Below are 115,343 nucleotides of genomic sequence, written 5' to 3'. Positions count from 1 at the left end.
TATTCTTACATCTTTCCCTTCGGAGGAAAGTGCTCGCTCCTTAGCTAGACATCTGATTACAGAGCGTCTTGCTTCCTGTGTGCATGTATTCCCTAAAGGCACATCGACATATCTATGGGAAGGCAAGCTATGTGAGTCTGAAGAACATCATATACAAATCAAATCGATAGACATACGCTTCTCGGAAATTTGTCTTGCTATTCAGGAGTTCTCTGGCTATGAGGTTCCTGAAGTCTTACTATTTCCTATTGAAAATGGGGATCCGAGGTACTTGAATTGGTTAACGATTCTCAGCTATCCAGAGAAGCCTCCGCTTTCAGATTAGACATTGACTTTTTCATTTTGAATATCTATCCTTTCTTCAGGAACTTTAAAAACATAGAGTTATGTTTTTTTCTTTCTATATCTCAATTTAATTTGGACTTTATGGAAGAGTTTGTAGCATATATTGTTAAGAATTTAGTTACTAATCCTGAAGCTGTTGAAATTCGTTCTATTGAAGACGAGGATAACGAATCTATTAAGTTAGAAATTCGTGTCGCAGCAGAGGATATTGGGAAAATTATTGGAAGAAGAGGGAACACAATACATGCGCTAAGAACGATTCTTAGACGTGTATGTTCTAGATTAAAAAAGAAAGTGCAGATAGATTTGGTTCAGCCTGAAAATGGAACTGATGTGATTGCTGATCAAGATTACATCTGTGATAATGACTCTTCTAACTCTACTGAAGATACTTTCGGCGAGTCTGACACCTGCTGCAGTGGACACTGTCATTACGACGAAGATCTTAATCAAGAAGAACAAGAAGAAGGCAATATGCATCATTCTTGCGAATGTAGTAACCACCATTAATCGTAGTTATTCGTCTGCTTTTGTTTACATGTAAAAACTAGAGATTTTAATAAAAAGATCTCTAGTTTTTTTATTATCTTTTAACTAAATCTTGTTCTTTAGTGAATGCCTGTTCGATAGTCTGCTGCTTATCAAACTTATGTAGAGCATCTATAATAAAGTGATCTACAATTTGTTCTTGCGTCCATCCTGCGTGAACAAAAGCTTGTAAAAATGGGCTAGCTGCTGTCATTCCTGGAATAGGATTGACCTCTGACAACCAATAATTCCCCTCTTCATCCAAGAAAAAATCTATTCGAGCTGAACCTTTTCCTTGCATTGCTCGGTAGACACGCTCTGCAAGTTCTCTAACACAATCTAAAGATTCTTGTGAGAGCTGTAAATCAAAAGAGATCTTTGCGCAATCTATGCCATCAAATCCATATTTCTCTTGATAATCAATAAACCCACTAGCACCACAGCGTTCATTAGGCCCTGCCATACAATACCAGCTAGAAGAATGGCCGATACAGGACACTTCGATTTCACGAGACCCTAAGCGACTTTCCTCCACAAACACATCCGTGTCATATAGAAATGCTTCTGAGATCTTTTCTTGTAATTCCTCTTTATCACGGACTAAAAATATCCCAATACTAGATCCCAAATGTGCAGTTTTTACAATCATAGGGAAAGAAAATGTCTCTATAAGATTCTGAATACATAGTTCTGGATTGCGTTTCCAGAAACAGAGATTTAAAGGTTGGTAAGGGACTACAGGAACACCCACTGCTGATGCAATTCGTTTTGTTAACAGCTTATCCATTGCAGTTGCTGCTAAAGATGGTGAGGGTCCGGCATAAGGTTTTCCTAAGATTTCAAAAAATCCCTGGATCGTACCATCCTCTCCAAATGGGCCATGGAGCACGGGAAACAAACAGTCGACTTTTGCTAAAGCTGAAGCGATTTCAGAAGAAAGTGGCGAATCCCCTTGAGTCTCTTCAATAAGATGAGGAAAATCCTTTCCTGTTCTCCATAAGCCCTGACGATTTATGATGAAGTAACTCACATCATAGAATTCAGGAGAAATATATTTAGAGACATGTTGAGCAGAAAGTAGAGAAATATCGTGTTCGCAAGATTTCCCTCCACAGACGAGTCCTATGGATAATTTTTTAGGGTTAAAGTCTTTTAAAGCCTCTCCAATAGTATAGATATTTCCAGCTCCTAGAGAAACACAGACATCATGAATGCGAATGTAGTTTCGTAGATAATCTACGATGTCTCCATGGGGAACATAACAACAATGGACATAAGAAGACTTACGAATCTGTTCCGCAAGGTCGGAAAGAATGATAGACTCTCTAGGACTTTCTCCGGCACTATAGACATCTGTAAGTATGACTTCATCAGCTTCTTGGAAAGCTTTGGGGAAGGTTTGTAAGCACTCTTCTAAACGAGAGAATCGATGTGGTTGAAAAATTGCGATGACTCTTCGCAAACCCACAGCATCACGCACAGAGCGCAGGGTATGTGCAACCTCTACAGGATGATGAGCATAATCTTCTAAGAAAAGAAAGCTTTCGGATATATTTTTTCTTTCTAGACGTCGATGAACTCCCGAGAATTTTTTGAGAGCTTTTCGAATGATGTTTATGTCTATGCCAAAGGTAAGAGCAACTCCACAGGCTGCTGCTGCATTTGCAGCGTTATGTTGTCCAGGGAGATTGAGCTCAATGTCTTGATACTCCTGGCCTAAAAAGGTAAAGGAAAAGTGAGATTGCCATGCCTTTTGATTATAGGAAACGATATGCAATTGACATTCTGGTGAATATCCATAAGAAATCCCTTGGACATTTCCTTTCAAAATAGGACAATCCCCGTTATAGAATACCTTATTGAGATCTGTTACTTTTCTAGAGAAGTCCTGGATTACCTGAACCAGGTTATCAAGATTCCCAGCGTAATTATTCAAATGTTCATTATCTATATTTGTAATGACTACTGCACGGGGAGTGTAGTGCTTTAAAGACCCATCACTTTCATCGGCTTCGGCAACGAAGATTTTCGATGATCCAGAATACCCATTCAGGCAGTTTGCAGCGAGTCCTCCAATAGCATAGGAGGGATCTTTCTGAGCTTCCTGGAAAATCGCTCGAATTAGAGATGAGGTCCCTGTCTTCCCATGGCTTCCTGAAACCAGAATGCTTTCATAACCCTCCATAAGCTGACTCAAGAGCTCTGCTCTATGAAGAAGACGTGATGATCTTTGAATAGCGGTAAGATACTCTACATTATCAGGGGCTATACTTGAGCTATAAACAACGACGGCATCATGAGGAACATGGGAGGAATCATGGCCTGAGAAACACCTCGCACCTTTAGCTTTCAGGCTTTCGATCGTATAGCTTTCATATAAGTCGCTTCCAGAGACCTCATAGCCACGATCAAGCAAAATATGAGCTAAAGCGCTCATTCCTATACCACCGATACCGATAAAATGATACTGAGGAGTTCCCTTCATATAATGAACCTATAAGCATTCACAAATGAATGCATGGAATGTTTTTGTTGACCTTTGCTGACTATACGCCGCTAGGGAATTGCGTTGTTTTTCTCTGTTATGGGAGTCTAAAGCAAACGTTACTTTTTCTACTAATAGCTTCTCTGTTAATTCTTTTTCTAGGATCATAGTTCCCCCTTCTAAGACGTCTACAAAGAATTTAGCATTAACTTCCTGATGTCCATAAGCTCCTGGATAGGGAATTAAAATTCCGGGAACTTTTGCCCAAAGAATTTCTTCTAAAATTGTGGCTCCTGCCCTACTGATGACCAAATCTGCGGCAAGCAAGACATCTAGGAGTTGCTCTTCGAACGGCTTCACACAGCAGAGGACCTCTCCACGATTGTAAACATGTTGCACCTTCATAACATCACTTTTAGGTCCTACAATATGATGGACGTACATATTTGGGTACTTATTGACTAGCTTGACAAGAGCTTGGGGAACACAAGTATTTAATATCTGTGCTCCCTGAGAACCTCCAACAACACAGATTGTAGGGGTATGATTTGTACATCGCTTCATCATAGGGCTTCCTAAGGAGAAGCTTCGTTTAGGAAGGAAGACCTCTTCTGCGGGGCAGCGGAAGTGTTTAGTAACGGGGGAGAAATTCACTCCAATACCTCGAGCATAGCGGGAAAACAATTGATTTACTTTTCCAGGAACTAGATTTTGTTCGTGTAGAAATAAGGGAATTTTATGGGACAGTCCTGCGAGCAACACGGGAAGAGAGTGGTAGCTCCCAAATCCTATGACCAGGTCAGGGTCAAAAATTTTAAGTTCCTTTCTTGCTTTCAGGTATCCTGAACATAGAGAAAGGGTCCTGCTCATGATCTTTATGGGATTAAGGACTGTAGGAAGTCCTGAGGGGATTTCCCGATAGCTGATTCCCTGTTGCAAAGAAGGATGGTTCTTGAGACCTTTCCCTAGTAGTAATACGTCTATTCCTTCACGAGAAAAAGCTTCCTTTACCGAGAGAGCTGGGACAATGTGGCCTCCTGAACCTCCTACAGCCAAGGCTACTTTTCGAATTTTCTTCATCATATACCTTCAATAACAACGTGACTCCACACATATTTGCGATAAGAGAGGACCCTCCTTGGCTAAAAAAAGGAAGGTTGACTCCTTTACTAGGAAGCAGGCCTGAAACGACTCCTAAATTCATAAATGCTTGCATGCTAATAATCAAAGTAATGACCATTGCCAAAGCAGCACCTTCTAGTGATGATGCTTTTATAGCGATTGCATACCCTCCGTAAACAAAGCACATATACAAAAGTATGAGGACGAGCATACCTAAAAATCCGAACTCCTCAGCGTAGATTGCGGCAATATAGTCATTTTGGGCTTCTGGGAGGTAGGTAAGCTTCTGAAGGCTAGCTCCAGGACCTTTTCCTAGTAGCTTTCCAGATCCTGCGGCAATTTTGGCTTGATACGGCTGATGTCCTCTTCCTTTGATGTCGAGTTCAGGATGAAGGTAGACGTTTAAGCGGTAGCGAACATAGGGCATTCTATAAGCAAGGGCTCCTCCAGCTATGAGGACGCACAGAAGTGGTAGAAGCCAGTAGCGGAGGCGCACTGAGGTCATGATAAACACAGGAATCAGGGATGCTGAAATTACAGCAGCAGATCCGTTATCGGGTTCTATAGCAATCAAAAGAATCGGAATAAATAAAATTGCTGTAAGTTTAAGAAACATTTTCAGTTGTTTCTGATAGAGGGAAGAGAATGTAAGGAAATATAGAGCGACTATAGGGACGAGGTACTTGACAAATTCCGAAGGTTGAATCGTTAGCTGACCGAACCCCAACCAACGTCTTGCCCCATTACGGCATATCCCTAATCCTGGAATAAACACACAGATTAAGGCTAGGGCAGCTCCTGAAAGCAACACAGGACTGATTTTTAAGAAATCTCTCCATTCCATCATGTAGAGAAGCGATGCGACTCCCAAGCCAAGGATAAGATAGGTCACCTGGCGGATGAGAGCTTTATGTGTACTACATTCTAAAGAGCGGTCTAATACTTCTGCTGAAGAAGTATCAAAAACCATAATCAGCCCTAGAGAAAAGATTCCTAATAAACAGGAAATAACAAACCATTTCATGCTAAGGGACTGCTTAGATCAACGTATGCGCAACTGATCTCCAGGCTTAAGGCGCCGGGCTTTATATTCATCGAGATCATTCATTTTTAGCAAATCATCCAATCGAATATGGTTACGCAATGCTATTGTCCACGGGCTATCCCCTTCTTGGACGATATAATAATTTTCAGGGTTTGCGGTCTGTGTTTGAGGAGTTTTTTCGTTGCTGACATCTTGAGACGTAGGGACTTTGATGACCTGACCAATTTTAAGTTGGGTGGTGGTAAGATCATTGATCTGCATCAATTTTGCAACGGTAGTATGATTTGCTCTCGCAATGCGTTCGAGAAAATCTCCTTTTTTCACTACAACAGTAGCATAAGGAGCTTGTTCCTCTTTTACTGTCTCACGAACAGGCTGAGGCGGAACTGCCACAGTAGGCACTTCTGGGGTTTCGCTAACAACAGGCACGGGTGGTGTGGTTACAATAACCGGCTTACTTTCAATAAACTGTGCAGCTAGAGTCTCTTTAGCGATAGGACGGCTAGGCACTTCTGCGACTACAGGCTTTTCTATGACTTTTTCTTCTGAAACTACTGCTTGTGTAACCTTGCTAGAAGCAAAATTACGGAATCCCTCGTCATAGTCCTTGACGCCAATACGCTTTGATGTGACGAAAAGAGCCACAAGCAATATAGCATTCACTACGACAGCTGTTATTACCATGTCTCTACGATTCATATTTACCTCACTGCCTGCATTTCTCTGATCAACAGCTTAAAGTAAGCTCCGCGTTCTTTAAAACTTTGAAACTGATCAAAGCTTGCGCATCCTGGAGACAATAACACAGTATCTCCCTCTTGTGCTATAGTTTGAGCTATGGACACCGCTTCTTGTAAATCTTTAGAGAGCGTCAAAGGAATCTTTTCTGATAAGGCATCTGCTATTGTCTGTCGACACTCACCCATAGCAATGACATGTTTGGTTGTCTGGGACAATACAGAAGCTAAGGCAGGGAAATCTCCACCTTTATCTTTGCCACCCAAAATAACAATAACATCTTTCCCTACAGCCATAAGAGCCTTTTCTACTGCTGTCACGGTTGTGGCTTTGCTATCATTAATATAGTGCACGCCATCTTTTTTCCCAAGGTACTCTAGTCTATGGGCAGGTTTTTCAAATGTCCGAATTGCCTTCAGAAAACCTTCTGGAGAGACCCAACCAACTTCATTAGCCAAAGCATAAGCTGCGCAATAGTTATCCCTATCATGCAAGTATATTGGTTTTAATGCATCCCCTTTATCTAAAATCTCCTCAATTTCTTCAGAGTAAATTTGATAAGAATTCCCCAAGGAACACTCCTCCCACACCCAAAATGTTTTGTCCTGACGCAAGCATTTTTGGATGCGAAGTTTAGCATCAAAATAGGCATCTAAGTTGCGATGATAGTCCAGGTGGTTACGAGAAAAGTTCAAAAACACAGATCCAGAAAGTGCTGGGATATGTTCCTCTTGGGTTGCTAGCTGAAATGAGCTGATTTCTACAACACGAACTCCTGGTTGTCCCATGTGGTCTAGTATAGGCAAGCCGATATTGCCCATAGCTATAGCAGGGATCCCTAAAGTATTTAAGAGATGGGTAAGAAATAATGTCGTTGTTGTCTTGCCATTAGACCCTGTGATGCCAAAGGAGGGATATCTTTGAAATTCTGGTGTTTTCAAAGCAACTTGGATATCAGTAACGACAGGAATCTTAAGAGATACTGCTTGTTCTACCCACGGATGATACGGTTTGATTCCTGGAGAGCGGATCACAAGGTCGATATTCTCAGGAAACTCGCTAGCTCCCATGAGTAGCCTATCATGCAAATGGTCTACCGATATCAGAGATTCTAAAGAATTGTCTGCTCCTATGAGATAGTGTCCTTGCTGATATAAAAACCTTGCTACCGACTTTCCTGTGATTCCAGTCCCTAAAATAAGAATGCGCTGACACATATCTATCTCCATAAGACAGCCGCTATACCTAGACCTGCGCATACAAAACTAAAGATCCAAAAGCGCATGACGATTTTAGTCTCTGGGAGGCCCTGATATTCATAATGGTGATGCAATGGAGAGCATAAGAAAAGGCGTTTTTTCCTTAATCTACAACTAAGTACTTGTAGAATGACAGATCCCGCTTCAGCAACAAAAACTCCTCCGATCACGACTAGGATGCATTCTGCGCGCAGCATAACAGCGCAGCTCCCTAGCAGGCCCCCTAGAAGTAGTGACCCGGTATCTCCCATGAAGAGCTGGGCCGGGAAACCATTATACCATAAGAATCCGATACAAGCCCCTACAAGAGCAGCTAAAACATAAGCCACATCTTGAGCTATAGGAATTGTAGAACTTCTTAGAGCTACGAAAATAAAGCCCAGAGCAGCAAAGGACATGGTTCCTGCAGCAAGTCCATCCAAACCATCGGTAAGATTTACTGCATTGCTTGTCCCTATAATAGCGACAAGAGCGAGTCCTAAGCAAAAGACTTTTCCTAGCCAAAAGGGAAGAGAAAGCATCCCTTCCATAAAAGGGATCTTGAGAGTCCATAAGGGTTCGGTACTTCCGTAAATGTAAGGAAGAGCAATGAGTGTAAAAGCTGCAATGGCAATTTGGACCATGAACTTATGCTTTGCCTTCAGTCCATGTCCCTGTTTCCGTTTAATTTTTATTCTATCATCATACCAACCCAGACCTGCATAACATGTCAGGAGTATAATAAAGAACCATGTTGAAAATTTTCCCCAAGGCAACCAAACAAGTAAAGAAGCAATTAACGAGATAAAAAGTAAGACTCCTCCTCCCGTAGGAACCTCGGCTTTATCTTTGTGAAGCATTTCAAGTTTCTCACAGTATTCTTTGTGGATGTAATCACGATAATTTTTTCTTTTCAGCCATTTCATTACAGGAACACCCAGAGCTACTGTAAGCACAAGGGTGGTCATCCCTGTCAAAGCCAAAGAAAAAAATAGAGACTGTTTTAGAAACATTGGAATTAAGGGGATCATACTTGCTCCTAAGAAATTAAAAACAAGCTAATAAGGATTCGAGAGCGAGGGCACGAGAACCTTTCAGTAGAATCACGTCCCCATAGCGTGCCACTTGCTTCAAAATGTCTTTAACATCTTGAGCTGAGGAGAAAAAGCTCACTTCACAAGAATAGCTTTTTAAAACACTTTGAACTGGGATCCACTTTTCCCCAATAAAAAATATCATATCTCCTCGAGAAGCTGCTTTTTCAGCTACTAAAGCATGTCCTTCTTCTGAATACCTGCCTAATTCAGCCATATGGCCTAAAATTAAGATGATTTTCCCTCCATCACTTGGTAAAGGTAGAGCATCGAGAGCAGCGATCATAGCTTCTGGACATGCATTGTATGCATCGTTGATGACCTGCATTCCATTTCTCATGCTATGTTCAAAGCGCATAGGAGGCAACTTCAGTTCAGGTAGAGAGCGTATCACTCCCTCTTCTGGAACTTCTAAGATCCAAGAGAGTGCTACAGCAATTAATAAGTTGGTATATGCGGGCTTGTAAGAAAAAGCTATCGGAAGACAATAATTTTCTTCAGGAGTTTGGATGACTACAGAGTCTCCACTAATTGCCTTGTAGCAGAAATCTGCAAGGGGATCGTTAAAAGAAAAAGAAAATTTTTCGGCAGTAGGAGAACAGGACCTTAAATCTAGGTAATATGGAGAATCTTTGGGGAGCAGTTGTAGTTTACTTTTTTGTAGAATATAGCTTTTTTCTTTTAGGATCTCTTGGATGCCTTGGGGGAAATGCATCGCATGTTGGTCATTAATATGCGTGATCACTGCGATCTCTGGCTGGACGATCCGAAGGAGATCTTGCATATTTCCTGGTTCAGAGACCCCCATCTCTAAAATCATCACATCTTCGTCCCCTTCCGCCATCAAGAGGCTTAAAGGTACCGTCAACTGTGAATTATAACTTTTAGGGCTTGCGTGAGTTTTATAGATGGAGCTTAGGATTGTTTTTGAGAATTCTTTGGTTGTTGTTTTCCCTACAGATCCTGTGATTCCAACAAGGGTGCCTTGGAATAAATTGCATTGATTGGATCCTGCTTCTTGCAAAGCAGATTTCGTATCATCAACACGGATCAATTCTAGACCAAAGCTATCTCCTTGGTAGTCATGGGAAACCACGGCGGCAACAGCTCCTGCGGTTGCGGCATGTTTTAAAAATTGATGACCGTCTGTTGCATTTCCAGGAAGGGCAAAAAATAGATCCCCAGGCTGCACTTGCTGGCTATCTATAGCAAATCCTGTAATTTTTTTATCACACTTCGGACAAGAGACATCTGATAGCATCAGAGAGACCCAATCTTCAAGCAACATAGCTCGCATATAATTTTGCCTACAGCATCTATGGTTTTAGAAAGTCTGAACTCCCTACCAGAAGGATGGACCTACACTAAAAAGTACTATATTTAAAATGCAGACAAGAATGCAAGTACCCTTATTAGGTTGATTACATAACCTCTTTTTTAAGAGAACTAAAATGCAATTGCATCTCTCAAAAACGACTAAGATTTCCCTAGTCTCTAGAATTATGCGCACTTCTCGCTTACCATAAAATCTTCTTTCGCTTACACTAAGGATTCTCATCCTCCCCTTTGGTGGCATAGCCAAGCGGTAAGGCCGAGGCCTGCAAAGCCTCTATCCCCGGTTCGATTCCGGGTGCCACCTTTCCTACTGAAGGTATTGTGAACTAAAAAACGACTTGGTAGTGTAAAAATTTTACGTCTACTGGGGGTTTGCATGTCCGAACAGGAAAAATTATCTAATTACAATGCTGATAAAAAACTTTTTTCAGGGATAGATAAACTTTTCCAGATAGTAAAGGGATCGTATGGTCCCAAGCAATCCCTCTCCCCAACTTCTTTCTTTAAAGAGCGTGGCTTCTACGCTATTTCACAAACAGAACTTTCGAATTCCTATGAAAATCTCGGTGTAGATTTTGCGAAAGCTATGGTGAATAAAATTCATAAGGAACACAGCGACGGCGCGACTACTGGACTTATTTTACTCCATGCAATTTTACAGGAAAGCTATGCAGCTTTAGAAAAGGGAATCTCCACACACAAGCTCATTGCCTCTTTAAAATTGCAGGGAGAAAAGCTTCAGGAAGCCTTACAACAACAATCTTGGCCTATTAAAGATGCTCTAAAAGTTCGCAATATTATTTTTTCTTCTCTACACATGCCCACCATTGCCGATCATTTTTACAATGCTTTTTCTGTGGTAGGCCCTGAGGGTCTTATCTCCATCACTAAGGAGAGAGAAAACGACAAAACTTCCATGGATGTCTTTCAAGGATTTAAAATTCCTGCAGGGTATGCTTCGACGTATTTTGTTTCTGATACAGCGTCTCGTCTAACTAGAATTGCTCATCCTCTAATTCTGATCACAGATAGAAAGATCTCTATGATTCACTCCTTACTTCCCCTACTCCAAGAAATTTCAGAACAAAACCAGCACCTCATCATTTTCTGTGAAGATATCGATCCAGACGTACTTGCTACCCTTGTTGTTAACAAATTGCAAGGGCTCTTGCAAGTAACTGTAGTCACCATTCCTCAACTCTCTACTACAAATCAAGAATTAGCCGAGGATATTGCTTTATTTACTGGGACCCACATTTGTCCTTGCCAAGAAGCATCTCATGTTTTAGCTCCTGAGATGGTCACTTTAGGGTCCTGTCTATCTATAGAAATCTCAGAGTCACAAACGACACTCATTGGAGGCCTACATATCCCGGAAGTCCTGACCTTAAAGACGCGACAATTAGCAGAAGAAATACGCACGACCTCATGCCTTGAAACAAAAAAAAGGCTAATCAAAAGCACAAATAGGCTCCAAAGTTCGGTAGCCATTCTTCCTACTGATGAAGATAACGAACCTTTATATACCCTCGCTCTTAAGATTATGGAATCTGCTTTAAGTCGTGGGTATGTTCCTGGAGGAGGCGTTGCATTGTTCTATGCATCTTTAACTTTAGGGACTCCTAAAGATGATGCTGATGAGAATAGTATTGCAATTTCTCTCTTACAGAAGGCCTGTTGTGCTCCTCTGAAGCTCTTGGCAACCAATGCAGACTTGGATGGGGATGCCGTGATTGCTAAGCTCTCCTCACTTGGAACAACAAGCCTAGGAATCAGTGTGTTTTCTAGAGAAATTGAAGATCTTATTGCTGGTGGAATCTTAGATTCGTTAGCTACGACATCTACAATCCTAGCCCAAGCCTTAGATACAGCGATTCTCGTTCTCTCTTCTAAAATTTTAATTTTAGAAAATCAATATGAGATTTCTACGCTCTGATCTTCTCTTATAAAATTAATAAACCCCTTGGTATCAATCATTTGGGATAGCCCCTTAGAATCTTGACTCTAAGGGCTTCTCCTTAGAGATCGATCTTTGTTGTTAGAATTTTTCCCTAGATTCTAATACAGTAGATCAGAAAAACAAAAGTAACCCACGTCCTATGCAAGAAAAGCCCCGACATGTGCATCGTATTATTCACATTTCCGATGTACATTTTCATGTTCTCCCTGTCAATCCCGTGCACTGCTTTAATAAAAGGCTCAAAGGACTTCTGCGCAAGGTATTTGGGTTAGTCCATTTTCAAGCTACAACTATAGGGCAGCGTTTCCCTAAGGTAGTCCGATCTCTTGGAGCGGATAGCGTGTGCATCACGGGAGATTTCTCCCTCACGGCTATGGATGGAGAGTTCTTACTCGCTAAGCATTTCGTTGAAACTCTCGCTAAGCATTCCTCGGTTTACCTTTTGCCTGGCAACCACGATGTCTACACCCTGAAATCTCTTGCACAACAAACGTTTTACACCCACTTCCCAAATGACCAGCTCCAACAGAATAAGGTGTCCTTTCACAAGATCACTGATCATTGGTGGTTAATTTTATTAGATTGTTCTTGTTTGAATGGATGGTTTTCAGCAAATGGAGTGGTGCATTTAGCACAGATTTCGGCTATTGAAACCTTTTTGCTCTCTCTTTCCCCTGAAGAGAATGTCATCATTGCAAACCATTATCCTCTGCTCTCTTCACAAAATCCCAGTCATGATCTTATCAACAATACACATCTTCAAAACGTTTTGAAGAAATATCCCAAAGTACGCCTTTATCTACACGGTCACGAACACCAAGCTGCTGTTTACAATTGTGCGGACACTTCGCCCTCTTATATTCTCAATAGCGGGTCGATCTCTCTACCAACGAATTCACGTTTCCATGTTATAGACTTGTATCCTGAAAAATATCAGGTGCACACTATGATTTTGAAAAATCTCTTAGACTTTGATGCACCTTTAGAAATTGCTAATGAAGCAACTTGGGACTGTCAGAAGTTATAGAATGATGCAGGAAGATTCAGGTGACTAAACACCTTCTTCTAAAATCTTCTCTGCTATAGCTTGAAATAATTGAGGAGTTTCTACGCGCTCTTCTTTCTCTATCTCTCGGATAGACTCTGGCATAGCTACAAGCTTAGCAACCCAAGCTTTGCGCTTGTTCTTTTCATCAAGAACCCGAGACTTCTCTCTTAATTTTTTTAGCAATTGAGCTTCTTTAGATAGCTCTTTGATTTTCTTAGCTTCCATATTACGCACTGTAAAAAAGAAATACTTTTCCTACAACGGCAATCTATTTAGAAACTCGGGATTCGTAGCTTCCCGTACGAGTATCTACTTTGACCAATTCCCCTTCATCAATAAAGATAGGGACCATGATCTTAGCTCCTGTATTCGTCACGGCTGGCTTCAAAACACGCCCTGATGCTGTATCTCCACGCACTCCTGGAGCTGTTTCTGCAATGCTAAGCTCCATAAAAATAGGAGGCTCTACAGCAACCACATCCCCGTTATATAAAACTAGGGTGTAGATGGTATCTTCTAATAACCACTGTCTAATATTCTCGAGTTTCTCCCAGAAGACAACCTCCTGCTCAAAGGTCTCGTCATCCATAAACGTGGCCCCTTCTTGGTCAGTATACAGAAGGCGCATGGAGCGCTCTACGATATCTGCAGTCTCTACAGATTCTCCAGACTTATAGGTTCGTTCAATGACTCTGCCAGTTAAAAAATTTTTTACTTTGATTCTATTAAAAGCCTGGCCTTTTCCTGGCTTTACAAAATCATTTTGTAAAATCAAGTAGGGCTGACCATCAATTTCTATTCTTAATCCCACACGGAATTCACTAGTACTTACACGAACCATAAAGCAATCTATTTCTTAATTTTCTTCGATTTATGTTATCGAGCTTTTTCTCCTTTGTCCAGAAGAATGTACATCAGGAATCGAAGGACTCTCCTTCTATGTAAATGATTGCAGCTGTCCCTTATCAGAATTCTATCTTTTGATTTCTAGGATTTTTTTAATGACCGAGAAACGATAAGAATGCTAAGAATCTGAGAAGAAAACATTACAAAGGAGAGCGTGTGTCCAAACATACTTCTGAATCCAGGATTGCTCAAGATATGTTAGAACGTTATTCTGGCTCTAGCGTAAAGCAATTTTGTCCTTATCTCTTACTCACGAACTTCTCTTACTATATCCAAACCTTTGCAAAACTTCATGGGGTGCCCGTCTTTGAGGGTTCTATGTTTTCTGCTGCCCATGCTCCTCATCTTAAAACTTCAATTTTAGATTTTAAACTAGGGTCTCCAGGAGCTGCATTAACTATAGACTTATGTTCATTTCTTCCTGATCTCAAAGCAGCGCTTATGTTAGGAATGTGTGGGGGCTTACGCTCTCATTATCAGGTTGGAGATTACTTTGTCCCCGTAGCTAGCATACGTGGAGAGGGTACTTCAGACGCCTATTTCCCTCCTGAAGTTCCGGCTCTTGCAAATTTTGTTGTACAGAAAGCAACAACTGAAGTTTTAGAAGATAAGAAGGCAAACTACCATATTGGCATTACCCACACGACCAACATTCGCTTTTGGGAATTTAACAAAAAATTTAGAAAAAAACTGTACGAAACCAAAGCTCAATCCGCTGAAATGGAGTGTGCGACACTTTTTGCTGCCGGATACCGTAGAAACCTGCCCATTGGAGCGTTATTATTGATTTCAGATCTTCCCTTAAGGAAGGAGGGAATCAAAACGAAGTCCAGTGGGAACTTCATCTTTAATACTTATACGGAAGACCACATCTTAACAGGACAAGAAGTCATAGAGAACCTTGAAAAAGTCATGCTAAAACGAGCAGCTTCTGACCATAAGAAGGATCAACAGTATCGAGGATTACCTCATATGGAAGTTGGAGAAGCCGATGACACTATGGCTAGCGGCTCTGAAACTTCCGACAGTGACTATTGAGAGAGAATCCTCTGAAGGATTTGCTCTGTAGTAAAGCCACATTCTTCTGATACATCATCAGAAGCTCCTGAGTATCCGAATCTATCCATAGCGATAGCTAAACCTTCAGATCCGATATACTTATACCACCCCAAAGCAGATCCTGCTTCTATAGAGACACGAATTCCAAGATCTCCGCCTACAATACTCTGTTTGTAGTCCACATCTTGAGCTTCAAAAAGCTCCCAACAAGGGAAAGAAACTACACGCACTTGCTTATCCAAGTGTTCGAGTTCTTTAGCTACAGAAAGAGCTAAAGAAACTTCTGACCCTGTAGCGAAGAGAGTATAGTCTGGTTTTTCTCCTGACTCTTTTAAGACAATATAAGCACCACGACCTACACCATCTTTAAAAGGCCGATGCGCAGCAGGCAGTGTGGGCAATGCTTGTCGCGACAAGACAATGACTGTAGGACCTGTGTGCTTTAATCCTGCAATCCACGCTCCTCTAACTTCATTAGCATCGGCAGGACGTATTACATACAATCCAGGGATCGCGCGCAAAGACATCAATTGTTCCACAGGCTGATGCGTAGGTCCATCTTCTCCAACAAATATAGAATCATGGGTAAATTGATAGATGACTGGTAATTTAGATAATGCGGCCAAGCGAATTGCATTACGCATATAGTCAGAAAAAACTAAAAATGTTCCACCAAAAGGACGAAATACCTGGCTATAAGCTAAACCATTCATGATTGTGGCCATACCAAACTCACGAACGCCGTATTTAATGTTCCTTCCAGAGAAGTCATACGTATGGATGACTTTCTCATTCGCAATCCAAGTTCCATCTGAGCTTGAAAGATCTGCGGACCCTCCAATCAAATAAGGAATGTGCTGTACTAATACTTGGATCAGTTTATTTGAAGCAGCCCGGCCAGCTATAGAGTCTGGCATTTCTACACTCTGCACCAAGGATTCTAAGTTTTTAGGTAACTTATGAGAGGTCAACGCAACGAATTCTTCGTGTAATTCTGGGAACTGTTTTGACCAAACACGAACTTCATCCAGCCATTGCTCCTGTGCTTTTCGATCTTCTTGTATTTTATGAGCAAAGAAGTTCTTTACTGCAGGAGGGACAAAAAACTTTTCTTCAGGGAGATGCCAAAACTGTTTTGTTTCATGAGTCCCTTCGACTCCTAAAGGAGAACCATGAGCCTTATTTGTCCCTTCCTTAGGCGAACCATGACCAATAATTGTATGTGCAATCACTAATACAGGACGTTCCTGCCCCCGTTTGATGCTCGAGAATGTCTCATGAATATGGGTAAAATCATACCCATCAATTTCATATACATCCCAGCCATAGGCTTCAAAACGTTTTTTTGTATCCTCAACACTAATTTCATTAAGATATCCATCGAGAACAACATTATTGTAGTCATAGATGACCACAAGATTATTTAAATTTAAAGAGCCTGCAAAGCTACAAACTTCGTGGCTGACTCCCTCCATAAAACAGCCATCCCCTGCCAAACAATAGATTTTTCCGTTAAAAATCTCATGTCCTGGGCGATTGAATCGGGATTCCAACATCTTCATAGAGAGCGCCATGCCGACAGCATTGCCTAATCCCTGTCCCAGAGGACCTGTCGTTGCTTCGACTCCCACAGTTTCGCCGTACTCGGGATGCCCGGGAGTTCGGGAGTGAAGCTGGCGAAATTCCTGAAGATCCTCTAAGGAAACATCAAATCCGGCAAGATGCAAACAAGAATAGAGAAGAACAGATCCATGACCTGCTGACAAGACAAACCGATCCCTATTAATCCAATGGGGATCACGTGGATTTTGCCGCAGGACATAACCATATAAATAGGCAGCAAGTTCTGCGCATCCTAGGGGAAGTCCTGGATGACCAGAAGAGGCCTTTTGGATGGATTCAATACTAATTTGTTTAATAGCCCCAGCAATTTTTCCTAAAATACCAATATCTAATTCTTTATTGATCATAAGTAAACCCTGGAGACCTTCTATGTAAAAGCAGCAACTATAGGAAATCCCCAAGCAAAAAGCAAGGAACTCTTACCTTGTAATTCTTTCAAAAACAAATGAATTTTCGATCAAATCTCAATAATAAACAGGAAAGTTTTTTAACTAAAAATTAGGGATAGAGACGAAAATAAAGAACTCTCCTATAATGGCAAGGAATCTGCAAAACCGCTGCCGTTGAGAGTTCTTTTTCATGTTAAGCAATACTATTCGCTCCAATTTTTTAAAATTCTATGCTAACCGCCACCATACCATTCTTCCCTCTTCTCCAGTATTTCCTCACAATGATCCCTCGATCCTTTTTACGAATGCAGGAATGAATCAGTTTAAGGATATTTTCCTAAATAAAGAGAAGGTGAGCTACTCTCGAGCCACAACATCGCAGAAATGTATTCGAGCTGGAGGGAAACACAACGACCTAGATAATGTGGGTCATACTTCAAGGCACCTCACCTTCTTCGAGATGTTAGGGAATTTTTCTTTCGGAGACTACTTTAAAGCAGAGGCGATTGCCTTTGCTTGGGAAGTCTCTTTATCTGTTTTTAATTTTAATCCCGAAGGGATTTACGCTACCGTACATGAAAAAGACGATGAAGCATTTGCTCTTTGGGAAGCATATCTTCCTACAGATCGTATTTTCCGTCTTACAGACAAAGACAACTTCTGGAGCATGGCAAACACAGGCCCCTGTGGCTATTGTTCCGAGCTCCTCTTTGATCGTGGCCCCAGTTTTGGAAACGCCTCTTCTCCCCTTGACGATACTGATGGAGAGCGTTTCTTAGAATATTGGAATTTAGTCTTCATGGAATTCAATCGTACCAGCGAAGGCTCTTTACTTGCTTTACCTAATAAACATGTGGATACAGGAGCTGGTCTAGAGAGACTTGTCTCTTTAATTGCTGGGACGCACACTGTTTTTGAAGCGGATGTGTTGCGCGAGCTGATTGCAAAGACTGAGCAGCTCTCTGGGAAAGTCTATCATCCCGATGATAGTGGTGCAGCTTTCCGGGTAATTGCGGATCATGTACGTTCTTTATCTTTTGCTATCGCTGATGGTCTCCTTCCAGGAAACACTGAGCGAGGCTATGTTCTAAGAAAAATTTTGAGACGATCCGTAAACTATGGACGGCGTTTAGGGTTTCGCAATCCCTTCTTAGCAGAAATTGTTCCCTCATTAGCAGATGCTATGGGAGAGGCCTACCCTGAATTAAAGAATTCGCTATCCCAAATTCAAAAAGTACTCACTTTAGAAGAAGAAAGTTTCTTTAAAACTCTTGACCGTGGAGGAAACCTTCTACAGCAAGTTTTGAAAAGTTCTTCTTCCTCCTCTTGCATTTCAGGTGAAGATGCTTTCAAGCTCAAAGATACCTATGGCATGCCCATTGATGAGATTTCTTTGTTAGCTAAAGATTACGACTATAGTGTCGACATGGATACCTTCCATAAGTTAGAGCAAGAAGCTAAAGAACGTTCTAGAAAAAACGTAGTTCAATCCCAAGGGACTTCGGAATCTATCTACAATGAACTACATTTAACTTCAGAATTTATAGGGTATGATCATCTCTCTTGTGATACGTTCATCGAAGCTATCATTTCTAAAGATCACATAGTTTCTTCGCTTCAAGAGAAGCAAGAGGGTGCTATTGTATTAAAAGTTTCTCCTTTTTATGCAGAAAAAGGGGGACAAGTTGGAGATTCTGGGGAGATCTTTTGTAGTGAGGGGACCTTTATTGTTACCCATACGACATCTCCAAAAGCCGGGTTAATCGTACATCATGGAAGAATTTCCCAAGGAAGTCTGACTGTAGAAGCTGCAGTGACTGCTCAGGTAAATCGTTATCGTAGAAAGAGGATTGCCAACAATCACACTGCCTGCCACCTATTACACAAAGCTTTAGAAATCACTTTGGGTGATCACATCCGTCAAGCAGGCTCCTATGTTGACGATACAAAAATTCGTTTAGACTTTACTCACCCCCAGGCAATTTCACCTGAAGATCTTCTTTGTATTGAGACTCTAGTCAATGAAAGTATCCGGGAGAATGAGCCTGTAGATATTCGTGAAGCTCTCTATTCTGATGTGATGAACTCATCAGAAATCAAGCAATTCTTCGGGGATAAGTATAGCGATGTGGTTCGTGTAGTTTCTGCAGGGCACTCTCATGAACTTTGTGGAGGCACGCATGCGGAAGCTACTGGGGATATCGGATTCTTCCGGATTACCAAAGAACATGCTGTGGCCATGGGCATCCGCCGTATTGAGGCGGTCACTGGAGAAAAAGCCGAAGCTACAGTACACCAACAAAGCGAAGTATTAGAAGAGATTGCTACGCTATTACAAGTCCCTAGGGATCAGATTGTCTCCAGGCTAACTGCAACTTTAGATGAGCGCAAACAACAAGACAAACGGTTAAATGAGTTAGAAAACAGTCTGATTCAGACAAAATTAGACAAGTTAATCCACAATTGTCATCAACGTCAAGGAATCACTTGCCTCGTGCATCATCTCGCAGAACATGAGAACCACCGTTTGCAGCAGTACGCACAATGTTTGCATCAAAGGATTCCAGAAAAACTAATTTCTCTGTGGACAACAGAGAAAAATGGGAAATATATTGTACTATCTCGAGTCTCTGACGACCTTATCACACAAGGCGTCCATGCTCAGGATTTATTGAAAGCTGTTCTTACTCCTTGCGGTGGTCGCTGGGGAGGAAAAGATCAATCGGCCCAAGGTAGTGCTCCCGCTCTCCCAGCAACAGAAGTATTAAATGAAACTTTATGGCAATGGATTTCAACCCAGTTAATTTAGATTTTTCTATTTCCAAAGAATTCAAAGAGGAAACACTTCCTTTACTATTAGAAAATATTCATCCAGGAGCCACGGCATTCCTTGCAGCAAAGATGTTTCATGACTGTCGTGCTTCTGTAATTATGATTACGACACCCGCACGTCTTGATGATCTCTTTGAAAATTTAAGGACCTTTTTAGACCAAGCTCCTGTAGAATTTCCCTCTTCTGAAATTGATCTCTCTCCAAAATTAGTGAACATAGATGCTGTGGGGAAGCGAGATCATCTTCTTTACAGCTTGAATCAGCACAGGGCTCCTATATTCTGTGTCACTACATTAAAAGCTCTTTTAGAAAAAACCCGTTCTCCACAAGCTACAAGTCAACAACATCTTGATCTCGCAGTTGGAGATGTCTTAGATCCAGAAGCAACTACGGAACTCTGTAAAAGTTTAGGATATTCTCAGGTCATGCTAACTAGCGAAAAGGGAGAATTTTCTTGTCGCGGAGGAATTGTTGATATTTTCCCGTTATCCTCGCCAGAGCCTTTTAGGATAGAATTTTGGGGAGAGAAGATCATTTCTATCAGATCTTACAATCCTTCGGATCAGCTATCGACAGGAAAAGTCTCTAAAATTTCTATCTCTCCAGCGTACACAGAAGAGGCCTCTGGAGGAAACTATTCTCATTCACTATTAGACTATTTCAGCACCCCTCCTCTCTATCTCTTTGATAACTTAGAAATTCTAGAAGATGACTTTGCGGATATTTCTGGAACACTTTCGTCCCTTCCAGATAGATTTTTCTCTATTGGCACTCTCTACGATCGCATTTCAACGTCTAATCAAGTTTATTTCTCGGAGACTCCGTTTCCTAACGTCAAGAATCTCAAGGAAAACCGCGTCATCATCGAAGCATTTCACCGAAACATGGAAGCGAGTCGCCAAGCGATTCCTATACTGTATCCTGAGCAAATTATTCAGAACGATGAGAATCCCCTACTTGCTTTCCTACAGCATCTTCAAGAATATATGCCTCCTCATGGAAAGCCCTTAAAATTAGCCATCTACAGCACAAAAACGAAATCTTTAAAAGAGGCCCGTGCTCTAGCAGAGACTGTAGCTCGTGGGGATGTGGAAATCTATGAAAAAACAGGGAATCTAACTTCCAGCTTTGCATTAGTAAACGAAGCCTTTGCAGCGATTTCCCTATCCGAGTTTGCTTCTACAAAAGTATTGCGTAGGCAAAAACAACGCACTCACTTTTCAGTGACTACTGAAGAAGTTTTTGTTCCGATTCCAGGAGAGACTGTTGTCCATATTCATAATGGAATTGGAAAATTCCTAGGAATAGAAAAAAAACCGAACCATCTGAATATTGAAACGGATTATCTTGTTTTAGAATATGCAGATAAAGCTCGGCTTTATGTTCCTTCGAACCAAGCCTATCTGATCTCTCGGTATGTTGGGACTTCTGATAAAGCTGCCGATCTCCATCATTTAAATAGTTCGAAATGGAAGCGCTCTAGAGATCTTACTGAAAAATCTTTGATTGTCTACGCAGAGAAGCTCTTACAGTTAGAAGCACAACGTTCGACAACTCCTGCTTTTGTGTACCCTCCTCACGGAGAGTCCGTAATCAAGTTTGCGGAAACGTTTCCCTATGAAGAAACCCCCGATCAGTTAAAGACTATTGATCAGATTTACAATGACATGATGTCTCCAAAACTCATGGATAGATTAATTTGCGGAGATGCTGGCTTTGGGAAAACTGAAGTCATCATGCGGGCTGCTGTCAAGGCTGTTTGCGATGGCCATCGACAAGTCATTGTTATGGTTCCCACAACGATTTTAGCAACTCAGCACTATGAAACTTTTAAAGAAAGAATGGCGGGATTGCCGATCGAAATTGCTGTGCTTTCACGTTTCTCCCAAGCCAAAGTGCAAAAACTCATCTGTGAGCAAGTAGCTTCAGGACAAATTGACATTATCATTGGAACTCACAAACTCATTAACAAAAGCCTAGAGTTTAAGAACCCTGGTTTATTAATTATTGATGAAGAACAACGCTTTGGAGTTAAAGTTAAGGACAATCTGAAGGAGCGCTATCCCATGATTGACTGTCTTACAGTATCTGCGACTCCCATCCCAAGGACATTGCACATGTCTCTATCAGGAGCTCGTGATCTATCTGTGATTGCCATGCCTCCCTTGGATAGGTTGCCTGTAAGTACTTTTGTCATGGAGCATAATACAGAAACATTGACAGCGGCTTTAAGGCACGAGCTCCTTCGAGGAGGACAAGCCTATGTCATTCATAATCGGATTGAGAGCATCTATACTCTTGCTGAGACCATTCGCAATCTGATTCCTGAGGCTCGTATTGGCGTAGCTCATGGTCAAATGGGAGCTGAGGACCTCTCTAATATCTTTACGAAATTCAAAAATCAGAAAACCGACATCCTCGTTGCTACTGCACTGATAGAAAACGGGATTGATATTCCAAACGCCAATACCATTTTGATAGATCATGCCGATAAGTTTGGAATGGCGGATTTATATCAAATGAAGGGACGTGTCGGGCGATGGAATAAAAAGGCCTATTGTTATTTTCTAGTTCCTCACTTAGACAGGTTGTCTGGGCCAGCAGCGAAGCGACTCGCTGCTTTAAATAAGCAGGAATATGGAGGGGGAATGAAGATTGCCCTCCATGATTTAGAAATCCGCGGTGCAGGGAATATTCTAGGAACCGATCAGTCGGGACATATCGGAACTATAGGGTTTAATTTGTATTGCAAATTACTAAAAAAAGCTGTTTCAGCTTTAAAAAAACACACGTCCCCCCTACTTTTCAACGACGATGTGAAAATAGAATTTCCTTACAATTCGCGTATTCCTGATACTTACATCGAAACTGGATCGATGCGCATTGAGTTTTACCAAAAGATTGGTAATGCTGAAAGCTCTGAAGAGCTTACCGCAATACAAGAAGAAATGCGAGATCGCTTTGGCCCATTACCTCAAGAGATCTGCTGGCTTTTTGCCCTTGCTGAAATACGCCTATTTGCTTTGCAGCATGGCATTTCTAGCATTAAGGGAACTGCGAATGCTTTATATGTGCAAAAATGCCTTAGCAAATCTGAACAGACAAAGAAAACCTTGCCCTATGCTCTATCTCCAACTCCTGAACTTCTAGTCAAAGAAGTCATTGAGTCCATAGAAAGGGGCTTCTTAATCAACGCTTCATAATTGGGACTCTATGTCTGCTTTTTTTGATCTTTTAAAATCTCAAACTGCCTCTCATCCTCCCATATGGCTATTACGACAGGTAGGAAGGTACATGCCTCCATACCAAGAGCTGAAAGGATCCCAATCTTTAAAAACCTTTTTCCATAATACTGAAGCTATTGTAGAGGCTACGCTTTTAGGGCCCTCGTTGCTACATGTAGATGCTGCTATTCTCTTTGCTGATATCCTATCCATCTTGGATGGTTTTGCTGTGACCTATGACTTTGCTCCTGGTCCGCGCATACAATTTTCTCCAGAGCAACCTTTCACTTTCACTTCCGATCCACAAACCATCTTTAGCTATCTTTTGGACGCGATTCGAACTCTTAAGCAAAAACTTCCTGTTCCGCTGATTGTTTTTGCAGCATCTCCCTTCACACTCGCCTGCTACTTAATTGATGGAGGTGCTTCCAAAGATTTTTCTAAGACCATGTCTTTTCTCTATGTGTATCCTGAAAAATTTGATCAGCTCATCTCTACAATTATCGAAGGGACTGCTATTTATCTAAAAACACAAATGGATGCAGGAGCTGCTGCTGTGCAGCTTTTTGAATCTTCGAGTCTACGTCTCCCTTCAGCACTCTTTACACGCTATGTGACTGAACCAAACCGTCGTCTGATAGCAAAACTTAAAGAGCAGGCCATTCCTGTGAGTTTATTTTGTCGTTGTTTTGAAGAAAATTTTTATACTCTGCAAGCCACGCAAGCCGATACACTCCATCCTGATTATCATGTGGACCTTCATCGCATACAAAAAAATCTTATGCTCTCCCTACAAGGAAACTTGGATCCGGCAATATTTTTATTGCCCCAAGAGAAATTATTACACTATGTAGAAGCCTTCCTTGTTCCTTTAAGAACATATCCTAACTTCATTTTTAATTCTGGACATGGGATTCTTCCTGAAACACCTTTAGAAAACGTCCAATTGGTAGTTTCTTATGTTCAACGTCAACTTTAAATTCTTAGAAGGACTTCATCAACCCGCGCCCAGATACACAAGCTACCCTACAGCTTTAGAATGGGAACCTTCCGATGCGGCTCCAGCTCTTCTAGCGTTCCAAAGAATTAGAGAAAATCCTCAGCCTCTCTCTCTTTATTTTCATATCCCCTTCTGCCAATCCATGTGTTTGTATTGCGGTTGTTCTGTTGTTTTGAATCGTCGTGAAGATATTGTAGAAGCTTATATCAACACCCTAATCCAAGAGATGAAACTTGTCGTTGAGACCATAGGATTCCGGCCTCAGGTATCCAGGATTCATTTTGGAGGAGGCACCCCTAGCAGACTCTCCAGGGAGTTGTTTACCCTGCTTTTTGACCACATCCATAAGCTTTTTGATCTTTCACATGCTGAAGAAATTGCTATTGAAGTGGATCCTCGTTCTTTAAGAAACGACATGGAAAAAGCAGATTTCTTTCAGAACGTAGGTTTTAATAGGGTTAGCTTAGGCGTTCAAGATACCCAAGCTGATGTTCAAGAAGCTGTACGACGACGCCAATCGCATGAGGAATCTTTAAAGGCATACGAAAAATTTAAGGAACTCGCCTTCCAAAGTATCAATATAGACTTAATTTATGGTCTTCCCAAACAAACCAAGGAGTCCTTTTCTAAAACAATTCAAGATATCTTAGCGATGTATCCAGATCGTCTTGCTTTATTTTCTTTTGCCTCAGTTCCATGGATCAAGCCGCACCAAAAAGCCATGAAAGCTTCGGATATGCCTTCTATGGAAGAGAAATTCGCGATTTATTCTCAATCCCGGCATTTACTTACAAAAGCAGGATATCAGGCCATCGGTATGGATCATTTCTCTCTTCCCCATGATCCTCTTACCCTCGCTTTCAAAAACAAAACTCTAATCCGCAACTTTCAGGGGTATTCTCTACCCCCAGAAGAAGATCTGCTCGGGTTAGGAATGACTTCTACAAGCTTCATTCGTGGAATTTATCTACAAAATGCAAAAACCCTTGAGGAATATCACAATACGGTGCTTCGAGGAACATTTGCCACTGTGAAAAGTAAAATTCTTACCGAGGATGATCGGATTAGAAAATGGGCAATCCATAAGCTGATGTGCACGTTTACGATCAATAAGGAAGAGTTTTTCAACCTTTTTGGATATGAGTTTGATACTTATTTTATAGAAAGTCGTGATCGCTTGATAAGTATGGAAACTACAGGTCTCATCCATAACAGTCCTGGCTCTTTGAAAGTAACTCCTCTTGGAGAATTGTTTGTCAGAGTCATTGCCACAGCTTTCGATCACTATTTTCTCAATAAGGTATCTAAAAAAGAATGTTTCTCAGCTTCTATATAAAAATGTTGAGAAACTGAGCAGAGAGGAGGTTTTGTGTGAAGAGAGCAATCATTATAGGCGCAGGAATTTCTGGTCTTGCTGCAGGTTGGTGGCTTCATAAGAAATTCCCCCAAGCGGAAATCCTTGTTTTAGATAAAGAAGCCTACGCAGGAGGCTTCGTCCGCACGGAATCCCCTCAAGGGTTTTCTTTTGACCTCGGACCTAAAGGATTCCTCACCCGGGGAGACGGAGAGTATACTCTAAAACTTATCCATGAACTTGGTCTCCAAAATTCCTTGATCTTCAGTGATCGTGCAGCAAAAAACCGCTTTGTCTACTACAGAGGGAAGGCCCATAAAATATCCACCTGGACTCTCCTAAGAAAGGGCCTGCTTCCTTCTTTAATTAAGGACTTCCGTGCACCTTGCTATACTCAAGATAGTTCCGTTCAGGATTTCTTAAAGCGACATAGTTCACAAAATTTTACAAGCTATATATTAGATCCACTAATCACAGCCATACGCGCAGGCCATAGCAGCATTCTCTCCACACACATGGCATTTCCTGAACTAGCAAAGAGAGAAGCTTCCAGCGGGTCTCTATTACGCAGTTATCTTAAAAATAGATCCCCCAAAAAGTCTAAGACCGACAGATATCTTGCATCTCTATCTCCTTCCATGGGGACTTTGATTACTACTATCCAAGAAAAACTCCCCGCAACATGGAAGTTTTCTACTAGTGTGACTCACATCGATTGTTCACCAAAAGAAGCTTGTGTAACCACACCTTCAGAGACGTTTTTTGCCGATATGGTAATTTATACAGGACCTCTCCAGCAGCTTCCTGTATTGCTTCCTAACTATGGAATTGAAAATTTATCTAAAAGAGTTCTCCCTTGGAATTTATCTAGCATCAGCTTAGGTTGGCATCACGCCAACTTTTCGCTTCCCAAAGGTTATGGCATGCTATTTGCAGACGAGCTTCCCCTCTTGGGAATCGTTTGGAATTCTCAAATCTTCCCGCAAGCTACGCCAGGGAAAACAGTGCTCTCCCTTCTCATTGAAGGCAAATGGCGGGAATCAGAAGCTCATGCCTTTGCGATAGCAGCTCTCTCAGAATACCTGAATATCAATCAAAAACCAGATGCTTTTGCTTTATTTTCATCTCAGGATGGCATACCACAACATGCTGTTGGCTTTCTAGAAAGGAAAGAGCGTATCCTACCTCACTTACCAGGAAATTTAAAAATTGTAGGTCAAAATATTGCAGGCCCAGGACTGAATCGATGTATAGCTTCTGCATATCATGCTATCTGTGATTTACACACCGAGGAAACGCTGGCACAACCCCAGAGTTCTCTGTAGAGACTCGCCATAATAGTCTCTGTAAGAACGTGGGGAAATTAAATTCTTTTCTACATGCTCAAGAAGATGATTGGACAAGTGTGCGGTCTCATGTAACTGAAAGTACGCATAGGCCAATCCCTCTACCCATCGCAGTTCCATAGCTAAGTAACAGTCCTCTCCCTTAAGGAAATGTAGTTTGGGATGACTGGCGACTTGCCAATCTTCCTTAACCTCCTCAAGAATATGAACTGCCTGAGAAAAGTTGCCTAAAGAGATGTAGGTATCAGCAAGATCTAACTTCACCATATAATAGATATACGCCCATGTCTTCATATGCTCTCCCGACCAAGAAATCTCAGTGAACTCTTCAAGAGCTTTTACAAACCATCCGACTTTCCTCAAAGCCGAGGATTCGCTATAGCCTTGTAAATAGTATACAAGCGAAAGCAGCGAAGATTTAGGGAAGAGTTCCGCAAATACAGACAGATGCTTCAAGGCATCTTCTTTGCCAATGAGATATTCTTGAAGGTCATAACCAAAAAAATATAGGCTATCCCCATGGGGACGGAGCACAAGGTGATCCCAATACTTAGCGTGATTAGGAGCTCCTTTAGGTCGTACTAACGTCCAAACGAGTCGCAGTGCCGTTTGCCAAGAATTACATTCTTCAGAAAACGCTTGAGGAAGCATAGCTATAGCATCTGGATTGTGAAAATATAAAGCCTCATAGCAACGTATTGTGATTCTGGCTTCATCCACATCTGAACTTTCAATGAGAGACCTTGGCACAGAGGCCCCCGATTGAAGGGCTCCCCAAAAGGCTAAAGCTTTATCATATTCTGGATCTTGCGCATCCCTACAAATTTCTTCTAAATTACGTTTTTCTAAATTGCGGACTTGGTTGTAAGCAAGCTCTATAATAGGGTGCGTATAGGTAACATTCCTATATTTAATCATATCATAGATACAGCGGCTATAAATCTCTGAAAGCTCGGGTACAGCCCTATGGACTCTTTGGATCGCAGAGCTGCCCTTATTTTCCCCATGTGGATACGATAAAGAACAGAGAGAATCTAGCAAATGACGGTAGGTAAAAGAAAACTTAGGATGGTAGAGCATATCCTCACATGCAGTCTTTTTCTTTTGCACAGCGTATGCTAAAAATAATCCTATACCTGACTCTTCGCGTCCCCAACTCTTATAAGCACGGAGAAAGTATTCTTCCGCCTTCTCGTAATGATTCTGAACATAAGCAATACACCCTAGATATTCATATGCTCTAGCAAAAGTAGCTCCTAGTTTTACAGCGGGATCTATAATCTGTAAGAAAACTTTCTCAGCGCTCTCGTATTTCCCTTTAGCATAGAAATATGCACCTAGAAAAAACCCATATTCTGGGAAATAGGGATGCTCAGGGACAAAGACAGCATCACCCTTCTCTAGCAAACGCTCTAGCGATGCAAAGTCTTTATTTTGATGATAAAGTTCTAATAAAGAGAAGTATGCATAGTATAGTAATGTGGATTCTAGATAGGCTCCGTGATCAATAAGAACTTCAAGTTCAGGAATCGCTTTTTCCCGTGCGAAAGGGAGGTGTTGTAAGGCATGGCTCAGTAAGACACTATCCACCTCATTAGTACGAGAGACTTCACCTCTAGCTATACGCAGTACCAAAGCATCCATAGCTTCAGTATAGGCAATTTCAGACAAACAGTAGGGTGTGAGTAAAGCATCGCAAGATTCTTGAGCTTCTTGTGCTACTTTTATTTGCAAAGCAAGCAGTGTTTTTTGCAAAAAAGTTTTTTCTATTTGCACTATCTCTGGGTGAGGGCTACACGATCCCTTTTCCAATGCTGCAACCAGCTCTTTTGCCAATTCTATAGCTTTTTTGTAATCCCCTTGTTCTTTAGCTAAAAGCATATCCTGTTTACGGTTTTCATAACCGCTATGCAATGTCACGGTGTAGAGCTCAAAAAGCAAGTGATCTTGCAAAGATTCGTGACAGCCTATAGTGAAAAGCTGATCAACAACATCTCGCAAAGGAGCCTGCTCTGGATTCAACCGGTGCCATAAGATCTGCAAGTCTTTCCTAGCATCCTTCGGCAAGCGTAAGGCTAGGAGTTTCTGAAGAATTTTCACTCCATAGTCACAATCCCCTTTACGAATACACTTCAAGAGATACTCGCGGACTAAGACAACAACAGTTCCCCAATCACGGGCAGTCAAAGTCTCTCTGTCGGCAAGAACCCGCTCAATAAAATCTGCAAAGAGTTCTTCACAATTTTTCCCTGATATTAATGCTGAGTGCATATCTGCACAGCAATGACCAAAGGATTTCTGCTGTGGGAAATTTCCTGAAATCAGTGTCAAACTTAACGCAAAAATGAGGCTCAGCCGAATCAAAGGTCTCAGAAATAAGGTAGGGTGATATAGCTTCTTCATCTAAATACTTCTATTCCTTTTATAGCAGACATTTCTCGAAAGTAAAGGATTTGGGGGGTAGCATTCTTTGAACTACATTCGATCTATAGAAACTACGTTCCCAATGATCAAAGAAAATATGTTTTTCTCTACATGCTACAAAAATTGATACAAATACGTTCTCCATTTTACTCAAAACACGAAAAAAAAACCCAAATCCTCTCTTAAAGTTTTTTGCTTTTTCCAATGGATTTTCCAAACATTTTATAAATTAACACATTGATAAACAAAGAAGTGTGTTCTCATAACAAAATAACAATAACTTACAAAAGTCTTATTTTCTCTAAAAAATGGTTGCATGAATTTGAACAAACAAACTAATTAAAAATTAAAACAAGTAAAAATAGTTTAAAACAGCGACTAGAGGACGCTTTTCATGGCGCTAAAAGATACGGCAAAAAAAATGAAAGACCTGCTGGATAGCATCCAACACGACTTAGCTAAAGCAGAGAAAGGAAACAAGGCAGCAGCTCAAAGAGTACGCACAGACTCTATAAAATTAGAAAAAGTTGCGAAACTTTACAGAAAAGAATCTATAAAAGCAGAGAAATCTGGGTTATTAAAACGTAAGCCATCAACTAAGGCTCCTGCCAAAGTAAAAAAAACTGCGGAAAAAAAAGCCCCTAAAAAAAGCTCTGCTGCTGCAGCTAAAACTAGCAAAGCAGTCAAAGCTTCTAAACCTGCATCTAAAAAGACAGCCGCAAAAAAAGTTAAAAAACCTTCCAAAGCACGCGGATTTAGAAAATAATTCGCCTTAGCTTGATTTCGTTTAGAGGGTGGGTAATTTTCTACTCATCCTCTTTTTTATGCCCAAATTTTTCTCTGTGCTACCTAGGAGTTCTTCCTTAAAAAGGTAGAGATATAATTTTCCTTCGTGATAAAATTTCCATTTTGCTTTTGATATTCTCAAACAACCTTTCAAGTATCTCATCTAGGGATTCGAAATGAAGGTCCTTGTGAATTGTTGTCTAGTTCTCAGATTACCTCTCTAACAAAAACTAAGCTTCTATCTTAACTATGTCTACCATGCAAAATTGTCCACATTTTGGTGTATGTGGAGGATGCTCGTTTCCTCAGTCCAATTATTCTGACTCCTTAAAGAAAAAGGAAGAACTCCTTCATCAGTTATTCGCTCCTTTAGTTCCCTCGGATATGATTGCTCCTATCATCCCATGTTCTCCCTCTTTAAGAGGAAGAAATAAAATGGAATTCTCCTTTTTTCAAACTTATGAAGGAGAAAAAAGTTTAGGATTCATCAGCTCTACAAAACCAAAGAAAGGAATTCCAGTGACTACATGTCTGCTTATCCATGAGCAGACTATGGATATTTTAAAACTCACTCGCGAATGGTGGGATAAGCACCCAGAGCTTATGGCGTACTTCCCCCCTAAAAACAAAGGCTCGTTATGCACACTCACCGTCCGTACGGGGAGCCCGCAGCAAAACTTTATGGTGATCCTAACAACATCAGGAACTCCAGAATATAGGGTAAACGAAGCCTGTATAGATGAATGGAAAGAGATTCTCCTATCGTCTTCTCTAAACATAGCATCGATCTATTGGGAAGAAAAGGTAGCTGCACGTGGGATTTCTACATATTATGAAACTAAACTGCTATACGGAGCCCCCTCGATACAGCAAAAACTGTCCTTACCTAGTGACGGTAACTCTGCCTCTTTTAGTTTGCGTCCCAGAAGTTTCTTCCAACCTCAGATTACTCAGGCAGCGAAAATTATAGAAACTGCGAAAGAGTTTATAAACCCCGAGGGTTCGGAAACGCTTCTTGATCTCTATTGTGGAGCAGGAACTATAGGGATTATGCTCTCTCCCTATGTCAAAAATGTGATTGGCGTTGAGATTATTCCTGATGCTGTAGCTTCGGCTCAGGAGAACATCAAAGCGAATAACAAAGAAGATTGCGTAGAAGTCTATTTAGAAGATGCGAAAGCGTTCTGCAAAAGGAATGAAAATTGTAAAGCTCCTGATGTCATTATTATTGATCCCCCACGTTGTGGTATGCAAAGTAAAGTACTTAAATATATTTTACGTATAGGATCTCCAAAAATTGTCTATATCTCTTGCAACCCTAAAACACAGTTTCAAGAGTGCGCGGACCTAATCTCTGGGGGATATCGCATAAAAAAGATGCAGCCTATTGACCAATTTCCCTATTCGACGCACCTAGAAAATATTATTTTACTAGAAAGAGAGATCGATCTCTAGGAAAAGCATTGAATGCTCGCTTCCTATTATGATAATCTTACTTCGAATTAACCCAAGTTAAGGTGATTGCATGCTTTCTCGTATAGTGACATGTTTTCTATTTTTACTGAGCTCTTTGCCCCTGTTTGCAGAAGAAGAAGCAGCTCAATCAAAAAATACTTTTGTGCAACCTGCCGTGATGTTGGCAATTGCTATTCTATTTTTCTATTTTATCTTATGGCGTCCCGAACAAAAACGCAGAAAGGCCATGGAAAAGCGTAAGAATGATCTCGCTAAAGGAGATAAAGTCACTGCCATGGGAATCATCGGCACTGTTGACGATATCCGTGAGCACACGGTAATTTTAAATATTGCTTCTGGAAAAGTAGAAGTTTTAAAAGGAGCTATTTCTGAAATCCTCAAGCCTAACGATAACAAATCATAAGGAATTTCTTTTGAGACTTTCATCCCACGATTAAAATCGTGGGATTTCTTATTTATTGTCTTAAGGTTTATTGCTTTTTTATGCGCTAAGTTATAATTTGACTCTATGAGCTTTTCATAAAGTCTGGGATTTTTATCGTTATGACTTGGCTTTCAGGCCTCTATTTCATTTGTATTGCTAGTCTTATCTTTTGCGCCATTGGCGTGATTCTTGCAGGTGTGATCCTTCTATCTCGCAAGCTTTTCATTAAGGTACACCCTTGTAAATTAAAGATTAACGACAATGAAGAACTGACAAAAACTGTCGAAAGTGGTCAGACTCTCTTAGTTTCATTATTAAGTTCAGGAATTCCTATTCCCTCCCCTTGTGGAGGAAAAGCCACCTGTAAGCAATGTAAAGTTCGCGTTGTTAAAAATGCTGATGAGCCTTTAGAAACGGACCGTTCTACATTTTCAAAAAGACAACTCGAGGAAGGCTGGCGCCTTTCCTGCCAGTGCAAAGTTCAGCACGACATGAGTTTAGAAATTGAAGAGAGATATTTAAATGCTTCTTCTTGGGAGGGCACTGTTATCTCTAATGACAATGTGGCTACCTTTATTAAAGAACTTGTTGTTGCTGTAGACCCAAATAAACCTATTCCCTTTAAGCCTGGGGGCTACTTACAAATTACAGTACCGAGCTATAAAACGAACTCTTCCGATTGGAAGCAAACTATGGCTCCTGAGTATTACAGCGACTGGGAACACTTTCATCTATTTGATCAAGTTATAGACAACAGTCAACTTCCTGCGGATTCTGCCAACAAAGCGTATTCTTTAGCTTCCTATCCTGCCGAGCTTCCTACAATTAAGTTTAATATACGTATTGCTACGCCTCCTTTCATTAATGGAAAGCCTAATTCAGAGATCCCTTGGGGAGTCTGTTCCTCCTATGTGTTCTCTTTAAAACCTGGAGACAAAATTACAGTTTCTGGGCCTTATGGAGAATCTTTTATGAAAGATGACGACCGCCCTTTAATCTTCCTAATTGGAGGAGCAGGTTCATCTTTTGGTAGGAGCCACATCCTAGATTTACTTTTAAACAAGCATTCCAAGAGAGAAATTGATCTTTGGTATGGGGCGCGCTCATTAAAAGAGAACATTTACCAAGAAGAATATGAAAATTTAGAACGACAGTTTCCCAATTTCCATTATCACCTAGTCCTTTCTGAGCCTCTTCCTGAAGATATTGCTGCAGGTTGGGATAAAGATGACCCTACAAAGACAAACTTCCTATTTCGGGCATTTAATCTAGGTCAATTGAGTAGGTTAGATAATCCTGAAGACTATCTTTACTACGTATGTGGTCCACCGCTACACAATAGCAGTATTCTTAAACTTCTTGGTGACTATGGGGTCGAGCGCAGTTCGATTATTCTTGATGATTTTGGAAGCTAGTGGATCTGGTTTTTCTTTATTGACGACGACGTCTTCTTAGAAGAGAAAGTAGAGACATCGTATATAAGATAATAGAGAAGAAGCAAAAGATCATATGCACCGATTGGCTGACTGCATAGACACGACCACTACTTAAAGCTTGAGAAAAGGTAACATTGGAGTCTAAAAAATACCTACCGTTCGGTTATTTGCTGCATCCCACCGACAAGATGGTGAGATTTCTAATCCTCCAAACGTGGTCATTAGCCCTACGAATCCAAAAAAGAGCCCAAAAACACTCAAATTCAAAATAGAAGCCACCATCTGTTGATCTTCTAGATGTGTACGGGTAACCTGAAAGCGCGTTCCTGTAGTTTGCAGAGAGTCTTCGTTTCTTTGAGTTAAGCAATATCTGTGGCGTAAGCAATATCTATAGAAGGCATCCCGAACGCTAGGGAAACCATATTGCAAAGCATCTTGTATTGCTACTGTCCATCCAAATAGAGTGACCATAGCATAGAGAGCTACTGTACATGATGTCACATGCCTACGTGCTGCCATGCGCACATTATTGCTAAGATCAAAGAGATTCATTCCGCTTCCCAAAGAACGATAGCAAAGAACCATGATGCGTAAATTCCTCCATCTATCTCGACGAGAGCGTGGATTCGTAAGCATAAGGAACGTGGAACAAATCCCATTGATTCCGAAGAAGCCGATACAGACGGCTAATAAAACTCCATTATATGTAGTATCTACGATAGGAAAAATCCAGAAAATAGAGACAGCATCAGAGATCCTTACGAGGTTCATCATTATTTCTGCAAGGCTATCTATAGTAGAATTTGGGAAGGTAGGATTTTCTTCAGCTTCTGCAAGAGTCTCTGGCAGTCCCAGAAGTGTTTGTATACGATAAAAGATATTTGGACTGGAGGTCACGGTCATGGAAACTCCTCCCACAGTATGTCCTACAATACCCATTAAGCTCTCTTCTTGCTCTAAAGAATCTGTGTTATTCGCTTCTTGTTGTTCACTTAGGTCTCTCATTTCTATCAATGAAGTTTCTGTATCTTGTGTCATGGGTCTAGAGACTTCATTGATCCCTGCAGTTCGCATAAAGGTATTTACGATAGCAAAATTAAATGTGGGATCCGTAAACGAGATCCAAAAAATCCCAAAGCTGCCTGAAGAGTATGGCAGGGTTTCGACTCCAGAGTTTACAAATCCTCTATCGTCGAATCGGGAGCCTATATCTCCAGAAACACGATAATAAAAGGAGCGAGGATGTTCTGGATATAGAGAAGGACAGATACCAACGAGCACTATATTCTGTGCATGCGGAGTTAGGCGGAGAGCTTCGCGAACATAGAAAGCTCCGTTACCAAAAAAATATTGGATTAAAAGTGCTACCTGGGGGGTGTTCTAAAAAAAATGCTTCCCAGAGCTCTAATAGAGCTAAAGAAATTGGAGAGGGATCTCTTCGAGGTCTTCTGGGGCACAGATTTAGCAAAGAGGCCTCCATGAAGTTTCCTTGGTTATAGACAACTTCAACTCTTCGGCTTCCTAACAATTGGCTGAGGTGAAGAGATTCTCTTTGTGTATCGTAGTATCCTGATTGACTTCCGTTGATATATCCCACGCCAACTAGAGGAGTGGGGACAGGTGTGTGTGTTGAAGATTCGTAGATAGCTGAGAAGATAGGAACGTCTCTTAAAGAGGAGAAATCTGAATTTTCCATTCCTAAGACGAGGGAAGATAGTTGTTCTACTCTACTAGAAATTGCTGAGGAGGCTAGAGACAGTTGCAAAGAACTGCTTTCTGCACTTTGATGAGTAGGAGATTCTTCTGCGTGTTGTTCGAGGTCTTCTAGGCTTTCTGGAACTTCTTGTAGGTTGCGAGAGGAATTATCTATAGGAACGGGCATGTGTACAGCGAATTTTTTATTTTAAAAACAATGAAATCACTTTTAAATAGAAACAAGCTGGGTAAATAGGTTTATCAAAAAACAGCAAAAAAAAAGAGGATAAAAAAATTATCCTCTTTTGAAATTCTTAATTATGTATTAAGAAACATATAATAGAAAGCTTGGCAACGACTTACTCTCCCATACTCTTGTGTATAGTACCATCAGCGATAAAAGGCTTAACTTCTGAGTTCGGAATGGTATCAGGTGTATCCCTTTCTCCAGTATCGCCAAGCTAAATCTTGTAACGTATTTTCACGTATACTAATAGACGCTTAAGAAGAGTCTTTAGTAAACTTGCATAAATCGACTAATTCAACAAAAAAGCTTATTCAGCTTTTTATATGATAAAAACCAAGTCTATGGACTTATTAGTATTGGTTAGCTAAACACATTACTGTGCGTACACACCCAACCTATCAACCACGTAGTCTACATGGAGTCTCATAGGGATACCTTATCTTAAGGGAGGCTTGGCATTTAGATGCTTTCAATGCTTATCCTTTCCGAACGTAGCTACTCGGCTATGCTTTTGGCAAAACAACCGACACACCATTGGTTCGTCCATTCCGGTCCTCTCGTACTAGGAACAGCTCCTTTCAAGTATCCTGCGCCCACAAAGGATAGAGACCAAACTGTCTCACGACGTTTTGAACCCAGCTCGCGTACCGCTTTAATTGGCGAACAGCCAAACCCTTGGGACCTTCTCCAGCCCCAGGATGCGATGAGCCGACATCGAGGTGCCAAACCGCCACGTCGATATGAACTCTTGGTGGCGATCAGCCTGTTATCCCCGGAGTACCTTTTATCCGTTAAGCGACGGCGATTCCACTTTCCACCGCCGGATCACTAAGCCCGACTTTCGTCTCTGCTCGACTTGTAAGTCTTGCAGTCAACCTATTTTATACCTTTACGCTCTACTCGTGATTGCCAACCACGATGAAATAAGCTTTGGGCTCCTCCGTTACTTTTTAGGAGGATACCGCCCCAGTAAAACTGCCCGTCTGGCAATGTCCATTCTCCAGATTCATGGAGTAATGTTAGACTCCCAACTTGTTAAGACCAGTATTTCAACAATGACTCCCACCCTCCTAACGAAGAGTGTTCATAGTCTCCTGGCTATCCTACACATAACAAATCAAAAATCAATACCAAAGTACAGTAAAGGTTCACGGGGTCTTTTCGTCCTTTTGCGGGTAAACAGCATCTTCACTGCTACTACAATTTCACCGAGTCTTTCGTTGAGACAGTGCCCAGATCGTTACACCATTCGTGCAGGTCGGAACTTACCCGACAAGGAATTTCGCTACCTTAGCACCGTTATAGTTACGGCGGCCATTCACCAGGGCTTGGGTTCAATGCTTTGCCTTGCGGCTGACATATCCCTTTAACCTTTTGGCATTGGGCAGGCGTCACACCATATACTTCCCCTTAGAGGTTTGCATAGTGCTGTGTTTTTGTTAAACAGTCGCCTGGGCCATTTCTCTGCGGCCCCCCGAGGCTCATACCGCTGGGTAATCACCTTAAGAGGCTCCCCTTATTCCGAAGTTACGGGGATAATTTGCCGAGTTCCTTAACGAAAGTTATCTCGCGCGCCTTAGAATACTCATCTCGCCCACCTGTGTCGGTTTTGGTACGGTCACCATCAACAGCTAGAAATTATTTCTTGAAAGCCTTGCGCCACACTATCAGTTCCTCCGAAGATTTCCCTTAACCACAACCCGACCTTGTGTTAGCGGATTTGCCTACTAACCAGTCTCATTGTGATACGGACATTTCCAATCGTCCGCGTGCTTAACGTACTCCGTCATTCCATTGCTAAAGTTTTAGGTGGTACAGGAATATTTAACCTGTTGCTCCATCGTCTACGCATTTGTGCCTCGACTTAGGGGCCGACTAACCCAGGGAAGACGAGCTTGACCCTGGAAACCTTGGGCTTACGGCGAGGAAGATTTTCACTTCCTTTATCGTTACTTATGCCATGGATCTTTACTAGTATCCGCTCCAGCACTCCTTTCGGTATACCTTCACTGCTGAATACTACACTCTCCTACCGCGTATACATAATATACACCCGCGATGTCGGTTTTATGCTTGAGCCCCGATCATTATTGGCGCGATGATTCTCGATTGGTGAGCTGTTACGCACTCTTTAAATGATTGCTGCCTCTAAGCCAACATTCCAACTGTCTTAGAATTATCACTTCCTTACTCACTTAGCATAAAATTAGGGACCTTAATCGGCGGTCTGGGCTGTTCCCCTCTCGACAACGAAGCTTAGCCCCCGCTGTCTATCTCCCGGACTCGCTTTTGGTATTCGGAGTTTGATTTCCGTTGGTAAGCCGGTAGGCCCCCGCTAGAATTCAGTGCTCTACCCCCAAAAACTTAATATCCGAGGCTAACCCTAAAGTTATTTCGGAGAGAACAAGATATCTCCAAGTTTGATTGGCCTTTCACCCCTATTCACAACTCATCCAAACATTTTTCAACATGTACTGGTTCGGTCCTCCACAAAGTCTTACCAATGCTTCAACCTGGTCATAAATAGCTCACTTGGTTTCGTGTCTAAATCAAACGACTAAAACGCTCTTTTAAAACTCGCTTTCGCTTCGACTCCGGAATGTAAATCCCTTAATCTCGCCGTTTAACTTAACTCCCTGGCTCATCATGCAAAAGGCACGCCGTCAACCATTACTCCGAAGAGTTATAGGTCTCCGACCGCTTATAAGCTACTGGTTTCAGGTTCTATTTCACTCCCTTAACAAGGGTTCTTTTCACCTTTCCTTCACAGTACTGGTTCACTATAGGTCATTGACTAGTATTTAGCCTTGGAGAGTGGTCTCCCCAGATTCAGACTAGGTTTCACGTGTCTAGCCCTACTCAGGTATCGATTAGCGTCTTTTGTTTTTTCGTTTACGGGACTATCACCCTGTATCGTTCAACTTTCCAGAAGTATTCAACTAAAACTTAAGATCCCATGTTATCGACCCTACAACCCCATATTAAAAATATGGTTTAGGCTGTTCCCCTTTCGCTCGCCGCTACACAGGGAATCTCTTTGATTTCTTTTCCTCCGCTTACTAAGATGTTTCAGTTCAGCGGGTGTCGCCTTATATGCCTATGTATTCAACATATAATGATAGACTATTAGTCTATCGGGTTGCCCCATTCGGATACCTCCGGGTCATAGCTCTATACCAGCTCACCGAAGATTACTGCAGGTAAACGCATCCTTCATCGCCTGTCAATGCCAAGGCATCCGCCAATAGCTCTTAACAACTTGGTCTGTAAATTTTTGATCCATGCAAGTTAACTTCACCTAAAGACAGATATTCTTAAACGTCTATTATTATATGTGAAAAATACTTGTTACCATGATTATTTACATAACATACTTGATCATATACTGAATGTTTTGAAAACAACCTTAACAATGCAAAAGAAATAGAATGCGGAATATAAAATACTTGCCCAACCTAGTCGGGTTGTTAAAAACAACCTTCCTTGTCCTTAAAAAGGAGGTGATCCAGCCCCACCTTCCGGTAGGGCTACCTTGTTACGACTTCATCCCAGTCATCAGCCTCACCTTGGGCGCCTCTCTCCTATAAATAGGTTGAGTCAACGACTTAAGGTAAAACCAACTCCCATGATGTGACGGGCGGTGTGTACAAGGCCCGAGAACGTATTCACGGCGTTATGGCTGACACGCCATTACTAGCAATTCCGACTTCATGTAGTCGAGTTGCAGACTACAATCCGAACTGGGGCTAGCTTTTAGGATTTGCTCCATCTCACGATCTTGCTACCTTCTGTACTAACCATTGTAGCACGTGTGTCGCCCTGGACATAAGGGCCATGCTGACTTGACGTCATCCTCGCCTTCCTCCTGGTTAACCCAGGCAGTCTCGTTAGAGTTCCCACCCTAAGTGCTGGCAACTAACGATAAGGGTTGCGCTCGTTGCGGGACTTAACCCAACACCTCACGGCACGAGCTGACGACAGCCATGCAGCACCTGTGTATCTGTCCTTGCGGAAAGCTGTATTTCTACAGTTGTCAAATACATGTCAAGTCCAGGTAAGGTCCTTCGCGTTGCATCGAATTAAACCACATGCTCCACTGCTTGTGCGGGCCCCCGTCAATTCTTTTGAGTTTCACCCTTGCGAGTGTACTCCTCAGGCGGCATACTTAACACGTTAGCTCCGACACGGATGGGGTTGAGACCATCCACATCAAGTATGCATCGTTTACGGCAAGGACTACCAGGGTATCTAATCCTGTTTGCTCCCCTTGCTTTCGCGCCTTAGCGTCAGGTATAAATTAGAAAAGCGCCTTCGCCACTGGTGTTCTTCCACATATCTACGCATTTCACCGCTACACGTGGAATTCCCTTTTCCCCATCTATCCTCTAGAAAGATAGTTTTAAATGCTGACTTGGGGTTGAGCCCCAAAATTTAACATCTAACTTTCCTTTCCGCCTACACGCCCTTTACGCCCAATAAATCCGATTAACGCTAGCACCCTCCGTATTACCGCAGCTGCTGGCACGGAGTTAGCCGGTGCTTCTTTACCTGGTACGCTCAAATCGATTGGATATTAGCCAATCTCTCTTATTCCCAGGCGAAAGTGCTTTACAACCCTAAGGCCTTCATCACACACGCGGCGTCGCTTCGTCAGACTTTCGTCCATTGCGAAAGATTCTCGACTGCAGCCTCCCGTAGGAGTCTGGGCAGTGTCTCAGTCCCAGTGTTGGCGGTCAATCTCTCAATCCGCCTAGACGTCATCGCCTTGGTGGGCTTTTACCCCACCAACAAGCTGATATCGCATAAACTCTTCCTCAACCGAAAGGTCCGAAGATCCCCTTCTTTAATATATATTAGATGCCTAATTACACTACATTCGGTATTAGCGATCGTTTCCAACCGTTATCCCCAAGTTGAGGGCAGATTATCTATGTACTACTAACCCTTCCGCCACTAAATAACAACCGAAGTCATTATTCCGTTCGACTTGCATGCCTCATCCACGCCGCCAGCGTTCAATCTGAACTAAGATCAAATTCTCAGAAAAAATAAAAAAAATTAACAGATCCTTCAAAAGATCCTCACAAGCATTTTATACTGGCCTGCATTCTATCTCATTTGCATTGTTAAGAAGAAAAATTTAAAAACCTATAAACTACAGATACTCAAACTTTCGTTGCGTATCCACATCGAAGTGTGGACTCTTCTTCTTTGTTTGTTTCACTTAAGAAGAAAGCAACATCCTATAAAAAATGGCATTTTTTTCGCAACGCATTTCGTTTGCTTTTTATTTTTTTCTTTTTTTGCAAAAAACCATTTTCTGCTCCAGAAGGGGCTGTAAGGGCTAAAATTTCGCGAAAAAAATAATGCATTTTTATTCATAAACCCTATTTCTATTCGCAATGAGCTCCGGTTTTCCCTGTCCTGGTTTTCTATTTGAATTCAAAGAACGTTATGTTTGCTGTTTTTCAAGAAATTCATACTACTTATCTTAGTGAGAACATTGAGATTTCCTATTCTGACCTTTTTATCTTGGCTAAATTTCAGACTGAAGCTAATATTTTCCTTAATTTTATATGGTTTGGCGAACGTAGCTCAGCTGGTTAGAGCGTCGGATTGTGGTTCCGAAGGTCGCGGGTTCAAGCCCCGTCGTTCGCCCTCTTTATCTTCTTTGTTTCTTTTGTTTTTCTTGATATAACGAAATCTATAACGAAGCTCGACAATACTTAGAATCTTATGTAGCCCATGATAAGAGAAAGAAAAAAGAGCAGGCACCCTCGTCTTCCGACTTTGCCTTTAGCAGCTAAAGCCAGTTTATATTTATTTTTCGCGTGTTTTTCTGGTCTCAGTCTATGGAGTTTTCATAGAGATCAGCCGTGCACACAGAATTGGATAGGTCTATTAGGTTGGTCATTTAGTTCTTTTCTACTTTATTTCTTTGGTGCCGCGGCATTTTTTATCCCTTTATATTTTCTTTGGTTATCTTTTTTGTACTTCAGAAGGACTCCTCGACCGCTTTTCTTCTATAAAGCTGCGGCATTTCTTTCTCTCCCCTTTTGTTCTGCGATTCTCTTATCCATGTTATCTCCAGTAGGAACGCTTCCTGCTTTATTAGATACACGTCTTCCAAAGTTTATTTTAGGGAATAATCCTCCTGTCTCTTATGTGGGTGGAATCCCTTTCTATCTGTTTTACGAAGGCCAATCTTTTTGTCTAAAACATTTAATTGGGTCTGTAGGAACTGCTCTAATTTTTGGATTCGTGATGCTATTCTCCGTCCTTTATCTTTGCGGAGGCATTGCTTTATTAAAAAAAAAAACCTTTCAAGACGGGGTCAAAAAGGCTTTTTGCTCTTTTTTCCAAACTTGTTTCAAAAATTTAAAAAAATTAATAAATAGGCGAAACTATCTTCCTAAGCCTTCGGTTCCTTTTGTTTCCAAGAATCCTTTTTCTTGTACGAAATCGCAACCTTCGCCACGTCGAGTTTCTGAGACTATCATTTTAGATGGGTCTATTTCTCCCTTACCTCAGGAAGAGATCCCCGGTTCTAAGAAAGAGTCCTTTTTCCTAACTCCTCATCCTTGCAAGCGTTTCCTGACAAAATTTGTTGAGCCTCAAGAGAATAAAGCGAAAGAAGGGAAAACAATTGCGCTATCTTCGACTCCCACTGTAGTGAGGGAATCCAAAGGCAAGGAAAGAGCGGCTCTTCCTAAATTAAAAAGTTTAGCAGTCCCTGAAAATGATCTTCCGCAATATCATTTACTTAGTAAAAACAGAGAAGCTCGTCCCGAGTCCTTACAAGCTGAGCTAGAGAGAAAAGCTCTGATTTTAAAACAGACTCTTACGAGTTTTGGAATTGATGCGGACCTTGGCAACATCTGTTCAGGACCGACATTAGCAGCTTTTGAAGTGTTACCTCATTCTGGAGTTAAGGTTCAGAAAATCAAATCTTTAGAAAATGATATAGCTTTAAAACTCCAAGCTTCGAGCATACGGATTATTGCTCCGATTCCGGGGAAAGCTGCTGTGGGTATTGAAATTCCCACACCTTTTCCTCAAGCTGTGAATTTTCGTGATTTATTAGAAGACTATCAGAAGACAAATCGTAAATTGCAGATTCCCTTGTTGTTAGGGAAGAAAGCAAATGGTGACAATCTTTGGGCTGATTTAGCTACGATGCCTCATCTCATTATTGCTGGTACTACAGGATCTGGGAAATCTGTATGTATTAACACGATTGTCATGTCTATGATTATGACGACCTTACCTTCTGAAATTAAACTCGTCATTATTGATCCTAAAAAAGTAGAGCTCACTGGGTATTCGCAATTACCTCATATGTTATCTCCTGTGATTACCGAATCAAGAGAAGTGTACAATGCTTTAGTTTGGTTAGTTAAGGAAATGGAATCTCGTTATGAGATTTTGAGATATTTGGGTTTGCGCAATATACAAGCGTTTAACTCCCGCACTCGCAATAAAACGATTGAGGCTTCTTACGACAGGGAGATTCGTGAAACTATGCCCTTTATGGTAGGGATCATTGATGAGTTATCTGATTTGCTTCTCTCGTCATCCCAAGATATTGAAACTCCTATCATTCGCTTAGCTCAGATGGCTAGAGCTGTAGGGATTCATCTGATTTTAGCAACGCAACGCCCTTCAAGAGAGGTAATTACAGGTTTAATTAAAGCAAATTTCCCCTCTCGAATTTCTTTTAAGGTCTCCAATAAAGTGAATAGTCAGATTATCATTGATGAACCTGGTGCAGAGAATCTGATGGGAAATGGTGATATGCTTGTACTTCTTCCTTCTGTTTTTGGAACTATACGAGCTCAGGGTGCCTACATTTGTGATGAGGACATAAACAAAGTCATTCAAGATCTATGTTCTAGATTCCCTACACAATATGTGATTCCTTCTTTCCATGCTTTTGATGATTCTGATTCTGATAACTCTGGAGAAAAAGATCCTTTATTTGCTCAGGCGAAAACCTTAATTTTACAGACGGGGAATGCTTCAACCACCTTCCTTCAAAGAAAATTAAAAATTGGTTATGCCCGAGCAGCTAGTTTAATTGATCAACTTGAAGAAGCTAGAATTATTGGGCCTTCGGAAGGAGCTAAGCCTCGTCAAATCCTGATACAGAATCCTCTGGAAGGTTAGCATGCAAGGTTTTTTCCCTTTAGCTTCTGGATCCAAAGGGAATTCTGCTTATCTAGGCACGGATTCTTGTAAGATTCTTATTGATTTAGGAGTGAGCAAGCAAGTCGTCACTCGGGAATTACTCTCTATGAATATCGATCCTGAAGATATTCAGGCAATTTTTGTTACGCACGAACATTCTGATCATATCTCCGGGATTAAAAGTTTTGTTAAGGCGTATAACACTCCCATTGTTTGCAACTTGGAGACGGCTCGTGCTTTATGCCATCTACTAGATAGCCATCCAGAATTCAAAATATTTTCCACAGGGTCTTCATTTTGTTTTCAAGATCTCGAAGTACAGACGTTCAATGTACCTCATGATGCTGTAGATCCTGTGGCTTTTATTTTTCATTATCGCGAAGAGAAACTGGGTTTTTGCACAGATTTAGGTTGGGTCACCTCTTGGATCACACATGAACTCTATGATTGTGATTACTTATTAATTGAGTCCAATCATTCCCCTGAATTGGTACGTCAATCTCAACGTCCTGATGTTTACAAAAAGCGTGTATTGAGTAAATTAGGTCATATTTCTAACCAAGAGTGTGGTCAGCTTTTACAAAAGATTATCACTCCGAAGTTAAAGAAGTTATATCTTGCTCACCTGTCTACCGAGTGTAACACTGCGGAGCTAGCACTTTCTACAGTATCTGAATCGATAGCTTCTATCACTTCTATAGCACCAGAAATTGCATTAGCGCAGGGCATTACATCTCCAATATACTTTTCTCGTCTTGAGGTTGCATGTCCACGGTAACTACGGAACCTTGTTCTTCTATACACATTTCTTTGAACAATGATTGGCGAGATAGCCAGCCGTATTCTTTAGACCGAGCGAGTGAACTTCTTCATTTTCGGTTTCTTCCTTCTTTAGTTTTTTCTAACTGGAAGGTAGAACAGCAAATTGAGACTCTTTGTCACAAATCGGAAAAACGTCGTTTGATTTCTCCTCTAGCCAAGTGGTTAGGAAAACTACACAAGCAAGATCTATTATGTCCTCCAGCTCCACCGGTTTCTGTCTGTTGGATTAATGCGCACGTAGGGTATGGAGTTTTTGCTCGTGATGAAATTGCTCCTTGGACATATATCGGAGAATACACGGGAATTTTGCGTCACCGGCAGGCAATTTGGATGGATGAGAACGATTATTGTTTTCGTTATCCGATGCCTTTATTCACTTTAAGATATTTTACTATTGATAGTGGGAAGCAGGGAAACGTCACACGTTTTATCAATCACAGCGAACAACCTAATGCGGAAGCTATCGGGGTTTTCAGTGAGGGATTGTTTCACGTGATTATCAGGACAATAGCACCGATATATGCGGGCCAAGAAATTTGCTATCACTATGGCCCGCTATATTGGAAACACAGGAAGAAGCGAGAGGAATTTATTCCTGAAGAGGAATAAATTCTAACTTTTCTCGTAAGTTCCCATTAACTCTGCTTGTTCTATAATATGGAATTCCATTGCTTCATATAGCTGATCACGGGTGACGTTTTCTTCTTCTGGAAGAACTACGTCAAGAGCAAATAGAGTAAAGAAGTAGCGGTGCTGTTTATCTGGAGGACAGGGACCTTCATAGACAGGCTTTCCAGAAGTATTTAATCCTTGCACAGCGAAGATTTCAGCTCCTTCGGCAAGATTAGTAATTGTGGTGGATAGGTTATAGACTATCCAGTGGATCCACAGGCCATCGCTACGAATTTCTTTAGGAACATCAGGGTCTTCGACAATCAAAGCAAGACTTTGCGCTGCACCGGGGACGTCTACAAAAGTCAAGGGAGGGGAAATCCCTGCGCCTTGGCATGTATACTTCTTAGGAATTGGGGCGCCATAAGCAAACGCTGGGGACAATAATTGCATGATTCTTCTCCTTTAAGCATCTAGATTACGCACAGGATCTGCAACAGAGCACTCGCGTTCTTTAAGCAAAGCAACATCGCGGTTTGTGGATAGTACATCTTTCAGTAAGGCGATTAGAGCTATGCAGTTCAGAATGACCATACCAGAAAAACCTGTGTCAGATAAGGCCCAAATCATACGCATATCGATAACACCCCCTAGAGGAATGATCAAGACGTATATAGCCTTCAACCATAGATTTGCTCGTCTTCCTGGGATCATATATTGTAAACTTTTTTCTGCGCAAGCAAACCATGTCAATATTGTTGTATATCCGAATAGGGCCATAGCGAGAATAACAATCACACTACCTAGAGAGCCGAGGCTATTTTTAAAGGCACTCATGACCATTAGAGTTCCTTGGGCTCCTGAGCTGTAAGCTCCTGAGACAATTAGAACGAGCATTGTAATAGAGCAAACAACCATCACAATGACTGGGGGGACTAGAGTAACGAGTCCGTCTACAACAGGATTTTTGCTTTTTGTATTTGCTTGCAAAATAGATACCATTCCGCTGCCGCAATCTGTAGCCATGACAGCACGGTTAATCCCTGTAGAGATGACTTGCGAAAGAGTATAGCCTCCGATTCCAGCGAGTCCGGCTTTAATGCCGAATGCTGAAGAGCATATCAGTTTGATTGCGGGAAGAATAGCCGAGGCATGTTGGAAGAGAATGATCCCGCAAGAAATACAGTAAAATCCTGCTATGAAGGGAATCACACGAGCAGAGAATCTTAATATACGGTTATTTCCTCCTGCTAACACGGGGATCACTACGAGAGCTAGTAGAATTCCAACGAGGAGTTTTCCTGGAGTTCCTTCTGCACAGAGAGGAACGATACAACTTACCTGAACACAGTTTCCTGCACAGAAGGCTGTCATGATAGTGAATAAAGCAAAGAATCCTGCGAGTATTTTTTTACGCATGCCAAAAGCGAGGCAGGCTATGGGTCCTCCTATAAATTCTCCTGTATTTCCTTCAGGTTTCCTATATTTTGAACCTAAATAGGAGCCAGCATATTGGACGATAGCTCCGAGGAGGGCTGCAAGCCAGACCCAGACCAGGGCGCCTGGACCTCCACAAGCTAAGGCGACAGCCATTCCGGCGATATTTCCCGTGCCAAAATTTCCTGCTAGGATTCCGGCTACAGCTTCGTACGAAGAAACTTCGTTAGCTTTTGATGAACTATCATCCAATTTATTTTGAAGCATCAAGTTAAAGCCGAGCTTTAACCCGTGGAACTGTAAACCGCGTAATTTCCATGTCAAGAACCCCCCTAACAATAAGATCATAGGGAATACACAAAACGACGTACTCAGTTTATTTAGCTGTTCTATAAAATATAACATTGTCTCTCCTGTTGCGATTGATTATGAAAATTCAGGAAGGCCAAAGAGAAAAACTTCTGGGCTTCCCTTCCCTATTGTTTTGGGGAAAGGAAGCTTAGTTGTAGAGAGCTTTAGAAGGTTAAGTTATCACTATATCCACAAGCTCGGGCCACCTTTCCCCTTGGACAATGGACGCAACGGTCCCGGAGTCCAAACCTAAGGTGGAGGCAAATGCGGCGATATCTTCTTCAGAGATAACCCCTTGAGACCAAGCTTGAGAAAATACTTCACTTAATTGTGTTAAGAAAAGATTCCAAATCCAATCACGGCCTTGCATCTTTTTCATCCCTTCTATCAAGGCAGGGTTTTCAGCAAGAGCTTCTATTAAAGCTAGAGGGTGGACTTCTCGGATACGGTACAAAGCATCCTTAATTTCACCCTGAGACAAAGCTAACGAAATTGAAGACTTTTCTGCAGCAGACGAGACAACGAAAGAAAGGTCTCTTTCGTCCTGCTCTGAAATCTTTTCTGCGTAGGTCTTAAAGTTAGCTTGCACTTGCAGCGTATCCTTCTGAGTTTGATCACGTCGAGCGAAGAGTCTTCGAGAACGACGAGAGAGTCTCTTAACAAGAGAAGGTGTTTCACGGTTTTCCTTCAGTATAACAGACTCTTGATTTAAGTCCCTCGAGTTTTTTGTCTCTAGGTTATATCCTTTAGGATCCAGGGAACAACTACTCAAACTTGTAAGTAAAGTTAACCCGCAAAATATGGTTTTATAAATGACTCTTTTCATTATTTTTAGTTAAAATAAAAATTTAATTTTAAAGATTATAACACATTTTCCTTTTAAAAAGGCCTATTTATTACAAAAATAAATTATTAAGTTATTAACATAACTAAATCCTTATGTTGGAATCTTTAATTCTTCCGAGGAAAACGTCCTTGCGTTTCTCAAGTTGATTTGTTATTGGGCATTTTGTTATCAAAATGGGGTTTTTAGTTAATCTCTTTAAATTTAAAGATATTAACAAAGCAACGTGATAGAGAAGAGGCTTCCATGTTAAAAATTCTTAAAATCAAAGTCTTGGTTTTCCCATTAGCTTTACTTATGGGATGCAATTCTATCGGCTATGCTGGCCCCCAAGGATCTCTACAGACGAACTCGCAGACAAAGGTTAAAATTGGTTCTGAGGTTTGGATAGAACAAAAACTACGTCAGTATCCTGAGCTTCTTTGGCTTACGGAATCTGGAGGGGCTCCTCTTCTCACATCGACTCCTATCGATATGGCCTATTCTGAAAAGCTCTTTAATAAAAAAGTCCCCGCTTTAGACATTGCGATTCGCAGTATGATTCACCTACATCTTTTGATACAGGGGTCTCGTCAATCTTACATGCAGCTCTCTCAGATCCTCCCTTCTGAAGAAGGAGGTATGACATTTAAGCAATTCCAGACGGCGCACAAACAATTATTGTTCTTTTTAAATTCTCCTAAGAGTTTCGATAATACCTTGAGAATTTTAGAAACAGCGATCGTGCTCAGACATGTAGGCTGCTCTGCAAAAGCTGTCACCACGTTTAAGCCTTATTTCACAGACTCGTGCCCACAGAGCTTTTACGCAAAGGCGTTACATGTGTTGCGTACTTTCCCTGAACTTTGTCCTTCTTATGCGAGGCTTTCTCCAGAACAGCAAGAAGTCTTGTTATCTCTAAGACGTTTGGGCAACTACGATTCTCTACTGAACTTAACAGAGGTTCCTAGTGCGCAGCTGCTTTCTGCTTGGAGAACACGTCGGTCTCTTGCGATCTTAGATTTGTACCTGTATTGCTTAGATACCTGTGGAGACAAGAACTGTTCTCAAGAGTTCTATATAAACTTTGCTCCTCTACTTTCCATGTTACAGCAGCATGCGACTATAGAAGAGGCATTCTCTCGTTATTTTACTTATCGAGCGAATCGTTTAGGTTTTGAGGGAACCTCTCGAACGGACATGACTTTGGTTCGCTTAGCAACATTAATGAATCTCTCTCCGTCGGAAGCGAGTACTTTGGCGTGGAGTTTTAAAAATTTACCTTCTGATGAAGCTGAGAATCTTGTTAACAGTTTCTATACAGTACAAGGAGAGCATATTCCTTTAACATTTCGTGGTCTTCCCAGTTTAGTTGCGGGACTTTCGGTCGCGACTCATGGATCTACGGTAAGTCCAGAAAATCGTCTACGTCAATTATACTCGACAATGCTATCCTTATTGGTAAAAAGCTTACGTTCTCATAGAGAAATGCTAAATAAACAACTTCTCCCGCAAGGGACTGTGTTAGATTTTTCTGAGACGACATTGTCTTCGGGAGGCTTGGATGTCTTTGCTGAGAGTATCGCAGTTCGCATCCATTTAAATGGAGCTGTCAGCATCAATCTGTAGAAGGAAGAGTCCCACAAATTTTGTGGGACGTATACGTTCTTACAAGAACTAGATTTGAGTGAATAACGTTGCCATTTCTATAGCTGTCGTCATCCCAGAAACTCCCAAATGACGTCCTTTAATACCTGATCTTTGCCAAGCGATTTCTGCAGAAGGAGCTGCAACTATGGACAAGGTTATGGGAAGACAAAATTCCAAAGAGAGAGCACCAATACCTGCCGCTACTTGATTTACAATTTGGTTATAATGGTCTGTTTCTCCTTGAATTAGGACGCCGCATGCAACAATAGCATCGAACTTTCTTTCAGAAGATAAAAGTTTTTTGATCGTACAGGGAATCTCAAAAGCTCCGGGAACACGGATAGTCATCAAGCCGTCCTCGCTCCCTCCAAACTTCAAAAAAGTTTCCTGAGTACCAGAAACTAGGGCATCAGCCATAGCTTGATTAAAGCAGGAGCCGACAATAGCAATACGTAGATTCTTTGCAGACAAATGTCCTTTCAATGTTTTCATATACTCCTCAAAATTATTGTACCCGATTGTTACAGCATGGGAGATCTAGCCAATGTCCCATACGTTCCTGTTTTGTTCTTAAATACTGCTCATTGTCTTCAGAAATGCGAACAGGAAGAGGAACTCTTTCTGTGATGCTAAGTCCGAAACCTTGAAGCCCAAAATATTTTTGAGGATTATGAGTGATTAATTTTATGGTTGTCAACTTGAGATCAACAAGAATTTGTGCTCCTATGCCATATTCCCTTGAGTCTACGGGAAATCCCATAGCTAAGTTTGCATCTACAGTATCATAACCGTTATCTTGCAAAGCATAAGCACGTACTTTATGGCCCAAACCGATCCCTCGGCCTTCCTGCCCTCGCAAGTAAACAAGAACACCAGTTCCCTTCTCAGCAATGTAGGACATTGCTGAACTCAATTGTTCTCCACAATCACAGCGCTTAGATCCTAAAATATCTCCTGTGACACACTCTGAGTGGACACGTACGAGGACATTACTTTTTCCAGCAACATTGCCTTTTACCAAAGCAAGATGTTGCATTCCTTCCAATAAGGATTCATAGACATGAATCGTAAAGTCTCCGTAAATTGTAGGGAGGCGTGCTGAAGAGATTTTAGAAACCAAACGATCGGAGAGCATGCGATGAGCAATGATCGATGTCACGGGAATCACTGCAATATTATGTTTCCTTGCGAACTCTAAAATTTGAGGCAATCGCATCATAGAGTAGTCTTCGTTCACTAATTCTGCGAGTACACCACAAGGCTGCAGTCCTGCCAACTCCATTAGGTCAACAGTAGATTCTGTATGACCTGCTCGTTTTAACACTCCTCCTGGAGAACTTGCTAGGGGGAAAAAGTGTCCTGGGCTAATAAAATCTTCGGGTTTGCTCTTAGGATCTGCTAATAACTGAACGACTTTGGTTCTATCTGCGGCAGAAACTCCTGTAGTCACCCCGTGAGCAGCATCTACGGATACAGTGAAGGGAGTTTTAAAACGGCAACGGTTATCCTTAACCATGGGAGGAAGATCCAAGCTTAAGAGACGTTCTTGGCTTAAAGCAGCGCAAACCACTCCTGTGGTGTGCTGGAGAAGAAACGTCATCTTTTCAACTGTAATTTTTTCTCCCGCGATAATCAGGTCGCCTTCATCTTCTCTCGAAGCTTCATCAACAACAATAACAAATTTTCCTGCTCTTAAATCCTCAATAGCTCGTTCTAAAGAAACAAAATTTGCAGAGCCTACCTCTTCTCGAGTTTCTATCATTGACTCCCTCGCATTAACGGATTCCGATGCTAAGCATGCTACTCTAAAAATCCTTTCCTTTCAATTCCTTATGGGCTCGAAAACCTGAGGGGAAATCTCCCATACGACCTTCAAAGAATTTCCTAAAATTTGGGAACTTTTCAGAGTTAGAGGAGAGGCAGATTCCAACAAATTTCCTAATACTCCGACTAGAGGTCTCTTTTGGTCCCCAAGAATCATAGGCCCAGAGTAAAGAACCAAAGAATTAACAAATCTTTCTTTTAGCAAAGACGTATGTAGTGTGGTGCCTCCTTCTACAAGAACCTGTAGTATCTTTTTTTGAGCAAGATACTCATAGACCTTGTGAAGATCCACTCCTGATGGGGTAGATTCTGTGAGTAAAACGGGGACGTCTAAGGAATCTAAAACTTTTATATAATTTTCAGGACATCGTTCTGTGGTTACATACAGAGTCGGACTGGTCTTATCAAAGACTTTTGATGTAGGAGGGACGCTCCCACGACTGTCTAAGACGACACGTAGAGGCTGTTTGGGATAGAGCATTCCCTGAGGTTGTCTTGCTGTGAGCCACGGATCGTCACTAAGAACCGTACGAGAACCGACAAGAATGGCTTGGGACTCTGCTCGCAATTTTCCCACATCATGACGAGCCTCTGGACAAGTAATCCATTGAGACTTCCCTTGAGAATCGGCAACTTGACCATCAACACTTGCGGCACTTTTCAATATTGTCCAAGGGAAGTTGTGGGTCCTTTGGTATAGATACGGCTGTAGAGACGCCTGTGCTTCGCTCTCTCCAATACCGACATAGACCTGAATCCCTGCCTGACGTAGCATGGCGATTCCTTGACCTGCGACTTTGGGATCAGGATCAACAAGAGCAACAAAAACTCTAGAGACCTTATGTTTGATTAGTAAGTTCGCACATGGGGGGCATGACCCAAAATGAGAGCAAGGCTCTAGAGAAACATAGACATCGGATCCTGATATAGGCATAGAGGCGTTTTGTATGGCGAGCTCTTCAGCGTGGGGTCCTCCAGCATACGCATGAAATCCCTCCCCTATGATGCGATTTTCTTGAACGACCACACACCCTACCCAAGGATTTGGGGGGGCTGTGATTCTACCCTTTTCTCCGATTTCTATAGCACGCCGCATAAAAAAGAGTTGTTGCTCAGAGAAATCTTCCATATACTCTCACTTTTGCACACTTCTACTTAACAATGAGACAAGCATGTTGGATATAAAAATTATACGCAAGACTCCCGAAGAATGTGAAACTCGACTTCGTAAAAAAGATCCAAAAATTTCTTTAGAACCTGTACTCTCCTTGGATAAAGAGGTCCGTCAACTCAAGACGGATTCAGAAACTTTACAAGCACAAAGACGCCTCTTATCTCAAGATATACATAAAGCTAAAACGCAAGGGGTAGACGCGACAAACTTAATTCAAGAGGTAGAGACTCTTGCTGCGGATCTTGAAAAAATTGAGCAGCACCTCGATCAAAAAAACGCTCAACTACATGAATTGCTGAGCCATCTTCCTAATTACCCTGCTGACGACATTCCTGTATCCGAGGACAAAGCGGGAAATCAAGTCATTAAAAGTGTTGGGGACCTTCCTATATTTTCCTTTCCTCCGAAGCATCACTTAGAGCTAAATCAGGAGTTAGACATCTTAGATTTCCAAGCAGCAGCAAAAACGACAGGATCAGGATGGCCTGCTTATAAAAATCGTGGTGTTCTTCTGGAATGGGCTCTTCTTACGTATATGTTACAGAAGCAAGCAGCTCATGGATTTCAGCTCTGGCTTCCCCCCTTATTAGTGAAGAAAGAAATTTTATTTGGCTCTGGGCAGATTCCGAAATTTGATGGACAATACTATCGTGTTGAGGACGGAGAGCAGTATCTCTATCTGATCCCCACTGCGGAAGTCGTTCTTAATGGGTTTCGTTCCCAAGACATTTTAACAGAAAAAGAACTTCCTCTTTACTATGCTGCGTGCACTCCGTGCTTCCGAAGAGAAGCAGGTGCTGCAGGAGCTCAAGAGAGAGGACTTGTGCGGGTGCATCAATTCCATAAGGTAGAAATGTTTGCCTTTACAACACCCAATCAAGATGATATTGCTTATGAAAAAATGCTTAGTATTGTTGAAGAAATGCTGACAGAGCTCAAGTTGCCTTATCGTCTTTCTTTGCTTTCTACGGGGGATATGTCTTTTACAGCATCCAAGACTATAGATGCTGAGGTCTGGTTGCCAGGACAAAAAGCTTTTTATGAAGTGTCTTCTATTTCTCAGTGTACGGATTTCCAATCGCGGCGCTCTGGGACACGCTATAAAGATAGCCAAGGGAAACTACAGTTTGTTCATACTCTTAACGGTTCAGGTCTGGCAACACCACGTCTCTTGGTAGCTATTTTAGAAAATAACCAACAAGCTGATGGCTCTGTGGTTATTCCTGAAGTCCTTCGTCCTTATTTAGGAGGGTTGGAGATTCTTCTTCCCAAAGACCAGTGAGAACACATCAGACTGTAGACAGCATCAAATTCTAAGGAAAATTATGACTCAGGATCCACATGACCACTTTAAATCACGCACTCCAGAGGACCACATAAAGCATGTTAGAGACAAGCACAGAGTCTGTAAAGGGGAGCCCCATACAACCTTTAAAGGGTTTTTCTATCACTTAGCTAATAATGCTTTATCTACTGGCGTTTTTATTTTTTTCATTCGGACGTTGTTTTTCTTAATTCCTACGAATCGTGCGCTTCAAGTAAAATCCTTAATATCTTTAGGCGTTGGCTGGACATTTTACCACGGATGCTTAAAAGCAAGAAAAGCTTGGGCCTATATGGAACTCTCGCATCGTTCTATGCTGGAAGAGAAAAACGAGATTGAAGAGAATTTTGAACAAGAAAAAATAGAACTCCGGATTTTGTTTGAGAATCAAGGGTTTAAAGACCCTCTCCTCCAAGAGATGGTAGAATATGTCTGTTCCGATTCTACCCTACTACTAGATACGATGATTCGAGAAGAGCTTTACATTCGAAAAGAAGATCTTCCTCATCCCCTGATTCAAGGAGGATCTAGAATATTAGGAGGTCTATGTGGGCTTGCCATTTTCCTCCCACTAGTCCTATGCATCAGCTACACCCTTGCAGGGGTCTTTTCTGCTCTTATGGTTCTGGTTCTTTCCTTCCTAAAAGCTAAAATTCTAAAAAACGATAAAATTTCCGAAATGGTTTGGGTGTTAGGGATCTTCATCACTTCCGCGAGTATTATCTCATCATTAATGAAATTATTATAACAGGTCGCTACGTGTTCTCCCGTTTGTTTTTCACTTCATTTTCTGCAGAAGTAGTGAATACATTTTTTGAATCAGGGATGTCTGAAGATACGAGTCCCCTTCTATCTAAACAAAATCGCAAATTGAGTCACAATCTTCCTTTAAAATCGGCGTATTTATCTTTAGGGACCTACTTGATTGCTCTTCTAAGTTTCTGGCTCCATGCAAAAAATCTCTCTAACTTATTTGTAGTATTTACATTTTTTCTTGCTGGCACTCCTGCTCTGATTAAGTCGTTAGATAACATATGTCAAAAGGTAGTGAACATTGATATTTTGATGACATCAGCAGCCTTCGGCTCTATTTTTATTGGAGGAGCTTTAGAAGGAGCCTTGCTTCTTGTCTTGTTTGCGATTTCAGAAGCGTTGGGACAGATGGTATCGGGGAAAGCAAAGAGCACTTTAGTCTCTTTGAAGCAGCTCGCTCCTACTACGGGTTGGCTTGTCTTAGAAGATGGCAACTTACAAAAAGTCGCAATCAACAAGATTGAGGTTGGAAATATCCTACGCATTAAAAGTGGCGAGGTTGTGCCTTTGGACGGAGAAATCCTTCATGGTTCTTCTTCTATCAACCTCATGCATCTTACTGGAGAAAAAGTTCCTAAATCCTGTCATCCAGGGTCGATTGTTCCTGCGGGAGCCCATAATATGGAAGGGAGTTTCGATCTTCGTGTCTTACGTACGGGATCGGATTCTACCATCGCTCATATTATCAATTTAGTCATTCAGGCACAGAACTCTAAACCTAGGTTACAGCAACGCTTAGATAAATATTCTTCAGTATATGCTCTCTCTATTTTTGCAATTGCCTGTGGAATTGCCCTTTTGGTTCCTTTATTTACTTCCATTCCATTGTTAGGACCTCAGAGTGCATTTTACCGTGCCCTAGCGTTTCTTATTGCAGCGTCTCCGTGTGCTTTGATCATTGCGATTCCTATTGCCTATTTAAGTGCTATCAATGCCTGTGCGAAACATGGGGTTCTCCTGAAAGGCGGTGTGATTTTAGATCGTTTAGTTTCTTGTAATTCTGTAGTGATGGATAAAACGGGAACGTTAACGACTGGCGAGCTTACCTGTATAGGTTGCGACTACTTCGGTTCTAAAAATGAGACCTTTTTCCCTTCAGTATTAGCTTTAGAGCAGTCTTCATCTCATCCGATTGCTGAGGCTATTGTTTCTTACCTTATGGAGCAGAAGGTATCCTCGCTTCCTGCAGATCGGTATCTTACAGTTCCTGGAGAGGGGGTTCGTGGCTATTTCAATGAACAAGAAGCTTTTGTAGGTCGGGTAGAAACAGGACTAGGGAAGGTGCCTTCTGAGTATCTTGAAGATATAGAACAAAAAATTTATCAGGCGAAGCAACATGGGGAGATTTGTTCTCTAGCGTATGTTGGGAATAGTTTTGCTCTATTTTATTTTCGAGATATTCCTCGTCCTCAAGCTAAAGAAATCATTCAAGATCTCAAAGATCTCGGCTATCCCGTGAGCATGCTCACGGGAGATCATAAAGTCAGTGCTGAAAATACAGCGGAAATTTTAGGAATTTCTGAGGTATTTTTCGATCTCACCCCTGAGGATAAGTTAGCGAAAATACGCGAGCTTGCAACACAACGTCAAATTATGATGGTCGGCGATGGAATTAATGATGCTCCTGCTTTAGCACAAGCTACTGTAGGCATTGCTATGGGAGAAGCTGGAAGCGCTACAGCAATAGAAGCTGCTGATATTGTTCTCCTGCACGACTCCTTGTCGTCCCTCCCTTGGATCATTCAAAAAGCAAAACAAACGAAAAAAGTTGTTTCGCAGAACCTTGCACTAGCGCTTGCTATTATTCTTTTAGTCTCCTGGCCTGCATCGTTAGGGATCATTCCTCTATGGCTCGCGGTAATTCTTCATGAGGGAAGTACGGTGATTGTGGGGTTAAATGCTCTCCGTTTGCTGAAAAGTTAGTACTTAGCAAAGCGATGGCTATAGATACTTTGCAATACACCAAGGGATGCCATTGTAGAGATTACCGAAGAGCCCCCATAGGAAATTAGAATCAGAGGGACTCCTGTGATAGGTAGCAGCCCGCACATCATGCTAATATTGATTAAGACGTGCATCGCTAGGTATACGGTAATGCCAGCAGCGAGGAGTTTTCCAAAGTCATCAGTGGCGACTGCAACAGTTCGACAACCAAAACAGATAAGACAATAAAATAGCCCTAGAGTAAAGAGTAGCCCCAGCAACCCGAATTCCTCTCCTAATGCCGAGAATACAGAGTCTGTGTAGCCGTAGGGTAGCCATCCACGACCTGCAAACTCCCCAGTTTTCCATCCACGACCTCGAATTCCTCCCAGCCCTATAGAAATGAGAGACGCGCGTTGGTGATGATTTGACGGGCTGAGTCGCTCGTATTGATATTCCTTGATGACTTTCAGAGCATAGGGTTTCACTTTCTGATGTGAGACGATTCCTGAAAAAATCAATAACGAGCCTATAATTCCGATGGTAGCGACCACTGTACAAAATTTTACTAGTAAAGAATGGACATTACTTAAATAGAAAATCGTCAATGTCACAGGACATAAGACTAATGCGGTTCCTAAATCAGGCTCTTTTAAAATTAGAAAGAACGGAAGTGCGACAACTAAGCAAGCAAGGAATGCTGTTGTTTTCGATGTAATATCTGCTTTTCGGGATTCCAAGATATAACTGAGCATTATCACGATCACAAGCTTTCCATATTCTGAGGGCTGTACGCTCATATGGATGAAAGGAATACGGTACCATCTATGGACATTTTGGACTGACGGAACAAAAAAAAGGCCCACGAGAGCACAAATCATGAAAAAGTAGAGTACCCATGCCCATCGTTTAAATAAGTGATAATCGAAGTAGGCACAGATAAAAAAAACGACCCATCCTAGAGCGAAATGCCTGAGCTGCATGATACTTTTATTGGTCAAGAGGCCTTTGGAGGAGGTCACCAGCATCGCTGTAGGATCCATTGAAGAAATGACCACAACACTTAATAGCATTAAGGTAAGTACGACAAGAAAAACCCAAGAATTCACATACCGAAAATATTTATGATATCTCATAATCGTATTACTATTGAGCAGACTGTAAATTTCTAGAATATGAAAGTTATTTATTACGAAATAGAAGAAATTCCCTCCACGAACACAATGGCAAAATCCTATATGCATTTGTGGGATCCTTATGCATTAACTGTAATCTCCACAAAATGTCAAACTGCGGGCACAGGAAAATTTGGTAAAAGCTGGAAATCTTCAAAGGGGGATCTTCTTAATACCTTCTGTTTTTTTATTACAGACCTCCACATCGATGTATCACGTCTCTTTCGCTTAGGCACAGAAGCTGTTGTTGCCTTATGTAAGGATTTAGGAATTACAGAAGCAAAAATAAAATGGCCTAACGATGTCCTGGTTCATGGAGAAAAGCTCTGTGGAGTTCTTCCAGAGACTCTCCCTGTAGAAGGACTTCTTGGAGTCGTTCTTGGGATCGGCCTCAATGGCAATACTACGAAACAAGCTTTAAAAGATGTCGGACAACCTGCAACATCCCTTCAAGAGATTCTTGGCCATCCCATAGACCTTGAGACTACCAGGGAGCTTCTTATACACCATCTCCTAGGAGTGTTGCAGGAGAATCTTCCCGATAGCTTAGCTACTAAATCGAATCGAGGGAACATCTAAAAAGCGGAACAACTTTGAGGCAAGTCTCAAAGGGGCTCGCTGTCGCAACTTAAGATACTTCTCCACAGCTTCTTCGTAAGCTGCAATCTCAAAATCAAATAGATTTTTACTTGCCCAAAAGTTTTCGATACACAAGATCGCTCGATCGTGCTCTGCAATCGTTTCTATAGACTCTAGGAATCCCTGCACTCTTTCAGAAAGAAGGTCTTCCATCTCTTTAAATGTTGGGATGATCTCGTAGCTATTTTTGAGGAACGCACGCCAAGAGAGCTTGTCACACTGCGAGAGAAAGTCGATTTCCTTTTGGGACTGGGCGTCTTCTTCGCCTACAAGTTGAGAGAGAGCGAGCAACGCATGACGCTTTTCCAAAGCATATACTGTTAACAAGTACCAAGAAAATAGTACGCTTTTTACTGAATAGTAGAGTTGACAATAGGCACCCAAACTGATGCCAAGAAATATACTGCCAGCGATCACATAGAAAACATATCCCATAGGGCTCTATCTATTGCAGGTTAGTATATAAAAAAACAAGTTAGTCAGACAATTTCATGTAGGTCCCGAGTTCCGCATCTGTAAGCTCGCGATATTCGCCATAACGCAAGCCTCCTAAAACCAAACTCCCTATACGGATACGCTTTAGCTCTAAAATAGGAAGTCCTGCAGCATCTGCAAACAACCGGATCTCGTGTTTTTTCCCTTCACTCACGACGATCTTTACTGTACCACGACGAATTTTAGTCACAGAGACAGGACGCACATGTTTGCCGTCTATGAAAGTCCCCTCCATTAATTTTCCCAAATCTTTTGCAGAGACATCGCGGCTAACTTTTAGAAGATACTCTTTGGTAATTCCTGAGGAGGGGTGAATGATTTTATTTGCAAATTCCCCATCATTAGTCACTAAGATTAATCCGGAGGTCTCTTTATCCAAACGTCCCACAGTAAACACACGGTAGGGAAGATGTGCGAAAAGATCGATCACCAACTTAGTTCCAGGAAACTTCTTCTCAGAAGAACACAGATACCCGATAGCTTTATGCACCATGAAATATACTTTCTTAGTGAGATGAACAGAGGTTCCTCCCACCTGTACTTTATCTTCTGGATCTACAAGAACAAAGGGACCCTCAGCAACACGACCATTCACAGTCACGGATCCAGAAAAAATAATTTCATCACACTTCCTTCGAGAAGCAACTCCCGCAGAAGCTAAAAATTTATTAAGACGAACTTTTGTCACGTTTACCCCATATCAAGCACCTATTGTGCCTAAGCAAGGCAATACTGGTCTACTTTTCTTTGCTTAAAAACTTTTTTTACTTCTATATTTTCTACTAGACAAAAGTTGATTTCTGCTTATGCTTAGCTTCTCACCCTAAATTCTAGTAGGAACATATGGCTCTTCTTATTTTATTACGTCATGGACAATCTGTATGGAATGAAAAAAATTTATTTTCTGGATGGGTAGACATTCCTTTAAGCCAACAGGGAATTGAAGAGGCTTTTTCCGCAGGAAGAGCTATTCAAAATTTGCCTATAGACTGCATCTTTACCTCTACCTTAGTACGTAGTCTGATGACCGCCTTACTCGCCATGACAAATCATCACTCTAAGAAGATCCCCTATATTGTTCATGAAGATCCCAAAGCAAAAGAGATGTCGAGGATCTACAGTGCGGAAGAAGAAAACAATATGATTCCTCTCTATCAATCTAGTGCCCTCAACGAAAGAATGTACGGCGAACTTCAAGGAAAAAATAAAAAACAAACAGCCGAACAGTTCGGAGAAGAGCGGGTCAAGCTGTGGAGGCGCAGCTACAAAACAGCTCCTCCTCAGGGAGAAAGCCTCTATGATACGAAACAAAGGACCTTGCCTTACTTTGAAAAAAATATTTTGCCTCAACTGCAAAATGGAAAAAACGTTTTTGTTTCTGCGCACGGAAATTCCTTACGCTCTTTGATTATGGATCTAGAAAAATTAAGTGAAGAAGAGGTACTATCTTTAGAATTACCGACGGGAAAACCAGTTGTATATCAATGGAAAAACCACAAAATCGAAAAGCACCCAGAATTTTTTGGTTAAACAACCAAGTCGCTATTCCTCCTTCTGAGCGGGTTAAAGAAAGTTATGCCCTACACTCGGACATATTTTCTCTACCCCCCGGCTCCGCGTTAAAATTAGCTGAGAAAACAGAGGAGAGTATCCGACAGTTGGTCGGATTGAAAGACTCTCATATTTTTCGTTTTGTCCCTCATTTCCCTCATGTGGTTCATATAGTCCTGGCAGCCCTTGTAGAAAATCTGTCCATGTTTCAAGGAAGAAATCACATCATTCTTCCTGCTCATGATCAACAGCTTTTAATTAATAGCCTATGTCGCCATCAAGGACTCGGAACTACCTATGACTGGGTAACAGTAAATCACGAAGGTAGGATTGTTGAAGAACAGCTTATAGAAACCTTGAGTCCACGTAGTTTGTTATTCTCACTATCTGCAGCTCATGGATTGACAGGGGTAATCCAACCCTTAGATCCTCTGCTCTCCTTATGCAAAGACCGCAGAATCCTCCTTCACTTGGATATTTCTGACATTTTAGGAAGAGCTCCTCTAACTCCTGAGATCCTCAACGCTGACATCATTACTTTCTCTTCAGCAGCTCTTGGAGGTATGGGCTCTATCGGGGGGATCTTCATTCGTAAATCTTTAGAGAGGGTCTTTTCTTCCTGGTTTCCACCTCACACTTCAGCATCTTTATGTTTCAGTGCGGTGGCAGCAATGCAAACTGCGTGTGAAGAACGTATTTCCGCTCTTCCGCTTTTCACATTCCACACCTCCAATTTGTGTAAAAAGCTAATTCAAGAGTTACAAAGCGTCCTCCCCTCAATCCAATTGGCATTTTCCGAGGTCCAGAACCGATTACCTAATATCGTTGTTGCTGCAATTCCTGACATCCCAGCAGAGAGTCTTGCCTTCCATCTCCACCAGCAAGGCATCTATCCATCCTTAGGATACGAGAGATTCCAGCCCCTAGCTCAAGTGTTACAAAATTGTGGGATCTCCCCGTTCTTATGTCACAGTGCCTTACATTTCTCTCTTACAGAAAGAAGTAAAGACCTCGAGTTTTCCAAACTTGCTCGTGCCATGCATGATGCCATTAAGCATCTTACCCCTTTACTTGGAAGTTCCTCATGACCCTACCTCTAGAACCAATGATTTTTTGGTCCTCGCTATCAGCAAAAGTTATGAAAAAATTCCTTACACCACATTGTGCGGGCACGTTTTCTGAAGAGGATGCTGAAGCTAAAGAAGCACATCTGGTCACTGGAAAACAGGGGCACAGACTGATGGGCAACTGCGTCACTTTTTATTGGCTTGTGGATAAGAAAAATGGCGTAATCCTGGATGCAAAATTCCAATACTTTGGTCACCCTTATCTAATCCCACTAGCGGAGGCTGTCTGCAATCTTGTTTGTGGGAAAAGCTATGGCGAAGCTTACAAGATGACTCTTGATGATATTGATAAATCCTTACGCGTACACGCACACCAACCCGCTCTTCCTGAAGATAGCATCTCGCTATACCATTTTGTTATTGATGCCTTAGATACAGCTGTTGAGCAATGTCTTGAAATCCCCTTAGAGGATGGCTCGCTTCCTTTGCAAAATTCTCCCATGAACCTTGATTTCGAAGACGCGAATCCCTATAGCCAGAGTGATTGGGAAGCTCTCACTCACGAACAAAAGCTCTATGCTCTTCGCGCTACAATAGCAGAAAAAATCGGCCCTTACATTGCTATGGACGGAGGTGAAGTAACTGTAGAATCCCTAGAAAACTTTATTGTCACAATTGCCTATTCTGGGAATTGTTCTGGATGTCCTTCGTCATTAGGATCTACTTTAAATTCCATAGGGCAGCTCCTAAGAGCCTATATCTACCCTGAACTTCAAGTGAAGGTAGATGAATCATCATTAAATCTTTCTCACCCGTAGCCATCCCCCCAACTTCTTTTAGTAGAAATCCCTACATTCCTAAATACGAGTCTCTATCATTGTAGAGGCTTTCATTTCACGTGTTCTTGATTCCAACAAATTCAACCTCTAGCAACTTAAAATCCTTCTCTAACCATTCTTTGGAATGTAGGCTCTAAAATTTTCATTCAAAATTTTCCAAGTCCTAAATCCTAAGAGGAGATGCAATTGTCAATAATTCCTACTTTTTGATAGAGAAGAATACGATGGCAACAATGCCATAGGTTTCGTTTATTTTTATGAAGGACTCTTGTGTTTTTTCAAAATTTGGCAAAAAAACTTACCGCTTTGGGGATTTCTCCCCTAGGATGCCTATTAATAGGTGGGGTGGTGAGTTGTGCTATTTTATTTGGAAGATCCTCGAACCCATCCTTAGCCCCTACTCAAGTTAAAACAGAAAAAACTTCTGGCAATTGGCTGAAGCTCACACAAATGGGGAACCCCAAGCTCATAGAATCTCTAACAAAAAAAGAGCAGTTAGAAAAAGATCTGACCTCCTTCCATCCCATTGCATCTGCAAAAGTTGCCATTGCTCTGTCTACAGAAGATGACGTCATGTCTCCTCTGCATCTCTCTGTCATTCTTACTTTAAGAAAAGAAGAGTCCCTAACTCCTTCACTACTCTTCTCAATTACAGACTATCTATGCAGCAGTCTTCCTGGGTTGAAACGAGAACATATATCCCTATCTGACAACTTAGGGAACCTCTATATTCCTGAATCTATAACTGTAAATTCTCTGTTCATCCATACATTAGAAAATTACCTGGGGAAAATTTTCCCCAAGGAACACTTTGCTCTTGCGTATCACGCAAAAGCAGAGAAGCCCACATTACAGCTCACTTTAAATGAAAATTATATTGCTCATTTAACCAAAGAAGAATCCGAAAAGATTGTAGCCCATACTAAACACTACCTCTATCAAAACTATGACGACTCCTATGATATTGTCATAGAAACCCTCCCTTTCGCTCGTTTACAGAATAAAAAATCGTTCCCAGCAAAAGTTCTAATCGGGAGTATGATTCTTGTCATAAGCTTGATGATTGTTGCTTTAGCTAGTTTCTACCTCGCAAGACACGCTTATGAGAGAGTCTCCCCCGAACCTAGGAAAATAAAACGAGGCATAAATATCTCAAAGCTGTTAGAGATTATACAAAAGGAATCTCCAGAAAAAATAGCTTTAATTCTTTCGTACCTGGACCCTAAGAAAGCAGAAGCCTTATTAAACAGATTACCCGAAGATCTCAAACATCAAGTGCTGAAATATAAACTTTAAGAATTAGGTATTTCTTGTGACAACACCACAATCTCCTGGTTCGCTTTCTCAATCTCACCTTCCTCATCCACATGATCCTTGGGATACAGAACCTACAAGTCTTCCCGAAGATCCGAATGATAAGGCAAGCCAAGAACTCCATTCGTTAGTTCATCTCTTTCGCAAGCTATCCATTCACCTACTTAGTGAAGTCGAAAAAACAGTACAACAGCTAAAACCCGACCTACTAGAACTGGCTCTTCTCATCTGTGAAAAATTTCTCTATAAGAAGCTAGAAAATCCTCAAGAACTGGCCCTGCTCCTCTCTACCGCGCTCCAAAGACATACGACATTAAGATCTCTGACTCCCATCAAAGTATTTCTCCATCCCGAGGATCTCAAAACACTTACAGATTGGATCTCCACCCACGAACTCCCCATGATTAAGCATGCTGAGTTTTTCCCTGACACTTCTTGTAGACGATCAGGATTCAAAATAGAAACCCCTAACGGAATTCTGAGACAAGAAATCAGCGAAGAACTAGACCATCTACTTTCTGTTTTGACAGCATGAATCATCTAAATAAAGAAAAACTTCATATTCATAACTGGCAGCCCTACCGTGCCTGTGGTCTATTATCTAAGGTCTCTGGAAATCTTATTGAGGTCGATGGGCTCTCTGCATGCCTGGGGGAGCTCTGCAAAATTTCCTCAACCAAAGATCCGAATCTTCTTGCTGAAGTGATTGGCTTTCACAATCACACGACACTTCTCATGTCCCTATCTCCGTTACACTCTGTAGCTCTTGGAACAGAAGTCCTTCCTTTACGCCGCCCCCCCTCTCTACATCTCTCAGATCATCTTTTAGGGAGAGTCTTAGATGCTTTCGGCAACCCTATTGACAAGAAAGAGGACCTTCCTAAAACACATCGAAAACCTCTTCTGTCTCTACCGCCATCCCCTATGATGAGACAACCTATCGATCAGATCTTCCCTACAGGGATTAAAGCAATCGATGCATTTCTTACCTTAGGGAAAGGACAGCGTATTGGAGTTTTCTCTGAGCCAGGAAGTGGGAAGTCTTCACTGCTCTCAGCAATCGCTTTAGGATCAAAATCTACAATCAATGTGATTGCTTTAATTGGAGAGCGGGGACGCGAAGTCCGAGAATACATAGAGAAGCATAGCAATGCCCTGAAACAGCAGCGTACGATCATCATTGCAGCACCTGCCCATGAGACTGCACCAACAAAAGTAATCGCAGGGCGAGCGGCTATGACAATAGCAGAATATTTTCGAGAGCAAGGCCATGAAGTCTTATTTATTATGGACTCTTTATCCCGATGGATCGCTGCACTCCAAGAAGTCGCTTTAGCGCGAGGAGAAACACTCTCTGCGCACCAATATGCCGCCTCTGTCTTTCACCATGTATCTGAATTTACAGAACGTGCCGGAAACAATGACAAGGGGTCCATAACAGCTCTGTATGCGATTTTATATTACCCGAAGCATCCTGATATTTTTACAGACTATTTAAAATCGCTGTTGGATGGACACTTTTTCCTAACAAGCCAAGGTAAAGCCTTAGCCTCCCCCCCAATCGATATTTTATCAAGTCTTTCTCGGTCAGCACAAGCACTAGCACTTCCCCATCATTATGCAGCTGCAGAAAGACTTCGTTCACTACTTAAGGTATATAATGAAGCTTTAGATATCATTCATCTAGGAGCTTACACTCCCGGTCAAGATGAAGAGTTAGATAAAGCAGTGAAGCTCCTTCCCAGCATCAAAGCCTTCCTAGCGCAACCCTTGTCTAGTTACTGTTACTTAGACAATACATTAAAACAGCTCGAGGCATTAGCAGACTCATGAGAGATCGACTTGGGAGCCTATCTTTAATCTTAAAAGTAAAAATCCATAAATATTTAGATACCCTTCATAATCAGAAGCGCTTAGCTTTAACAGTATCACGAAATATTCAAGCTACAAATAAAAGGATTGCTGATTTACACCTGGAACGTTATGAGCATTTTATTTCTCGAGATAACATAAAACATTATGATATACTCCTAGAATACTTAAAAACATTACAATCATCTCTTTATAAACAACAGAGCGAATCTCTTCGCTTTCTTGAAATCCATCACCAACAACTCCAGGAATTAATAAACCGCAGAAAAATCATCGAAAAGATCAAGAACAATAAGTATTCTAAGGATCAAGAGATAGGAACGTAAGGCTAACTGTAATGACTGAATCGGTATATTCGCCCTCTGCTATGCATGTAAACTCTCTAGCAGATAAGCTCAAAGCCATAAATCAAGAACATATATTAGATATCTGGCCCTCCCTTTCTCCAAAACAACAACAAAGACTTTTTCAGCAGCTCACCTCTGTAGATATTGATTTTTTTCGTAAGCAACAGCAACTGCTTTCCTCACCAACAGCAATTCTTAAAGATTTTCATCCGATAACGTCATTTGCCTCTTCAGGAGAAGATCCAGAACGAGCTCATGCAGGAACTACGCTACTTAAAGAGAAAAAAGTTGCCTGTGTAGTCCTGGCAGGGGGACAAGGCTCAAGATTGAAGTGCGATGGCCCTAAAGGGTTATTCCCTGTTTCTCCTATTAAAAAGAAGCCGCTGTTTCAGTTGGTAGCAGAAAAGGTACGTGCTGCAAGTAAACTTGCAGGTCAACCTCTTCCTCTAGCATTCATGACCTCTCCTTTGAATACCCGACAAACACGTTCTTTTTTTGAATCCAACGACTACTTCCACCTAGATCCAAATCAGGTGGATTTTTTCTGCCAACCACTTTGGCCCCTCCTCACCCTATCTGGAGACCTATTTCTTGAAGATATGGACACTCTAGCTCTTGGTCCGAATGGCAACGGTTGTATAGCTACCCTTCTCTATACTTCAGGAGTATGGGAGAAATGGAAAAATGCTGGCATAGAAATGGTAAGTGTGATCCCCATTGACAATCCTTTAGCGCTTCCTTTTGACGTAGAACTCTGTGGATTCCATGCGATGTCTAACAACGAGGTAACCATAAAAGCGGCTCTACGTCAAACTGCTATTGAAGATGTGGGTATTCTTGTAAAATCTCATGATTCTGGAAAAACTTCTGTTATCGAATACTCTGAAATTCCCCAAAACGAGAGATTCGCTCTTAATGAAGATGGAAAATTAAAATACTGCCTTGCAAATATCGGTCTTTACTGTCTCTCCATGGACTTTATCCGCCACGCCGCCTACCAACAGCTGCCCCTGTATAAAGTCCACAAGCATGCCAAGCAACTAGGCCATACCTCCTTAAATGAGAAAAATGCTTGGAAATTTGAAGAGTTTATCTTTGATCTATTTTGTTATAGCGACCATTGTCAAACTCTTGTGTATCCTAGACAAGAGTGCTTTGCTCCCCTAAAAAATCTGGAGGGCAATCATAGCCCTGATACAGTAAGACAAGCTCTCTCTGACCGAGAGCGCCAACTCTTCCACAAAGTCACAGGAAAAAAGCTCTCTCCTAACACAACATTTGAATTAGAAGCTGATTTTTATTATCCTTCAACATCAACTTCCCTACATTGGGAAAACAAAGCATTTTTCGAGGAACCATTTTTTGAGGCCTCATGAAACAACACATCGGCTACTTAGGTATGGGAATTTGGGGGTTTTGTCTAGCCTCCCTACTTGCGAATAAGGGATATCCTGTTGTGGCATGGTCCCGGAACCCTGACCTAATCAAGCAATTACAAGAAGAACGACGTCATCCTTTAGCTCCCAATGTTGTCATCTCTCCAAACCTTTCATTCACTACAGACATGAAAGAAGCGATCCACAATGCTTTCATGATTGTAGAAGGAGTGACCTCCGCAGGAATCCGTCCCGTAGCAGAGCAATTAAAACAAATCACTGACCTCTCGGTCCCCTTTGTAATTACCTCTAAGGGAATCGAGCAAAATACAGGACTCCTCCTCAGTGAAATCATGCTCGAAGTGCTTGGAGATTCCGTGACTCCATATTTAGGGTATCTCAGTGGTCCTTCCATCGCTAAAGAGGTCCTAAACGGTTCTCCCTGTTCTGTCGTAGTCAGCGCTTACGATTCACAAACTCTCAAACAAATCCACGAAGCTTTTTCCCTCCCCACCTTCCGAGTCTACCCTAATACCGATATTAAAGGTGCTGCTCTCGGAGGAGCTTTGAAAAATGTGATTGCTATTGCCTGTGGGATTGCTGAGGGATTATCGTTTGGAAACAATGCAAAAGCAGGCCTTGTGACCCGGGGATTGCATGAAATGCGTAAACTCGCCGCTATCATGGATTGTAAACCAGAAACTCTAAATGGCCTTGCAGGTCTTGGAGATCTTTGTGTTACCTGCTTCTCAGAGTCGAGTCGGAATTTACGGTTCGGGCACCTTCTTGCTCAAGGTCTTACTTTCGAACAAGCAAAAGCAAAAATTGGGATGGTAGTCGAAGGAGCCTACACAGCACTTTCTGCATACCAAGTCGCCAAACATCATAAAATCGATATGCCCATCACTACGGGAATCTATCGCGTTCTCTATGAAAATCTTGATCTCAAAGAGGGCATTGCTCTCCTCTTACAGAGAAATACAAAAGAAGAGTTCCTATAATCTTTCAGAAAATTAAAGAATCCAGGTGAAAAAAAGACCCGAGACCTACAACATTCTAAGATCCTACCCGTCACTTGTCTTTTCATTTGTACATTTTTTATACCATCTGGTAAAGAGGACTTAATCATTAAAAGCAAATAAGGCCCCTTTGACATGAATAGCAAGATGCTAAAACATTTACGTTTAGCAACCCTTTCCTTCTCTATGTTCTTCGGGATTGTATCTTCTCCCGCAGTATATGCCCTAGGGGCTGGAAACCCTGCAGCTCCAGTACTCCCAGGTGTGAATCCTGAGCAAACGGGATGGTGTGCCTTCCAACTTTGTAATAGTTACGATCTTTTTGCTGCTCTTGCAGGAAGCCTCAAATTTGGGTTCTATGGAGATTATGTCTTCTCAGAAAGTGCCCATATTACCAATGTCCCTGTCATTACCTCCGTTACGACTTCAGGCACAGGAACAACGCCAACCATTACCTCTACAACTAAAAACGTAGACTTTGATCTTAACAACAGCTCCATCAGCTCGAGCTGTGTTTTTGCAACCATAGCTCTACAGGAAACATCCCCAGCTGCCATTCCCCTTTTAGATATAGCCTTCACTGCACGTGTCGGAGGACTTAAGCAGTACTACCGCCTCCCTCTCAATGCTTACAGAGACTTCACTTCAAATCCTTTAAATGCAGAATCTGAAGTTACAGATGGTCTCATTGAAGTCCAGTCAGACTATGGAATTGTCTGGGGTCTGAGTTTACAAAAAGTATTGTGGAAAGATGGAGTGTCTTTTGTAGGGGTGAGCGCTGACTACCGTCACGGTTCCAGTCCCATCAACTATATCATCGTTTACAACAAGGCCAACCCCGAGATCTATTTCGATGCTACTGATGGAAACCTAAGCTATAAAGAATGGTCTGCAAGCATCGGCATCTCTACGTATCTTAATGACTATGTGCTTCCCTATGCATCCGTATCTATAGGAAATACTTCAAGAAAAGCTCCTTCTGATAGCTTCACAGAACTCGAAAAGCAATTTACGAATTTTAAATTTAAAATTCGTAAAATCACAAACTTCGACAGAGTAAACTTCTGCTTCGGAACTACCTGCTGCATCTCAAATAACTTCTACTATAGTGTAGAAGGCCGTTGGGGATATCAGCGTGCTATCAACATTACGTCAGGTCTGCAGTTTTAGTTTTTAAATCCAGAAATTACTGTGGTATACATCCCATTCAATAATTTCAAAGATGCAGATACTAAACTCCATTGTTGTTGCATCGCCTTAAGCTCTAAGTCCAACATCAGCTGTTGCGTTTGAGCTAAGTCTCCATAATTCTGCACATCCGTAAGGACTGTAGTGAAGAAATTAAGTAGGCCTCCTTCATTCACAGCAGTCGTGATATCCACCTTACCATCGACAAGTACCTTCTCGTCATTCTGCAAGGCAATGATAGATAAATCCCCACCAACAATGCGATACGAAGGATCATATTTATTTAAACCAGGAACAAAGGTTATGGATGCTAAATTTGTCATCACATCAGTTAACTGTGTATGAATCACATCTAAAGATTTCGTATAGCTGGCAATGATATCCTCAATTTGTTTCTTCTGTGCATCAGTCAGACTCACATTTGCTTTAACAGAAGCCGACATGTTCGCTAACGCAGCTTTAGCTTTTACTGTACTTGCTATGTCCAGGCGACATTGAGAGACTTCGTTGTTATAGCGCGATAAAATCATCTCATAACCATACGCGAAATTCGCAGTGCCACTCGTCTGAGATATGTACGATCCTAAATTGTAGTTGATAGGAGCAGAGTTAAAGCTCTTAATCATATCTAAAAGAGGACTAAATAAATTTTGCGCATATCCTGATAGGTTTAACTCCCTTCCAAGAGCATAAAGGGCTTCCTCTTGAGCAGGAATGTACTTATCAAGGAGAACATAGGCAAATGCAGATTGTAAAGGCATCTTATCAGCAACAGGATCCGCAGTAGGCTGCACTCCTGAAGTTGCTGTTGCCGCTTGTGGGGCTGCCTTTCCTAAGTGCTGATGGAAGATCTTCTCTTCCTTCTTACGCGACTCGCGACTACTCTGATCTGCCAGAGATGCTTGTATAATGGCAAGTTCCGTACCCGTATTTATAAAACCCTGTTTCATAGATGTCAGGAATGCCTTCCCTAAATCTAAGTTTCGAGCTTCTTTTATCACATCTTTTAAGACTGTAAGATGTCGGGAAAGTGTCGTGGCATCTACATAATCTACAGTTGTAGCTACAGAAGGATGATACGATTCTTCAAACACAGGAGCGACTGCCGTAAGTGGAAGGCTATTTCTTTTTTCTATTTTCGGATGCATAATATTCTATTTCCTAAGTACTAAGATTTAATCCTTCTCGCAATCTTCGAAACCATTTGGTTTAATAAAGCAAGGGCAGCACTTACAAGAGTCCATTCCTGTTGCATTGCTGATGATTCTAATTGCAGAGCAAGCTGTTGGTTCTGGTTAAACGTTGAAAAATCTTGTTGTGAAGACTCCATAGCCTGTAAGAGCTGTTGCTGACCACCTGGGGTAATTCCATTTTGCCCACCTTGAATCACAAAACTCTCAAATGTAGCTAACTGCCGTTTCCAATTATTAAAAGGTTCTGTGAAGATTTCTGCAGTAAATGCCTCATACGTAGCATTAGGGTCATTCACAGCTTTAAGGGTGAGCCCTGATAAGAAACCCAGTAAACAAGATAAATTGCGAATCAGATCGTCGCTTTGAGACTTGAAGTTTGTTAACGTATCCACAAGCTCACGAATTTGTGACTTTGATAACTCTGCATCCGCCTTGATCTCAACGAGCATCTTATCAATAGCCGCTTTTATCTTATTGCAGCGGGTAATATCTGCCATCGCTCGTGTTTTTTCATCATTCAAAACACCCACAGCCTTACCAATAGGATCCGCTACCGCTTGCAAATTCATCTGTTTCAAATATATAGATAAAGAATAATAAATATCGGCAGATTGAAACGTAGTGATCTCTTTGATTAGTTCGTTGAGATACTTAGCAGCCTTATTAGAATACGTCATCTGTATCCCTAAGGAGGCAATCACGTTCTGCTGCGTAGGCAAATACTTATCCAACATCAATGAAGAGTAGACCATCTGCAAAGGAGCTGTGGTTACAAAAGACTCTTTGTTGGCTTTCATAGTATCAAAATACTTCAACAAAGAAGGATCCAAAGAATTTTTCTGCGTTTGGAAGGTTGCTATCTGTGTACTCCAACCGGAAATTAGCCCATCCAAAGCCGTAATAGATCTATTAGCAGCATCCTCTATAGTTTGATACATACTACGTGACATCAAATTATACGGATACCGTAAGAAAGATGCAGCCTGACTTAAGAAAATAGGATTGATCTCGTTTACTTTATTATTTTTGAAAAGATCTATGCCTCTATATGAAGTGCCGCTCTGTATATTAGTAGCAAATTGGTCAAAAACCTGATCACTAGTTACATCAAATCCATTTGCTCGCGCTTGCCAGTAACTTTTTTCTTGATTAATAGCATCTATGTAATTTTGCTTAGCCGGAGTGCTAGTTCCATAGCTCATTCCAAAAATAGTGGCACAACACTGATAGGTATAGATAACACCAAGGAGAGTATCGAGTCTCATGGTAGTAGGTAGAAGAGTGTTGGATGCAATTATCGTCCCATTCACACCATTTTGGAAACTACGAATCTGAGCAATAATTTCCTGGGGAAGACTTGTATCTGTATTGGGGAGCATATTCTCAGTCAGCTGACGATAGTTCCCACTCAAATTTAATAAACTTTGAATCACCCCAGCATCGCGAGCATTATACTCTGCATCTGCTGGATAGTGCGTCGCCTGTGGATCCGTCCATCCTGGATTCAAAATGTCCTTTAATATGCTATAAAAGTTCTTTAGATACTGTTGGACCTCCTGAGCAGCGGTAATATTAAGAGAAAGATCCGCAATCTGAACATTAAGGTAATCCGTAACAGGATAGGAAAGTACCTGCATGTTATTGTAAATTGTCATGATCTCCTGCCAAAAAGCATGAACCTTACTTTTAGGAGGAGCATCCGCTGCTTTCAAAGCCTCGATTTCCTTCACAAAATCACCAGGCAACGCATAGAGAGCGTTATAATCAGCGTCTGTTGGTGTCGAACCAGCAGCAAATTTAGGCTTAAGATTATTCAAGAGCGTTATATAGTTAAGTATAATAGCACTCTCAGGATTCGAAGGATCTATACCCTCGGGAGGGGTAACAGAATCTAAATAACTCTTGAAGACCTTATCCAAGCCCTCAACGAAAATTTTAGACGTTTCAAAATTAGGGTTTTGGAGGATAGCCTTTACCTCGTCATCAGTAAAGGTCGGCATTGTCCTATCTATGATTCCAGCAGAAATCCCTGGACGTGAGGATTCTTCTGTAGGAAGATAGGAAATTGAGGTTTGAACTTGGGCGGGACGAAGTGCCTCTGCACTTAACTCCTGAACTAAACCCAAAGCATGTTTTAAACCCTGAGCTTTATCTTGCAACTCTTGGAAAAATAGAGCGCTGCAAGAAAGTTCGATAGCTGACGTATCAATCTTACCACCAGATAAAGCAGTGGTCACATTGGGGGTGAAATTAATGTAGCTCGGTTGTAGCGTCACGGTATTTATCAGATAATAATAATCAATTATTCTTAATTTTATTTAAAAAATAATTTATAAAAAATAAGAAATAATTGTTATTAAAACTAACTTATAAATAACTAATGACTTTGATTTTTATTTTTCTTTTAATTCTGATTTAATTCGCAACAACTCATCAGTAATCTGCTGCGGACAATCCGAACCAAAGATCTTCAAATACTCCCCAATGTTCTCAACTTCAGCAAGCCAACCCTCAGCATCTACAGAGAACAGTTCTTGTACAGTTTGTAGGTCAAGATTCAAGCCATTGAGGTTGAATTTTTGAATGTTAGGAAGATAACCAATAGGCGTGCGCTCTGCAATATCTTCCAGACCATCAGTCCTTTGGAATATCCATTCTAGAACACGTAAGTTTTCACTAAAACCAGGCCAGAGAAACTCCCCTTGATTATTCTTACGGAACCAATTGACTCCAAAAATCTTAGGAAGCTTAAGACTTCTATTCTCAGCAAAGGAAAGCCAATGCTGGAAGTAATATGCCATGTTATACCCACAGAAAGGAAGCATGGCAAAAGGATCGTGGCGGAGTTTACCTAACTGACCAACAATAGCTGCAGTTGTCGTCGATGACATCCCCGCTCCTATAGTCACTCCGTGTTCCCAACTTAAAGCTTCGTAAACTAAAGGAATGGTTTCGGAACGACGTCCGCCAAAAATAATAGCATCTAAGGGAACACCCTGAGGACTATTCCACTCAGGATCTAAAGAAGGACACTGACGTAAAGGAGCTGTAAATCGAGAATTCGGATGGGCAGCAGGACTCCCTCCAGGCTTCCAAGGCTTTCCAAGCCAATCTGTTAAAGGCTCTGGTGGTTGCTCCGTTAATCCCTCCCACCAAACATCCCCATCGGCAGTCAAGGCAACATTCGTAAAAATAGAATTCGACCTGCAAGTTGCCAAAGCATTGGGATTTGTACGCTCAGAAGTCCCAGGAGCAACACCAAAAAATCCATATTCTGGATTTACAGCATACAACCTGCCGTCACGACCCGGACGGATCCAAGCAATATCATCCCCAATACACTCAATCTTCCAACCTGGAAGTTTAGGCATCAACATAGCTAAATTTGTCTTACCACAGGCACTCGGGAACGAAGCAGAAAAGTATTTTTTCTTCCCTTCAGGATTGGTAATTCCAATAATCAACATGTGCTCAGCAAGCCAGCCCTGAGATTTTGCCATGTAAGAAGCTAAGCGAAGAGCCACACACTTCTTACCCAGTAAAGCATTGCCTCCATAACCACTTCCAAAAGACATCACACTACTATCATCTTGAAAATGTACAATCCGCATTGATTTCGGATTGCAAGGCCAAGAAACATCGGCCTCTCCTGGAGATAAAGGCTTACCCACACTATGTAAACACTTTAAAAACTTCCCCGAAGTCCCTAAAGAACGTAAAACATCATCACCCATACGAGTCATGATCTTCATAGAACAAACGACATAAGGAGAATCTGTTAACTCAACACCTACAATAGAAAATGGAGAGTCTAAAGGACCCATACAGAAAGGAACTATATACAGAGTGCGCCCCTGCATACATCCACGAAAAAGTTGATGCAACTCCCTACGCATCTCTTGAGGATCTCTCCAATTATTCGTAGGGCCTGCCTCTGCTTCCGTCGAAGTGCAAATGAAAGTAAATTGCTCTACCCGAGCGACATCATCAGCAGACGAACGGACCAAAAAGCAATTGGGATGAAACTCAGGATTCAAACGGATCATCGTCCCTGTACTCTCCATAAGAGTGCAGAGCTCATCATACTCGGTATCCGAACCATCACAAAGACGTATGTCCTTCGGAGTCGTTAATTTAGCAACCTCATCAATCCAAGATTTCAGACCTTCATGCTTGATGTTGGTGCTCCATACCATGACTATACCAAATTCCCTTTACGCTTCTTAAACTGATCTAAATGTTCCAAAGCTTTCCCGGTTCCTAAACAAACTGCCAGCAAAGGATGCGGTGCTGTAATCACAGAAAGTCCTGTGTTCTTACTCAAAGCCTTATCTAATCCCTTAATTAAAGCGCCCCCTCCAGCTAAAACCATACCACGTTCTACTAAATCAGCAGAAAGTTCTGGTGGACACTTCTCTAATGTCAAACGTACACATTCTATGATCTGCTGAATAGGTTCAGCCAAACACTCTCTAATCTCCACAGAATTAATACGCTTGGTAATCGGCAAGCCCGCCACCTGATCACGACCTCGAACTTCCATCTCCAACTCCTGATCCCCTAAAGGATAGGCCGAGCCAATGGTAATCTTGATTTCTTCAGCAGTACGAGGACCTATCATTAAATTGTACGTACGACGCATGTAGTTAATGATACACTCATCAAATTCGTCCCCAGCAATACGCAAAGAACGAGATTCAACAATTCCTCCCAAAGAAATAATAGCAATCTCGGTAGTGCCTCCTCCAATATCAATAATCATACTCGCTGCAGGCTCATGAACAGGCAGATCCACACCTATCGCAGCAGCCATAGGTTCTTCAATTAAGATTACTTCCTGAGCCCCAGCATGTAATGCAGAATCTTCAACAGCACGTTTTTCTACTCCAGTAATCCCAGAAGGAACAGCAATTAAAATTCTTGGGCGAAAAACACTACGAGAAGGAGTTACACGTTTAATTAAAGCCTTTAACATGCCCTCAGCAATCTCAAAATCAGCAATTACCCCATCCTTCATAGGACGCACTGCCATAATCTTTCTGGGCGTCTTACCCAACATCGCTTTCGCCTTATGCCCTACAGCAAGCACTGCATGCGTCTGTGCATCCACAGCAACTACAGAAGGTTCACTAAGAACAATACCCCGACCTCGGACATAAACCAAAGTGTTTGCAGTGCCTAAATCAATGCCAACATTACCAGAAAAAAAATTAAAGACCTTGTCGAAACGACCCAAAGCCCTGTTGTAAAGGCGATTGGAAAAATTCTTAAGTTTAAACAGATTGCGATGTGGACTCATAAAATCATATCTGCAGCAATTCCAATACTTCTTCCCAAGTTAACTTGGATACAACCTCATCATCAGAGTTAATCACTTTCTTTACAAGGCTCTTTTTCCTGTTCTGCAAAGTAAGGATTTTTTCTTCAATCGTGTTCAAGGTTACCAATTTATAGGAAGAGACAGAACGGCTCTGCCCAATACGATGGACTCGGTCAGTCGCTTGATTCTCTACAGCAGGATTCCACCACATGTCGTAGTGAATCACTGTATCAGCACCGACAAGATTCAAGCCCGTGCCCCCAGCTTTTAAGGAAATTAAGAAAACCAACAAGCTAGGATCTTCATTAAACTGATTCACTAAATCTAGTCTGTTCTTGGTGGAACCATCTAGATAGACAAAAGGAATGCCTCGAGACTCTAAATCTTTCTTAATAATGCCCAGCATCTTTGTATACTGACTAAAGACCACAGTCTTATGCCCAGAATCCACAAGAGAAGAAAGTAGATCCATCAACATATCATACTTTGCTGAATCCCCAGGCTCTGGAGCATCCTTAGCAAAAATAGCAGGATGACAGCAAATTTGCTTTAACCGAGTCAAAGTTGCTAAAACATGAATATGGATACGCTCAAAACCTTCCTGCTTGACCAAACGTGAAAGCTCTTGCTTCGCAGAAGCTGCATAGGACTGATACAGCTCCTTCTGAGATTCTGTAAGATGACAGTGATATAAAATCTCAGAGACTGGAGGAAGATCTTTCAATACATCTTCTTTCATACGACGAAGAATAAAAGGTGAGACCTTTTTCTTAAGCGCAACCATATTGTCAGCTTTATTGCCCATATAGTTGCCCGTACGTATGTACTTTCCAACAAAGCGATCGTAGCTGCTCAATAAACCAGGCATTAAGAAATCAAAAAGACTCCATAACTCTTCTAACGAGTTCTCTATCGGCGTTCCAGTTAATATCAACCGATGATCCGATTGAATCATCTTCACCGATTTTGCATTCCGAGTCGTACGATTCTTAATGTGGTGCGCTTCATCTAAAACAACATAGTCAAAACGAAAGCTCTTATATAACTCCACGTCTTTCTGTAATAAATTATACGAAGTAATCGCGACGTCGCGATCAGCTAAAGCCGTTAACTGCTTCCGTCTTTGAGAAGGAACTCCATCAATAACTAAAGTCCTGAATTCAGGATTAAATTTACGGAACTCTTCCTTCCAGTTATAAACTAAAGAGGTAGGACAAACAATCAAAGAACAGCCGCTGCCTTTCTCTAGTTTACTCTGAGTAACAGCAATAATCGCCTGGAGAGTCTTTCCAAGTCCCATATCATCAGCTAAAATCCCGTTGAGATGCATTTTTCTCAAACGCTCTAACCAATGTACGCCCTCGGTTTGATAGCTACGTAACGTTGCCTGAATCTGCTGAGGAACATCTTGGAAATCAAACTCGATCTCACCACGAATTTGCTTCTGAATCTCTATAAGCCTTTCAGACATGGAAAAGTTCACAGGAAGTGCTTCAAACTGATCTAACGAAATTCCCGTTAAACTCCATAAAGGACACTTCTGAACTAAGTCATCTAAAACTTTAAATCCTATTTCATTAAAAATCTGCACCACAGGAGCAATTTTTTCTAAGTCTAAGACTAAAATACAAGGCAACTTACCCGAATTCACCTTACCGCGCCGCGTTCCCTTAGATTGCTGACCCGCTTTAGGAAGCTCTAAAAAGCGCTTTTTCGCACTAATGCAGTCCCACAATAAATCTAAAGGCACTCCTTTCAATAAACCATGAACCTTAAGGTCTGCCTCATAATAATTAATGTCGCTCCCTTCTCGGAACGATAATTCAAAGATCGTCTCATCATAAATAAACTGACCTGAAAGATTTTCCGGACAGTTAAAAGTAATGCGATGTTGATTCGCAGGGATCGTCTCCGTCATAAATTCCACGATCTTCTTCTCACTTTTAACACGAAAAGCTCCATCGCGTTCATCATAAATAAAGCCTGAGAAGACCTCTTCCAACATCTTACGCTCTTCAACCAGATTTCTGGCTAAGATTCCCTCATCACTAATAAAGGCACGAACATCCTGATATTGCAAAGCCAAAGATGCTGCTGGAACCCGTAAAGAACCATAAAGGAAATGTAATTTTGCCTCTAATTCCCCGTCCAAATAGCTCATATCACAAATGGCCCGGACCTCATCTACATAAGGAAGTGTCACAAAGGAATTCAAAAGGTGAACATTCGCAATTTCAGCATATTCCTGAAATACAGGAAGAGCATTCTCACGGAACGAACCAAACAAAGCCTCTGGAATTGCTATATCTCGCAAACGACTAAAGGAACGTAAATGCGCACGCTTGATCTGAGGAGAAAACCGATGATAAACAAAATGATGAATAATCCCTGGAGCATCCGACTCTAATAACATGGTCTGCTCAGGCTGAACTTCATCATCATCAACAAGAATCACAGGAGTCATTAACAACGCTTTGTAGGGCATGTCAAAGAAGTCTAAGTTAAACTTCATCTTAGCCGGAGTTAATGACCAACACAGAGGCTCTTCAAGATTTCCACAGAATAACCCTGAAAAACTCTCTTTTTCCCCTAAACTTCCTCCTCCACGATCTGCCAGTTGATGTTCAAACATCTTTGCAAGAATCACACCTAACGCAGGAGGCATCAAATACGCAGATTTTAATAACTTCTCTTCGGTTGTATGATTGGGGTAACGGACATAGCGAATCAATAAATCTATTAGCTTGCGATCGGAAGCATTAAACGATTGCATCGTAAAGAAAAACCGACGCCCATTCAATACAATTGGCTCCTGATACAACACCCCTTCCAAAAAGGTACGGATATTAGAGATATAAAAAGGCTTGGAACGACACGGTAAACGAAGTACTAATTGAAACTCTATAGGCTGATTGGCAGGAGCAAACGTATCCTCATTTACAGAAACAAATAATACAGCAAGCTCAGCAGAATCCTTTTCTAAATATTCTAAAGGTAGGAAAAAAGGATTCGCACTTAAAGCATTTGCAGCGTGAACATACTCTCTTAAAATCTCTTTTTGATGCTCACGATCTTTACGCTCTTCTTCCTTTGTGGCAGCAGCGACAAAAGTTTCCTTGAGCTCCTTTTTTACTTCCTCGTTGATCTCGTGATCCGTTTCTAAATCAGCACTACGAGCATAGGCTACTACCATCTCATTAAAATATTGCTCTAAATAGAATAATAGTGCGACGATGTGCTGGCAGTCGTAGTTATACGAACAATCACAGTTGGAATCCACAGTATCGGATTCCGAGCGATCAACTTCAATCTCACACTCATAAATGTTGTCGTACAAGCCCCGAACCTGAGCGCTGATGCAGACAGTCTCTCCATTCATCGAAAGGATTTTCGCATCAATCACAGCCCCCTGCTCAAAAAGTTTTTTACCATCTTGTAAAATATTGGCTGAAAAATCCCGGCGTAACTTGCGAAAATTAAGCATTTCTCCTCTGGAATAAGAGTGGATAATATAATCTGCTTACTTGTACCTGTTTACCCATGCTAAATCAATGAAAAATTTTATCAAAGCCCTTCTCAGGGGGAAGAGACACGAATTTCTATGATACTAAAGACTCTAGTCGTTGCTAAAAACTCTTCAAAAATCTAAACTATTCTTTTCTTTGCGGGTGTAGCTCAGTGGTAGAGCGTCACGTTGCCAACGTGAAGGTCGTGAGTTCAAGCCTCATCACCCGCTTTTCCTTTCAAGTCTAATAAAAAGGGTTGTCTTGTGCCACGTAGTCTCTCCAATGAGCAGTTCTCCGTCGATTTAGAAGAATCTCCTGGTTGTATTGTCTCAGCTTTAGTAAAAGTCTCCCCAGAAGTACTTAACAAACTCAACAAGCAAGCTCTTAAAAAGATTAAAAAAGAAATTACACTTCCAGGATTCCGCAAAGGAAAAGCCCCTGATGATGTAATTGCATCCCGATATCCTACTAACGTAAGAAAAGAGTTAGGAGAACTAGTAACTCAAGACGCTTATCATGCCTTATCTACAGTCGGAGATCGTCGTCCTCTTTCGCCTAAAGCTGTCCGTTCGAACTCAATCACTCAATTCGATCTTCAAGAAGGAGCCAAAGTAGAGTTCTCTTATGAAGCTTTCCCTGCAATTTCTGATCTTCCTTGGGAAAACCTTTCTTTACCTCAGGAAGAAGCTGCTAGTGAGATTTCAGATAGTGATATCGAGAAGGGACTCACAAACATTGGTATGTTCTTTGCAACAAAAACTCCTGTAGAACGTCCTTCCCAAGAAGGCGATTTCATTTCTATTTCCTTGCACGTCTCTAAAAGTAATGATGAGAATGCTTCCTCTGCAGCGATTTTTGAAAACAAATATTTTAAGCTTTCTGAAGAAGAAATGACCGATGCCTTTAAAGAAAAATTCTTAGGAATTTCTACTGGACATCGTGTTGTTGAGACAATTACCTCCCCTGAAATTCAATCCTTCTTAAGAGGAGATACTTTAACATTTACAGTAAACGCTGTAATCGAAGTCTCGATCCCCGAGATAGATGACGAAAAAGCTCGTCAACTACAAGCAGAATCTCTAGACGATTTAAAAGCGAAATTACGCATACAACTAGAGAAGCAAGCTAAAGATAAACAATTGCAAAAACGCTTTTCTGAAGCTGAAGATGCTCTTGCCATGCTCGTAGATTTTGAACTTCCTACCTCCCTGCTTGAAGAACGTATTTCCTTAATCACAAGAGAAAAACTTCTTAATGCACGTCTTATCCAATATTGTTCTGATGAAGAACTTGAAAAAAGAAAATCAGAACTTATCAAGGAAGCAGAAGAAGATGCTACAAAAGCATTAAAGTTACTGTTTTTGACTCATAAAATTTTCTCTGATGAAAAACTCACCATTAGCCGCGAAGAACTGCAATACATGATGGATGTATGTTCAAGAGAGCGCTTCGGACAACAACCTCCTAAAGATATTTCCAATGACACCTTACAAGAACTTGTAATGTCAGCCCGCGATCGGCTGACCTATAGCAAAGCTATCGAACATGTTCTTCGCAAAGCAGAACTGTTGGCTTCAACTCCTTCTGCATAAATTTTAGTTAGAGGAAAATACTTGACCCAAGAAAGTCTTAAACATAGAATTCGAGATTTTAATGTCTAAGCTTGTTGCTGACGTAGACAGCCTAAAAAGTCTTAGCTACGTTCCTAGGGTCATTTCGTGATCGGGAACGTATGGACACAACTGAAAATTATTTGATGAGGAAACGCAAATGACACTGGTACCCTATGTTGTCGAGGATACGGGCCGTGGTGAAAGGGCCATGGATATTTACTCCCGTCTTCTGAAAGATCGTATTGTAATGATCGGTCAGGAAATCACGGAGCCCCTCGCAAACACAGTAATTGCCCAGCTCCTTTTCCTCATGTCCGAAGATCCTAAAAAGGATATTCAAATTTTCATCAATTCCCCAGGCGGCTACATCACCGCTGGACTGGCAATCTATGATACCATTCGCTTTTTAGGTTGTGATGTAAATACCTACTGCATCGGTCAAGCTGCATCCATGGGAGCCCTCTTATTATCCGCAGGAACTAAAGGAAAGCGTCACGCTCTTCCCCATAGCCGTATGATGATCCACCAACCTTCTGGAGGCATTATCGGAACATCCGCAGACATCCAACTCCAAGCAGCTGAAATTCTAACACTAAAAAAACACCTTGCCAATATCCTCTCTGAATGCACAGGACAACCTGTAGAAAAAATTATAGAAGATTCTGAACGAGATTTCTTCATGGGAGCCGAGGAAGCCATCTCCTACGGACTTATTGATAAGGTGGTAACTTCTGCGAAAGAAACTAATAAGGATACAAGTAGCACTTAGAGAGAACATATGAATAAAAAAAATCTAACTATTTGTTCATTTTGCGGTCGGTCTGAAAAAGATGTAGAGAAACTGATTGCTGGGCCTTCGGTATACATTTGTGACTACTGCATCAAATTATGCTCTGGAATTTTAGATAAGAAACCCTCCTCTACAATATCCTCAGCTCCAGTTTCTGAAACACCTTCACAGCCTTCTGATCTCAGGGTGCTTACCCCTAAGGAAATCAAAAAGCATATTGATGAATATGTCATTGGTCAGGAAAGAGCTAAAAAGACAATCGCTGTTGCTGTTTATAATCACTATAAACGTATACGTGCTCTACTACATAACAAACAGGTAAGCTACGGGAAATCTAACGTGCTTCTCCTAGGCCCTACAGGATCTGGAAAAACATTAATTGCAAAAACATTGGCAAAAATTTTAGATGTTCCCTTCACCATAGCCGACGCAACGACCCTAACGGAAGCAGGTTATGTCGGTGAAGATGTAGAGAACATTGTCTTACGTTTATTACAAGCTGCTGATTACGATGTCGCCCGTGCAGAACGAGGCATTATCTATATCGATGAAATCGATAAAATTGGAAGGACAACAGCAAACGTCTCCATTACTAGAGATGTTTCTGGCGAAGGGGTTCAACAAGCATTGTTAAAAATCGTTGAAGGAACCACAGCAAACGTTCCTCCTAAAGGAGGACGTAAGCATCCTAACCAAGAGTATATCCGAGTCAATACGGAAAATATCTTATTTATCGTAGGCGGAGCCTTCGTCAACCTAGATAAGATTATCGCAAAGCGATTGGGGAAAACTACCATAGGGTTTTCTGATGATCAAGCAGACCTCTCTCAAAAAACCAGAGACCATCTACTTGCTAAAGTTGAAACCGAAGACCTGATTGCCTTCGGAATGATCCCTGAATTTGTCGGAAGATTCAACTGCATTGTAAACTGTGAAGAGCTTTCTTTGGATGAGCTTGTAGCCATCCTTACAGAACCTACAAATGCGATTGTGAAACAATATATGGAGCTATTCGCAGAAGAAAACGTCAAGTTAGTCTTCAAAAAAGAAGCCCTATATGCTATAGCAAAAAAAGCCAAGCAAGCAAAAACTGGAGCTCGTGCTCTAGGGATGATCCTAGAAAATCTCCTTAGAGACCTTATGTTTGAAATTCCTTCAGATCCTACAGTAGAAGCTATTCATATCCAAGAAGACACTATCGCAGAAAATAAAGCGCCAATAATTATCAGAAGGACCCCAGAAGCTATCGCTTAGCTCTTTTTAGTTCCTATTTTAGGGGTGTCATGACAACAATTGCCATAGAAGCTGCAAAAAAAGTTCTTATCAAACTACGTAATGCAGGATATCAGGCATATTTTGTCGGTGGTTGTGTTCGAGATATGTTAATGAATCGCCCTCTCGAGGATATTGACATAGCTACCAATGCATCCCCAACGATTGTATCTACGATCTTCCCAGACGTCATCAGTATTGGTGTTGCCTTTGGTATCATCGTAGTAAAACAGGACGGACGCCTATTTGAAGTTGCAACTTTCCGCTCTGACGGTGAATACAAAGATGGAAGGCATCCCGATCGTATCATCTTTTCTTCTATGCGAGAAGATGCCCTCCGAAGAGACTTCACAGTAAACGGGATGTACTACGATCCTTTTGAAGACAAAGTTTTCGACTTTGTCGAAGGAACTCGTGATATTGAAAAGAAAGTCATTCGAGCTATAGGCCATCCACGTTTAAGATTCTCAGAAGATAAACTGCGTATCCTACGTGCCATACGTTTTTCTTCCTCCCTCGGCTTCACCCTAGACCCAACTACAGAACGCGCCATTATTAAAGAAGCCCCGGCATTAGTAAATTCCGTATCCCCGGAGAGAATCTGGCAAGAGCTAAAAAAAATGCTTAAAAGACAGCCTTATGGAGCCCTCTCTCTTCTGCTCAAGCTTAAAGTCTTAATTTTTATTTTCCCTGAACTACGTGATATTCCCTACAGTCTCTTAAGAACAACCATAGAATTTGCCCGTAAGTTTAATCCAACACATTTCCCTGAAATTCTTTTTTTACTGCCTCTATTCCAAGGGGTCAGTGAGGAAGCCGCAACAGTAGCGTTTGGAAGATTACGAATTTCTAATAAAGAATTGAAATTAATAGAATCTTGGTACGAGGCACTCCCTCATTTCCAAAACCAATCCGGCAATCGTGTATTTTGGGCGCATTTCCTAGCGTCTCCGACAGCACCTCTATTTTTGGAGCTCTTCTCGGCTCTACAAAAAGATCCGAGCAGACAGCAGCACTTTATCTCTCGAGTGCAAGAACTCGAATCACGCTTAGAGCAATTCATATTAAGAATAAAAACATCCTCCCCCGTTGTTTCGGCTCCTGATCTGATAGCTAAGGGCATCTCTCCCGGAAGACTTCTTGGCGATCTACTCAGAGAAGCTGAGATTCTCTCTATAGAAAATGAATGTCTCGACAAAGAAAAAATTTTATTGCTTTTACAAGAAAAAGGCTTTTGGAAGTAGATTAATTTAAATAGAATCCTACTTTTACAACCCTTAGAAATTTATCTCTTTAGCTTTAATTTTTTAACTCCTATTATTTTCTCATTAATTACTGAAAAAATAGAATAGAGACGATTATGCTAAAAATAGCCATCTTAGGAAGACCCAATGTAGGAAAGTCATCACTTTTCAATCGTCTATGTAAACGCTCTTTAGCAATTGTAAATTCTCAAGAGGGGACAACTCGAGATCGCCTCTACGGCGAGCTCCATGCGTTTGGTGTTCCTGCTCAGGTCATCGATACTGGAGGTGTTGATCACAATTCTGAAGATTACTTCCAAAAGCATATCTATAACCAAGCCCTCACCGGCGCTAAGGAAGCTGATGTCCTATTGCTAGTCATTGATATCCGCTGTGGTATTACCGAAGAAGATGCTCACCTAGCCAAACTCCTCCTTCCCTTAAAGAAACCTCTCATCCTTGTCGCCAATAAAGCAGACAGTCGCCAAGAGGAATTACAAATTCATGAGACCTATAAATTAGGAATTCGAGATATTGTAGTGACCTCAACAGCTCACGATAAGCACATTGATACCCTTCTTCAAAGAATTAAGTTGGTAGCCAACCTACCAGAACCTCGCGAAGAAGAAGAAGAAGGCCTTGAGGAGCTTTCTGTAGATGAACACGAAGAATCTGAGGCGGCTCTCCCTTCAAATACATTCCCTGATTTTTCAGAAGTATTCACGGAAGGCTTCTCCCCTGAAGAACCCTGCACTATCCCAGAGTCTCCTCAGCAAGCTCCCAAGACATTAAAAATAGCGCTCATCGGACGTCCTAACGTAGGGAAATCTTCTATTATTAACGGTCTTCTCAATGAAGAGCGTTGTATTATTGATAATACTCCTGGGACAACACGTGATAATATCGATATTCTGTATTCCCATAAGGACCGCCAGTATCTTTTCATTGATACTGCGGGTCTTAGAAAAATGAAAAGCGTTAAGAATTCCATAGAATGGATTTCTTCATCTCGAACTGAAAAAGCTATTTCTCGTGCTGATATCTGTCTTCTTGTGATTGATGCTACACAAAAACTCTCTTCTTATGAGAAGCGCATCCTCTCTTTAATTTCTAAACGAAAAAAGCCTCACATCATATTAATTAACAAATGGGATTTACTTGAAGAAGTCCGCATGGAGCATTACTGCAAAGATCTACGCGCTACTGATCCTTATTTAGGACAAGCTAAAATGCTTTGTATCTCTGCTACTACGAAACGCAATCTTAAAAAGATCTTCTCTGCAATTGATGAACTACATCACGTAGTATCGAATAAAGTTCCAACACCGATAGTAAATAAAACTCTTGCTTCTGCTCTACATAGAAACCATCCTCAGGTGATTCAAGGACGCAGGTTGAGGATCTATTATGCAATCCAAAAGACAACGACACCTCTGCAGTTTTTATTATTTATAAATGCAAAGTCTCTATTAACAAAACATTATGAATATTATTTAAAAAACACATTAAAATCGTCGTTTAATTTATATGGAATACCTTTCGATTTAGAATTTAAAGAAAAACCAAAAAGACATAATTAATTTGTTAAAAAATAATAAAAAATATTATTACCATGAAATAAAAATAAATTAATTATTTCTTGGAGATTTAAAGTCATGAACTATGACCAATACGATACGCCCGACACCGACCACGATCAGATTTTCGAAGACTTACTTGACAACTCTGAAGAAGCAGCTTCACTAGACAAATATCAAGAAACTGGGGTGTATGTTGAAGAAAATACAGACCAGGGAGACCTACTTATTGTTCTTGGTGAATCTGTATTTAAAAATACTATACACCAAGAACAATAAGTAGGTCTCCCTGGTCTAACATTGCACTGAAGACAATTTCAGAACCTGAATACGACTGCAACCAACTCCTAAAAACACAGTCTCTCCTTACTACAAACGTTGATACTTTGCTCAACGCCCCTAAGGATTTTCCTAACTCCAAGAACCAAAAGCACATTCTTTTCTGTATAGCAAACAATACACTGAGCCACTATGCCCAGTTCCTCATAGCCGGCAATCGCAGAAAATTCTGGATTCGCTACTATAATGACCAAGTTTGGTCAGAATGGACCCCATTTATTTAAAAATAAAAACTATGTAGCCTGTGAAACAAATACCTAGAAGGACTCCTCCTTCTAGGTTATTTCTTAATCTTGATCTTCAGAATCTGTAACTACAGTCAACTCTAACGGACCGTAATTCACATTATTATGAAAAGACGTAGCTACAGTAGGAATCACGTTGTTGACACGAGGATTAGGCTCTACGGTCAGTTCAAGACGGAAAAGATGCCGCGCAATCGTAATACGAATATCACGAATCAAGCTCTCAAACAGTAAGAAAGACTCGTGTTTAAATTCTAACAAAGGATCTTTTTGCCCTACAGTACGTAGGCCAACTTCACTCCGTAGTAAGTCCATATCTACAAGATGAATCCGCCACTGCTCATCAATATGCATGACCATGACAGACCGAACGACATCTCTACAAATAGCAGATGCATCCAATTCTTCCCCTCCAGCTTTGGAGAGCCCTTCTACCATATGATCAAAGCGTACTTGAAACTCTTGAATCAATTCAGCAGCGATCTTTTCAGCAATAGAATCTGTATCTTTAAGCTGTCTGAGTTCTTCTATATTTAAGGCTATTGGGAAAGATGAGGTTATCCATTCTTCAAGATTTGGCAATGTCCACCCTTTGAACTGACGATCACTCATCACTAAGGATGCTACCATCAGAGACACATGGCATAGAATTTCTTTTGCAAGATCGAAAACAGATTCCGCATGTAAGACATCATGGCGGAAAGCGTATATCGCTTGTCTCTGCTTATTCATGACATCATCATACTCTAAGGTATGCTTACGGATAGTATAGTTTCTCCCTTCGACACGTTTCTGTGCTGTTTCTATGAGTCTATTAAACATAGGGTCCGACATCGCCTCTCCTTCTGGAGGACGAAAATGACGGATAAGGGTATTCAATTTAGGGGAGGCGAATAGTCGCATCAGCCGATCTTCAAAAGATAAAAAGAATTTCGCAGCGCCAGGGTCTCCTAAACGAGCACAACGCCCACGCAACTGTCTATCAATTCGACGGGATTGATGCCGTGTAGTACCGATCACATGGAGACCGCCTACGATCACAGCTTCATTATCTAGTTTGATGTCTGTGCCTCGACCAGCCATATTTGTAGCTACAGTCACAGCACCTAATTTCCCTGCTCCTGCTATAATTTCTGCTTCTTGAGCATGATTCTTAGCATTCAATACAGTATGCTCTATCCGATTCTGTCTCAAAATCCGAGACAGCTTCTCAGAGACCTCTACAGATTCTGTACCAACAAGAATAGGGTTCCCCTTGCCATGAATAGTCGCAATCTCATTAACAATAGCGTGGTACTTCTCACGCTCTGTCATATAAAATTCATCATTATGATCTATGCGTAAGCAAGGCTTGAACGTGGGTACTTGGAGGACATAAAGATTATAAATTTCTTTAAACTCTCGAGACTCCGTAATTGCTGTTCCGGTCATCCCTGCAAGCTTTTCATATAGACGGAAGAAATTTTGCAACGTGACTGTAGCAAGCGTCTGAGATTCCTTACGGATAGTGACGTGTTCTTTAGCTTCGATAGCTTGATGGAGGCCTTCAGAAAAACGTCGTCCAGGTTGAGGACGTCCTGTATGTTCATCGATAATCACAATCTGATCGTCGCGGACAATATAATCTACATCACGCTCCATGAGAAGTTGGGCTCGTAATAACTGTCGTAATCCGTGAGCACGAGCCTTTCTTAAGGTGTCTTCTTCAGAAATTGCAATTTTTTTATTGATCTTATCTGCAGGTGATAGGGTCTCATCATTTTCTATAAGAGCATACTCATGCCCCATATCCATCATCACGAACTCTTCGGTAGAGCCTCCAGCATACTCAACCCACTGCTGCATTCCTTTATCTGTAAGCTCAAAATCATTATTGTGCTCATCAACAATAATGTAGAGCTCTGAAAGACGCTCTAGGCTCTCTTCTTTATTCTGCTCAGCATGATAATAAACATCCCATTTATCGATCATAGCACGAAGATCTGGGTGCTCACGTACACGACGTAACACACGATTCAAAGGCATTCCTTTGCTTACCAACCAAAGGCTGCGGCAAAATTCAGAGATGCCTTCAAGAACTTTTTTATCTTTAGGAAGAATATCAACATCTAAAAAGCTATCTAAGCCGCGACGTGCTTCTAATGCGATACGGCTGCAGAGCTCTTTTTGCAAATACACTAGACTTGCGACTTTTTCTTTAAGCTCAAAATAGACTGGATTATGTTTTTCTCCAGGACCTGAGATAATTAAGGGTGTTCTAGCTTCATCTATTAAGATCGAGTCGACTTCATCAATGATAGCAAAGTAATATCCTCTACCTACCTGCTCTTCAAGGCGAGTAGCTATAGAATTATCTCTCAAATAATCAAAACCAAACTCAGATGCTGTACCATAGACAACATCACATTGATAAATTTTCTTACGCTTTTCTAAAAGAGTTCCTGAAACCAAAACTCCCGTTGTAAGTCCTAACCAGCGCAGTACCGATCCTACCCATTCACAATCTCGTTGTGCAAGATAGTCGTTAACAGTAACCAAATGCACTGGCTTGCCTGTTAAAGCATTTAAATACAGAGGCATCACTGCAGTGAGTGTTTTCCCCTCCCCGGTCTGCATCTCTGTAATAAATCCCTTGTGCATAGCAATGGCCCCTAGAATCTGCACATCATAAGGAACCATATCCCATCTTTGATGGTATCCGGAGACTTCGACTGGGGTGCCTGCTAAACGTCGACAAACGTTTTTCACGACACCATAAGCTTCAGGAAGCATGCTATCAAGAGACTCTCCGTTCTGATATCTCTGCTTTAATTCCGCAGTCTTATTCCGCAATTCATCATCAGATAAAGGCGTGAGCATTTCATCATAAATGTTCACTTTATCTACAAGTTTTTGAAATTTTTTTAGAATACGCTCTTGAGAGGAACCAAAGAAGCGTTTAAGAAAACCTAACATATGTCGTTTAATTCACTGTAATTACTAGAATACCATCTTTTACGAGAACGTTTCTCAATACCATACTCGATCTTACTTAATAAAACGAATAAAAGTTCCCAAGAAGCTGATTTCTGCTTTTTGTTATCTTCGAGCCACGAGGGCTTTGTAGTCCATAGAATAAAAAATTTAAAAAAATCAGATTTAAGCGGCAAGCAGAGCATCCACTTCCACAATATGATGATCGTTGAGAGGTAGTTTTTTACGTAAAATTCGCAAAATCTGCGAACGTCGTTGTTTCTCCTGCAAAGAGGTATCTCGAGAAGAAAGAAACGATTGAATTTCATAAGCAGCATCAAAATTTCCACAACGTGCTTCGCATGCACTTAATAACTCTAAAGTTTCACAACTATGGTCGAGTTCTACGGCCTTTTTCGCATACATCAAGCCTTCTTCTGAACCAAGTAGTGTTGCATACCCAACTCCACAAAGCCAAGCCAAAGCCTTGCACGCTGTTAAACATTCAGGGAAATTTTGAATCAGATTACAATACACACGCTCTGCGTCTCCATACTTGCGTAATCGACACAAGCTAAAGCCATAGCCTAGCCCGCATTTGTAATCTTTAGCAAATGTGGAACAGCGCAAAGCCAATTCCCAGCAGGGCTCTGCTAATACATAATCTCGTTGATCCATAGCTGCCATAGCTGCATATTTCATCAGCAAGGCATCCCCACGAGACCAAAGATCACTGCTCTGATAAATAAGTAGAGCTTTCCCTGGTCTGCCTAGCTTTTGTTCACAAAGCCCGATATTAAATAAAGCTTCTTCTTTGTAGACAGGATTTGATAAGAGTTTGCGGAATAATTTGCCTGCTTTTGCATAGCTTGAGGTAATGCGATACGCTTGTGCTAAATTATAGGTGACCTCAACAGGGCAGACTCCCAAAGCATTCGCACGATTATAAAAATCTATAGCATCTTTATAACGCTTGGAAGTGAAATAAATGTGCCCCATAGTCACAAAAGTTTCTTGGTGAGATAGGGGAGAAATCCATGGTTCAATCAAACTGCAGGCAGCATCTAAATCGCCTAACCGCACCAGAGCTGAAGCATATTTTGCAGCGTCTTCTTCTTCAAACAAATCTTGAGGAACGGAAGCAAACGCCTGTGCACATTCTTTAAAAGCCCCAAACCTGTAGGCTTTATAGGCAATTTCTAAGAAAAAATAGGGACCGCGCAATCCCAATTTCTTCGCTTCGGCAAGCAGTTTCTCGGATTCCTCGAAACGCTGCATCTTGCGTAGAATGCGCATATATTCAAATAAACACTGCCGTCGATACGACCGTTTTTTTAAAATAGGTAGGAGTTGCTGTTCTGCAAGCGCCCATTCTTTGAGCTCCATACTTAGGCGTACTTCTCGTATAACTTGCACAGCATAGCGACGAAAATAAACAAAGCGGTAATAACCTTTAGCGACCAGCGCTATTGCTAAACTTGCAGCTAGAGCCCACAAGATGACTAACCACATAATTCGCCATTTTTGACTTTTATCTCTCTTTGCAATACCAAAAAAAGTCTTTAAAGTCTTTAAATTTCTTCTCTCTGAGATCTACCTAATGACTGCCCCATCAAGCAGCGTGTTTCAAAACCCATACGTGAGTTCTTCAAAAGATCGTTATCGAACCGTATAGCGTTAGGCAAAAAGAGCAAGATAACTGTAGAGCCGCCAAAAGCAAAAAAGCCCTTCTCGTCACCTTTAGCATAGGTTTGGTTCGGAGAAAATGTTTGTACAATGGAGCCTACATTCATAGCTCCAACTTCTAAATAGAGGACGTTGCCGAACTGCTCTGTTTCGAGTACAGTAACCGTCCGTTTATTTTCACAAAATAAAATGAAATTATCTTTAACAGCTAAAGGATGGACAGAGAACAGCGCTCCATTCACACAACGTGTCTTTTGAGGAAGGCAATCACAGGGAAAATGGAATCGATGGTAATCAAAGGGGGCAAGGCGGGCAAAAACAATGCTGCCATGAGCGTATAATTTTGTTAACTCATGGTCTCCTAAAAGCTTGGGTAATGAAAACGCTTTTGATTTAACAATAAACTTATCGAATTCCGAAACATTAGGATACACAAGGTAACGTCCATCCACAGGAGTGATGAATACCTCTTTCCCACCAACAATAGGGCGTGCTTCGGGTTTCAATTTCCGGGTAAAAAAATCATTAAATGAGGTGAAGTCTGCAACAGGCTTTGTCAATTCTTTTTCAGAAATCTTATATCGATTCATGAAAGGGCGAATTTGCCGACGTGTCCACGAACACCTTTGAAGCCAGCCATAAATTCGAGAAAAGATGGGGTGTGTTGATAGAAATACTGAGAGCTTCTTCCCTAGCTTAGAGTTGTATAGGAAGAGCATTGTTTTTTCATAAAATATAGGTTCTATTACTTTTTTTTTAGTGATTCGATCAATATATTGGGGCTTCTGCACAAGACCTCTAGAAACGATAAAAAGAAATTATAAAAAGATTAATGAAAATATTCCAATTGAATTAGTCTTAATATTTATCCAAACTCCTTTCACCTCTTTAATCTAAAACTTGGTATTCTATCCGAAAGTTCCTTTAACTTTTCTATTTTTATGCTAAAGCACGATACCATTGCTGCCATTGCCACTCCTCCAGGGGAAGGAAGTATTGCTGTTGTACGACTCTCTGGCCCACAAGCGATTGTCATTGCCGATCGTATTTTTTCTGGATCTGTGGCTAGCTTTGCCTCCCATACGATACATCTTGGACAAGTCATTTTTGAAGAGACATTAATTGACCAAGCTCTTCTTCTTCTAATGCGCTCTCCTCGCTCCTTCACTGGAGAAGATGTAGTCGAATTTCAGTGTCATGGAGGATTTTTCGCTTGCTCCCAAATTTTAGACGCTTTGATTGCTTTAGGCGCCCGTCCTGCACTCCCTGGAGAGTTTTCTCAACGAGCGTTTCTAAATGGAAAAATTGACCTGGTTCAAGCAGAGGCAATCCAAAATCTCATTGTTGCGGAAAATATAGACGCCTTTCGGATTGCTCAAACGCATTTTCAAGGAAATTTTTCTAAGAAAATTCAAGAAATACATACTCTGATTATCGAAGCATTGGCGTTTTTGGAAGTCCTAGCCGACTTCCCTGAAGAAGAACAACCAGACCTCCTCGTCCCTCAAGAAAAAATTCAAAATGCTCTGCATATCGTGGAAGATTTTATTTCCAGTTTTGATGAGGGGCAGAGGCTTGCTCAGGGAACAAGTTTGATCCTTGCAGGGAAACCTAACGTAGGGAAATCCTCCCTACTCAATGCGCTTCTTCAGAAAAATCGGGCGATTGTAACACATATTCCTGGAACCACTCGTGATATCTTAGAGGAGCAGTGGCTCTTGCAAGGCAAACGCATCCGACTGCTAGACACAGCAGGACAAAGAACAACAGACAATGACATTGAAAAAGAGGGCATTGAACGAGCTCTTTCTGCTATGGAAGAAGCGGATGGGATCCTCTGGGTAATAGATGCGACGCAACCTCTAGAAGATCTTCCTAAAATTCTTTTTACAAAACCTTCATTCCTCCTATGGAATAAAGCTGACCTCACCCCTCCTCCATTCCTTGACACTTCGCTCCCTCAATTTGCGATCTCAGCAAAAACTGGTGAGGGACTTACTCAAGTGAAACAAGCTTTAATCCAATGGATGCAAAAACAAGAGGCTGGAAAAACCTCTAAAGTGTTTTTAGTTTCTTCTCGCCATCACATGATCTTACAAGAGGTGGCTCGCTGTCTGAAAGAAGCGCAGCAAAACCTCTATCTGCAACCTCCAGAAATCATTGCTTTGGAGTTAAGAGAGGCACTTCACTCGATTGGGATGCTTTCTGGCAAAGAAGTTACTGAAAGTATTTTAGGGGAAATTTTTAGTAAATTTTGCATTGGAAAATAGCTCACCATGAAGCAATTTATTCTCAGAACACTCAACGCGCTATTTCCCAATCCAAAACCATCTTTAGAAGGGTGGTCCTCTCCCTTTCAACTACTTATTGCTATTCTCTTATCTGGGAATTCTACGGACAAAGCAGTAAATTCCGTGACACCACAACTCTTTGCAAAAGCCCCAGACGCCCAATCTATTTTAGATTTGCCTCCAGGGAAGCTATACCAGCTCATTGCCCCTTGTGGCCTTGGAGAGAGAAAGTCCGCCTATATTTATCAATTATCTCAAATTTTAGTGCGTGATTTTCATGGAGAACCCCCTAATGACATGGCTCTTCTCACACAACTTCCGGGAGTTGGCAGAAAAACCGCTTCTGTTTTTCTTGGGATAGCCTATGGAAAACCTACATTCCCTGTAGACACTCATATTTTGCGTTTAGCGCAGCGATGGAAAATTTCTGAAAAAAAAAGCCCCTCCGCTGCTGAAAAGGATCTGGCTCGCTTTTTTGGCCATGAGAACACACCGAAATTGCACTTGCAACTCATCTATTATGCACGACAGTATTGTCCTGCTTTACATCATAAAATTGACAATTGCCCTATATGTTCATATCTTGCAAAAGAAGCAAATAGTACCCGTACTTAGAAAATCGCTTTGTTATAAAAAAAACTGTATAAATTTAGAGTTGTTAGCTTTTTAAGAATTCGTAACTCTACCTTTTGTCCCACAGTACAATAAAAACTAACTACTGAAAATCGTTTGATTTCTAAGATCATGATTCTTTAAACTCATTCACTCAGCACTTTACTATCTCTACTTTATTTAAAAGATGAAAAAAAACGCATCTCATAAAACAAATGATAAAAAAAGTTTGTCCATTTGGTCTATTGGAGGATCTATTTTTGCTATGTTCTTCGGAGCTGGCAATATTGTCTTTCCCTTAGCTCTGGGATACCACTACAATGCGCATCCCTGGTCTGCCTATTTCGGCATGATGCTTACTGCTGTATGCGTTCCTCTTTTAGGTCTAGTCAGTATGCTATTCTATTCTGGAGACTACCAGAAGTTCTTTTTCTCGATAGGAAGAATTCCAGGGATGATTTTTATTACGGCTATTATACTTTTGATAGGCCCCTTCGGTGGAATCCCTCGAGCCATTGCAGTATCTCATGCCACATTGATTTCACTATCCGAGCATAAGAGTGCTTTCATTCCCTCTTTGCCTATTTTTAGTGCGATTTGCTGTGTGCTTATCTATATCTTCTCATGCAAGCTCAGCCGTTTAATTCAATGGCTAGGATCTGTATTTTTCCCGATTATGTTGGTTACCTTACTTTGGGTCATCATCCGCAGTTTTATGATTCCTACCCACCCCATGGTTCAAGAATTTATTCCGAACGCACGTCAAGCTTGGTTGGCAGGATTCATTGAAGGGTTCAATACTATGGATTTACTTGCAGCGTTTTTCTTCTGCTCCATAGTTTTGATCTCTCTACGTCAGCTCGTAGCTGAAGAGAAACATCCTACAGAGGAAGAAATCCCTCTTAGTTTTCAAGGTATTAGCAAAAAAAATAAGCGTTCCTTAGCTTTAGGTTTCTTTCTTGCTGCGATCTTACTAGGAATGACCTATCTTGGATTTGTTTTATCTGCTGCACGTCATGCGGGCTTACTTGTGAATGTAAGTAAAGGTCATATTCTGGGAAGGATCTCTGCGATTGCATTAGGGCCAAATAGCATTCTCGCAGGAGTCAGCGTTTTCATTGCCTGTCTAACTACGGAAATTGCTTTAGTAGGTATTGTTGCAGATTTTCTAGCTCGTGTAGTTTCCTTTAAGAAACTGAACTATGCTTCAGCAGTAATTTGTACTCTTATCCCCACCTATTTAATTTCTATTTTGAATTTTGAAACTATAAGTCACCTACTCTTGCCTTTGCTACAACTTAGCTATCCAGCTTTGATTGTACTGGCTTGTGGAAACATTGCCTACAAGTTATGGAATTTCCGATACTCCCCAGTCTTGTTTTATTTAACCCTCTCTCTTACAATTGTTTTAAAGTTAGTGAATTAAAATAACATACGGGTTGCTAGCATAATATTATGGTTTTAGAAGCATTAGCCATCTTTCGACAGGATGCGATGCAACATCTCCTTAAACATCGCAAGGAGATCGTTGTAGACTTTTGTGAGGATAGTTACACCATACGCATTCCTGATGAAGAAGCTCCAGAGGGCTATTGGTTAAGCACTTTAAAACTTCAAGATATTGATAGGCTAACTTTTGCTTCTTGCAGTTGTCCTGACGGTGAGTGTTGTCTCCACCTTATGACTGCATATTTTGCTGTCTATGACGCTTTAGGATTGCACCCTTTACACGATAAATTCCGTCATTCCTTTTGGTATGCCGTCTTCTCTCACTTTTTCCTCGACTCGATTCCATTACAAGCTCAAGGAGAGATGGTTTATACACTAGAATCCCCACATATCACGTTAACAATAGAGTGTCTGTCCGAGGAAGTATTCCAAGATTGGCTCCGCACCATTCATGCTTCTGAAGAACCTACAGTATTTACAAATAAGACTTTCTTGAAGTCCGCTCTCTATCGCACTGCTAAAAAATTCTTTTTCTTAAATGAAGAAGGGGCTGAGCTTACGATAGGAGAAAATTCTCAAGGCTTTCCTTCTCATTTTTCTCTTCAATGGCAAGGCCTGGTCTTTAAAGCGGAAATCTTGGATTTTCCTACATTAGAAGACATATTTCCTAAGTTGGAACTCGCGCATACATCTTTAGAGAATGTATCTCACGACATCAGTATTACAAATGTTACGGTCTGCGCAGAAGAAGCTAAGGTAAATTTCACATTAAGTCCTGTTATCCATAAAAAAGACAGAGAGAATCATCCTAAGACTAGAATAGGTTCTGTAGAATACGTTGCAAAAACGCATGAAATGATCACAGGCCCTAAAGCCATAGCCCTTCCCATCTATGCGATTCCTTTGCTCGCTGATAAATTCAAAGATCAGCTGCTTTCTTTGCTCTGCTATGATTCTCTAGAATATCGACTACGCTATGATATCCGTCTACTACGTGACGCTTCCTTCTCATTTTCTGCTTACCTCGTCACTCCTGGGGATTTAGACAATGGCAGTCTCATTTACCCAAACTATTGCTATAGTCCTACGAAAGGTCTGATGCAAGTCGTGGGGATGCTATCTCCAAAACAAGCGTTTATAGTTAAATCCGAACAGGTTGAAGACTTTCTCAATGAGAGGGGGCATCTAATTCAAGAGCCCGGTTTCCAAACATTTATAAACGAACGTCCCGAAGGTCATCTTACTTATAATGTCACAGAACAAGGTGTTTTATTATTCCACTATGATGTCGGAGATCCCTCTTCTACAGAAATACGTTTCGGGACATGGACCTACTATACAAATCAAGGTTTCTTTCTAGAGAAGAAAAACGATTTGCCGATTCAAGATGGGCTCATTGTAGAACCTCAAGACATCCCTGCTTTCATTGTAAAGAACGATGCGGCACTACGACGTCTCCCCAATTTCTTTTCCTCTCCCCCTAATTTAAAAGACCTTCTTATTGAAGTTCACAGGCAATCTCGTGGAAAAGGACTTGACCTCAAGCCTATTCTTGTTGGTTTAGGGGAAAGCCGTTGTTGGCTATTTGGTGTATTTCTATATCGCGAAGATATAGGATTCTCTTTGATTCCCACTCCCCTACAAGGGTTATGCTTTCTACCTAGAGTCATTCCTCCTGAAAATGTCCCACAGTTTCTTACACAGTATGCGCAGCATGAGCGTATTTTATTTCCAAATCCGCAGACACGCCCTCCAGAAAGTTATGAATTGGTGATCCAGTCGATTCATAGGCCTCATCCTGCCTCTCCTCTCCATTTGCAATTGGAGCTGAAGACAAACCTCGGATCTGTCCCCATAGGAATCGCTTTACAAGGATTGAAAAGTAAACATACTTTTCTATTTACACAGGCTGGCTTTTTAGATTTGAAACAAAACCTGTTTCAATTTTTAAAACAGTTCCTATCTACGCAGAAATGTGTGATCGCTGAGAACACTGTCATAGCGAATATTACTGACGTCTTTAAATTAGATGCTCTAGCTCCACTATCAGTAACTGATGATACTATAGCCAATCCCGAAGACTTGCAATTTTTCTCACAGTTAAAAGCAGCGTGTTTACCTCCGATTCCACAAAATCTCTTTTCTTCAGACCACCAGCTCCGCCCGTATCAAAACAGCGGGTTACTTTGGATGTGGTTCTTATACAATCACAGACTCTCAGGGCTTCTCTGTGATGAAATGGGATTAGGAAAGACTCACCAAGCTACAGCCTTACTAGATATTGTATTTCAGTCTTCACAGCCCTCAGCGCGCCCGAAATTCTTAATTGTATGTCCAACAAGTGTGTTACCACACTGGGAGCATATTTTAAGTAATCATCTTCCTGGCGTGAGTATTTTTTCTTTCCATGGGCCAAACAAACCGAGTGAGCTACCTCCTGCTGATATCTTGTTAACTTCTTATGGAACGCTACGACAAAACTACGATAAGTTTTACAAAATAGCATTCACAATTGTCGTTTTCGATGAGATCCACATGGCTAAAAACAAGAGTAGCCAAATTCACAAAATCCTCTGTCGGATAGACGCTCAGATGAAGCTGGGACTTACGGGAACTCCCATAGAGAACAATCTCTTAGAGTTTAAAGGGCTTTTAGACATTATCTTACCCAATTATCTTCCCTCTGACGCTCTATTCAAAAAGTTGTTTACCAAACGATGTTCTTCTGAAGAATTGGAAGAGATTATCCCCTCCCAGGATCTTTTATTAAAGTTGACTCGTCCTTTTATCTTGCGACGGACAAAAAAACTGGTACTTCCCGAGCTTCCTGATAAGGTCGAATCTATCATTGCTTGTTCGTTGTCTCCGGATCAGGAGAAGTTATATATGGCGACCTTGCAAAGAGAGAAAAGTCATATTCAAAAGCTTGAAACTCCCGAAGAACCTGCTACGAATTTCTTACACATTTTTGCTCTCTTAAATCATCTCAAGCAGATTTGTGATCACCCTGCAGTATTTTTCAAAGACCCGGATCAATATAAAAATTACGAATCTGGAAAGTGGAATGCTTTCGTTAAGCTACTTAAGGAATCTTTAAACGCTGGATACAAAGTTGTTGTATTCTCGCAATATATCCACATGATTCGGATCATTACTCTCTATCTTGAGGAAATTGGGATCAAGTATGCTTCGATTCAAGGAAAATCTCTGAATCGGAAGGAAGAAATTGAAACATTTACTACAGATCCTAATTGTCAGGTGTTTGTTGGGTCGTTACTTGCGGCAGGAACAGGAATTAACCTGACTGCAGGCAATGTGGTGATTATGTATGACCGTTGGTGGAATCCTGCCAAGGAAAACCAAGCTCTAGACCGTGTGCATCGGATTGGTCAGAAAAATACAGTCTTTATCTATAAGCTGATTACTGAAGATACACTTGAAGAGCGCATCCATTATTTAATTGAGAAGAAAATTCGCTTATTGGATAAGGTCATTGCCTCTCAAGATTCTAATATCCTACACATGTTGAATCGGGAAGATCTCCTCACTATACTATCCTACAAAGACGAACATGGAACTTCAGACAGTGAAGAGTCCCCTGTAGATGCACCCGTAGAAGATGATACAGGTGTGCTTCCCCCTGAGGATTCCTAACGAAGAAATTGTATTTAGTGCTAATTAAAGAGGAAGTTTACGGTATCCACGATAGGCGACTGCAGCACCTATAATACCGTAAAAATAGGCCCGATTTTTAGGCCAAGTCAAAACCAATCCACTGTCTGTAGAGAAAAGAAGAATCAGAAAGGCAAACGCTAGCAAGCCTATGCCTAAAAATAAGGCTGCAAGAGGCCAACTTTGTAACCATGTCCACTCAGGGATCACTTGTTTATTCGTTTCTTGAGTAGGGTTTTGATCTCCAAGCACGGCTTCCCAATCTTCTGAAGAGACGGCAAATAGGTCTTCGGCTTCTTCTTTAGAAGCTCCTTCTGGGAACGAGATGTGGCAAGAAGAAAACCCTCCTGAGGCTACTGGAGGATCTTGAAGAAAGGCGCTGCAATAGGGACATTGAGGCACGTGCATAGATACACTGCCTTCACACTTCCAACACGTCCTTTGCATTTCTGTCTCTTTAGCAAATGGCATAGGTATCTTTCACTTTTTTCATGATCATGAGGAGAAATACATTCTTCCTCGTCAATTGCTATCCAACTATGCCCTCTGTAGGGTTAAGTTATGGCATTTCCCCCATAAACTCATCCATTTAAACATGCTTGTTTATAACGAATACGTTCTTGTCAATTATGAAATCACGACCTCTTAGGTCGCTAAAATGCCATTAATGCAAGTATACTTCTGGGTATTAAAAAAGAAAACAATATTTACCGAGGGAACGTTTGCTTTTTCTGGGATATATAGGCGAGGTTCAATACAGAATCAGCGAAGAAAAAAGCAATGCTGAAAATTAATCTTTAGGTCTAAAATAAGCACAGGGTCCTCTTCTTAATGAGATGCATGCATTTATGAAGGGGGGTTCTTTTTGAAATCTTGATTACAGTGAGTGAGAATATGACCCAAGAATTTGATTGTGTTGTTATTGGTGCGGGACCTAGTGGCTATGTTGCCGCAATCACTGCTGCGCAATCAAAATTACGGACCGCTCTTATTGAAGAAGACCAGGCTGGGGGGACCTGCTTAAACCGCGGATGCATCCCTTCAAAAGCCCTCATTGCTGGAGCCAATGTTGTATCTCACATTACGCATGCGGAGCAGTTCGGCATCCATGTTGATGGTTATACAATCGATTACCCTGCGATGGCAAAAAGAAAAAATACAGTCGTCCAGGGGATCCGTCAAGGATTAGAAGGATTGATCCGCAGCAACAAGATTACTGTCTTAAAAGGAACCGGATCTCTAGTATCTTCTACAGAAGTTAAAGTTATTGGCCAAGACACGACTATAATCAAAGCCAATCATATTATCCTAGCTACAGGATCCGAGCCTCGTCCTTTCCCAGGGGTTCCCTTCTCCTCTAGAATTTTGAGTTCCACAGGGATCTTAGAACTTGAAGTCCTCCCTAAAAAGCTCGCTATTATTGGTGGCGGCGTTATTGGCTGTGAATTTGCGTCTCTATTTCACACTTTAGGCGTTGAGATTACCGTTATAGAAGCTTTGGATCATATTCTTGCGGTTAACAATAAAGAAGTTTCTCAAACCGTAACGAATAAATTTACGAAACAAGGAATTCGAATTCTTACCAAAGCCTCGATCTCTGCAATCGAAGAATCCCAAAACCAAGTTCGCATTACTGTGAACGATCAAGTGGAAGAGTTTGATTATGTCTTGGTGGCTATTGGTCGCCAATTTAATACAGCAAGTATAGGGCTAGATAATGCTGGAGTGATCCGGGACGATCGTGGCGTGATTCCTGTTGACGAAACCATGCGCACTAATGTTCCAAATATCTATGCGATTGGAGACATCACTGGAAAGTGGCTACTTGCTCATGTGGCTTCGCACCAAGGCGTTATTGCCGCGAAAAATATTTCGGGACATCACGAAGTTATGGATTATTCTGCCATACCTTCTGTGATCTTTACCCACCCAGAAATTGCTATGGTAGGTCTATCTCTACAAGAAGCAGAACAACAAAATCTTCCTGCAAAGCTCACCAAATTTCCTTTTAAAGCGATTGGAAAAGCTGTTGCTTTGGGAGCATCTGATGGTTTTGCTGCTATTGTGAGTCATGAAATTACCCAGCAAATACTCGGAGCTTATGTCATAGGACCTCACGCCTCATCATTAATTGGAGAGATGACCTTAGCGATCCGCAATGAGCTGACCCTACCTTGCATATATGAAACCGTGCATGCTCATCCCACACTCTCTGAAGTTTGGGCTGAAGGTGCTTTACTTGCTACAAATCACCCTTTACACTTCCCTCCTAAGTCATGAAATGTAGACCAACTTTAAATACAGACCAACCTAGAGTGCGGAAAAAGCTTCCCGAGCGTTTCCCCAAGTGGTTACAGAGGCCCTTACCACAAGGTTCTGCATTTCATGCTACGGACGCTACAATAAAACGCTCAGGAATGCCAACGGTATGCGAAGAAGCTCTCTGCCCCAATCGAGCAGAATGTTGGTCTCGTAAAACTGCCACCTACCTTGCTCTCGGCGATGTCTGTACAAGAAGTTGCGGTTTTTGCAATATTGGGCATTCTAAAACCCCACCCGCGCTAGATCCTACAGAACCCGAGCGCATTGCTTTGTCAGCGAAAGAACTGGGGTTGAAGCATGTGGTAATCACCATGGTGGCTCGCGATGACCTTGAGGATGGTGGTGCACAAGGTTTAGTCGATATCATTCAAAAGTTACGTGAAGAACTCCCTCAAGCGACTACAGAAGTTTTAGCTTCTGATTTCCAAGGGAATGTTTCTGCTCTCCACACCCTGTTAGATTCTGGCATTACTATTTATAATCATAATGTCGAAACTGTAGCGAGGCTCTCGCCTCTAGTACGGCACAAAGCAACCTATGCCCGATCTATGTTCATGTTAGAACAAGCTGCCAACTACCTCCCCGATCTTAAAATCAAATCCGGGATCATGGTAGGATTAGGTGAGATGGAAGGAGAAGTCAAACAAACTCTCCAAGATCTGGCTTCCATAGGAGTTCGTATTGTCACTATAGGTCAATACTTACGTCCTTCTCGTAAGCATCTCCAAGTCAAAAGTTATGTGACTCCCGAGACTTTTGATTACTATCGTCGAGTCGGAGAAGCTATGGGTCTTTTTGTTTACGCAGGACCTTTTGTACGCTCGAGTTTTAATGCCGATATGATCCTAGCTTCTGTACAAGACAAAGCGTCAGCTTAACAAGCATAGTACGATCCATCTCATCGAATCTTGATATTGAAAGATCATGGATTCACATCTTAAAAACTACATTCTAACGCTTTTTCAAACTGTCATCCTTGCGATCTTCTCATCCAGACAAGACACTAACCGATGATACCAAGATGAAGAAACTTGTTAGGAAAATTCTTAAAACTGCGCTCCGTAGTCTTAGCCCCTCCAACAAACAATTCCGTACGCTATAAATAATTACAATTTTAGATACGCTTACAAATAACTATCCAAAGCCGGCCCACTCAAAAGAAGAGTTGATAAATACGCCTGATAGCCTCCATTTAGACAAGACACCGAAAGAAATCTACTCTTTAAAAATAGAAATAAGCATCTAGAATTCAATACCCTATCTATTAAGCCGCGGGATGGACTGATGCATCAAGAGATAGAGATAAGTCAAAATGTGCTCGGACAGAAAGATTGTGCTCACGAATCCGTACCAGCTGATATCCTTGCTGTATTGTAGGATAATTTTGAGTTGCTTCAAAAAAAGCTCCTTCTGATTCAGATTTTCTTATAAGCACATTATTTTTCCTTTTGTTTTATTAAATATAAATAAAACCTAGATCCCCTAGAACTAAGTTCAACTACGTGTAAAAGAGTCAATTCTGGAAATATTTTCTTTTCTAACAGTCAAGATAAAACACGTGCTTCACTGTAGAGTAGAGCGACCAAGATGCTCGATCTTTATACAATCTTTGCATTCCTATAAAACTGATTTGTTAGTCTTTACACGAAAAATATGAGTTTTTATCTCAGAGAGGAAGGAACCTCAGTGATCCTAGTGGCTATCGGAAACCGTCTTCAATCACCGGGACTCGATCTTGGTCAAGCAGCACTTGATTTTAGACAACTTATGAGCCAGAAGGGTAGCGTAAGCAAAGTAAAGATAATTCTTAAAATGAACATGATGATTCCTAAACCAAGAATTCCTAAAACACCAACAATGGTATGATAGATTCTAGAAAAAATAGAGCCTGGGAAATCTTCTATGCACCACATAGCAAAGAGTCTTCCTATACTGAAAAAAAATGCTCCCACGACGGGGATACTCTCTAATACACTCCAATAGATAAGCTTAGTTGTTACTTTGAAAGCTGAAAGTGGAAAGTCTTTAGGTACTGAGGGGCATACAAGCATTAAATCCTCAAATGGAAATAATACAGAGTTTTTGTTTCGAACACGTAGATACCCCGCCCCTATTGATGGAAACCTTTCAGTTGCTCGAAAAAATTCTTCTTCATTTTGATAAATTTTCAGAATTACCCTCCCCTTTTGTCCTAAGTATTTCTTATGAATAAAAATAAGCCCTAAGACGAGAGTTATATTATAAAGCAAAGCTATCAATAAAATTCTAGAACTCTTGTACTTATATACAACAACTTTGCTAAAGACTTGAGGAAATGTCTGGGCTTCTACCTCGAAGCAGGGGAGGAGAAAACTGCAAGAATCCTAGTGGCTATGATCTGCAGTCCCGCCATCTTGTACGCTAAGAATAACACTTAAATAAGAACCAGACGGGCAACATAAGCACAGAAAAAATAATTCTTAAAATGAACGTAAGAATTCCCAAACCAAGAATTCCTAGAACGGCGACAATTGTATGATAGATCTTATCAAACGTAGAGCCTGAGAAACCTTCAACGCACCACACAGCACAAAATCGTCCGATACCAAATAATGTACTTACAACAGGAATACACTCTACTATACTCCTACAAATACAAGTGAATGTCATGCTGCAAGGTGAATATCGGGAGTCTTTGGTTACCCAAGGAAATAGAATCACTAAGTCCACGAGCGGGGATAGAACAAAATCTTTTCCTCGAACACGTCGATACCCAGCCGGTACCAAGGGCCATTTTGCATTTGCTAAAAAAAACTCCCCTGCAGTTTTATAAATTTTCATAAACATGCTCTTCTTGTTTTTCAAATAGTTCTCATGAAGAAAGTCGCGGTAGTACGTTTCCTTCATTATAAAGCAAAGCCATGAATAAAACCTTGAATCTCTTATATTTATATAAAAGGATTTCGCCAAAGTTGGCACGAAACATATGTATTTCTATCTCAAAATAGAGGCAAGGGAAACCACAATGGTCCGAGTGACTATCCAAAATATAACGTCCTACCCCTAACTCTTATACCATCAAAGAACTCGAAAGGTAACGTAGGTACCGCAACAACGATGCTTAAAATGAACACGGATTCTCAAACCAAAAAGTTTGCCTAAGACTTAAGTAAGGGAGTTTGTGAATTACTCTTATTGCAACAAAGGTAGAGAGCTTCATAAAACGATAGGAAAGAAAACTCTGAAAAATATCACATAAGGTAGAGAGCATTTATCTTACCTTCAAAAAAACATCCCTTTCATAATTGGAACACCATGCCGAGAGGTATGTATGAAATCATTTTTTAATATCGTGGCTTGAAGAAAAAGAAGACAAGGATTACCATTTTATGTTCGCGATTGGCACTAATCCCCCCTTTTGTTATGGTGAATAAAAAGGTATGCGTGGATTATGGTTCGTCGATCTATTTCTTTTTGCTTGTTCTTTCTAATGACATTGCTGTGCTGTACAAGCTGTAACAGCAGGTCTCTAATTGTGCACGGTCTTCCTGGCAGAGAAGCGAATGAGATTGTGGTGCTTTTGGTAAGCAAAGGGGTGGCTGCACAAAAATTGCCTCAAGCTGCAGCGGCTACAGCCGGAGCAGCTACTGAGCAAATGTGGGATATCGCGGTTCCGTCAGCACAAATCACAGAGGCCCTTGCCATTCTAAATCAAGCGGGTCTTCCACGTATGAAAGGGACAAGCCTGTTAGATCTTTTTGCAAAACAAGGTCTTGTTCCTTCCGAGCTTCAGGAAAAAATCCGTTATCAAGAAGGCTTATCAGAACAGATGGCCTCTACGATTAGAAAAATGGATGGCGTTGTCGATGCCTCAGTACAGATTTCCTTCACTACAGAAAATGAAGATAATCTTCCTTTAACAGCCTCTGTGTATATTAAGCATCGAGGGGTTTTGGACAATCCGAACAGCATTATGGTTTCCAAAATTAAGCGCCTTATTGCAAGTGCTGTTCCAGGACTTGTGCCAGAGAACGTCTCTGTAGTGAGCGATCGCGCAGCTTATAGTGATATTACAATTAATGGTCCTTGGGGATTAACAGAAGAAATCGATTATGTTTCTGTTTGGGGTATTATTCTTGCGAAGTCTTCGCTCACCAAATTCCGTCTCATTTTTTATGTCTTGATTCTCATTTTATTTGTTATTTCTTGTGGTCTCCTTTGGGTCATTTGGAAAACTCATACTCTCATTATGACTATGGGAGGTACAAAAGGGTTCTTCAACCCTACACCATATACAAAGAATGCCTTGGAAGCCAAGAAAGCCGAGGGAGCAGCTGCTGACAAAGAGAAAAAAGAAGATGCAGATTCACAGGGGGAAAGCAAAAATGCGGAAACCAGTGATAAAGACTCTAGTGATAAAGATGCTCCAGAAGGAAGCAATGAAATTGAGGGTGCTTAGTGACTGCCAACACTTTTGGAACTCTAGACATCTTGATGAAGCACTCCAAGGAAGATGACCTCTCCAGGTTTCTTCCTAAAAATCTTCTTGTTGAATCTCCTCATCCCGAAGAAATCCCTTTAAAATCTTTATCTTTTACGATGAGTTGGCTACCTACAATTCATCCTTCATGGATTACCATTGCCATGAAAGAGTTCCCTCCTGAAATCCAAGGTCAATTATTAGCGTGGTTGCCAGAGCCTTTAGTTCAAGAAATTCTACCCTTACTGCCTGGCATCTCTATAGCCCCACATCGCTGTGCACCTTTCGGAGCCTTCTATCTTCTAGATATGCTAAGTAAAAAGATCCGTCCTTGTGGAATTACAGAAGAAATCTTTCTTCCTGCATCCTCAGCAAATGCTATACTTTACTATACAGGTCCTGTAAAGATCGCTTTAATCAACTGCCTAGGTCTTTATTCTATTGCTAAAGAGTTGAAGCACATTCTGGATAAGGTTGTGATTGAACGAGTGAAGAATGCTCTCTCCCCTACAGAGAAACTCTTTCTTACCTACTGCCAATCTCATCCGATGAAACATTTAGAAACTACGAATTTTCTTTCTTCTTGGACTACTGATGCAGAATTACGACAGTTCGTTCATAAGCAAGGGTTAGAGTTTTTAGGTAAAGCATTAACAAAAGAAAACGCTTCTTTTCTATGGTATTTTCTACGTAGGTTAGATGTCGGTCGAGCATATATCGTCGAGCAGACTTTAAAAACATGGTATGACCATCCCTATGTGGATTATTTTAAGTCCCGCCTAGAACAATGCATGAAAGTCTTAGTGAAATAAAAGCTTTATAAGTAAAGATTTAGCTTTATACAAAGTATAGAAAAATAACACGACAATAAAAGGAGCGGTGTTTTCTCTTCTGAGGTAAATCAGCCTCAAAGATACTACGCCATAGTAAAGATGAAGTTTTTTAGCTTAATTTTTAAAGATGATGATGTCTCCCCAAATAAGAAGGTTTTATCTCCTGAAGCTTTCTCTGCTTTCCTTGATGCCAAAGAGCTGTTAGAAAAAACAAAAGCCGATAGCGAAGCCTATGTTGCAGAGACAGAACAAAAGTGTGCACAAATTCGTCAAGAAGCTAAAGATCAAGGATTTAAAGAGGGATCTGAATCCTGGAGCAAGCAAATTGCTTTCTTAGAAGAAGAAACTAAAAATCTACGCATAAGAGTACGCGAGGCCTTGGTTCCTCTGGCAATTGCGAGTGTGAGGAAAATCATTGGGAAGGAACTCGAATTACATCCTGAAACTATTGTCTCTATTATTTCTCAAGCATTGAAAGAGCTCACACAAAATAAACATATCATTATCTCTGTCAATCCCAAAGATTTACCTCTTGTTGAGAAAAGTCGTCCTGAACTCAAGAACATCGTGGAGTATGCTGACTCCTTAATTCTTACAGCAAAACCTGATGTTACTCCTGGGGGTTGCATTATCGAGACTGAAGCAGGGATCATCAATGCGCAGCTTGATGTACAATTAGATGCCTTAGAAAAAGCTTTCTCGACTATACTAAAAGCGAAGAACCCTGTAGACGAGCCATCTGAGACTTCATCATCCACGGATTCTTCTTCTTTATCTAATGATCAGGATAAGAAAGAATAAAGGTATTCACTATTATGCGATCCATTTTTCGATTTTCCCTTTGTTTTTTTACGCTGAGCGTCTCATGCTGTTTTGCTGACGCCAGTCTATATGAAAACTCCTGTCCCTCGCGTTGTCAACCTACCCCTCCTCCCTCGAATTCTAATCCTTTGAACGTAGTACAACAGCCTGTTGCTGCATCGTCAGTGCCTTCCTACATGCCCCCACTGAATGCTGATGATGTTCTCCCTAGAGACCATCTGTCAGATGGAAGTTTCTCAGATACGTATCCAGACATTACAACGCAAGCGATCATCTTAATTTTCTTGGCCCTATCGCCTTTCCTGGTCATGTTGCTCACTTCGTATCTAAAGATTATCATTACTTTAGTCTTATTACGTAACGCCTTAGGAGTACAACAAACACCTCCCAGTCAAGTCCTCAATGGGATTGCACTCATCCTATCTATTTATGTGATGTTCCCCACGGGAGTGGCTATGTATAAAGATGCTCGCAAGGAAATCGAAGCCAATACCATTCCTCAAAGCCTCTTCACTGCAGAAGGTGCTGAAACAGTGTTTGTCGCTTTAAACAAATCTAAAGAACCTTTGCGCTCTTTCTTAATTCGCAACACTCCAAAAGCACAAATTCAAAGCTTTTACAAGATCTCACAGAAAACCTTCCCTTCGGAAATTCGAGCGCACCTCACTGCCTCCGACTTTGTAATCATTATTCCTGCTTTTATTATGGGTCAGATAAAAAATGCTTTCGAAATTGGAGTCTTGATCTATCTACCTTTCTTTGTTATTGATTTAGTGACTGCTAACGTTCTTGTAGCGATGCAGATGATGATGTTATCCCCTCTATCGATTTCGTTACCTTTAAAGTTACTTTTGATCGTCATGGTAGACGGATGGACATTACTGCTCCAAGGGCTTATGATCAGCTTTAAATAAGGACACGTGCCGTGTTAGCATTTTTCGCAACTAGTTTCAAATCTGTTCTTTTTGAGTACTCCTACCAATCATTATTACTTATTTTGATTGTTTCGGCACCTCCCATCATCTTAGCTTCCATAGTCGGGATTATGGTTGCGATCTTCCAAGCCGCAACACAAATCCAAGAACAGACCTTCGCTTTTGCAGTCAAACTAGTCGTGATTTTTGGAACCTTAATGATCTCTGGAGGGTGGCTTAGCAATATGATTTTACGCTTTGCAGGTCAGATTTTCCAAAACTTCTATAAATGGAAATAAAGAGCTTATGGGAATCTCTCTACCAGAGCTTTTTTCCAACCTAGGTTCTGCTTACTTAGATTATATCTTTCAACATCCTCCGGCCTATGTTTGGTCAGTTTTTCTTCTTTTATTAGCCCGTCTGCTTCCTATTTTTGCTGTAGCTCCCTTCTTAGGAGCAAAGCTCTTTCCCTCCCCTATTAAAATCGGGATTAGTCTCTCTTGGCTTGCAATCATCTTTCCAAAAGTCTTGGCGGATACGCAGATCACAAATTACATGGATAACAATCTCTTTTATGTTTTACTTGTGAAGGAGATGATCATAGGCATTGTGATAGGCTTTGTTTTAGCATTTCCCTTTTATGCTGCACAATCGGCAGGATCTTTCATCACTAACCAACAAGGGATTCAGGGTTTAGAGGGCGCGACATCCCTGATTTCCATTGAGCAGACCTCTCCGCATGGCATTTTATACCATTACTTCGTGACTATTATTTTTTGGTTAGTGGGTGGTCACCGTATTGTAATCTCTTTGTTATTGCAAACTCTTGAAGTCATTCCGATCCATAGTTTCTTTCCTGCCGAGATGATGAGCTTAAGTGCCCCGATTTGGATTACTATGATCAAGATGTGCCAGCTCTGTCTCGTGATGACCATACAGCTGAGTGCTCCTGCAGCTTTGGCGATGTTAATGTCCGACCTATTCTTAGGGATTATTAACCGTATGGCACCTCAAGTTCAGGTCATCTACCTCCTCTCTGCCCTTAAGGCTTTCATGGGTCTTCTCTTTCTCACCCTGGCGTGGTGGTTCATAATTAAGCAGATAGATTATTTCACTCTTGCTTGGTTCAAAGAAGTCCCCATTATGCTCCTAGGTTCCAACCCTCAAGTACTCTAATCCCCTAGGCTCTTATCGTGACTCTTATCTGGAGATGCGCTCACTTACGAATCTTAGCGCACTGTTTATGGATTATCTTAGGGAATCTCTCGCATATTCTTTTGTAATCTAAGAATCTATAAATTCAAGACTATAGAAAAGGATGCATCTCTTAAAACATGAGATACGTTCCAGCCTGTGAGCTCTCGACGAACATGCCTGAAAACAAGGCAAAAAGTTGAGGAAAGGAGGGCTTCAACATTTTGCCTTTAGGGAAAAAGTAGTTTTAAGAAGGTTTATTAGAAGTATCTTGATGTTTGTCACAATGATCTTTCGAACACGTCGAACATGACGGTGCTGTTGTAATAAAAGAAAGAATGACACAGAGAACAATAAACGAGACTGCAAAGGAAGGGATGTTTAATACAAAAAATAAAATCAAGCCACAGAGAATTGCATTCTTAATAGGGCCATTAGCAATCGAATAGCTCTGGAGATTGCTAAGCATTTTACGAATTTCAACGTGAAAACCTAGGACCACACCACAAGCAATAAACAGTCCTCCAGCCCATGAAATAAAATCAGCGATGATACCAACCAGCACCAAGCAACCACCGATAGCTTCGCAAGCTCGATGAGAAAGAAACTTCTTCCATTTCCCTACTTTAGGATTGGAGTGTAAATCTTTCACCTTACGCTTCAAAGAGTCAAATTGTGAGGACGATTCTTTGGAGGAGTTCTCTTTCGGGGTCTCGTCTGCCATGGCCCTACCTATAGAAATATTTTTTATAGTACTTATTAAGACAATTATCAAAAAAAACTATTTAAAATAAATATTAAAATTAAATTATAATTTAATACTCTTTGAAGGGCAGCGACATCGAGAAATTGCCTTAGTATCTGGGTCTACCAAAAATAAGTAATCTCCGGCACTTCCTAAGGTGTAGTCGAACATTTTTTTATTTAATAAGGGGAGCAAATCGTATCGACTTAGAAGTAACTGCATCTTATCTCGCAGCTCCAGGCGGAAGTCGGTGCGTGTTTTAAAAAGCTCCAAAGCAGCTGCCTGGCCATGTTCTTGGATGGCATGTTCTTGACGCTTCACCGCTTCCCAAATGCCATCGCGCAGGAGCGACGTTTCCCTATAAGCATCGGGATGATCTAGAACAGCTTCTAACAGTAGGGGATCCATGAAGATCAGATTTAGCTTACAGTGGCCTAAGCTTTTCTCTTCATAATGCAGAAAATTCAGTAGCGACTGAGAGTTTGACGACCCTTTGAGCATTTTATAAAAAATCTCGGCTTGTTCCTCAGGCAATGTTAGAGTTTCAATAACATCGGGTCCAAGCTGCGCTCCCCTCTCTAAAATCTCTTGTTTGTTACTTATCAAAGCATTAGCGATGGCATACTCAGATCCAGGAGGTACATTTCCCGTGTCTACATAAGCACGTCGAAGTAACCGAATAAAAATAGCATACCATGATGCTGTATCGCTATAGCATTCGGGAGGTTCACTAAGCAAAGCATAGAGGTTATACCTTGAGTTATTCGGAGGCCTTGAAAAAGGAACCTGCAATAAACGGTATCTTTGCTTTTTCTTAGTAGCTACTTTCGCAATCTGCTTTGGAGTGACTTTGCCTTTATCTTTTGAGATTCTTTCAATTGCTGAGGCGTGGCGAGATTTTTCTTGATATTCGATTTCAGCACAAGCAGAGCGTTTTATGGAAAAGAAGTTCTCTCCACGTTCTATAGTTTGAGCACAGGCACAACGTTTACGAGCATTCGCAGCATCAAAGGCGACTAAAGAAACCAAAGATGTCAAGCACAGTAAAGTAAAGATAAAAGGTTGCATAGGCTTATTTCCCAACCGCAAATTGGTATGTTAACGTCCTTGGAGGATATGCTTTAGGTTCCCGTGTTATAGTTAAAGCAATTGTTTCAGGAAGTTTTTCAGGATCAGGATTTCTCTGGAAGGAAAGTACAACATGGGTCACGTGGGAGAGCAGTCGCTGTGTTTCAAAGTAAGACTGATCCTTAATATTACAAATACGAAGTTCCAATCTCTGATCCTTGGTGTCATGATGGAGAGAAGCTCGTACCGCACCTGCCAGCTTAGGATCTCGATAAACACCCCGATCAAAGATTAAAGAAAATAATGATCCAGGCTCCTCGTAAGATGAAGACAAGGACATGCTAAACAGGGTTCTGAGCTGCTTGTAGGCTCGGCTTTCTTCGATATAAAAGTTATAAATACGTTCTTTTTGCTTTTGTACAGTATAAATTTTCCGATACCAAAATCCTAAAGTCCCTAATAACAAAGCAATTAGAGTGAACGACATGAGTAATTCCATAAGCACAAAGCCACGCTTTTGCTTTTTCATAGCTATAGAGTTACACATAGGCATCTCTGTACGGATACTGCTTGTTTCTGATCTGGGAAAAGTTCCACAACAACATCGGCAAGGCAAACTTTCATCTTAAGATTATCACCACGGACTTCCTGACGGATATCTACATTGTAACCATAAGGGATCCGATAGCCTATCCCCTGACTGGTATATGCTAAAGAAACTGTCTGCCCTTTCCCTGAGGTGAGAACAGTTCCTTCTGCCATTTGCTGACGCATCTTTTCTTCAACAGATAGAAAGCAGTGGTCGATCAGGGCTGGCAATTGCAAATTAAAAATATCTTCCTCAAAAGACCTGTGGATGGCGTAGTAAAATCTGATGCAGGGCAAGAGCACTGCACAAACCAAAGAAAGCGCCATCAGGACTTCTATAAGTAAAAAGCTACGTTTAAGTTTACGTCGAGACCCCATGATGTTACTCAAGAGTTACTTCTTATTTGAACTTTGTACACGCTTAGAGAAGATGACTAAATCATCACCCTTATCATTAAGTTGCACAATCAGATCTTCTCCCCAAGCGTCTTTAAGTAATTTCCTACCCTCTTTACACCAAGAAGCCTCTTCGACAACTGTCTCCTTATGAGCAATGATTTCCTTTAACGAAGATCCCCCCGTGGCATACTCCATCATCAAGATGTCGTATACTTTCGCACAATTTTGCTCAGATTGAAATACCTTACCTTTATGGATACTGCCTCGCATATTGAATGCTAAAGCACCACCAATAATCCCTATGAGGGTGATTACAACCATCATCTCAATCAATGTGATGGACTGCTTTCTCTTTTGTCTTTTCATACCGACTCCTCTGAGTACACACTTTATAATGTTTGGATATTGCTTGTGAGTGGGATCAATATTGCCAACATGATCACACCGATCAGGCCACCAAGAAAAATCAGAATCACGGGTTGACACCACGACGTTATCGAAGCCAACGTTTTTTGTGTATCCTCATTATAAATGTGGGCTACATATCCTAAAACGTCGGCAAGATCCCCCGACTCTTCTCCCAAAGCAATCATCCCTATAGCGAGCTTGGGAACCCAAGAGCGCTGAGCAAGCTCCTGACTTAAAGATCCCCCACCGATTACAGCCTGAACAATATCTCTCATATCGGTCTTCAGTCTGTCATAGGGAATTGCGTCACACCCCAAGTCGAGACCTTCGATTAGGGTCCCCCCTCCCTTCAAGATTGCCGATGCCACGGAACAAAACCGATTCACCGCTACCTTAACAACAAACTTCTTGGTTCCTGGCAAAGCAAATAAGAGCTTCTCTAGGATCTTTTTCCAGGGAATGCGATGGCGCATCAAAATTCCAACGGTAATCAAAGCACTCGCAAATCCTAAAAATAGATACCGGTATGCGGAGAGACAGTCGCTAACTCCAAAAACAATTTTTGTTAGTCCTTTGACTTCCATATTTTCAAAGGTCTCTTTTAATGAAGGGATCACTCCTAACAAAAAGAAAAGCATCACGGCAAAAGAAAATACTAACAACACACAAGGATAACTTAATGCGCCGACCATCTTCTTGGTAATCTGCGCACGCTCTTCCAGAACAACAATAATATTTTGCAGACACCCTTCGAGATTCCCCACACTTTCTCCAGCAGCGACACCACTACAATAAAAGTGATCAAAGATATTCGGATGTGCTGCCATAGCTTGAGATAAAGACCCACCCGATCTTAGAGTTTCCATAAACGATGTGAGCAAAAGTCCCATTTTCTGCTCATGATACTGATCTCGGAGAGATACCAAGCTTTCATATAGCGGCAGTCCAGAGCGTAGGAGGAGGAGGAGCTGTTTTGTAAACACGATGAGCTCGGTACTTTTAATGCTCATTCTTCGTAAGGCGACCTCACGAATATCCAAAACTTGGATATTTTCCTGGGCGAGCTTTTCTCTAGCTTCTTGTATATGAAGGGCTTCCAAATATCCTCGTTTCCTTCGCTCTTTGGGATCTAAATATGTATACCGATATCGAGGCATCCGCCCTCCCTAATCACAGCGCTTGGTAACTCTTAAGACTTCTGCTAAGGTAGTCTCACCAGATACAGCAAGAGCGATGCCGTGCTCTAAGATCGGTAAGAATCCGTTTTGTTCTGCAGTTTCTCGTAAAATATGATAGGGGCGGTTTGAGGCTACTTCTGAACGAAATAGTGTATTCGGGCGTAAAAATTCGTAAATTCCCTGTCTTCCTTTATATCCGGAACGGAAACAATGCACGCACCCTTGCCCCCGATATAAAGGCATTTCTGTATCTTTCCCTAGAGAAGCTAGAAAAGATTTTTCCTGATTCTCAGGAGTATAAGCGACCTTACAATAGGGACAAATGGTTCGCACCAGCCTCTGGGCAACCACGCCAACGAGCGTTGCCGATAACAAATAGGATTCTATCCCCATATCCAGAAGACGGGGAATCGCAGAAATAGCGTCATTCGTATGGAGCGTGCTCACTACCAAATGCCCAGTCAATGCTGCTTGTATTGCGATTTCTGCAGTTTCCTGATCTCGGATTTCTCCGACCATAAGGATATCGGGATCTTGACGCAGTAAATGCCGTAACCCTCGTGCGAAAGTCAGCCCAATTTTAGGCTTCACAGCAATCTGAGCAATTCCAGGCAGTTTATACTCTGGAGGATCTTCGATCGTCATGATATTTGTTAAAGGTCCCTTAAGCTCTTGTAATACACTGTAGAGGGTCGTAGTTTTCCCACTGCCTGTAGGTCCTGTAACCAGAAGGATCCCTTCAGGAGCTGTTATGGTATCTTTAAAGAGTATTTCGGTACCCTTAGGCATATGCAAGCCCGCGATATCCAAAATGACATTGCGCTTATCTAAAATACGAAGAACAACACGCTCGCCATAAATCACGGGAACCGTGCTGACACGCATGTCCACTTCCTGACCACCAATATGGATCTTAATACGCCCGTCTTGAGGAAGACGGTGCTCCGCAATATCCATCTTTGCGAGGACTTTAAGCCGAGTGGTTAATGCCGAACGCAGGTGGGAAGGTGGGGAATGACGATCGTGAAGCACACCATCAATGCGGTAGCGGATTCTCATAGAATCCTCACAAGGCTCAAAATGAATGTCCGAAGCGCGCTCTTCAATCGCTTCTTTCAGAATCCAGTTCAACAAGCGTACGACTGGGATCGTATCCGTAGTCTCCAGAAGATCTTCTTCTTCCGAAATCGTAGTGCCATCTTCCTCTTTCATTGTTAACAACATATCGGAAACATTACCTTCCCGATTGCTGTAGAGCTGCTGTAAGCGCTGCAGAATCTCCGATTCCTCTTTTAGAACGAAACGCACAGGCTTTTTTATTAACAATTTGACTTCATCTTGAGCAATGACTGAAGTCGCGGTAGCATGGGCTATAGTAATAGCCTCACTACTCTCTTCAATAGGGAGAAGACAGTGTTTCTTTAAAAAAGTATAAGGAAGGATATCCAAAAGCTCCTGAGATAAAATACTAGCAGCCATCGTATTCTTGCCTCTCTACCTGAGATAAAGATACTCCTGATGCCGGGAACATCTCTAATTTTTTATGAGCTGCTCGTGCTGCAGCCTCACTAGCTGCTAAAGCCTGATAGTATTCTTCTCTCTCTCCAGGGCGCGAAGAGAGTAAAGCTTCTTCTTTACGTTCTTGTTGCTCTACAGGATTTTCTAGGATC

Annotated in this window: 92 protein-coding genes, 3 tRNA genes, 3 rRNA genes and 2 pseudogenes (2 of these 100 only partly in view); 53 read left to right on the top strand and 47 right to left on the bottom strand. The window is 41.4% G+C overall.

Features of this window, described 5'->3' with window-relative positions:
• Positions 1 to 325, top strand: partial view of a divalent-cation tolerance protein CutA gene (gene cutA, locus CPB_RS04695; protein ID WP_010883542.1) — the 3' portion only. It extends 14 nt beyond the left edge of the window; only the last 325 of its 339 coding nucleotides appear in the window; its start codon lies off the left edge, out of view; its stop codon occupies positions 323 to 325.
• A gap of 101 nt (positions 326 to 426) precedes the next feature.
• The gene (locus CPB_RS04690) at positions 427 to 855 is read left to right on the top strand and encodes a KH domain-containing protein (RefSeq protein ID WP_010883541.1); all 429 of its coding nucleotides are present in this window, start codon (positions 427 to 429) and stop codon (positions 853 to 855) included.
• A 73-nt stretch (positions 856 to 928) separates the two neighbouring features.
• Here CPB_RS04690 and CPB_RS04685 read toward each other — a convergent pair whose 3' ends face one another.
• The 7 genes from CPB_RS04685 to CPB_RS04655 are packed head-to-tail and all read right to left on the bottom strand — an operon-like array spanning position 929 to position 9,892.
• On the bottom strand, positions 929 to 3,358 hold the full coding sequence (locus CPB_RS04685) for a bifunctional UDP-N-acetylmuramate--L-alanine ligase/D-alanine--D-alanine ligase (RefSeq protein WP_011126249.1): 2,430 nt from the start codon (positions 3,356 to 3,358) through the stop codon (positions 929 to 931).
• 9 nt (positions 3,359 to 3,367) lie between these two features.
• On the bottom strand, positions 3,368 to 4,441 hold the full coding sequence (murG, locus tag CPB_RS04680) for an undecaprenyldiphospho-muramoylpentapeptide beta-N-acetylglucosaminyltransferase (RefSeq protein ID WP_010883539.1): 1,074 nt from the start codon (positions 4,439 to 4,441) through the stop codon (positions 3,368 to 3,370).
• Complete coding sequence (ftsW, locus tag CPB_RS04675; RefSeq protein ID WP_010883538.1) at positions 4,347 to 5,504, bottom strand: putative lipid II flippase FtsW; 1,158 nt, start codon at positions 5,502 to 5,504, stop codon at positions 4,347 to 4,349. The genes murG and ftsW overlap by 95 nt, the downstream gene beginning before the upstream one ends.
• Before the next feature lie 18 nt (positions 5,505 to 5,522).
• Entirely contained in the window at positions 5,523 to 6,224 is a 702-nt protein-coding gene (locus tag CPB_RS04670; RefSeq protein ID WP_010883537.1) for a LysM peptidoglycan-binding domain-containing protein, read from the bottom strand.
• A gap of 2 nt (positions 6,225 to 6,226) precedes the next feature.
• Entirely contained in the window at positions 6,227 to 7,480 is a 1,254-nt protein-coding gene (murD, locus tag CPB_RS04665; protein ID WP_010883536.1) for a UDP-N-acetylmuramoyl-L-alanine--D-glutamate ligase, read from the bottom strand.
• A gap of 2 nt (positions 7,481 to 7,482) precedes the next feature.
• Positions 7,483 to 8,514 carry a phospho-N-acetylmuramoyl-pentapeptide-transferase gene (gene mraY / locus CPB_RS04660; RefSeq protein ID WP_404987436.1) on the bottom strand — a complete coding sequence of 344 codons (1,032 nt, stop codon included), beginning with the start codon at positions 8,512 to 8,514 and terminating at the stop codon, positions 7,483 to 7,485.
• A gap of 34 nt (positions 8,515 to 8,548) precedes the next feature.
• Positions 8,549 to 9,892 carry a UDP-N-acetylmuramoyl-tripeptide--D-alanyl-D-alanine ligase gene (locus tag CPB_RS04655; RefSeq protein WP_010883534.1) on the bottom strand — a complete coding sequence of 448 codons (1,344 nt, stop codon included), beginning with the start codon at positions 9,890 to 9,892 and terminating at the stop codon, positions 8,549 to 8,551.
• Positions 9,893 to 10,163: 271 nt separating this feature from the next.
• Here CPB_RS04655 and CPB_RS04650 point away from each other — a divergent pair.
• The 3 genes from CPB_RS04650 to CPB_RS04640 all read left to right on the top strand — a co-directional run bounded on the left by CPB_RS04650 (position 10,164) and on the right by CPB_RS04640 (position 12,917).
• A tRNA-Cys gene (locus CPB_RS04650) sits at positions 10,164 to 10,234 on the top strand.
• 72 nt (positions 10,235 to 10,306) lie between these two features.
• Complete coding sequence (gene groEL3 / locus CPB_RS04645; RefSeq protein ID WP_010883533.1) at positions 10,307 to 11,866, top strand: variant chaperonin GroEL3; 1,560 nt, start codon at positions 10,307 to 10,309, stop codon at positions 11,864 to 11,866.
• A gap of 163 nt (positions 11,867 to 12,029) precedes the next feature.
• Positions 12,030 to 12,917, top strand: a complete 888-nt coding sequence (locus tag CPB_RS04640) for a metallophosphoesterase (RefSeq protein WP_010883532.1) — start codon at positions 12,030 to 12,032, stop codon at positions 12,915 to 12,917.
• Between the two features lie 24 nt (positions 12,918 to 12,941).
• On the opposite strand, the gene CPB_RS04635 is transcribed toward CPB_RS04640, so the two are convergent.
• On the bottom strand, positions 12,942 to 13,163 hold the full coding sequence (locus CPB_RS04635) for a hypothetical protein (protein WP_010892234.1): 222 nt from the start codon (positions 13,161 to 13,163) through the stop codon (positions 12,942 to 12,944).
• Between the two features lie 43 nt (positions 13,164 to 13,206).
• A complete protein-coding gene (gene efp, locus CPB_RS04630) occupies positions 13,207 to 13,779 on the bottom strand; it encodes an elongation factor P (RefSeq protein ID WP_010883530.1) in 573 nt (190 codons plus the stop codon).
• A gap of 260 nt (positions 13,780 to 14,039) precedes the next feature.
• Here efp and CPB_RS04625 point away from each other — a divergent pair, with 260 nt between their 5' ends.
• Positions 14,040 to 14,882 (top strand): AMP nucleosidase, encoded by an 843-nt coding sequence (locus CPB_RS04625; RefSeq protein ID WP_042254191.1) that lies wholly within the window; start codon positions 14,040 to 14,042, stop codon positions 14,880 to 14,882.
• Here CPB_RS04625 and tkt read toward each other — a convergent pair.
• Entirely contained in the window at positions 14,876 to 16,873 is a 1,998-nt protein-coding gene (gene tkt / locus CPB_RS04620; RefSeq protein WP_041466970.1) for a transketolase, read from the bottom strand. The genes CPB_RS04625 and tkt overlap by 7 nt on opposite strands.
• A gap of 232 nt (positions 16,874 to 17,105) precedes the next feature.
• On the opposite strand from tkt, the gene alaS reads away from it, so the two are divergent.
• From alaS to CPB_RS04595, 5 genes are read left to right on the top strand one after another with little or no spacing between them, the layout of a single operon-like run.
• Complete coding sequence (gene alaS, locus CPB_RS04615; RefSeq protein ID WP_010883527.1) at positions 17,106 to 19,724, top strand: alanine--tRNA ligase; 2,619 nt, start codon at positions 17,106 to 17,108, stop codon at positions 19,722 to 19,724.
• Positions 19,700 to 22,951: a transcription-repair coupling factor gene (gene mfd, locus CPB_RS04610; protein WP_172643918.1), complete on the top strand. Its 3,252-nt coding sequence runs from the start codon at positions 19,700 to 19,702 to the stop codon at positions 22,949 to 22,951. The genes alaS and mfd overlap by 25 nt, the downstream gene beginning before the upstream one ends.
• 10 nt (positions 22,952 to 22,961) lie before the next feature.
• Complete coding sequence (gene hemE, locus CPB_RS04605; protein ID WP_010883525.1) at positions 22,962 to 23,951, top strand: uroporphyrinogen decarboxylase; 990 nt, start codon at positions 22,962 to 22,964, stop codon at positions 23,949 to 23,951.
• On the top strand, positions 23,932 to 25,308 hold the full coding sequence (gene hemN, locus CPB_RS04600) for an oxygen-independent coproporphyrinogen III oxidase (RefSeq protein ID WP_010883524.1): 1,377 nt from the start codon (positions 23,932 to 23,934) through the stop codon (positions 25,306 to 25,308). The genes hemE and hemN overlap by 20 nt, the downstream gene beginning before the upstream one ends.
• 35 nt (positions 25,309 to 25,343) lie before the next feature.
• Entirely contained in the window at positions 25,344 to 26,651 is a 1,308-nt protein-coding gene (locus CPB_RS04595) for a protoporphyrinogen oxidase (RefSeq protein ID WP_011126245.1), read from the top strand.
• Here CPB_RS04595 and CPB_RS04590 read toward each other — a convergent pair.
• Positions 26,607 to 29,075: a tetratricopeptide repeat protein gene (locus tag CPB_RS04590; protein ID WP_010883522.1), complete on the bottom strand. Its 2,469-nt coding sequence runs from the start codon at positions 29,073 to 29,075 to the stop codon at positions 26,607 to 26,609. The genes CPB_RS04595 and CPB_RS04590 overlap by 45 nt on opposite strands.
• A 415-nt stretch (positions 29,076 to 29,490) precedes the next feature.
• On the opposite strand from CPB_RS04590, the gene CPB_RS04580 reads away from it, so the two are divergent.
• The 4 genes from CPB_RS04580 to nqrF all read left to right on the top strand — a co-directional run bounded on the left by CPB_RS04580 (position 29,491) and on the right by nqrF (position 33,197).
• On the top strand, positions 29,491 to 29,862 hold the full coding sequence (locus tag CPB_RS04580; RefSeq protein ID WP_010883521.1) for a histone H1-like protein HC1: 372 nt from the start codon (positions 29,491 to 29,493) through the stop codon (positions 29,860 to 29,862).
• Between the two features lie 269 nt (positions 29,863 to 30,131).
• Positions 30,132 to 31,337 carry a 23S rRNA (uracil(1939)-C(5))-methyltransferase RlmD gene (gene rlmD / locus CPB_RS04575; RefSeq protein ID WP_010892238.1) on the top strand — a complete coding sequence of 402 codons (1,206 nt, stop codon included), beginning with the start codon at positions 30,132 to 30,134 and terminating at the stop codon, positions 31,335 to 31,337.
• A gap of 70 nt (positions 31,338 to 31,407) precedes the next feature.
• Positions 31,408 to 31,761: a preprotein translocase subunit YajC gene (yajC, locus tag CPB_RS04570; RefSeq protein WP_010883519.1), complete on the top strand. Its 354-nt coding sequence runs from the start codon at positions 31,408 to 31,410 to the stop codon at positions 31,759 to 31,761.
• 140 nt (positions 31,762 to 31,901) lie between these two features.
• Entirely contained in the window at positions 31,902 to 33,197 is a 1,296-nt protein-coding gene (gene nqrF, locus CPB_RS04565; protein WP_010883518.1) for an NADH:ubiquinone reductase (Na(+)-transporting) subunit F, read from the top strand.
• 16 nt (positions 33,198 to 33,213) lie between these two features.
• On the opposite strand, the pseudogene CPB_RS05855 reads toward nqrF, so the two are convergent.
• From CPB_RS05855 to CPB_RS04545, 6 genes and pseudogenes are all read right to left on the bottom strand, one after another.
• Positions 33,214 to 33,333 (bottom strand): annotated as a pseudogene (locus CPB_RS05855) (DUF687 family protein); the annotation flags it as partial.
• Positions 33,334 to 33,359: 26 nt separating this feature from the next.
• A complete protein-coding gene (locus CPB_RS05715; RefSeq protein ID WP_080502222.1) occupies positions 33,360 to 34,574 on the bottom strand; it encodes a DUF687 family protein in 1,215 nt (404 codons plus the stop codon).
• Entirely contained in the window at positions 34,555 to 35,100 is a 546-nt protein-coding gene (locus CPB_RS05850; protein ID WP_010883516.1) for a DUF687 family protein, read from the bottom strand. The genes CPB_RS05715 and CPB_RS05850 overlap by 20 nt, the downstream gene beginning before the upstream one ends.
• A gap of 159 nt (positions 35,101 to 35,259) precedes the next feature.
• Positions 35,260 to 35,374: ribosomal RNA gene (gene rrf / locus CPB_RS04555) — 5S ribosomal RNA — on the bottom strand.
• A gap of 115 nt (positions 35,375 to 35,489) precedes the next feature.
• Positions 35,490 to 38,425 (bottom strand): 23S ribosomal RNA (locus CPB_RS04550).
• A 228-nt stretch (positions 38,426 to 38,653) separates the two neighbouring features.
• Positions 38,654 to 40,207 (bottom strand): 16S ribosomal RNA (locus CPB_RS04545).
• The 16S, 23S and 5S rRNA genes sit together here, the layout of an rRNA operon.
• Positions 40,208 to 40,744: 537 nt before the next feature.
• Between CPB_RS04545 and CPB_RS04540 the strand changes: the two genes are divergently transcribed.
• From CPB_RS04540 to CPB_RS04525, 4 genes are all read left to right on the top strand, one after another.
• Positions 40,745 to 40,818: transfer RNA gene (locus CPB_RS04540), tRNA-His, on the top strand.
• 87 nt (positions 40,819 to 40,905) lie between these two features.
• Positions 40,906 to 43,326, top strand: a complete 2,421-nt coding sequence (locus tag CPB_RS04535) for a DNA translocase FtsK (RefSeq protein WP_010883515.1) — start codon at positions 40,906 to 40,908, stop codon at positions 43,324 to 43,326.
• A 1-nt stretch (position 43,327) separates the two neighbouring features.
• Complete coding sequence (locus tag CPB_RS04530; RefSeq protein ID WP_010883514.1) at positions 43,328 to 44,125, top strand: MBL fold metallo-hydrolase; 798 nt, start codon at positions 43,328 to 43,330, stop codon at positions 44,123 to 44,125.
• Positions 44,113 to 44,778, top strand: coding sequence for an SET domain-containing protein (locus tag CPB_RS04525; protein ID WP_010892243.1), 666 nt, complete (start codon positions 44,113 to 44,115; stop codon positions 44,776 to 44,778). Before CPB_RS04530 ends, CPB_RS04525 begins: the two co-directional genes overlap by 13 nt.
• A 3-nt stretch (positions 44,779 to 44,781) precedes the next feature.
• Here CPB_RS04525 and CPB_RS04520 read toward each other — a convergent pair whose 3' ends face one another.
• From CPB_RS04520 to CPB_RS04510, 3 genes are all read right to left on the bottom strand, one after another.
• A complete protein-coding gene (locus CPB_RS04520; RefSeq protein ID WP_010883512.1) occupies positions 44,782 to 45,234 on the bottom strand; it encodes a YbhB/YbcL family Raf kinase inhibitor-like protein in 453 nt (150 codons plus the stop codon).
• 12 nt (positions 45,235 to 45,246) lie between these two features.
• Positions 45,247 to 46,623 (bottom strand): alanine/glycine:cation symporter family protein, encoded by a 1,377-nt coding sequence (locus tag CPB_RS04515; protein ID WP_010883511.1) that lies wholly within the window; start codon positions 46,621 to 46,623, stop codon positions 45,247 to 45,249.
• A 118-nt stretch (positions 46,624 to 46,741) separates the two neighbouring features.
• A complete protein-coding gene (locus tag CPB_RS04510; RefSeq protein ID WP_010883510.1) occupies positions 46,742 to 47,395 on the bottom strand; it encodes a lipoprotein in 654 nt (217 codons plus the stop codon).
• Between the two features lie 315 nt (positions 47,396 to 47,710).
• On the opposite strand from CPB_RS04510, the gene CPB_RS04505 reads away from it, so the two are divergent.
• Complete coding sequence (locus CPB_RS04505; protein WP_226990004.1) at positions 47,711 to 49,021, top strand: hypothetical protein; 1,311 nt, start codon at positions 47,711 to 47,713, stop codon at positions 49,019 to 49,021.
• A 48-nt stretch (positions 49,022 to 49,069) separates the two neighbouring features.
• Here the strand turns inward: CPB_RS04505 and ribH are convergent, their stop codons facing one another.
• From ribH to ribD, 3 genes are read right to left on the bottom strand one after another with little or no spacing between them, the layout of a single operon-like run.
• Positions 49,070 to 49,534 (bottom strand): 6,7-dimethyl-8-ribityllumazine synthase, encoded by a 465-nt coding sequence (ribH, locus tag CPB_RS04500; protein WP_010883508.1) that lies wholly within the window; start codon positions 49,532 to 49,534, stop codon positions 49,070 to 49,072.
• A 13-nt stretch (positions 49,535 to 49,547) separates the two neighbouring features.
• Complete coding sequence (locus CPB_RS04495; RefSeq protein WP_010883507.1) at positions 49,548 to 50,804, bottom strand: bifunctional 3,4-dihydroxy-2-butanone-4-phosphate synthase/GTP cyclohydrolase II; 1,257 nt, start codon at positions 50,802 to 50,804, stop codon at positions 49,548 to 49,550.
• Between the two features lie 60 nt (positions 50,805 to 50,864).
• The gene (gene ribD / locus CPB_RS04490; RefSeq protein WP_010883506.1) at positions 50,865 to 51,995 is read right to left on the bottom strand and encodes a bifunctional diaminohydroxyphosphoribosylaminopyrimidine deaminase/5-amino-6-(5-phosphoribosylamino)uracil reductase RibD; all 1,131 of its coding nucleotides are present in this window, start codon (positions 51,993 to 51,995) and stop codon (positions 50,865 to 50,867) included.
• Positions 51,996 to 52,038: 43 nt separating this feature from the next.
• Here ribD and serS point away from each other — a divergent pair, with 43 nt between their 5' ends.
• The 3 genes from serS to CPB_RS04475 are packed head-to-tail and all read left to right on the top strand — an operon-like array spanning position 52,039 to position 56,100.
• Entirely contained in the window at positions 52,039 to 53,322 is a 1,284-nt protein-coding gene (gene serS, locus CPB_RS04485) for a serine--tRNA ligase (protein ID WP_010883505.1), read from the top strand.
• A 43-nt stretch (positions 53,323 to 53,365) separates the two neighbouring features.
• Positions 53,366 to 54,112 carry a VIT1/CCC1 transporter family protein gene (locus tag CPB_RS04480; protein WP_010883504.1) on the top strand — a complete coding sequence of 249 codons (747 nt, stop codon included), beginning with the start codon at positions 53,366 to 53,368 and terminating at the stop codon, positions 54,110 to 54,112.
• An 11-nt stretch (positions 54,113 to 54,123) separates the two neighbouring features.
• A complete protein-coding gene (locus CPB_RS04475) occupies positions 54,124 to 56,100 on the top strand; it encodes a cation-translocating P-type ATPase (protein WP_010883503.1) in 1,977 nt (658 codons plus the stop codon).
• On the opposite strand, the gene CPB_RS04470 is transcribed toward CPB_RS04475, so the two are convergent.
• Entirely contained in the window at positions 56,097 to 57,236 is a 1,140-nt protein-coding gene (locus CPB_RS04470; RefSeq protein ID WP_010892245.1) for an FtsW/RodA/SpoVE family cell cycle protein, read from the bottom strand. The genes CPB_RS04475 and CPB_RS04470 overlap by 4 nt on opposite strands.
• Positions 57,237 to 57,275: 39 nt before the next feature.
• On the opposite strand from CPB_RS04470, the gene CPB_RS04465 reads away from it, so the two are divergent.
• Positions 57,276 to 57,854 (top strand): biotin--[acetyl-CoA-carboxylase] ligase, encoded by a 579-nt coding sequence (locus tag CPB_RS04465; RefSeq protein ID WP_010883501.1) that lies wholly within the window; start codon positions 57,276 to 57,278, stop codon positions 57,852 to 57,854.
• Here CPB_RS04465 and CPB_RS04460 read toward each other — a convergent pair.
• Both CPB_RS04460 and CPB_RS04455 read right to left on the bottom strand, forming a co-directional pair.
• Positions 57,822 to 58,349 (bottom strand): hypothetical protein, encoded by a 528-nt coding sequence (locus tag CPB_RS04460; protein WP_010883500.1) that lies wholly within the window; start codon positions 58,347 to 58,349, stop codon positions 57,822 to 57,824. The two genes, CPB_RS04465 and CPB_RS04460, sit on opposite strands and share 33 nt — an antisense overlap.
• 40 nt (positions 58,350 to 58,389) lie before the next feature.
• Positions 58,390 to 59,097, bottom strand: coding sequence for a pseudouridine synthase (locus CPB_RS04455; RefSeq protein ID WP_010892246.1), 708 nt, complete (start codon positions 59,095 to 59,097; stop codon positions 58,390 to 58,392).
• A 155-nt stretch (positions 59,098 to 59,252) separates the two neighbouring features.
• Between CPB_RS04455 and CPB_RS04450 the strand changes: the two genes are divergently transcribed.
• From CPB_RS04450 to CPB_RS04405, 10 genes are all read left to right on the top strand, one after another.
• Positions 59,253 to 59,939, top strand: coding sequence for a 2,3-bisphosphoglycerate-dependent phosphoglycerate mutase (locus tag CPB_RS04450; RefSeq protein WP_010883498.1), 687 nt, complete (start codon positions 59,253 to 59,255; stop codon positions 59,937 to 59,939).
• Positions 59,894 to 61,048: an aminotransferase class V-fold PLP-dependent enzyme gene (locus tag CPB_RS04445; RefSeq protein ID WP_010883497.1), complete on the top strand. Its 1,155-nt coding sequence runs from the start codon at positions 59,894 to 59,896 to the stop codon at positions 61,046 to 61,048. The genes CPB_RS04450 and CPB_RS04445 overlap by 46 nt, the downstream gene beginning before the upstream one ends.
• A complete protein-coding gene (locus tag CPB_RS04440; protein ID WP_011126239.1) occupies positions 61,045 to 61,845 on the top strand; it encodes a NifU family protein in 801 nt (266 codons plus the stop codon). Before CPB_RS04445 ends, CPB_RS04440 begins: the two co-directional genes overlap by 4 nt.
• A 291-nt stretch (positions 61,846 to 62,136) precedes the next feature.
• Entirely contained in the window at positions 62,137 to 63,162 is a 1,026-nt protein-coding gene (locus tag CPB_RS04435; protein WP_010883495.1) for a type III secretion system protein, read from the top strand.
• A gap of 16 nt (positions 63,163 to 63,178) precedes the next feature.
• Positions 63,179 to 63,715 (top strand): FliH/SctL family protein, encoded by a 537-nt coding sequence (locus CPB_RS04430; protein WP_010883494.1) that lies wholly within the window; start codon positions 63,179 to 63,181, stop codon positions 63,713 to 63,715.
• A complete protein-coding gene (locus CPB_RS04425) occupies positions 63,712 to 65,013 on the top strand; it encodes a FliI/YscN family ATPase (RefSeq protein WP_010883493.1) in 1,302 nt (433 codons plus the stop codon). The genes CPB_RS04430 and CPB_RS04425 overlap by 4 nt, the downstream gene beginning before the upstream one ends.
• Positions 65,010 to 65,378 carry a hypothetical protein gene (locus CPB_RS04420; RefSeq protein WP_010883492.1) on the top strand — a complete coding sequence of 123 codons (369 nt, stop codon included), beginning with the start codon at positions 65,010 to 65,012 and terminating at the stop codon, positions 65,376 to 65,378. Before CPB_RS04425 ends, CPB_RS04420 begins: the two co-directional genes overlap by 4 nt.
• A gap of 11 nt (positions 65,379 to 65,389) precedes the next feature.
• Positions 65,390 to 66,775: a UTP--glucose-1-phosphate uridylyltransferase gene (locus CPB_RS04415; RefSeq protein WP_010883491.1), complete on the top strand. Its 1,386-nt coding sequence runs from the start codon at positions 65,390 to 65,392 to the stop codon at positions 66,773 to 66,775.
• Positions 66,772 to 67,776, top strand: coding sequence for an NAD(P)H-dependent glycerol-3-phosphate dehydrogenase (locus tag CPB_RS04410; protein WP_010883490.1), 1,005 nt, complete (start codon positions 66,772 to 66,774; stop codon positions 67,774 to 67,776). Before CPB_RS04415 ends, CPB_RS04410 begins: the two co-directional genes overlap by 4 nt.
• Before the next feature lie 153 nt (positions 67,777 to 67,929).
• Positions 67,930 to 68,964, top strand: coding sequence for an outer membrane protein B (locus CPB_RS04405; RefSeq protein WP_010883489.1), 1,035 nt, complete (start codon positions 67,930 to 67,932; stop codon positions 68,962 to 68,964).
• On the opposite strand, the gene CPB_RS04400 is transcribed toward CPB_RS04405, so the two are convergent.
• From CPB_RS04400 to CPB_RS04380, 5 genes are all read right to left on the bottom strand, one after another.
• Positions 68,961 to 70,130 carry a CT620/CT621 family type III secretion system effector gene (locus tag CPB_RS04400; RefSeq protein WP_010883488.1) on the bottom strand — a complete coding sequence of 390 codons (1,170 nt, stop codon included), beginning with the start codon at positions 70,128 to 70,130 and terminating at the stop codon, positions 68,961 to 68,963. The genes CPB_RS04405 and CPB_RS04400 overlap by 4 nt on opposite strands.
• A gap of 20 nt (positions 70,131 to 70,150) precedes the next feature.
• Positions 70,151 to 72,451: a CT620/CT621 family type III secretion system effector gene (locus CPB_RS04395; RefSeq protein ID WP_010883487.1), complete on the bottom strand. Its 2,301-nt coding sequence runs from the start codon at positions 72,449 to 72,451 to the stop codon at positions 70,151 to 70,153.
• Positions 72,452 to 72,568: 117 nt separating this feature from the next.
• Positions 72,569 to 74,371, bottom strand: coding sequence for a phosphoenolpyruvate carboxykinase (GTP) (locus CPB_RS04390; protein WP_010883486.1), 1,803 nt, complete (start codon positions 74,369 to 74,371; stop codon positions 72,569 to 72,571).
• A 2-nt stretch (positions 74,372 to 74,373) separates the two neighbouring features.
• Positions 74,374 to 75,474: a rod shape-determining protein gene (locus CPB_RS04385; RefSeq protein ID WP_010883485.1), complete on the bottom strand. Its 1,101-nt coding sequence runs from the start codon at positions 75,472 to 75,474 to the stop codon at positions 74,374 to 74,376.
• Positions 75,475 to 75,478: 4 nt separating this feature from the next.
• Positions 75,479 to 78,979, bottom strand: coding sequence for a DEAD/DEAH box helicase (locus CPB_RS04380; protein WP_010883484.1), 3,501 nt, complete (start codon positions 78,977 to 78,979; stop codon positions 75,479 to 75,481).
• Positions 78,980 to 79,159: 180 nt separating this feature from the next.
• Here CPB_RS04380 and CPB_RS04375 point away from each other — a divergent pair.
• From CPB_RS04375 to CPB_RS05830, 7 genes are all read left to right on the top strand, one after another.
• A tRNA-Gly gene (locus CPB_RS04375) sits at positions 79,160 to 79,231 on the top strand.
• Between the two features lie 33 nt (positions 79,232 to 79,264).
• Entirely contained in the window at positions 79,265 to 80,593 is a 1,329-nt protein-coding gene (tig, locus tag CPB_RS04370) for a trigger factor (RefSeq protein ID WP_010883483.1), read from the top strand.
• A 178-nt stretch (positions 80,594 to 80,771) separates the two neighbouring features.
• Positions 80,772 to 81,383 carry an ATP-dependent Clp protease proteolytic subunit gene (locus CPB_RS04365; RefSeq protein WP_010883482.1) on the top strand — a complete coding sequence of 204 codons (612 nt, stop codon included), beginning with the start codon at positions 80,772 to 80,774 and terminating at the stop codon, positions 81,381 to 81,383.
• A 9-nt stretch (positions 81,384 to 81,392) separates the two neighbouring features.
• Complete coding sequence (gene clpX / locus CPB_RS04360; RefSeq protein ID WP_010883481.1) at positions 81,393 to 82,658, top strand: ATP-dependent Clp protease ATP-binding subunit ClpX; 1,266 nt, start codon at positions 81,393 to 81,395, stop codon at positions 82,656 to 82,658.
• A 29-nt stretch (positions 82,659 to 82,687) separates the two neighbouring features.
• Positions 82,688 to 83,920, top strand: coding sequence for a CCA tRNA nucleotidyltransferase (locus CPB_RS04355; RefSeq protein WP_010883480.1), 1,233 nt, complete (start codon positions 82,688 to 82,690; stop codon positions 83,918 to 83,920).
• A 116-nt stretch (positions 83,921 to 84,036) separates the two neighbouring features.
• Positions 84,037 to 85,500: a ribosome biogenesis GTPase Der gene (gene der, locus CPB_RS04350; RefSeq protein WP_010883479.1), complete on the top strand. Its 1,464-nt coding sequence runs from the start codon at positions 84,037 to 84,039 to the stop codon at positions 85,498 to 85,500.
• A 75-nt stretch (positions 85,501 to 85,575) separates the two neighbouring features.
• Entirely contained in the window at positions 85,576 to 85,776 is a 201-nt protein-coding gene (locus CPB_RS05830) for a hypothetical protein (RefSeq protein WP_010892249.1), read from the top strand.
• A gap of 68 nt (positions 85,777 to 85,844) precedes the next feature.
• Here the strand turns inward: CPB_RS05830 and CPB_RS05825 are convergent, their stop codons facing one another.
• From CPB_RS05825 to CPB_RS04325, 4 genes are all read right to left on the bottom strand, one after another.
• Positions 85,845 to 86,030 carry a hypothetical protein gene (locus CPB_RS05825; RefSeq protein ID WP_010892250.1) on the bottom strand — a complete coding sequence of 62 codons (186 nt, stop codon included), beginning with the start codon at positions 86,028 to 86,030 and terminating at the stop codon, positions 85,845 to 85,847.
• A gap of 93 nt (positions 86,031 to 86,123) precedes the next feature.
• The gene (gene secA, locus CPB_RS04340) at positions 86,124 to 89,036 is read right to left on the bottom strand and encodes a preprotein translocase subunit SecA (RefSeq protein WP_010883478.1); all 2,913 of its coding nucleotides are present in this window, start codon (positions 89,034 to 89,036) and stop codon (positions 86,124 to 86,126) included.
• 183 nt (positions 89,037 to 89,219) lie between these two features.
• Positions 89,220 to 90,545, bottom strand: a complete 1,326-nt coding sequence (locus tag CPB_RS04330; protein WP_010883477.1) for a tetratricopeptide repeat protein — start codon at positions 90,543 to 90,545, stop codon at positions 89,220 to 89,222.
• A 59-nt stretch (positions 90,546 to 90,604) separates the two neighbouring features.
• Positions 90,605 to 91,510 (bottom strand): phosphatidylserine decarboxylase, encoded by a 906-nt coding sequence (locus CPB_RS04325; protein ID WP_010883476.1) that lies wholly within the window; start codon positions 91,508 to 91,510, stop codon positions 90,605 to 90,607.
• Positions 91,511 to 91,660: 150 nt separating this feature from the next.
• Here CPB_RS04325 and mnmE point away from each other — a divergent pair, with 150 nt between their 5' ends.
• The 4 genes from mnmE (at position 91,661) to CPB_RS04305 (ending at position 98,725) form a co-directional block, all read left to right on the top strand.
• Positions 91,661 to 92,989 carry a tRNA uridine-5-carboxymethylaminomethyl(34) synthesis GTPase MnmE gene (gene mnmE / locus CPB_RS04320; protein WP_010883475.1) on the top strand — a complete coding sequence of 443 codons (1,329 nt, stop codon included), beginning with the start codon at positions 91,661 to 91,663 and terminating at the stop codon, positions 92,987 to 92,989.
• Positions 92,990 to 92,995: 6 nt separating this feature from the next.
• On the top strand, positions 92,996 to 93,625 hold the full coding sequence (locus CPB_RS04315) for an endonuclease III domain-containing protein (protein ID WP_010883474.1): 630 nt from the start codon (positions 92,996 to 92,998) through the stop codon (positions 93,623 to 93,625).
• Between the two features lie 184 nt (positions 93,626 to 93,809).
• A complete protein-coding gene (gene brnQ, locus CPB_RS04310) occupies positions 93,810 to 95,048 on the top strand; it encodes a branched-chain amino acid transport system II carrier protein (protein ID WP_010892251.1) in 1,239 nt (412 codons plus the stop codon).
• A 29-nt stretch (positions 95,049 to 95,077) separates the two neighbouring features.
• Positions 95,078 to 98,725, top strand: coding sequence for a DEAD/DEAH box helicase (locus CPB_RS04305; RefSeq protein WP_010883472.1), 3,648 nt, complete (start codon positions 95,078 to 95,080; stop codon positions 98,723 to 98,725).
• A gap of 24 nt (positions 98,726 to 98,749) precedes the next feature.
• Here CPB_RS04305 and CPB_RS04300 read toward each other — a convergent pair whose 3' ends face one another.
• Complete coding sequence (locus CPB_RS04300; RefSeq protein WP_010883471.1) at positions 98,750 to 99,214, bottom strand: hypothetical protein; 465 nt, start codon at positions 99,212 to 99,214, stop codon at positions 98,750 to 98,752.
• Positions 99,215 to 99,637: 423 nt separating this feature from the next.
• Here CPB_RS04300 and lpdA point away from each other — a divergent pair, with 423 nt between their 5' ends.
• Positions 99,638 to 101,023 carry a dihydrolipoyl dehydrogenase gene (lpdA, locus tag CPB_RS04295; RefSeq protein WP_011126236.1) on the top strand — a complete coding sequence of 462 codons (1,386 nt, stop codon included), beginning with the start codon at positions 99,638 to 99,640 and terminating at the stop codon, positions 101,021 to 101,023.
• Positions 101,020 to 101,943, top strand: a complete 924-nt coding sequence (gene lipA, locus CPB_RS04290; RefSeq protein WP_010883469.1) for a lipoyl synthase — start codon at positions 101,020 to 101,022, stop codon at positions 101,941 to 101,943. The genes lpdA and lipA overlap by 4 nt, the downstream gene beginning before the upstream one ends.
• Positions 101,944 to 102,329: 386 nt before the next feature.
• On the opposite strand, the gene CPB_RS05740 is transcribed toward lipA, so the two are convergent.
• The 3 genes from CPB_RS05740 to CPB_RS04275 form a co-directional block, all read right to left on the bottom strand.
• Entirely contained in the window at positions 102,330 to 102,500 is a 171-nt protein-coding gene (locus tag CPB_RS05740; RefSeq protein ID WP_010883468.1) for a hypothetical protein, read from the bottom strand.
• Positions 102,501 to 102,804: 304 nt separating this feature from the next.
• Positions 102,805 to 103,116: a hypothetical protein gene (locus CPB_RS05820; protein WP_226989981.1), complete on the bottom strand. Its 312-nt coding sequence runs from the start codon at positions 103,114 to 103,116 to the stop codon at positions 102,805 to 102,807.
• 349 nt (positions 103,117 to 103,465) lie between these two features.
• Complete coding sequence (locus CPB_RS04275; protein WP_226989980.1) at positions 103,466 to 103,885, bottom strand: hypothetical protein; 420 nt, start codon at positions 103,883 to 103,885, stop codon at positions 103,466 to 103,468.
• A gap of 610 nt (positions 103,886 to 104,495) precedes the next feature.
• On the opposite strand from CPB_RS04275, the gene sctJ reads away from it, so the two are divergent.
• The 6 genes and pseudogenes from sctJ (at position 104,496) to CPB_RS04245 (ending at position 109,269) form a co-directional block, all read left to right on the top strand.
• Positions 104,496 to 105,503, top strand: a complete 1,008-nt coding sequence (gene sctJ, locus CPB_RS04270) for a type III secretion system inner membrane ring lipoprotein SctJ (RefSeq protein WP_010883465.1) — start codon at positions 104,496 to 104,498, stop codon at positions 105,501 to 105,503.
• Positions 105,503 to 106,336 (top strand): hypothetical protein, encoded by an 834-nt coding sequence (locus tag CPB_RS04265; RefSeq protein ID WP_010883464.1) that lies wholly within the window; start codon positions 105,503 to 105,505, stop codon positions 106,334 to 106,336. The genes sctJ and CPB_RS04265 overlap by 1 nt, the downstream gene beginning before the upstream one ends.
• A gap of 120 nt (positions 106,337 to 106,456) precedes the next feature.
• Complete coding sequence (locus CPB_RS04260) at positions 106,457 to 107,158, top strand: HrpE/YscL family type III secretion apparatus protein (protein WP_010883463.1); 702 nt, start codon at positions 106,457 to 106,459, stop codon at positions 107,156 to 107,158.
• Positions 107,159 to 107,343: 185 nt separating this feature from the next.
• Positions 107,344 to 108,093, top strand: a pseudogene (sctR, locus tag CPB_RS04255) (type III secretion system export apparatus subunit SctR); the annotation flags it as partial.
• An 11-nt stretch (positions 108,094 to 108,104) separates the two neighbouring features.
• The gene (gene sctS, locus CPB_RS04250) at positions 108,105 to 108,392 is read left to right on the top strand and encodes a type III secretion system export apparatus subunit SctS (RefSeq protein WP_010883461.1); all 288 of its coding nucleotides are present in this window, start codon (positions 108,105 to 108,107) and stop codon (positions 108,390 to 108,392) included.
• Positions 108,393 to 108,399: 7 nt separating this feature from the next.
• Positions 108,400 to 109,269 (top strand): EscT/YscT/HrcT family type III secretion system export apparatus protein, encoded by an 870-nt coding sequence (locus CPB_RS04245; protein WP_010883460.1) that lies wholly within the window; start codon positions 108,400 to 108,402, stop codon positions 109,267 to 109,269.
• A gap of 265 nt (positions 109,270 to 109,534) precedes the next feature.
• Here the strand turns inward: CPB_RS04245 and CPB_RS04240 are convergent, their stop codons facing one another.
• The 8 genes from CPB_RS04240 to CPB_RS04205 form a co-directional block, all read right to left on the bottom strand.
• Positions 109,535 to 110,011 (bottom strand): hypothetical protein, encoded by a 477-nt coding sequence (locus CPB_RS04240; protein WP_010883459.1) that lies wholly within the window; start codon positions 110,009 to 110,011, stop codon positions 109,535 to 109,537.
• A gap of 84 nt (positions 110,012 to 110,095) precedes the next feature.
• Positions 110,096 to 111,100: a hypothetical protein gene (locus CPB_RS04235; protein ID WP_010883458.1), complete on the bottom strand. Its 1,005-nt coding sequence runs from the start codon at positions 111,098 to 111,100 to the stop codon at positions 110,096 to 110,098.
• Between the two features lie 4 nt (positions 111,101 to 111,104).
• Entirely contained in the window at positions 111,105 to 111,647 is a 543-nt protein-coding gene (locus CPB_RS04230; RefSeq protein WP_010883457.1) for a DUF1494 domain-containing protein, read from the bottom strand.
• Positions 111,632 to 112,066: a hypothetical protein gene (locus CPB_RS04225; protein WP_010892256.1), complete on the bottom strand. Its 435-nt coding sequence runs from the start codon at positions 112,064 to 112,066 to the stop codon at positions 111,632 to 111,634. Before CPB_RS04225 ends, CPB_RS04230 begins: the two co-directional genes overlap by 16 nt.
• 15 nt (positions 112,067 to 112,081) lie before the next feature.
• Complete coding sequence (locus tag CPB_RS04220; protein WP_010883455.1) at positions 112,082 to 112,453, bottom strand: type II secretion system protein; 372 nt, start codon at positions 112,451 to 112,453, stop codon at positions 112,082 to 112,084.
• A gap of 23 nt (positions 112,454 to 112,476) precedes the next feature.
• Positions 112,477 to 113,652, bottom strand: a complete 1,176-nt coding sequence (locus CPB_RS04215) for a type II secretion system F family protein (RefSeq protein ID WP_010883454.1) — start codon at positions 113,650 to 113,652, stop codon at positions 112,477 to 112,479.
• A gap of 9 nt (positions 113,653 to 113,661) precedes the next feature.
• Positions 113,662 to 115,152 carry a GspE/PulE family protein gene (locus CPB_RS04210; RefSeq protein WP_010883453.1) on the bottom strand — a complete coding sequence of 497 codons (1,491 nt, stop codon included), beginning with the start codon at positions 115,150 to 115,152 and terminating at the stop codon, positions 113,662 to 113,664.
• Positions 115,142 to 115,343: the final stretch of a secretin N-terminal domain-containing protein gene (locus CPB_RS04205; protein WP_010883452.1), read on the bottom strand. Its footprint extends 2,063 nt past the window's final position; the window shows 202 of its 2,265 coding nt (coding positions 2,064-2,265); its start codon lies beyond the right edge, outside the window; the stop codon is at positions 115,142 to 115,144. The genes CPB_RS04210 and CPB_RS04205 overlap by 11 nt, the downstream gene beginning before the upstream one ends.

Origin of the sequence: Chlamydia pneumoniae TW-183 (assembly GCF_000007205.1) — a bacterium.
Classification (GTDB): Bacteria; Chlamydiota; Chlamydiia; order Chlamydiales; family Chlamydiaceae; genus Chlamydia; species Chlamydia pneumoniae.
This window is presented reverse-complemented; position numbering and strand designations above follow the sequence as displayed.

What these genes read in the sequence shown, in the direction of transcription:
- CPB_RS04690 (WP_010883541.1), top strand. Translation starts at nt 427, where the DNA reads ATGGAAGAGTTTGTAGCATATATTGTTAAGAATTTAGTTACTAATCCT.
- CPB_RS04685 (WP_011126249.1), bottom strand. Translation starts at nt 3,358, where the DNA reads ATGAAGGGAACTCCTCAGTATCATTTTATCGGTATCGGTGGTATAGGA.
- murG (WP_010883539.1), bottom strand. Translation starts at nt 4,441, where the DNA reads ATGATGAAGAAAATTCGAAAAGTAGCCTTGGCTGTAGGAGGTTCAGGA.
- ftsW (WP_010883538.1), bottom strand. Translation starts at nt 5,504, where the DNA reads ATGAAATGGTTTGTTATTTCCTGTTTATTAGGAATCTTTTCTCTAGGG.
- CPB_RS04670 (WP_010883537.1), bottom strand. Translation starts at nt 6,224, where the DNA reads ATGAATCGTAGAGACATGGTAATAACAGCTGTCGTAGTGAATGCTATA.
- murD (WP_010883536.1), bottom strand. Translation starts at nt 7,480, where the DNA reads ATGTGTCAGCGCATTCTTATTTTAGGGACTGGAATCACAGGAAAGTCG.
- mraY (WP_404987436.1), bottom strand. Translation starts at nt 8,514, where the DNA reads ATGTTTCTAAAACAGTCTCTATTTTTTTCTTTGGCTTTGACAGGGATG.
- CPB_RS04655 (WP_010883534.1), bottom strand. Translation starts at nt 9,892, where the DNA reads ATGCGAGCTATGTTGCTTGAAGATTGGGTCTCTCTGATGCTATCAGAT.
- groEL3 (WP_010883533.1), top strand. Translation starts at nt 10,307, where the DNA reads ATGTCCGAACAGGAAAAATTATCTAATTACAATGCTGATAAAAAACTT.
- CPB_RS04640 (WP_010883532.1), top strand. Translation starts at nt 12,030, where the DNA reads ATGCAAGAAAAGCCCCGACATGTGCATCGTATTATTCACATTTCCGAT.
- CPB_RS04635 (WP_010892234.1), bottom strand. Translation starts at nt 13,163, where the DNA reads ATGGAAGCTAAGAAAATCAAAGAGCTATCTAAAGAAGCTCAATTGCTA.
- efp (WP_010883530.1), bottom strand. Translation starts at nt 13,779, where the DNA reads ATGGTTCGTGTAAGTACTAGTGAATTCCGTGTGGGATTAAGAATAGAA.
- CPB_RS04625 (WP_042254191.1), top strand. Translation starts at nt 14,040, where the DNA reads ATGTTAGAACGTTATTCTGGCTCTAGCGTAAAGCAATTTTGTCCTTAT.
- tkt (WP_041466970.1), bottom strand. Translation starts at nt 16,873, where the DNA reads ATGATCAATAAAGAATTAGATATTGGTATTTTAGGAAAAATTGCTGGG.
- alaS (WP_010883527.1), top strand. Translation starts at nt 17,106, where the DNA reads ATGTTAAGCAATACTATTCGCTCCAATTTTTTAAAATTCTATGCTAAC.
- mfd (WP_172643918.1), top strand. Translation starts at nt 19,700, where the DNA reads ATGGATTTCAACCCAGTTAATTTAGATTTTTCTATTTCCAAAGAATTC.
- hemE (WP_010883525.1), top strand. Translation starts at nt 22,962, where the DNA reads ATGTCTGCTTTTTTTGATCTTTTAAAATCTCAAACTGCCTCTCATCCT.
- hemN (WP_010883524.1), top strand. Translation starts at nt 23,932, where the DNA reads ATGTTCAACGTCAACTTTAAATTCTTAGAAGGACTTCATCAACCCGCG.
- CPB_RS04590 (WP_010883522.1), bottom strand. Translation starts at nt 29,075, where the DNA reads ATGAAGAAGCTATATCACCCTACCTTATTTCTGAGACCTTTGATTCGG.
- CPB_RS04580 (WP_010883521.1), top strand. Translation starts at nt 29,491, where the DNA reads ATGGCGCTAAAAGATACGGCAAAAAAAATGAAAGACCTGCTGGATAGC.
- rlmD (WP_010892238.1), top strand. Translation starts at nt 30,132, where the DNA reads ATGTCTACCATGCAAAATTGTCCACATTTTGGTGTATGTGGAGGATGC.
- yajC (WP_010883519.1), top strand. Translation starts at nt 31,408, where the DNA reads ATGCTTTCTCGTATAGTGACATGTTTTCTATTTTTACTGAGCTCTTTG.
- nqrF (WP_010883518.1), top strand. Translation starts at nt 31,902, where the DNA reads ATGACTTGGCTTTCAGGCCTCTATTTCATTTGTATTGCTAGTCTTATC.
- CPB_RS05850 (WP_010883516.1), bottom strand. Translation starts at nt 35,100, where the DNA reads ATGCCCGTTCCTATAGATAATTCCTCTCGCAACCTACAAGAAGTTCCA.
- CPB_RS04535 (WP_010883515.1), top strand. Translation starts at nt 40,906, where the DNA reads ATGATAAGAGAAAGAAAAAAGAGCAGGCACCCTCGTCTTCCGACTTTG.
- CPB_RS04530 (WP_010883514.1), top strand. Translation starts at nt 43,328, where the DNA reads ATGCAAGGTTTTTTCCCTTTAGCTTCTGGATCCAAAGGGAATTCTGCT.
- CPB_RS04525 (WP_010892243.1), top strand. Translation starts at nt 44,113, where the DNA reads ATGTCCACGGTAACTACGGAACCTTGTTCTTCTATACACATTTCTTTG.
- CPB_RS04520 (WP_010883512.1), bottom strand. Translation starts at nt 45,234, where the DNA reads ATGCAATTATTGTCCCCAGCGTTTGCTTATGGCGCCCCAATTCCTAAG.
- CPB_RS04515 (WP_010883511.1), bottom strand. Translation starts at nt 46,623, where the DNA reads ATGTTATATTTTATAGAACAGCTAAATAAACTGAGTACGTCGTTTTGT.
- CPB_RS04510 (WP_010883510.1), bottom strand. Translation starts at nt 47,395, where the DNA reads ATGAAAAGAGTCATTTATAAAACCATATTTTGCGGGTTAACTTTACTT.
- CPB_RS04505 (WP_226990004.1), top strand. Translation starts at nt 47,711, where the DNA reads ATGGGATGCAATTCTATCGGCTATGCTGGCCCCCAAGGATCTCTACAG.
- ribH (WP_010883508.1), bottom strand. Translation starts at nt 49,534, where the DNA reads ATGAAAACATTGAAAGGACATTTGTCTGCAAAGAATCTACGTATTGCT.
- CPB_RS04495 (WP_010883507.1), bottom strand. Translation starts at nt 50,804, where the DNA reads ATGATAGAAACTCGAGAAGAGGTAGGCTCTGCAAATTTTGTTTCTTTA.
- ribD (WP_010883506.1), bottom strand. Translation starts at nt 51,995, where the DNA reads ATGGAAGATTTCTCTGAGCAACAACTCTTTTTTATGCGGCGTGCTATA.
- serS (WP_010883505.1), top strand. Translation starts at nt 52,039, where the DNA reads ATGTTGGATATAAAAATTATACGCAAGACTCCCGAAGAATGTGAAACT.
- CPB_RS04480 (WP_010883504.1), top strand. Translation starts at nt 53,366, where the DNA reads ATGACTCAGGATCCACATGACCACTTTAAATCACGCACTCCAGAGGAC.
- CPB_RS04470 (WP_010892245.1), bottom strand. Translation starts at nt 57,236, where the DNA reads ATGAGATATCATAAATATTTTCGGTATGTGAATTCTTGGGTTTTTCTT.
- CPB_RS04465 (WP_010883501.1), top strand. Translation starts at nt 57,276, where the DNA reads ATGAAAGTTATTTATTACGAAATAGAAGAAATTCCCTCCACGAACACA.
- CPB_RS04460 (WP_010883500.1), bottom strand. Translation starts at nt 58,349, where the DNA reads ATGGGATATGTTTTCTATGTGATCGCTGGCAGTATATTTCTTGGCATC.
- CPB_RS04450 (WP_010883498.1), top strand. Translation starts at nt 59,253, where the DNA reads ATGGCTCTTCTTATTTTATTACGTCATGGACAATCTGTATGGAATGAA.
- CPB_RS04445 (WP_010883497.1), top strand. Translation starts at nt 59,894, where the DNA reads ATGGAAAAACCACAAAATCGAAAAGCACCCAGAATTTTTTGGTTAAAC.
- CPB_RS04440 (WP_011126239.1), top strand. Translation starts at nt 61,045, where the DNA reads ATGACCCTACCTCTAGAACCAATGATTTTTTGGTCCTCGCTATCAGCA.
- CPB_RS04425 (WP_010883493.1), top strand. Translation starts at nt 63,712, where the DNA reads ATGAATCATCTAAATAAAGAAAAACTTCATATTCATAACTGGCAGCCC.
- CPB_RS04420 (WP_010883492.1), top strand. Translation starts at nt 65,010, where the DNA reads ATGAGAGATCGACTTGGGAGCCTATCTTTAATCTTAAAAGTAAAAATC.
- CPB_RS04415 (WP_010883491.1), top strand. Translation starts at nt 65,390, where the DNA reads ATGACTGAATCGGTATATTCGCCCTCTGCTATGCATGTAAACTCTCTA.
- CPB_RS04410 (WP_010883490.1), top strand. Translation starts at nt 66,772, where the DNA reads ATGAAACAACACATCGGCTACTTAGGTATGGGAATTTGGGGGTTTTGT.
- CPB_RS04405 (WP_010883489.1), top strand. Translation starts at nt 67,930, where the DNA reads ATGAATAGCAAGATGCTAAAACATTTACGTTTAGCAACCCTTTCCTTC.
- CPB_RS04400 (WP_010883488.1), bottom strand. Translation starts at nt 70,130, where the DNA reads ATGCATCCGAAAATAGAAAAAAGAAATAGCCTTCCACTTACGGCAGTC.
- CPB_RS04390 (WP_010883486.1), bottom strand. Translation starts at nt 74,371, where the DNA reads ATGGTATGGAGCACCAACATCAAGCATGAAGGTCTGAAATCTTGGATT.
- CPB_RS04385 (WP_010883485.1), bottom strand. Translation starts at nt 75,474, where the DNA reads ATGAGTCCACATCGCAATCTGTTTAAACTTAAGAATTTTTCCAATCGC.
- CPB_RS04380 (WP_010883484.1), bottom strand. Translation starts at nt 78,979, where the DNA reads ATGCTTAATTTTCGCAAGTTACGCCGGGATTTTTCAGCCAATATTTTA.
- CPB_RS04365 (WP_010883482.1), top strand. Translation starts at nt 80,772, where the DNA reads ATGACACTGGTACCCTATGTTGTCGAGGATACGGGCCGTGGTGAAAGG.
- clpX (WP_010883481.1), top strand. Translation starts at nt 81,393, where the DNA reads ATGAATAAAAAAAATCTAACTATTTGTTCATTTTGCGGTCGGTCTGAA.
- CPB_RS04355 (WP_010883480.1), top strand. Translation starts at nt 82,688, where the DNA reads ATGACAACAATTGCCATAGAAGCTGCAAAAAAAGTTCTTATCAAACTA.
- der (WP_010883479.1), top strand. Translation starts at nt 84,037, where the DNA reads ATGCTAAAAATAGCCATCTTAGGAAGACCCAATGTAGGAAAGTCATCA.
- CPB_RS05830 (WP_010892249.1), top strand. Translation starts at nt 85,576, where the DNA reads ATGAACTATGACCAATACGATACGCCCGACACCGACCACGATCAGATT.
- secA (WP_010883478.1), bottom strand. Translation starts at nt 89,036, where the DNA reads ATGTTAGGTTTTCTTAAACGCTTCTTTGGTTCCTCTCAAGAGCGTATT.
- CPB_RS04330 (WP_010883477.1), bottom strand. Translation starts at nt 90,545, where the DNA reads ATGTGGTTAGTCATCTTGTGGGCTCTAGCTGCAAGTTTAGCAATAGCG.
- mnmE (WP_010883475.1), top strand. Translation starts at nt 91,661, where the DNA reads ATGCTAAAGCACGATACCATTGCTGCCATTGCCACTCCTCCAGGGGAA.
- CPB_RS04315 (WP_010883474.1), top strand. Translation starts at nt 92,996, where the DNA reads ATGAAGCAATTTATTCTCAGAACACTCAACGCGCTATTTCCCAATCCA.
- brnQ (WP_010892251.1), top strand. Translation starts at nt 93,810, where the DNA reads ATGAAAAAAAACGCATCTCATAAAACAAATGATAAAAAAAGTTTGTCC.
- CPB_RS04305 (WP_010883472.1), top strand. Translation starts at nt 95,078, where the DNA reads ATGGTTTTAGAAGCATTAGCCATCTTTCGACAGGATGCGATGCAACAT.
- CPB_RS04300 (WP_010883471.1), bottom strand. Translation starts at nt 99,214, where the DNA reads ATGCCATTTGCTAAAGAGACAGAAATGCAAAGGACGTGTTGGAAGTGT.
- lpdA (WP_011126236.1), top strand. Translation starts at nt 99,638, where the DNA reads ATGACCCAAGAATTTGATTGTGTTGTTATTGGTGCGGGACCTAGTGGC.
- lipA (WP_010883469.1), top strand. Translation starts at nt 101,020, where the DNA reads ATGAAATGTAGACCAACTTTAAATACAGACCAACCTAGAGTGCGGAAA.
- CPB_RS05820 (WP_226989981.1), bottom strand. Translation starts at nt 103,116, where the DNA reads ATGCTTGTATGCCCCTCAGTACCTAAAGACTTTCCACTTTCAGCTTTC.
- CPB_RS04275 (WP_226989980.1), bottom strand. Translation starts at nt 103,885, where the DNA reads ATGAAAATTTATAAAACTGCAGGGGAGTTTTTTTTAGCAAATGCAAAA.
- sctJ (WP_010883465.1), top strand. Translation starts at nt 104,496, where the DNA reads ATGGTTCGTCGATCTATTTCTTTTTGCTTGTTCTTTCTAATGACATTG.
- CPB_RS04260 (WP_010883463.1), top strand. Translation starts at nt 106,457, where the DNA reads ATGAAGTTTTTTAGCTTAATTTTTAAAGATGATGATGTCTCCCCAAAT.
- CPB_RS04245 (WP_010883460.1), top strand. Translation starts at nt 108,400, where the DNA reads ATGGGAATCTCTCTACCAGAGCTTTTTTCCAACCTAGGTTCTGCTTAC.
- CPB_RS04240 (WP_010883459.1), bottom strand. Translation starts at nt 110,011, where the DNA reads ATGGCAGACGAGACCCCGAAAGAGAACTCCTCCAAAGAATCGTCCTCA.
- CPB_RS04235 (WP_010883458.1), bottom strand. Translation starts at nt 111,100, where the DNA reads ATGCAACCTTTTATCTTTACTTTACTGTGCTTGACATCTTTGGTTTCT.
- CPB_RS04230 (WP_010883457.1), bottom strand. Translation starts at nt 111,647, where the DNA reads ATGTGTAACTCTATAGCTATGAAAAAGCAAAAGCGTGGCTTTGTGCTT.
- CPB_RS04225 (WP_010892256.1), bottom strand. Translation starts at nt 112,066, where the DNA reads ATGGGGTCTCGACGTAAACTTAAACGTAGCTTTTTACTTATAGAAGTC.
- CPB_RS04220 (WP_010883455.1), bottom strand. Translation starts at nt 112,453, where the DNA reads ATGAAAAGACAAAAGAGAAAGCAGTCCATCACATTGATTGAGATGATG.
- CPB_RS04215 (WP_010883454.1), bottom strand. Translation starts at nt 113,652, where the DNA reads ATGCCTCGATATCGGTATACATATTTAGATCCCAAAGAGCGAAGGAAA.
- CPB_RS04210 (WP_010883453.1), bottom strand. Translation starts at nt 115,152, where the DNA reads ATGGCTGCTAGTATTTTATCTCAGGAGCTTTTGGATATCCTTCCTTAT.